Source organism: Thauera sp. (genome assembly GCF_034003485.1).
In the GTDB taxonomy this organism is placed as follows: Bacteria; Pseudomonadota; Gammaproteobacteria; order Burkholderiales; family Rhodocyclaceae; genus Thauera.
Genome location: NZ_JAVEYL010000001.1, coordinates 1 through 110215 on the forward strand (window position 1 = coordinate 1; position 110215 = coordinate 110215).

Annotated in this window: 112 protein-coding genes, 1 pseudogene and 1 riboswitch (1 of these 114 cut by a window edge); of the genes and pseudogenes, 42 read left to right on the forward strand and 71 right to left on the reverse strand. The window is 67.4% G+C overall.

Translation table 11 applies throughout. The features are described 5' to 3' along the window. Positions 1-344: 344 nt before the first annotated feature. The 10 genes from RBT54_RS00005 to RBT54_RS00050 all read left to right on the forward strand — a co-directional run bounded on the left by RBT54_RS00005 (position 345) and on the right by RBT54_RS00050 (position 10157). On the forward strand, positions 345-2231 hold the full coding sequence (locus RBT54_RS00005) for an aromatic acid/H+ symport family MFS transporter (RefSeq protein ID WP_320362836.1): 1887 nt from the start codon (positions 345-347) through the stop codon (positions 2229-2231). 202 nt (positions 2232-2433) lie between these two features. Then, a complete protein-coding gene (locus RBT54_RS00010; protein ID WP_320362838.1) occupies positions 2434-4002 on the forward strand; it encodes a sulfatase-like hydrolase/transferase in 1569 nt (522 codons plus the stop codon). A 196-nt stretch (positions 4003-4198) separates the two neighbouring features. Beyond that, complete coding sequence (locus RBT54_RS00015; RefSeq protein WP_320362839.1) at positions 4199-5068, forward strand: urease accessory protein UreD; 870 nt, start codon at positions 4199-4201, stop codon at positions 5066-5068. A 93-nt stretch (positions 5069-5161) separates the two neighbouring features. After that, on the forward strand, positions 5162-5464 hold the full coding sequence (gene ureA / locus RBT54_RS00020; RefSeq protein ID WP_320362840.1) for an urease subunit gamma: 303 nt from the start codon (positions 5162-5164) through the stop codon (positions 5462-5464). Between the two features lie 180 nt (positions 5465-5644). Next, complete coding sequence (locus tag RBT54_RS00025) at positions 5645-5950, forward strand: urease subunit beta (protein WP_320362842.1); 306 nt, start codon at positions 5645-5647, stop codon at positions 5948-5950. Continuing rightward, entirely contained in the window at positions 5950-7701 is a 1752-nt protein-coding gene (ureC, locus tag RBT54_RS00030; RefSeq protein WP_320362844.1) for an urease subunit alpha, read from the forward strand. Before RBT54_RS00025 ends, ureC begins: the two co-directional genes overlap by 1 nt. A 129-nt stretch (positions 7702-7830) precedes the next feature. After that, positions 7831-8331 (forward strand): urease accessory protein UreE, encoded by a 501-nt coding sequence (gene ureE / locus RBT54_RS00035; RefSeq protein WP_320362845.1) that lies wholly within the window; start codon positions 7831-7833, stop codon positions 8329-8331. A gap of 149 nt (positions 8332-8480) precedes the next feature. Next, a complete protein-coding gene (locus RBT54_RS00040) occupies positions 8481-9185 on the forward strand; it encodes an urease accessory protein UreF (protein ID WP_320362846.1) in 705 nt (234 codons plus the stop codon). Continuing rightward, the gene (gene ureG / locus RBT54_RS00045) at positions 9182-9865 is read left to right on the forward strand and encodes an urease accessory protein UreG (protein ID WP_320362848.1); all 684 of its coding nucleotides are present in this window, start codon (positions 9182-9184) and stop codon (positions 9863-9865) included. Before RBT54_RS00040 ends, ureG begins: the two co-directional genes overlap by 4 nt. Positions 9866-9947: 82 nt before the next feature. Next, positions 9948-10157, forward strand: a complete 210-nt coding sequence (locus tag RBT54_RS00050) for a HupE/UreJ family protein (protein ID WP_320362851.1) — start codon at positions 9948-9950, stop codon at positions 10155-10157. A gap of 33 nt (positions 10158-10190) precedes the next feature. Here RBT54_RS00050 and RBT54_RS00055 read toward each other — a convergent pair whose 3' ends face one another. From RBT54_RS00055 to RBT54_RS00070, 4 genes are all read right to left on the reverse strand, one after another. Next, on the reverse strand, positions 10191-11120 hold the full coding sequence (locus RBT54_RS00055) for a delta(1)-pyrroline-2-carboxylate reductase family protein (RefSeq protein ID WP_320362853.1): 930 nt from the start codon (positions 11118-11120) through the stop codon (positions 10191-10193). Between the two features lie 51 nt (positions 11121-11171). Next, entirely contained in the window at positions 11172-12446 is a 1275-nt protein-coding gene (locus RBT54_RS00060) for a TRAP transporter large permease subunit (protein WP_320362855.1), read from the reverse strand. A 61-nt stretch (positions 12447-12507) separates the two neighbouring features. Then, on the reverse strand, positions 12508-13005 hold the full coding sequence (locus tag RBT54_RS00065) for a TRAP transporter small permease (RefSeq protein ID WP_320362858.1): 498 nt from the start codon (positions 13003-13005) through the stop codon (positions 12508-12510). Between the two features lie 133 nt (positions 13006-13138). Continuing rightward, on the reverse strand, positions 13139-14125 hold the full coding sequence (locus RBT54_RS00070) for a TRAP transporter substrate-binding protein (protein WP_320362860.1): 987 nt from the start codon (positions 14123-14125) through the stop codon (positions 13139-13141). 218 nt (positions 14126-14343) lie between these two features. Between RBT54_RS00070 and RBT54_RS00075 the strand changes: the two genes are divergently transcribed. Next, a complete protein-coding gene (locus RBT54_RS00075; protein WP_320362862.1) occupies positions 14344-15348 on the forward strand; it encodes an adenosine deaminase in 1005 nt (334 codons plus the stop codon). A gap of 11 nt (positions 15349-15359) precedes the next feature. On the opposite strand, the gene RBT54_RS00080 is transcribed toward RBT54_RS00075, so the two are convergent. Next, complete coding sequence (locus tag RBT54_RS00080; RefSeq protein WP_320362864.1) at positions 15360-16412, reverse strand: patatin-like phospholipase family protein; 1053 nt, start codon at positions 16410-16412, stop codon at positions 15360-15362. A 326-nt stretch (positions 16413-16738) separates the two neighbouring features. Here RBT54_RS00080 and RBT54_RS00085 point away from each other — a divergent pair. Both RBT54_RS00085 and RBT54_RS00090 read left to right on the forward strand, forming a co-directional pair. Further along, positions 16739-17140, forward strand: a pseudogene (locus RBT54_RS00085) (acyl-CoA thioesterase); the annotation flags it as partial. 129 nt (positions 17141-17269) lie between these two features. After that, on the forward strand, positions 17270-17554 hold the full coding sequence (locus RBT54_RS00090) for an acyl-CoA thioesterase (RefSeq protein WP_413788410.1): 285 nt from the start codon (positions 17270-17272) through the stop codon (positions 17552-17554). 18 nt (positions 17555-17572) lie between these two features. Here the strand turns inward: RBT54_RS00090 and trxC are convergent, their stop codons facing one another. Then, positions 17573-18010: a thioredoxin TrxC gene (trxC, locus tag RBT54_RS00095; RefSeq protein ID WP_320362865.1), complete on the reverse strand. Its 438-nt coding sequence runs from the start codon at positions 18008-18010 to the stop codon at positions 17573-17575. Positions 18011-18323: 313 nt separating this feature from the next. On the opposite strand from trxC, the gene RBT54_RS00100 reads away from it, so the two are divergent. Beyond that, positions 18324-18752 carry a c-type cytochrome gene (locus RBT54_RS00100; protein ID WP_320362867.1) on the forward strand — a complete coding sequence of 143 codons (429 nt, stop codon included), beginning with the start codon at positions 18324-18326 and terminating at the stop codon, positions 18750-18752. A gap of 133 nt (positions 18753-18885) precedes the next feature. Here the strand turns inward: RBT54_RS00100 and RBT54_RS00105 are convergent, their stop codons facing one another. From RBT54_RS00105 to nosZ, 10 genes are all read right to left on the reverse strand, one after another. Continuing rightward, the gene (locus RBT54_RS00105) at positions 18886-19518 is read right to left on the reverse strand and encodes a nitrous oxide reductase accessory protein NosL (protein ID WP_320362869.1); all 633 of its coding nucleotides are present in this window, start codon (positions 19516-19518) and stop codon (positions 18886-18888) included. Continuing rightward, positions 19515-19889, reverse strand: coding sequence for a hypothetical protein (locus RBT54_RS00110; RefSeq protein ID WP_320362871.1), 375 nt, complete (start codon positions 19887-19889; stop codon positions 19515-19517). Before RBT54_RS00110 ends, RBT54_RS00105 begins: the two co-directional genes overlap by 4 nt. After that, entirely contained in the window at positions 19886-20158 is a 273-nt protein-coding gene (locus RBT54_RS00115) for a hypothetical protein (protein WP_320362873.1), read from the reverse strand. Before RBT54_RS00115 ends, RBT54_RS00110 begins: the two co-directional genes overlap by 4 nt. Before the next feature lie 17 nt (positions 20159-20175). Continuing rightward, positions 20176-20718: a nitrous oxide reductase accessory protein NosL gene (locus tag RBT54_RS00120; protein ID WP_320362875.1), complete on the reverse strand. Its 543-nt coding sequence runs from the start codon at positions 20716-20718 to the stop codon at positions 20176-20178. 38 nt (positions 20719-20756) lie between these two features. Further along, complete coding sequence (locus tag RBT54_RS00125; RefSeq protein ID WP_320362876.1) at positions 20757-21572, reverse strand: ABC transporter permease; 816 nt, start codon at positions 21570-21572, stop codon at positions 20757-20759. 10 nt (positions 21573-21582) lie between these two features. Continuing rightward, positions 21583-22524, reverse strand: a complete 942-nt coding sequence (locus tag RBT54_RS00130; protein ID WP_320362878.1) for an ABC transporter ATP-binding protein — start codon at positions 22522-22524, stop codon at positions 21583-21585. Further along, positions 22496-23782 (reverse strand): nitrous oxide reductase family maturation protein NosD, encoded by a 1287-nt coding sequence (locus RBT54_RS00135; RefSeq protein ID WP_320362880.1) that lies wholly within the window; start codon positions 23780-23782, stop codon positions 22496-22498. Before RBT54_RS00135 ends, RBT54_RS00130 begins: the two co-directional genes overlap by 29 nt. A gap of 155 nt (positions 23783-23937) precedes the next feature. Further along, positions 23938-24360 carry a transcription regulator gene (locus RBT54_RS00140; protein ID WP_320363293.1) on the reverse strand — a complete coding sequence of 141 codons (423 nt, stop codon included), beginning with the start codon at positions 24358-24360 and terminating at the stop codon, positions 23938-23940. Positions 24361-24377: 17 nt separating this feature from the next. Then, positions 24378-26561 (reverse strand): 4Fe-4S binding protein, encoded by a 2184-nt coding sequence (locus RBT54_RS00145; RefSeq protein WP_320362882.1) that lies wholly within the window; start codon positions 26559-26561, stop codon positions 24378-24380. A 163-nt stretch (positions 26562-26724) separates the two neighbouring features. Continuing rightward, on the reverse strand, positions 26725-28686 hold the full coding sequence (gene nosZ / locus RBT54_RS00150; RefSeq protein ID WP_320362884.1) for a TAT-dependent nitrous-oxide reductase: 1962 nt from the start codon (positions 28684-28686) through the stop codon (positions 26725-26727). A gap of 267 nt (positions 28687-28953) precedes the next feature. Between nosZ and RBT54_RS00155 the strand changes: the two genes are divergently transcribed. From RBT54_RS00155 to RBT54_RS00170, 4 genes are all read left to right on the forward strand, one after another. Beyond that, positions 28954-30231, forward strand: coding sequence for a sensor histidine kinase (locus tag RBT54_RS00155; protein WP_413788411.1), 1278 nt, complete (start codon positions 28954-28956; stop codon positions 30229-30231). Continuing rightward, positions 30231-30773 carry a response regulator transcription factor gene (locus RBT54_RS00160; protein WP_320362887.1) on the forward strand — a complete coding sequence of 181 codons (543 nt, stop codon included), beginning with the start codon at positions 30231-30233 and terminating at the stop codon, positions 30771-30773. Before RBT54_RS00155 ends, RBT54_RS00160 begins: the two co-directional genes overlap by 1 nt. Before the next feature lie 125 nt (positions 30774-30898). Beyond that, a complete protein-coding gene (locus tag RBT54_RS00165; RefSeq protein ID WP_320362889.1) occupies positions 30899-31417 on the forward strand; it encodes a DUF3617 domain-containing protein in 519 nt (172 codons plus the stop codon). Positions 31418-31449: 32 nt separating this feature from the next. Further along, the gene (locus tag RBT54_RS00170) at positions 31450-32037 is read left to right on the forward strand and encodes an NAD(P)H-dependent oxidoreductase (RefSeq protein WP_320362891.1); all 588 of its coding nucleotides are present in this window, start codon (positions 31450-31452) and stop codon (positions 32035-32037) included. A gap of 85 nt (positions 32038-32122) precedes the next feature. Here the strand turns inward: RBT54_RS00170 and RBT54_RS00175 are convergent, their stop codons facing one another. The 3 genes from RBT54_RS00175 to RBT54_RS00185 all read right to left on the reverse strand — a co-directional run bounded on the left by RBT54_RS00175 (position 32123) and on the right by RBT54_RS00185 (position 33543). Beyond that, on the reverse strand, positions 32123-32533 hold the full coding sequence (locus RBT54_RS00175; RefSeq protein ID WP_320362893.1) for a putative zinc-binding protein: 411 nt from the start codon (positions 32531-32533) through the stop codon (positions 32123-32125). An 87-nt stretch (positions 32534-32620) separates the two neighbouring features. Continuing rightward, the gene (locus RBT54_RS00180) at positions 32621-32968 is read right to left on the reverse strand and encodes a DUF1840 domain-containing protein (protein WP_320362895.1); all 348 of its coding nucleotides are present in this window, start codon (positions 32966-32968) and stop codon (positions 32621-32623) included. Positions 32969-32985: 17 nt separating this feature from the next. Then, on the reverse strand, positions 32986-33543 hold the full coding sequence (locus RBT54_RS00185) for a hypoxanthine-guanine phosphoribosyltransferase (RefSeq protein WP_320362897.1): 558 nt from the start codon (positions 33541-33543) through the stop codon (positions 32986-32988). Positions 33544-33740: 197 nt separating this feature from the next. Here RBT54_RS00185 and upp point away from each other — a divergent pair, with 197 nt between their 5' ends. Next, positions 33741-34373, forward strand: a complete 633-nt coding sequence (gene upp, locus RBT54_RS00190; RefSeq protein WP_320362899.1) for a uracil phosphoribosyltransferase — start codon at positions 33741-33743, stop codon at positions 34371-34373. Between the two features lie 119 nt (positions 34374-34492). After that, positions 34493-35740, forward strand: coding sequence for a uracil-xanthine permease family protein (locus RBT54_RS00195; RefSeq protein ID WP_320362901.1), 1248 nt, complete (start codon positions 34493-34495; stop codon positions 35738-35740). Here RBT54_RS00195 and RBT54_RS00200 read toward each other — a convergent pair. From RBT54_RS00200 to RBT54_RS00210, 3 genes are read right to left on the reverse strand one after another with little or no spacing between them, the layout of a single operon-like run. Continuing rightward, on the reverse strand, positions 35673-36074 hold the full coding sequence (locus tag RBT54_RS00200; RefSeq protein WP_320362903.1) for a YqjK family protein: 402 nt from the start codon (positions 36072-36074) through the stop codon (positions 35673-35675). The genes RBT54_RS00195 and RBT54_RS00200 overlap by 68 nt on opposite strands. Before the next feature lie 13 nt (positions 36075-36087). Further along, complete coding sequence (locus tag RBT54_RS00205; protein ID WP_320362905.1) at positions 36088-36480, reverse strand: phage holin family protein; 393 nt, start codon at positions 36478-36480, stop codon at positions 36088-36090. Between the two features lie 4 nt (positions 36481-36484). Beyond that, positions 36485-36796: a DUF883 family protein gene (locus tag RBT54_RS00210; protein WP_320362907.1), complete on the reverse strand. Its 312-nt coding sequence runs from the start codon at positions 36794-36796 to the stop codon at positions 36485-36487. Positions 36797-37084: 288 nt separating this feature from the next. Here RBT54_RS00210 and RBT54_RS00215 point away from each other — a divergent pair, with 288 nt between their 5' ends. Then, positions 37085-37582, forward strand: coding sequence for a TlpA disulfide reductase family protein (locus RBT54_RS00215; RefSeq protein ID WP_320362909.1), 498 nt, complete (start codon positions 37085-37087; stop codon positions 37580-37582). A 93-nt stretch (positions 37583-37675) separates the two neighbouring features. On the opposite strand, the gene RBT54_RS00220 is transcribed toward RBT54_RS00215, so the two are convergent. The 9 genes from RBT54_RS00220 to RBT54_RS00260 all read right to left on the reverse strand — a co-directional run bounded on the left by RBT54_RS00220 (position 37676) and on the right by RBT54_RS00260 (position 43982). After that, complete coding sequence (locus tag RBT54_RS00220; protein WP_320362911.1) at positions 37676-38164, reverse strand: nitrous oxide reductase accessory protein NosL; 489 nt, start codon at positions 38162-38164, stop codon at positions 37676-37678. After that, a complete protein-coding gene (locus RBT54_RS00225) occupies positions 38161-38772 on the reverse strand; it encodes a nitrous oxide reductase accessory protein NosL (RefSeq protein WP_320362913.1) in 612 nt (203 codons plus the stop codon). The genes RBT54_RS00220 and RBT54_RS00225 overlap by 4 nt, the downstream gene beginning before the upstream one ends. Positions 38773-38815: 43 nt before the next feature. Then, a complete protein-coding gene (locus RBT54_RS00230; RefSeq protein ID WP_320362915.1) occupies positions 38816-39334 on the reverse strand; it encodes a TlpA disulfide reductase family protein in 519 nt (172 codons plus the stop codon). Then, positions 39331-40341, reverse strand: a complete 1011-nt coding sequence (locus RBT54_RS00235; protein ID WP_320362917.1) for a hypothetical protein — start codon at positions 40339-40341, stop codon at positions 39331-39333. Before RBT54_RS00235 ends, RBT54_RS00230 begins: the two co-directional genes overlap by 4 nt. Further along, a complete protein-coding gene (locus RBT54_RS00240) occupies positions 40338-41036 on the reverse strand; it encodes an ABC transporter ATP-binding protein (protein WP_320362919.1) in 699 nt (232 codons plus the stop codon). Before RBT54_RS00240 ends, RBT54_RS00235 begins: the two co-directional genes overlap by 4 nt. Positions 41037-41040: 4 nt before the next feature. After that, positions 41041-42177, reverse strand: a complete 1137-nt coding sequence (locus RBT54_RS00245) for an ABC transporter permease (protein WP_320362921.1) — start codon at positions 42175-42177, stop codon at positions 41041-41043. Beyond that, a complete protein-coding gene (locus RBT54_RS00250; RefSeq protein ID WP_320362923.1) occupies positions 42140-42469 on the reverse strand; it encodes a hypothetical protein in 330 nt (109 codons plus the stop codon). Before RBT54_RS00250 ends, RBT54_RS00245 begins: the two co-directional genes overlap by 38 nt. 59 nt (positions 42470-42528) lie before the next feature. After that, positions 42529-43023: a nitrous oxide reductase accessory protein NosL gene (locus tag RBT54_RS00255; RefSeq protein WP_320362925.1), complete on the reverse strand. Its 495-nt coding sequence runs from the start codon at positions 43021-43023 to the stop codon at positions 42529-42531. Positions 43024-43199: 176 nt separating this feature from the next. Then, positions 43200-43982, reverse strand: coding sequence for an exodeoxyribonuclease III (locus RBT54_RS00260; protein ID WP_320362927.1), 783 nt, complete (start codon positions 43980-43982; stop codon positions 43200-43202). Positions 43983-44023: 41 nt separating this feature from the next. On the opposite strand from RBT54_RS00260, the gene pyrE reads away from it, so the two are divergent. From pyrE to RBT54_RS00280, 4 genes are read left to right on the forward strand one after another with little or no spacing between them, the layout of a single operon-like run. Continuing rightward, entirely contained in the window at positions 44024-44668 is a 645-nt protein-coding gene (pyrE, locus tag RBT54_RS00265; protein ID WP_320362929.1) for an orotate phosphoribosyltransferase, read from the forward strand. Further along, a complete protein-coding gene (locus RBT54_RS00270) occupies positions 44649-45323 on the forward strand; it encodes a hypothetical protein (protein ID WP_320362931.1) in 675 nt (224 codons plus the stop codon). The genes pyrE and RBT54_RS00270 overlap by 20 nt, the downstream gene beginning before the upstream one ends. Before the next feature lie 39 nt (positions 45324-45362). Beyond that, positions 45363-47474 (forward strand): molybdopterin-dependent oxidoreductase, encoded by a 2112-nt coding sequence (locus tag RBT54_RS00275; RefSeq protein ID WP_320362933.1) that lies wholly within the window; start codon positions 45363-45365, stop codon positions 47472-47474. Further along, positions 47471-48283, forward strand: coding sequence for an NAD-dependent deacylase (locus RBT54_RS00280; protein ID WP_320362935.1), 813 nt, complete (start codon positions 47471-47473; stop codon positions 48281-48283). Before RBT54_RS00275 ends, RBT54_RS00280 begins: the two co-directional genes overlap by 4 nt. An 84-nt stretch (positions 48284-48367) precedes the next feature. On the opposite strand, the gene RBT54_RS00285 is transcribed toward RBT54_RS00280, so the two are convergent. From RBT54_RS00285 to RBT54_RS00295, 3 genes are all read right to left on the reverse strand, one after another. Then, on the reverse strand, positions 48368-52246 hold the full coding sequence (locus RBT54_RS00285; protein WP_320362937.1) for a DUF3683 domain-containing protein: 3879 nt from the start codon (positions 52244-52246) through the stop codon (positions 48368-48370). 168 nt (positions 52247-52414) lie between these two features. Next, entirely contained in the window at positions 52415-52765 is a 351-nt protein-coding gene (locus RBT54_RS00290; RefSeq protein ID WP_320362939.1) for a RidA family protein, read from the reverse strand. Between the two features lie 79 nt (positions 52766-52844). Then, positions 52845-53246, reverse strand: a complete 402-nt coding sequence (locus RBT54_RS00295; RefSeq protein ID WP_320362941.1) for a DedA family protein — start codon at positions 53244-53246, stop codon at positions 52845-52847. A 127-nt stretch (positions 53247-53373) separates the two neighbouring features. Between RBT54_RS00295 and RBT54_RS00300 the strand changes: the two genes are divergently transcribed. Continuing rightward, positions 53374-53868, forward strand: coding sequence for a PsiF family protein (locus RBT54_RS00300; protein ID WP_320362943.1), 495 nt, complete (start codon positions 53374-53376; stop codon positions 53866-53868). Between the two features lie 72 nt (positions 53869-53940). On the opposite strand, the gene RBT54_RS00305 is transcribed toward RBT54_RS00300, so the two are convergent. The 3 genes from RBT54_RS00305 to RBT54_RS00315 all read right to left on the reverse strand — a co-directional run bounded on the left by RBT54_RS00305 (position 53941) and on the right by RBT54_RS00315 (position 56896). Continuing rightward, entirely contained in the window at positions 53941-54822 is an 882-nt protein-coding gene (locus RBT54_RS00305) for an FHA domain-containing protein (RefSeq protein ID WP_320362945.1), read from the reverse strand. Between the two features lie 119 nt (positions 54823-54941). Next, on the reverse strand, positions 54942-55892 hold the full coding sequence (ttcA, locus tag RBT54_RS00310; protein ID WP_320362947.1) for a tRNA 2-thiocytidine(32) synthetase TtcA: 951 nt from the start codon (positions 55890-55892) through the stop codon (positions 54942-54944). Positions 55893-56134: 242 nt separating this feature from the next. Further along, the gene (locus RBT54_RS00315) at positions 56135-56896 is read right to left on the reverse strand and encodes a pteridine reductase (protein WP_320363296.1); all 762 of its coding nucleotides are present in this window, start codon (positions 56894-56896) and stop codon (positions 56135-56137) included. Positions 56897-57025: 129 nt separating this feature from the next. Here RBT54_RS00315 and RBT54_RS00320 point away from each other — a divergent pair, with 129 nt between their 5' ends. Beyond that, positions 57026-58204, forward strand: coding sequence for a class I SAM-dependent methyltransferase (locus RBT54_RS00320; protein ID WP_320362949.1), 1179 nt, complete (start codon positions 57026-57028; stop codon positions 58202-58204). Positions 58205-58280: 76 nt separating this feature from the next. On the opposite strand, the gene RBT54_RS00325 is transcribed toward RBT54_RS00320, so the two are convergent. The 5 genes from RBT54_RS00325 to RBT54_RS00345 are packed head-to-tail and all read right to left on the reverse strand — an operon-like array spanning position 58281 to position 63962. Next, positions 58281-59084 carry an alpha/beta hydrolase gene (locus RBT54_RS00325; protein WP_320362950.1) on the reverse strand — a complete coding sequence of 268 codons (804 nt, stop codon included), beginning with the start codon at positions 59082-59084 and terminating at the stop codon, positions 58281-58283. Then, positions 59081-60307: a multifunctional CCA addition/repair protein gene (locus tag RBT54_RS00330; RefSeq protein ID WP_320362952.1), complete on the reverse strand. Its 1227-nt coding sequence runs from the start codon at positions 60305-60307 to the stop codon at positions 59081-59083. Before RBT54_RS00330 ends, RBT54_RS00325 begins: the two co-directional genes overlap by 4 nt. After that, positions 60307-60951 (reverse strand): glutathione S-transferase family protein, encoded by a 645-nt coding sequence (locus RBT54_RS00335; RefSeq protein ID WP_320362954.1) that lies wholly within the window; start codon positions 60949-60951, stop codon positions 60307-60309. The genes RBT54_RS00330 and RBT54_RS00335 overlap by 1 nt, the downstream gene beginning before the upstream one ends. 59 nt (positions 60952-61010) lie before the next feature. Continuing rightward, a complete protein-coding gene (locus RBT54_RS00340) occupies positions 61011-61967 on the reverse strand; it encodes a complex I NDUFA9 subunit family protein (protein WP_320362956.1) in 957 nt (318 codons plus the stop codon). Between the two features lie 54 nt (positions 61968-62021). Continuing rightward, on the reverse strand, positions 62022-63962 hold the full coding sequence (locus tag RBT54_RS00345) for a lytic transglycosylase domain-containing protein (protein ID WP_320362958.1): 1941 nt from the start codon (positions 63960-63962) through the stop codon (positions 62022-62024). A 42-nt stretch (positions 63963-64004) separates the two neighbouring features. Here RBT54_RS00345 and RBT54_RS00350 point away from each other — a divergent pair, with 42 nt between their 5' ends. Then, complete coding sequence (locus RBT54_RS00350; RefSeq protein WP_320362960.1) at positions 64005-64598, forward strand: 5-formyltetrahydrofolate cyclo-ligase; 594 nt, start codon at positions 64005-64007, stop codon at positions 64596-64598. A gap of 85 nt (positions 64599-64683) precedes the next feature. Here the strand turns inward: RBT54_RS00350 and ilvA are convergent, their stop codons facing one another. From ilvA to ubiB, 17 genes are all read right to left on the reverse strand, one after another. Continuing rightward, complete coding sequence (ilvA, locus tag RBT54_RS00355; protein ID WP_320362962.1) at positions 64684-66207, reverse strand: threonine ammonia-lyase, biosynthetic; 1524 nt, start codon at positions 66205-66207, stop codon at positions 64684-64686. A gap of 94 nt (positions 66208-66301) precedes the next feature. Continuing rightward, on the reverse strand, positions 66302-67249 hold the full coding sequence (gene hprK, locus RBT54_RS00360; RefSeq protein ID WP_320362964.1) for an HPr(Ser) kinase/phosphatase: 948 nt from the start codon (positions 67247-67249) through the stop codon (positions 66302-66304). After that, positions 67218-67703, reverse strand: a complete 486-nt coding sequence (gene ptsN, locus RBT54_RS00365; RefSeq protein WP_320362966.1) for a PTS IIA-like nitrogen regulatory protein PtsN — start codon at positions 67701-67703, stop codon at positions 67218-67220. The genes hprK and ptsN overlap by 32 nt, the downstream gene beginning before the upstream one ends. Positions 67704-67839: 136 nt before the next feature. After that, positions 67840-68163 (reverse strand): ribosome hibernation-promoting factor, HPF/YfiA family, encoded by a 324-nt coding sequence (gene hpf, locus RBT54_RS00370; RefSeq protein WP_320362968.1) that lies wholly within the window; start codon positions 68161-68163, stop codon positions 67840-67842. Positions 68164-68180: 17 nt separating this feature from the next. Then, the gene (locus RBT54_RS00375; RefSeq protein WP_320362969.1) at positions 68181-69638 is read right to left on the reverse strand and encodes an RNA polymerase factor sigma-54; all 1458 of its coding nucleotides are present in this window, start codon (positions 69636-69638) and stop codon (positions 68181-68183) included. Between the two features lie 22 nt (positions 69639-69660). Then, entirely contained in the window at positions 69661-70383 is a 723-nt protein-coding gene (gene lptB / locus RBT54_RS00380) for an LPS export ABC transporter ATP-binding protein (RefSeq protein WP_320362971.1), read from the reverse strand. After that, entirely contained in the window at positions 70370-70819 is a 450-nt protein-coding gene (gene recX, locus RBT54_RS00385) for a recombination regulator RecX (protein ID WP_320362973.1), read from the reverse strand. Before recX ends, lptB begins: the two co-directional genes overlap by 14 nt. A gap of 16 nt (positions 70820-70835) precedes the next feature. Further along, the gene (gene recA / locus RBT54_RS00390; protein WP_320362975.1) at positions 70836-71873 is read right to left on the reverse strand and encodes a recombinase RecA; all 1038 of its coding nucleotides are present in this window, start codon (positions 71871-71873) and stop codon (positions 70836-70838) included. A gap of 198 nt (positions 71874-72071) precedes the next feature. After that, positions 72072-72569: a nicotinamide-nucleotide amidohydrolase family protein gene (locus RBT54_RS00395; RefSeq protein ID WP_320362977.1), complete on the reverse strand. Its 498-nt coding sequence runs from the start codon at positions 72567-72569 to the stop codon at positions 72072-72074. Between the two features lie 3 nt (positions 72570-72572). After that, positions 72573-73055 carry a phosphatidylglycerophosphatase A gene (locus RBT54_RS00400; protein ID WP_320362979.1) on the reverse strand — a complete coding sequence of 161 codons (483 nt, stop codon included), beginning with the start codon at positions 73053-73055 and terminating at the stop codon, positions 72573-72575. 48 nt (positions 73056-73103) lie between these two features. Further along, complete coding sequence (gene thiL, locus RBT54_RS00405; protein WP_320362981.1) at positions 73104-74063, reverse strand: thiamine-phosphate kinase; 960 nt, start codon at positions 74061-74063, stop codon at positions 73104-73106. A 359-nt stretch (positions 74064-74422) separates the two neighbouring features. Continuing rightward, a complete protein-coding gene (gene ubiT / locus RBT54_RS00410) occupies positions 74423-74956 on the reverse strand; it encodes a ubiquinone anaerobic biosynthesis accessory factor UbiT (RefSeq protein ID WP_320362983.1) in 534 nt (177 codons plus the stop codon). 18 nt (positions 74957-74974) lie between these two features. Further along, complete coding sequence (locus RBT54_RS00415; RefSeq protein ID WP_320362985.1) at positions 74975-75886, reverse strand: U32 family peptidase; 912 nt, start codon at positions 75884-75886, stop codon at positions 74975-74977. A gap of 163 nt (positions 75887-76049) precedes the next feature. Beyond that, positions 76050-77066, reverse strand: coding sequence for a ubiquinone anaerobic biosynthesis protein UbiU (gene ubiU / locus RBT54_RS00420; protein WP_320362987.1), 1017 nt, complete (start codon positions 77064-77066; stop codon positions 76050-76052). Positions 77067-77267: 201 nt separating this feature from the next. Continuing rightward, complete coding sequence (locus RBT54_RS00425) at positions 77268-78728, reverse strand: sodium:solute symporter family protein (protein ID WP_320362989.1); 1461 nt, start codon at positions 78726-78728, stop codon at positions 77268-77270. Between the two features lie 122 nt (positions 78729-78850). Continuing rightward, positions 78851-81073, reverse strand: coding sequence for an ornithine--oxo-acid transaminase (gene rocD / locus RBT54_RS00430; RefSeq protein ID WP_320362991.1), 2223 nt, complete (start codon positions 81071-81073; stop codon positions 78851-78853). Between the two features lie 204 nt (positions 81074-81277). Beyond that, positions 81278-82807 (reverse strand): ubiquinone biosynthesis regulatory protein kinase UbiB, encoded by a 1530-nt coding sequence (gene ubiB / locus RBT54_RS00435; protein ID WP_320362992.1) that lies wholly within the window; start codon positions 82805-82807, stop codon positions 81278-81280. A gap of 135 nt (positions 82808-82942) precedes the next feature. Between ubiB and argS the strand changes: the two genes are divergently transcribed. From argS to RBT54_RS00455, 4 genes are all read left to right on the forward strand, one after another. Then, entirely contained in the window at positions 82943-84706 is a 1764-nt protein-coding gene (gene argS / locus RBT54_RS00440) for an arginine--tRNA ligase (RefSeq protein WP_320362994.1), read from the forward strand. Positions 84707-84722: 16 nt separating this feature from the next. Continuing rightward, the gene (locus tag RBT54_RS00445) at positions 84723-85376 is read left to right on the forward strand and encodes an SPOR domain-containing protein (protein ID WP_320362996.1); all 654 of its coding nucleotides are present in this window, start codon (positions 84723-84725) and stop codon (positions 85374-85376) included. An 81-nt stretch (positions 85377-85457) separates the two neighbouring features. Next, positions 85458-86090: a thiol:disulfide interchange protein DsbA/DsbL gene (locus tag RBT54_RS00450; RefSeq protein WP_320362998.1), complete on the forward strand. Its 633-nt coding sequence runs from the start codon at positions 85458-85460 to the stop codon at positions 86088-86090. Further along, on the forward strand, positions 86087-86530 hold the full coding sequence (locus tag RBT54_RS00455) for a PilZ domain-containing protein (RefSeq protein ID WP_320362999.1): 444 nt from the start codon (positions 86087-86089) through the stop codon (positions 86528-86530). The genes RBT54_RS00450 and RBT54_RS00455 overlap by 4 nt, the downstream gene beginning before the upstream one ends. A 52-nt stretch (positions 86531-86582) precedes the next feature. On the opposite strand, the gene RBT54_RS00460 is transcribed toward RBT54_RS00455, so the two are convergent. Beyond that, positions 86583-89201: a TRAP transporter permease gene (locus RBT54_RS00460; protein WP_320363001.1), complete on the reverse strand. Its 2619-nt coding sequence runs from the start codon at positions 89199-89201 to the stop codon at positions 86583-86585. A 135-nt stretch (positions 89202-89336) separates the two neighbouring features. Further along, complete coding sequence (locus RBT54_RS00465; RefSeq protein ID WP_320363003.1) at positions 89337-90281, reverse strand: TAXI family TRAP transporter solute-binding subunit; 945 nt, start codon at positions 90279-90281, stop codon at positions 89337-89339. Positions 90282-90554: 273 nt separating this feature from the next. On the opposite strand from RBT54_RS00465, the gene RBT54_RS00470 reads away from it, so the two are divergent. Further along, on the forward strand, positions 90555-91406 hold the full coding sequence (locus RBT54_RS00470; protein ID WP_320363006.1) for a helical backbone metal receptor: 852 nt from the start codon (positions 90555-90557) through the stop codon (positions 91404-91406). A gap of 218 nt (positions 91407-91624) precedes the next feature. Then, a riboswitch (cyclic di-GMP riboswitch) is annotated at positions 91625-91711 on the forward strand. A 100-nt stretch (positions 91712-91811) separates the two neighbouring features. Further along, entirely contained in the window at positions 91812-93614 is a 1803-nt protein-coding gene (locus RBT54_RS00475; protein WP_320363008.1) for a S8 family serine peptidase, read from the forward strand. A 102-nt stretch (positions 93615-93716) separates the two neighbouring features. Here RBT54_RS00475 and RBT54_RS00480 read toward each other — a convergent pair whose 3' ends face one another. From RBT54_RS00480 to RBT54_RS00495, 4 genes are all read right to left on the reverse strand, one after another. Then, positions 93717-94370: a PEP-CTERM sorting domain-containing protein gene (locus RBT54_RS00480; RefSeq protein WP_320363010.1), complete on the reverse strand. Its 654-nt coding sequence runs from the start codon at positions 94368-94370 to the stop codon at positions 93717-93719. 318 nt (positions 94371-94688) lie between these two features. Then, positions 94689-95183 (reverse strand): putative toxin-antitoxin system toxin component, PIN family, encoded by a 495-nt coding sequence (locus tag RBT54_RS00485; RefSeq protein ID WP_320363298.1) that lies wholly within the window; start codon positions 95181-95183, stop codon positions 94689-94691. Positions 95184-95274: 91 nt separating this feature from the next. After that, positions 95275-97098 (reverse strand): class I poly(R)-hydroxyalkanoic acid synthase, encoded by a 1824-nt coding sequence (gene phaC / locus RBT54_RS00490; protein WP_320363012.1) that lies wholly within the window; start codon positions 97096-97098, stop codon positions 95275-95277. Between the two features lie 16 nt (positions 97099-97114). Further along, positions 97115-98182 carry an MBL fold metallo-hydrolase gene (locus tag RBT54_RS00495; RefSeq protein WP_320363015.1) on the reverse strand — a complete coding sequence of 356 codons (1068 nt, stop codon included), beginning with the start codon at positions 98180-98182 and terminating at the stop codon, positions 97115-97117. Positions 98183-98357: 175 nt separating this feature from the next. Here RBT54_RS00495 and RBT54_RS00500 point away from each other — a divergent pair, with 175 nt between their 5' ends. The 6 genes from RBT54_RS00500 (at position 98358) to RBT54_RS00525 (ending at position 103735) form a co-directional block, all read left to right on the forward strand. Then, the gene (locus tag RBT54_RS00500) at positions 98358-98801 is read left to right on the forward strand and encodes a MerR family DNA-binding transcriptional regulator (protein ID WP_320363017.1); all 444 of its coding nucleotides are present in this window, start codon (positions 98358-98360) and stop codon (positions 98799-98801) included. A 102-nt stretch (positions 98802-98903) separates the two neighbouring features. Further along, positions 98904-99371, forward strand: a complete 468-nt coding sequence (locus tag RBT54_RS00505; protein ID WP_320363020.1) for a PaaI family thioesterase — start codon at positions 98904-98906, stop codon at positions 99369-99371. 42 nt (positions 99372-99413) lie between these two features. Then, positions 99414-100556: a carbonate dehydratase gene (gene can, locus RBT54_RS00510; protein ID WP_320363022.1), complete on the forward strand. Its 1143-nt coding sequence runs from the start codon at positions 99414-99416 to the stop codon at positions 100554-100556. Between the two features lie 48 nt (positions 100557-100604). Next, positions 100605-101813: an acetyl-CoA C-acetyltransferase gene (locus RBT54_RS00515; RefSeq protein ID WP_320363024.1), complete on the forward strand. Its 1209-nt coding sequence runs from the start codon at positions 100605-100607 to the stop codon at positions 101811-101813. Positions 101814-101894: 81 nt separating this feature from the next. Continuing rightward, the gene (locus RBT54_RS00520) at positions 101895-103028 is read left to right on the forward strand and encodes an acyl-CoA dehydrogenase (protein WP_320363025.1); all 1134 of its coding nucleotides are present in this window, start codon (positions 101895-101897) and stop codon (positions 103026-103028) included. Between the two features lie 284 nt (positions 103029-103312). Next, on the forward strand, positions 103313-103735 hold the full coding sequence (locus RBT54_RS00525) for a hypothetical protein (RefSeq protein WP_320363027.1): 423 nt from the start codon (positions 103313-103315) through the stop codon (positions 103733-103735). A gap of 13 nt (positions 103736-103748) precedes the next feature. Here the strand turns inward: RBT54_RS00525 and RBT54_RS00530 are convergent, their stop codons facing one another. The 5 genes from RBT54_RS00530 to RBT54_RS00550 all read right to left on the reverse strand — a co-directional run bounded on the left by RBT54_RS00530 (position 103749) and on the right by RBT54_RS00550 (position 106347). Then, a complete protein-coding gene (locus RBT54_RS00530; protein WP_320363029.1) occupies positions 103749-104042 on the reverse strand; it encodes a type II toxin-antitoxin system RelE/ParE family toxin in 294 nt (97 codons plus the stop codon). Beyond that, on the reverse strand, positions 104030-104314 hold the full coding sequence (locus tag RBT54_RS00535) for a hypothetical protein (protein WP_320363030.1): 285 nt from the start codon (positions 104312-104314) through the stop codon (positions 104030-104032). The genes RBT54_RS00530 and RBT54_RS00535 overlap by 13 nt, the downstream gene beginning before the upstream one ends. Positions 104315-104401: 87 nt before the next feature. Further along, the gene (locus RBT54_RS00540; RefSeq protein ID WP_320363032.1) at positions 104402-104884 is read right to left on the reverse strand and encodes an acyl-CoA thioesterase; all 483 of its coding nucleotides are present in this window, start codon (positions 104882-104884) and stop codon (positions 104402-104404) included. Between the two features lie 181 nt (positions 104885-105065). Continuing rightward, positions 105066-105578: a hypothetical protein gene (locus RBT54_RS00545; protein ID WP_320363034.1), complete on the reverse strand. Its 513-nt coding sequence runs from the start codon at positions 105576-105578 to the stop codon at positions 105066-105068. Positions 105579-105693: 115 nt separating this feature from the next. Further along, complete coding sequence (locus RBT54_RS00550; protein ID WP_320363036.1) at positions 105694-106347, reverse strand: choice-of-anchor E domain-containing protein; 654 nt, start codon at positions 106345-106347, stop codon at positions 105694-105696. A gap of 272 nt (positions 106348-106619) precedes the next feature. On the opposite strand from RBT54_RS00550, the gene RBT54_RS00555 reads away from it, so the two are divergent. Beyond that, positions 106620-107387: a hypothetical protein gene (locus RBT54_RS00555; RefSeq protein WP_320363038.1), complete on the forward strand. Its 768-nt coding sequence runs from the start codon at positions 106620-106622 to the stop codon at positions 107385-107387. Between the two features lie 107 nt (positions 107388-107494). Here RBT54_RS00555 and RBT54_RS00560 read toward each other — a convergent pair whose 3' ends face one another. After that, on the reverse strand, positions 107495-108469 hold the full coding sequence (locus RBT54_RS00560; protein ID WP_320363039.1) for a hypothetical protein: 975 nt from the start codon (positions 108467-108469) through the stop codon (positions 107495-107497). A 274-nt stretch (positions 108470-108743) separates the two neighbouring features. Here RBT54_RS00560 and RBT54_RS00565 point away from each other — a divergent pair, with 274 nt between their 5' ends. Beyond that, on the forward strand, positions 108744-110215 hold the 5' portion of the coding sequence (locus tag RBT54_RS00565; RefSeq protein WP_320363040.1) for a CoA-acylating methylmalonate-semialdehyde dehydrogenase. The gene runs 43 nt beyond the window's last position; the window shows 1472 of its 1515 coding nt (coding positions 1-1472); its start codon is at positions 108744-108746; its stop codon lies off the right edge, out of view.

The window sequence follows — 110215 nt, forward strand, 5'->3', positions numbered from 1 at the left end:
CAGGGCGCAGTCGACATCTACCTGTGCGGACCCCCGCCCATGGTCGAGGCCGTCGCCCACGACCTGCGCGAACGCAAGGTCCAGCCCAACAGCTTCCACTACGAGAAGTTCGCCGCCAGCGTCTGAGGCCGCCTCACTCATCTTGAGTATGCAATGCAGGGGCCGCTTGCGGCCCTTGTGTTGCCCCAACATTCAGGACCAAAGGCCGGAATGCTCGCAATGGCGCTAACAAGTCGCCCGCGGCGGACCGAGGGCATGGTTCGCCCAGAGCAAAAAATCTCGAGTTTTAAGTAATTTATCCAGATTCAAAAACCTGACAACATTCAATGCAAGGAGTCACGATCTTGAAATCGACTGGCCCAATGGAAAGCCCGGAAATGGAGCGCAAGCGGCGCAGCACCATTATCTGGGTGATCGCCCTCGCCTTCGTCGGCCTGGTTTTCGATGGTTATGACCTCGTCGTCTACGGCGCCGTCCTGCCCGGCTTCATGGGCCCGGACGCCGCCAAATGGATCGGCGATCATGCGCTGACGCCGAAAGACGCCGGCATGCTGGGCTCGTACGCGATGATCGGCATGATGCTCGGCGCCCTCGTCGCCGGCACCCTGGGCGACCTGATCGGCCGCCGCAAGGTCATGCTTGCATCCATCGCCTGGTTCTCGATCGGCATGGCGGTGTCGGCGATGGCCGAGACGCTCACCGCTTTCGGTGTCTGGCGTTTCATCACGGGCCTGGGCGTCGGCGCGCTGGCCGGCACCACGGGCGCGATGGCGGCCGAGTTCGCCCCGCCGGGGAAGAAGAACCTGGCCACCGCCTTCGTCTATGCGGGCATTCCGCTGGGTTCGCTGCTGTCGGCCTTGCTCGCGATCTTCCTGTTGCCGGTGATCGGTTGGCGCGGGATGTTCCTGATCGGTGCGTTGCCGCTGGTCACCCTCCTGCCGCTGGCGATCTGGAAGCTCCCCGAGTCGGTGGCCTGGCTGGCCTCCCGCGGCCGGCTGGATGAAGCACGCAAGGTCTCCGAGCGCACCGGCGTTCCCATTCCGGAGACGGAGATCAAGCCGCAACAGAGCGCGGCCGCCAGCGCGGCCGATGCGCGTGCGGGCTGGGCGGGGCTGTTCACCGTCTATCTCGTCCCGGCCATCGTCATCGGCTTCGTCTCGGCGTTCTGCCTGCTGCTGGTCTATTCGCTGAACACCTGGCTGCCGAAGATCATGCTCCCGATCATGGGCCAGAACGGATCGCTGGCATTGCTGCTGGTCCTCAACGCCGGCGCCATGGTGGGTACGCTGTATGGCTCCACGCTGGCTGACAGGCACGGCCCGCAGCGGATCGTGGCGCTGGGCTTCCTGGCCGGTGCGCTCGCCATGGGTGCCATCGGTCTGATCGCTGCCACGATCGACGTCCCGATGGCCGCAAAGGCCGGCGAGATCCAGCAACTTGCTGATGTCAGCGGAATCGTCGTGGCCCTGCTGCTGCTCACGATCGCGATCACCGGTCTGGGGACCTCGGGTACGCAAACCCTGATCTACGGTCTGGCTGCCAACTACTACCGCACCAACGTCCGTGGCGCCGGTGTGGCCTGGACGGCTGCGTTCGGCCGTATCGGCGGCATATTCGGGCCGATCTTCGGCGCCTTCCTGGCGGTCAAGTTCGCCGGCGAGCTGCACAGCATCTTCTATGTGCTCGGTGGCATCGCGCTTGTCGGCCTGGCCCTCACCTTGATCATTCCGAAGAGCAAGGCCGCGACGGTGGCGCAGTCGATGGCGCCGACCACTGCGCCTGCCGCTGCGGTGCCCGCAAGCAAGTCGCGTCTCTACGGCACCATCATGGCCGTGGTCGATCACACCGGGAACAAGCTGACCCGAGCGCGGATCTCCGAGTTCGTCTCCCTGACCGGCTCGAAGGTGCACCTGGTGTATCTCGCGCCGGAGCACGTGCTGTCCGCCGAGGTCAGCCAGACCGACCGGGACGTCGATCCGAAGCACGTGGCGAACCTGCAGGCGTATGTGAACGAGGTCAACGCCCAGGGTGTCCCGGCCGAAGGCCAGATTCTGACGGCCACGCTGTACGGTCGCGGTAAAGCGGTGGTCGACCTGGCCGAGCAGCTGCGCAGCGACCTGATCATTCTCAACACCGAGGAGGGCGGCCAGCGTGCCAAGGCCGAGCTCGCCCAAGAGGTGGCCAGGCAGAACCCGAAGATGGCGGTGTTGATCGCGCGCTCGACGCAGTAAAGGCGCTGGCGGATCACGACAACAGCCCCGATCGTCTGCGGTCGGGGCTGTCTTGTTTGGCGGACGCGGCGCGGGCCGCAGCGCCTCGCCACACGCGGTGACAAATGCCGCATTTGTTACGGGAGTGTTGCAGTACCATTGCGCACCCTTTGCGTGCGTCCACTTTGCGGATCGCCCCGGGGCTTGCTAGTGCGGGGACTGCATGCGCGTCGGAAAACTGCTCAGATTCCTGGCCATCCTGGCCGGTTGTCTGCTGTACGCGATTCCGCGCTGGCTCAATGAGGAGTTCGGCCGGGTCAGCATCGACCAGGTGCTCTATCACCTGCGTTTCGGCTCCGAAGGCGTGCTCGCCAGCGACCCCGAGATCATCCATCGCTTCCTGTGGCGCGGGCTTGCGCTGCCGATCGCCCTCGCCCTTCTGTTGTGGGGTTTCGATGGCTGGGTGCGGTACCTGCGTGGCCACCCCGAGGCGTGGCCGCGACCCTGGTTGCGCATGGCCTGGCTGCGCGTGACCGCGGTGCTGCACCACGCCGCCCGTCACACGCTGCCGCGGATCGTGCCGCTGGTCGTGTTGGGTGCCGGCGTCGCCTTCTTCGTCGATAACTTCTCGGTGGCGCGCTACGTGCGCGGCTATTTCGGCGAGGACTACTTCGCCGACGCCTACGTCGATCCGGCCCGGATCACGCTCGAACGCGGGCGCAAGCCGCCCAAGAGCCTGGTGGTGATCTACGTCGAGAGCCTGGAGAACACCTATTCCGACCCCGCGCTCTTCGGTCGCGACCTGCTCAAGCGCCTGAACGCACTCAAGGCCCTCCCCGGCGCCGTGTCCTTCGACAGCTATCGCGAGCTGATGGGCGCGCACTTCACCATCGCCAGCCTGGTGTCCACCCAGTGTGGCGTCCCCTTGAAGTCGGTCGCGATGTTCGGCGGCAACGTGCAGGGGGAGAAAGTCGAGCGCTACCTGCCGCGCGCACACTGTCTCGGCGACATCCTCGCCCGCCAGGGCTACCGCAACGTGTTCCTCAACGGCTCCAGCCTGGTCTTCGCCGGCGTCGGCAAGTTCTTCAACGACCACCGCTACAGTCGTGTGATGGGGCGCGAAGAATGGATCGCCGCCGGCGAGCCGCCGGGCGCGATGAGCGGCTGGGGCCTGCGCGACGACGCCTTGTTCCGCCGCGCGCGCGCCGAGCTCGACCAGCTCATGAAGTCGCGCAGGCCCTTCAACCTAAACGTGCTCACCGTCGACACCCACCATCCCTACGGCCACGTGTCGCCCGAATGCGCGCGCCGCGGCCATCAGGACTTCGAGGGCATCGTCGAATGCACGGCGGATCTGGTGGCGGAGTTCGTCGAGTACATCATCGCCCGCGGCTGGCTCGACCGGGTCGCGATCGTGGTGCAGGGCGACCACCTGGCCATGGGCAACACTTCCTACGGCAAGCTGGTGACGAACCCGGAGCGCCGGGTCTTCAACCTGCTGATCAACGACAACCCGAAGCTCACCGCCAACACCCGCGAGGTCACGCACTTCGACATGTTGCCGACGATGCTCGACCTCATCGGCCTGCAGGTGAAGGGTGGGCGGGCCGGGCTGGGCTACTCGGCGATCGGTCCGGTGCGCGCGCCGCGTGCGCCGGACCATGTCGATCGCATGACGGAGAAGCTGCTCGACTACAGTGCCACCTACCGTGAGCTGTGGGAGCCGCTGCCCGAGACGCCGCCCGAGGTCGCCGGCAACGCGGCGGCGGGCGCGGCGTCCGCCGCGCGCTGAACCGCCAGGCGCCACGCACCGCAATGGTGCGTTCGCCAGCGCACGCCTGTTTCTGGTGCGCACCGATCCCCGCCGAGCTGGATGCGGCCCTGCCGCACTTGCGCCCCAGCGCCTCCGCAGTTTCGATAAGCGTTGCCGGATCAATCGGATAGCGTCCCGTCGCGCGGGCTGGCCCGACGTTTGCTAGAGGCTCCGCATGAACGCGGTTGCCGAAGCCCCTCTTGCCGATCCCCCGTCCGACAGCGCCGACGCTGGTTGGCGCGCCGAGCTGCGTCTGGCCTATCAGCGCCGTGGTGCCCGCACCGTGCTCGTCGAGCGCGCGCATCGCGGTCCGCTCGTCGTGCAGCGCGCGCTGTATCCGGAAGGCGAGGCGGTGTGCCACACGATCCTGGTGCATCCCCCCGCGGGCATCGCCGGCGGCGACCGGCTGGCGCTGACGCTGGAACTCGGCGCGCAGGCGCATGTGCTGCTGACCACGCCCGGGGCCGGCAAGTGGTATCGCAGCGCCGGCGCGCCGGGCAGCCTGGTGCAGCGGATTCGCGTGGCCGAGGGCGGCGTGTGCGAGTTCCTGCCGCAGGAAAGCATCGTCTACGACGGCGCGCTCGGCACGCTCGGTACCGAGGTCGAGCTTGCCGGCTCGGGGGCCTTCATCGGGGCGGAGGTGCTCTGTCTCGGTCGCATCGGCGCGGGCGAGCGCTTCACCTGCGGCGAGCTTGCGCTGCGCACGCGGATCAGCCGCGACGGCAGGCCGCTGTGGCTCGAGCGCGGTGTGCTCGAGGGCGGGGCTGGTTTGCTGGACGCTGCGGTGGGCCTGGATGGCGCGCCGGTGAGCGCGACGCTGCTGGTCGCGGCGCCGGCATGTGATGCGGGTCTGCTCGAGGCCTGGCGGGCGATCGAGCCGATGGCCGGGCGCGGTGCGGTGACCCTGCTGCCCGGGCTGCTGGTGGCGCGCTGGCTCGGGCCGGCCTGCGAGCCGGGGCGGGCGTGGCTGGCGCAGCTGTGGGGCGCGGCGCGGCCGGCGGTGGCGGGGCGGGCGATGCAGGTGCCGCGGATATGGAATACCTGAGGTGCGAGTGCATCCCGCGCTGCCGGTTGGCCGGTGCGTGCGGGGTGCGGGACGGCGGCGGCGTCCAGGCCGGCCGCGGCGCAAGGAGACGAGATGGAACTGACACCACGCGAGAAGGACAAGCTGCTGATCTTCACCGCCGGCCTGCTGGCCGAGCGCCGGCGCGCGCGCGGGCTGAAGCTGAACTATCCGGAGGCGGTGGCGCTGATCACCTGCGCGATCCTGGAAGGCGCACGCGACGGGCGGACGGTGGCGGAGTTGATGAGCTTCGGCGCCACCCTGCTGGCCCGTGACGACGTGATGGAAGGGGTGGCGGAGATGATTCCGGACATCCAGGTGGAGGCGACGTTTCCGGATGGGACGAAGCTGGTGACCGTGCATCAGCCGATCGTTTGAGTTCGCGGTGGGCTGCGTTTTTCGGTACTGCCCGCGACCGCCACGCCGGATAGTTGCTCTGCAGGCTGAGGAACTCGCCCTTCGGGCTCAGACAGTCCTCGCCTGCGCCACAAGCATCCGACATGACGATCGCTACTTGGTCGCGTCTGCAACACGCGGCATGAAACTGGGGGAGAAAATATGATTCCCGGAGAATATTTCGTCGCCGATGGCGACATCGAGCTCAACGCCGGCCGCGCCACGCTGACGGTGGTGGTGACCAACACCGGCGACCGTCCGATCCAGGTCGGCTCGCACTACCACTTCGCCGAGACCAACGCCGCGCTCGACTTCGACCGCAGCGCGGCACGGGGCTTCCGTCTCAACATCGCCGCGGGCACCGCGGTGCGCTTCGAGCCCGGGCAGTCGCGCACGGTGGAACTGGTGGCGCTGGACGGGGAGCGCGAGGTCTATGGGTTCAACGGCCTCGTGATGGGAGCACTGTGATGAGCGCGATCTCGCGCCGTGCCTATGCGGAGATGTTCGGCCCCACGGTAGGCGATCGGCTGCGCCTTGCCGATACCGAGCTCGTCATCGAGGTCGAGCACGACCACACGATCTACGGCGAAGAGGTGAAGTTCGGCGGCGGCAAGGTGATCCGCGACGGCATGGGCCAGGGGCAGGGCGTATCTGCCGACGTGGCGGACACGATCATCACCAACGCGCTGATCGTCGACGCGGTGACGGGCATCGTGAAGGCCGACGTCGGCCTCAAGGACGGGCGCATCTGGAAGATCGGCAAGGGCGGCAACCCTGACATCCAGCCCGGCGTGACGATCCCGATCGGCGCCGGCACCGAGGTGATCGCCGGCGAGGGCATGATCCTCACTGCCGGCGGCATCGACAGCCACATCCACTGGATCTGCCCGCAGCAGATCGAGGAGGCGCTGATGTCGGGCGTCACCACCATGCTCGGCGGCGGCACCGGGCCGGCGACCGGCACCTTCGCCACCACCTGCACGCCGGGGCCGTGGCACATCCACCGCATGCTGGAGGCGGCCGAGGCCTTCCCGATGAACCTCGGCTTCTTCGGCAAGGGCAACGCCAGCCTGCCGGCGCCGCTGAAGGAGCAGGTGCAGGCGGGCGTGATCGGCTTGAAACTGCACGAGGACTGGGGCACGACGCCGGCGGCGATCGACAACTGCCTGACGGTGGCCGACGAGATGGACGTGCAGGTGGCGATCCACACCGACACGCTCAACGAATCGGGCTTCGTCGAGACCACGCTGGCCGCGTTCAAGGGCCGCACCATCCACACCTTCCACACCGAGGGCGCGGGCGGCGGCCATGCGCCGGACATCATCCGCGCGATCAGCCGGCCCAACGTGCTGCCGTCCTCGACCAACCCGACGCGGCCCTACACCGTGAACACCATCGACGAGCACCTCGACATGCTGATGGTGTGCCACCACCTCGACCCTGCGATCGCCGAGGACGTGGCGTTTGCGGAATCGCGCATCCGCCGCGAGACCATCGCCGCCGAGGACATCCTGCATGACTCCGGCGCGTTCTCGATGATGTCGTCGGACTCGCAGGCCATGGGCCGGGTGGGCGAGGTGGTGATCCGCACCTGGCAGACCGCGCACAAGATGAAGGTCCAGCGCGGCTGGCTGGCGCCCCGGCGCAGCGCAGCCGCGGCTGTGCCGGATGCGGTCGCGGTGGTCGAAGGCAGCACCACCAACGACAACTTCCGGGTCAAGCGCTACATCGCCAAATACACCATCAACCCGGCGATCACCCATGGCATCAGCCACGTGGTGGGCTCGATCGAGCCGGGCAAGCTCGCCGACCTGGTGCTGTGGCGGCCGGCCTTCTTCGGCGTCAAGCCGAGCCTGATCGTGAAGGGCGGCATGATCGCCGCGGCCGCTATGGGCGACCCCAATGCGTCCATTCCGACCCCGCAGCCGGTGCATTACCGCCCGATGTTCGGCAGCTTCGGGCGTGCGCTGAAGACCGCGGTGACCTTCGTGTCGCAGGCCGCGCTGCATAACGCCGAGGTCGCCGCGCTCGGGCTGCAGAAACCGCTGGTGGCGGTGAAGGACTGCCGCCGGGTGCAGAAGTCCGACATGGTGTTGAACGACGCCACGCCCGAGATCGAGGTCGACCCCGAGACCTACGTCGTGCGCGCGGATGGCGAGCACCTCACCTGCGAGCCGGCCGAGGTGCTGCCGCTGGCGCAGCGCTATTTCCTTTTTTGAGACAAGACCATGCATGCTGATTCCGCAACTGCTCAGCGCGCCGGCAGCGCGTCGGCGCAATCGTCCGGATCGCCTTGCTCCGCTGGCGCACGTGCTGCCACGCCTGCTGCCCCCGCCGAGCCGGTCGCCGTGCCCGCCTTCTGCCTGATCGAGGCGCGCTACACCGGCGACGCGCCAGCGGCCGACAGTCTGGAACTCGACTTCAGCACGCGGAGCAAGAGCCGCCTGCGCGCGCGTCTGGCGTCCGGCGCCGAAGTGGGCCTGTTCCTGCCGCGCGGCACCATCCTGCGCGGCGGCGACCGCCTGCTCGCCAGCAACGGGCGCGTGGTCGCAGTGGTGTCCGCGCCCGAGGATCTGCTCGAGGTGCGCTGCGCCACCGCGATCGAGCTCGCACGGGCAGCATTCCACCTGGGCAACCGCCACGTCGCCGTGCAGGTGGGGCGGGACGCCGGCGGCGACTGGCTGCGCATTCAGGCCGACCATGTGCTCGAGGGCATGCTGGTCGGCCTGGGCGCGCTGGTGAGTTCGCTGTGTGTGCCGTTCGAGCCGGAGGCGGGCGCCTACGCCCCGGGACACCAGCACCCTGGCGACGGCAGCGGCGCGCGCATCCACCTGATGGCTGGGCAATGAGCGCAGCCATCATCTCCCCGTTGCCGCCAGCACCGGGCATCGCCCCTGCGACCGAGGCCCTTGTCATGGAGCGCAGCGCTGTGGGAGCGGGCTTGCCCGCGAGCGGTGCATGGTCAAGCCCTGCATTCGCGTGCAAGCCCGCTCCCACGATGCCCGCTCCCACGCGGCCCAACCTGCTGCCCCTTGTGCGCCTGCTGCAGTTGGCCAGCCCGGCGCTGCCGGTGGGGGCTTACACCTACTCGCAGGGCCTGGAGTGGGCGGTGGAAAGCGGGGCGGTGCGTAACGAATCCGATGCCGCGGCGTGGATCGGCGAGCTGCTCGAATGGAGCCTGGCGCGCTTCGAGGCGCCGCTGCTGGCGCGCCAGCTTGTGGCCTGGGCCGAGGGCGAAGATGCGGAGGTCGCCCGCCTCAACGCGGATTTTCTCGCCAGCCGCGAGACGTCGGAGCTGCGCGCCGAGACGCTGCAGATGGCCTGGTCGCTGGTGAAACTGCTCGCGGATCTCGATGCCTTCGCGTCGATTCCCGGCTGGCGTGCGCGCCTGCTTGCGCTCGACACGCCGTGCTTCCCGACTGTCTGGTGTGCAGCCGCGGCGGCCTGGCAGATACCGCCCGATCAGGCGCTTGCCGCCTACCTGTGGGCGTGGGCGGAGAACCAGGTGATGGCGGCGGTAAAGGCGGTGCCGCTCGGTCAGAGCGCCGGCCAGCGCCTGCTGGCGACGCTCGGCCAGCGCATCCCGGCCCTGGTCGAAACTGCGCTGCGCCTGCCCGAGGCGCGCTGGAGCAACTACACCCCCGGCCTGGCGATTGCCAGCAGTCGGCACGAAACCCAATACACAAGGTTGTTCAGATCATGACCCAGCATTCGTTCCCGTCCTCCGTCCCGGGTGGCGCCACGCATGACCTTGCCCCCGGTCCTGCCCGCGGCCCCTTGCGCGTGGGAATCGGCGGTCCGGTCGGCTCCGGCAAGACCGCGCTGACCCTGGCGCTGTGCATGGCGCTGCGCGAGCGTTACAACCTCGCCGTCGTCACCAACGACATCTACACCGCCGAGGACGCCCAGTTCCTGGTGCGCAACGAGGCGCTCGCGCCCGAGCGCATCATCGGCGTCGAGACCGGCGGCTGCCCGCACACCGCGATCCGCGAGGACGCGTCGATCAACCTCGAGGCGGTCGACCGCCTCAATGCGCGCTTTCCCGGGCTGGACATCATCTTCGTCGAGTCCGGCGGCGACAATCTGGCGGCCACTTTCTCGCCCGAGCTGTCCGACCTGACGCTCTACGTCATCGATGTGTCGGCCGGCGACAAGATTCCGCGCAAGGGCGGGCCGGGAATCACCCGCAGCGACCTGCTGGTGATCAACAAGATCGACCTTGCGCCGCTGGTGGGCGCCTCGCTCGAGGTCATGGACCGCGATGCGCGCAAGATGCGCGGCGCGCGCCCCTTCGTGTTCTCCAATCAGAAGACGGGGCAGGGGCTTGCCGATATCATCGACTTCATCGAACGCCAGGGCCTGCTCGCTGCCGCGGCGGCTTGAGCGCACGACATCCTTCAGGTGGCGAGCCGCCCGCTGCCGCCCCGGAACTCACCGCATCATCGAAAGCACAGGAGTATCGACCATGACAACATTCCGCACGCTGAGCGCCTCCGCGCTCGCCCTGGCGCTTGCCGGCGCATCCGGCGCCGCCTTCGCCCATCCCGGCCACACTCACGGCACCGACGGTTTCTTCAACGCCCTCATCCATGCCTTCACCGAGCCCGGCGTGCTGCTGCCGCTGATCGCGGTCGGTGCGTACCTGGCGTGGCGAGCGGTGCGTCGTTCCGACTGATCGGCTTATGCGTTGTGTTCCCTCGCGTGGCACTCAACCGGCGGCGCGCAAGGCGAGGCGGGCGGCGGCCAGGTCCCAGCCCGCCCAGCCACAGCTCTTGAACAGCACCGGGCCCGCCGGTCGCGGCCAGTCCTCGCGGATCACCTGCGCCAGCGCCGCAATGACGCCGACATCTATGCCGGCCTGGATCAGGTCGCCGGCTTCGTGATCGGCGTCGCGGGTGTCCACCACCACCGTGCCGCGCGCGGCCACGTCATGGCACAGCGCCGGCGACAGCTCCACCATCTGCGGCGTGAACGCGCCGACCGCGGCAATGAAGGCGTCTGCGCGCGGCGTGCCGTCGAGCACCACGCCATTAGCCGGGGTGACGGTGACGACGAGCGGGCATTCGTCGAGCGCGCGGCGCAGGTCGAAGGCGGGCAGCGCTTCCAGCCCGCGGCTGCGCGCATGGTCGATCAGCCCGCGGGCGCTCGCCGGGCTGCGCGAGGCGATGCGCACCTGCTCGACGCCGAGCCCTTCGACGAAGGCATCGAGGTGCGCGCGGCCCTGCACGCCGGCACCAACGATCAGCAGCGGGCCGTCCGTGTTCGGCGCCAGCCGGCGGGCCGCGAGCAGCGACACCGCCGCAGTGCGGCGCGCGGTGACCGTGGGGCCGTCGATGATCAGCCGGCGCTCGCCGCTGGCGACGTCGAACACCACCACGTCGCCCTGGATGGTCGGGCGCGTGCTGCCGACGTTGGCCGGGGTGAAGGTGATGAGCTTGGTGACGGCGAGCCTGCCGTCCGTCGATGGCATCACGAACAGCGTGCCCTGGCCGGCGAGCGGCATCACCATGCGTGGCGGCACCTCGACCCAGGGCTCGGCGAGCAGGGCGGCGATCTCGTCGGCGAGCTCGGAATAGGGCAGGGCGCGGGCGGTGAGTTCGGCCGAGAGCGGCTGCAGCGGCTGGCGTGGCTGGGTCATGAGTCGGCTCCGGGGAGGGGCGTCGGGTCGGCGATGAGCCGCAGACCGCGCTCAGCGATAGACGAGGTCGCGCAGCACCAGGCTGATCTGCGGCACGTAGGTGATGATCAGCAGGCAGGCCACCACGGTCGCGACGAAGGGTAGCAGCGGCCGCACCATGCGCTCGAGCGGCACGCCCGAGATCGAGCTGGCGGCGAACAGGTTCACGCCGAAGGGCGGGGTGATCATCCCGAGCGCGAGGTTGATCACCATGATGATGCCGAAATGCACCGGATCGACGCCAAAGGCCACCGCCACCGGCAGCAGCAGCGGCGCGAGCACGACGATCGAGGCCGAGGTCTCGATGATCATGCCGATCAGGAACAGCGCCGCATTCACGCCGAGCAGGAAGGTGATCTTGTCGCTGAAGAGCTGGCCGAGCCACTGCCCGAGCGCATCCGGCACGCCGGCGCGGTTGAGCAGGAAACCGAACACGCCGGCGTTGGCGATGATGAACATGATGCTGGCGGTGCCCACCACCGAGCGGTGCAGGGTCGCCGACAGGTCGGGCAGGCGGATGCGGCGATAGACCAGCATGCCGACCACCAGCGCATACACCACCGCCACCACCGAGGCCTCGGTCGGGGTGAACACACCGCCGTAGATGCCACCCAGGATGATCACCGGCATCAGCAGCGCCAGCCAGGCGCGGCGCAGCGCCGGCCACAGCGGCAGGCGGCCCTCGCCGTCCTGCAGGCCAAGCCGGTTGCGCCGCGCGTACAGCCACACATAGGCCATCAGCGCCGCCGCGATCAGCACCCCGGGGAGCACGCCGGCGATGAAGAGCTCGCCGGTCGAGGTGTCGGTGGACACCGCGAACAGGATCATCGGCACCGAGGGCGGGATGATCACGCCGAGCTCGGCCGCGGTGGCCTGCAGCGAGGCGGCGAAGGGCGCGGGGTAGCCGTGGCGCACCATGGCCGGGATCAGGATCGCGCCCACGGCGAAGGTGGTGGCGACGCTCGAGCCCGCCACCGCGGCGAAGATCATGCAGGTGATCACGCAGGCCATCGCCAGGCCGCCCTGCACGCCGCCGACCAGGCTCTTGGCGAACTCGACCAGGCGCTCGGAGATGCCGCCGGCTTCCATCAGGTTGCCGGCGAGGATGAAGAAGGGGATCGCCACCAGCGGATACTTGTCGAGCGCGGCGTAGATCTGCTGCGCCACCACCAGCCAGGGCAGGTTCGCTGCCGCCACCCCGCTCATCGCCGCCAGGCCGATCGACACCGCCACCGGCACGGTGAGGCCGAAGAAGATCAGCATGGTGAGGATCATCAACTGGGACATGGTGGTGGCAGGCAGTAGAGGCGGTTGGAATGTGTTTAGCGAAGGGGGCGGGGCGCCGCGTTCAGCCCTGGCCGTCGAGCGGGACCGGTTCGGCCGCCGAGGCGGCGGCCACGCGCAGCAGCACGGCAAGCGCCGCCAGTGTGGCGCCGACGGGAATCGCGAGGTAGATCCAGGAGATCGAGATGTCCAGGCTGGGCACGGTCTGGAAGCGCACGCGCCAGGTCATCTGCCCGCCGATCCAGGCCAGGAAGCCGAGGAAGCCGCTGCACACCAGCGCCACCACCCATTCGAGCACCCGGCGCTGGCGCGCGCGCAGCACCGTGCGCAGGATCTCGACCCCGAGCATTGCGCCGTGGCGGAAGGCGAGCGCGACGCCGAGCAGCACCGCCCAGATCAGCAGCGCGCGGGTCAGCACCTCGCTCCAGTCGAGCGGCGAGGACAGCACGAAGCGCGCGACGACCTGCCAGAAGCCGGCCGCCACCGCGCCGATCAGGAAAAGCTGGGCGAGCACGGACACGCTCTTGAACAGCCAGTGGTCGATGCGGCGAAGAAGCGTCATGAGCGGAGCCAGGAAAGGCGAACCCCCGCGCGTGGCGGGGGCGATGGGGAAGCGGGGCCTGCGGCGGAGAGGGACAGACCGTGCCGTCGTGCCGGACGCGGTGTGCGGCCGGCGCGGCCCGTGCAGCCGGCGCTCAGCGTGTATTGCGGATGGCGTCGATCAGGTTCTTGTCGAAGCGCTTGTAGTAGTCCTCGTAGGCCGGCGCCACCGCGTCCTCGAAGGACTTGCGGTCGACCGTGGTGACGACCTCCATGCCCTCGGACTTGAGTTGCTCGACCCCGGTCTTCTCGACGTTGTCGACGAAGTCGCGCATCGCCTGCGCACCCTTCTTCGCGGCCTCGACGAAGGCCTGCTTGTCGGCGTCGGACAGACCGGCATACACCGTCGGCGACACCATCACCACCGCGGGCGCATAGACGTGGCCGGTCAGCGACAGGTGCTTCTGCAGTTGCGACAGCTTGGCAGAGGTGATAACCGACAGCGGGTTCTCCTGACCGTCGATGGTGCCCTGCTGCAGCGCGGTAGCGACTTCCGGCCACGCCATCGGCGTGGGCAGGATGCCGATCTGGCGGAAGGCGGTGATGTGCACCGGGTTCTCGGTGGTGCGGATCTTGAGGCCCTTGGCGTCGGCAGCGGTGGTGACCGCGCGCTTGCTGTTGGTGAGGTGGCGGAAGCCCTGCTCGCCCCAGGCCAGCGCCTCGAGGCCGCGTGCGGAGAAGGCCTTCAGCATGTCCTGGCCGACCGGGCCGTCGAGCACCTGGCGGGCGTGGCTGAGGTCGCGCATCAGGAAGGGGATGTCGAACACGCCGGTCTGCGGCACGAAGTTCAGCGTGGCGCCGGTCGACAGGATGGCGAGGTCGATGGTGCCGAGCTGCAGGCCCTCGATGACCTCGCGCTCGCCGCCGAGCGCGCTGCTCGGGAACTGCTGCACCTTGAAGCGGCCGCCGGTGCCGGCTTCGAGCGACTTCGAGAAAGCTTCGCCGCCGGCGCCGTAGTGCGAGCTGGCCGACAGGGCATAGGCCATCTTCAGGGTCGTCTGCGCTGCGGCGGGGGTCGCGACGGCGATGCCTGCGGCAGCGGTGAAGGCGGCGAACAGCGGGGCGAGCCAGGTTTTTCGCATCGGTACGATCTCCGGAACATGGGGTGAATTCGGTGGGTGCGCGCGCAGGAAATTGGCGCGGAAACGAGGCCGGGCAGGCTTCGTTGCATGGCAGCAGACGGCCATGCTACCGCCGCTCAGCGGTCGCCACAAGAAAGCACCGCCCCGATCGGGGCTCAGCCGGGCGCGCCGAATGCGGTCTTTGGCGCTAGGATTCGCCCATCTGCAAGGAGATCGCCATGGACCTCGAGACCTATGTCCGCAGCCTGCCCAAGGCCGAGCTGCACCTGCACATCGAAGGCACCCTCGAGCCGGAGATGATGTTCGCGCTCGCGCGCCGCAACGGCGTGGCGCTGCCCTGGGACAGCGTGGAGGCTACGCGCGCAGCCTATGCCTTCACCGACCTGCAGAGCTTTCTTGATCTGTATTACGCGGGCGCGGCGGTGCTGATCCGGGAGCAGGACTTCTTCGAGCTGGCCATCGCCTACTTCGAGCGCGCACACGCCGACGGCGTGGTCCATGCCGAGCTGTTCTTCGACCCTCAGACCCACACCGCGCGCGGCATCGCCTTCGAGACCGTGCTCGACGGTCTCGAGCGTGCGTGCGCCGAGGCCCAGGCGCGCTGGGGCATCAGCTCGCGGCTGATCCTGTGCTTCCTGCGCCACCTGAGCGAGGACGAGGGATTCGCCACGCTGCAGCAGGCGCTGCCGTATCTGGCGCGCATTCACGGTGTCGGTCTGGATTCGTCCGAGAACGGGCACCCGCCGGGCAAGTTCGCGCGCCTGTTCGCGCGCTGCCGCGAGCTGGGCCTGCATATCGTCGCCCACGCCGGCGAGGAGGGGCCGCCCGCGTATATCGTCGAGGCCCTCGATGTGCTGCAGGTGGAGCGCATCGACCACGGCGTGCGCTGCGATGAAGATCCGGCGCTGCTCGAGCGCCTCGCGAACGAGCAGGTGGCGCTGACGGTGTGTCCGCTGTCGAACGTGAAGCTGTGCATGGTGCCGACGCTCGCTCAGCACAACTTCAAGCGCCTGCTCGATGCCGGGCTCAAGCTCACGATCAACTCCGACGATCCCGCGTATTTCGGCGGCTACGTGGCGCAGAACTATGTGGACACGGCGCAGGCGCTCGGGCTCACGCGTGCCGAGCTCAAGCGCGTGGCGCGCAACAGCCTGGAAGCGAGCTTCGTGCCCGAATCGCTGCGTGCGCCCTGGCTGGCGCGACTGGACGCCATGCCCGACTGATCCGCGCCGGGCTACAGGAAGAGCTGCGCGACATCCACCGTTTCCTTGCGGCCGACGTGGCGGTATTGCGTGCCGAGCCAGTCCCCGGCGCGCGCGCGGCCAAGTGTCTTGAGTTCGGTCAGGAAACTGCTGGCCGCATTGAGTTTGCTGCCGCGGCCGGCCTCGGCCAGTTCGTGGGCTTCGATGAGATGGAAGCGCTGGCTGACGAGCTTGCGCTCCAGGCGGCCGAGCGGCATCCAGCCCGCGGTGTCGGCGATGTGCTGGCGTGCGTGGGCGATCATCCGCATCTCGCGCAGGAAGGTGGTGGAAAAGCCGAGTTCCATGCTGCGCGCTGAGATGTCTTCGGCGCTGCGCGGCGCCTCGTCAAGCTGCAGCGGGTTCAGCAGCACCATCAGGATGTCGGGCGTGGTGCACTCGTAGAGCAGCGGGTAGATCGCCGGGTTGGCGGTGAAGCCGCCGTCCCAGTAGTGCTCGCCGTCGATCTCCACCGCATGGTGCAGGGTCGGCAGGCAGGCCGAGGCGAGCAGCGCCGATTCGCTCAGCTCGGCGGTGTGGAACAGCTTGACCTTGCCGGTGCGCACCGTGGTGGCAGCGATGAACAGCTTGAGCGGACACTCGCGGCGCAGGCGCTCGAAGTCGAACTGGGCACGCACCACGTCACGCAAGGGGTTGAGGTCGAAAGGGTTGAGCTGGTAGGGCGAGAACAGCCGCATGAAGCCCATCATCACGTTCATCGGGGTCGGCAGCGCGCTGTCGGCGGTCGAGTTGATGCTGTTGAGCATTTCGACGTGGAAGGGCACGCTGTCGCCCACCGCTTGCCAGAAGTCGTCGAGCGCGGCACGTGCGCCATCGGCACCGCCTGCGGTCCAGCCGTGGGCGAGCGCCACCGCATTCATCGCGCCGGCACTGGTGCCGCTGATGCCTTCGATGCGGATGCCGGCTTCGAGCAGGCGGTCGAGCACGCCCCAGGTATAGGCGCCGTGCGCGCCGCCGCCCTGCAGCGCAAGGCTGACTAGGGGGGTCTCTGCCGGCGGTCGTCGTGCCGGCCAGGGTAGTCGGAACATGGATGATCCTCCGCGTCGTGCCGGTTGCCCTGGCCAGGGTTGGACAAGGAATCGCCGGCAAAAATGCTGCAATGCACAATGCAGAGTATCACGCAGGCTTTGTTGCGGCCTTGCGCGTGTGTTTCATGATTCTTCGGGAGATTCGCGGTGCGGTCGCCGCCAGACTGGGTCGGAAGGGGCTGCCGAGGCTGCAATGGCGGCTGCGTCGCCTGCCACAACGGGCGGGCGCAGGTTTTTTCCTGTGTGTGGGTCGGCAACACCCGCTCGGTCTTTGTTGGCATTATCCCGGGACAGCCTGAGCACGGCCAAAACACCAGGAGAGCCCGATGTCCGACCGTCCGACCCACACCACAGAACTGCCTCCGGATGCGCACCTCGCCCTGCGCGTCATGCCGATGCCCGCCGATCTCAACCCGGCGGGGGATGTATTCGGTGGCTGGATCATGTCGATGGTCGACATCGCCGGCGCACTGCCGGCGATCCGCCGTGCGCGCGCGCGCGTGGCCACGGTGGCGGTCAACTCCTTCGTGTTCAAGCAGCCGGTGTCGGTGGGCGATATCGTCAGCTTCTACGCGGATGTGGTGACTGTAGGCCGGTCCTCGATCACCGTGGATGTGCACGTCTTCGCCGAACGCAATCCGGCCGCGCCGCAGGTGGTCAAGGTGACCGAGGCGCGGCTGACCTACGTCGCGGTGGATGCGCAAGGCGGCAAACTGCTCGTCGGCCCCGCGGATGGCGAAGGCGAGGCGGGTGCCTGCCTCGCAATACCGTCGGACAAGGAACTCGTGCTGCGCACCATGCCGATGCCGGCCGACCTGAATCCGGCCGGCGACGTTTTTGGCGGCTGGATCATGTCGATGGTCGACATCGCCGGCGCGGTCCCGGCCATCCGTCACGCGCGCTCGAGGGTCGCAACGGTGGCGGTGGATTCCTTCGTGTTCAAGCAGCCCGTGTCGGTCGGCGATGTGGTCAGCTTTCATGCGGAGATCGTGCGTGTCGGCACTTCCTCGGTCACGGTGGACGTGGAGGTCTTCGCCGAGCGTCATCCCGAGAACCCGGTCGTCGTGAAGGTGACCGAGGCAAAGCTGACCTTCGTTGCAGTGGAGCGCTTCCAGGCCACGCGCGAATCCGCCGGCGGGTGAGCGCCAACCCGTGCGTGCTCAGCCGGTGTGACTGTTCACCCAGCGCACGATGTCGGCCGCGCCCATTGCGCCCGCCTGGCGGGCAACTTCTCGACCGCCGCGAAACAGCGCCAGGGTCGGTATGCTGCGGATGCCGAAGCGCGCGGCCAGTGCCTGCTGCGCCTCGGTGTCGACCTTGGCCAGGCGTACCTTGGGCTCGAGCATCCCGGCGGCGTGGACGAAGGCGGGCGCCATCTGCCGGCAGGGGCCGCACCATGGCGCCCAGAAGTCGACCAGCACCGGGATGTCGCTGCGGCCGATGTGGCGGTCGAAGCTCGTGGCGTCGAGATCGACCGGGTGGGCCGTGAACAGCGGCTTTGCGCACTTGCCGCAGCTTGGGGCATCGACAAGACGGTCAGCGGGTACGCGGTTGACCGCATCGCAATGTGGGCAGACCAGGTGCAGGGGGGCGGACATCGGGAGACTCCGGAGCATTTCAGGCATTGCTCACATGGGTATGGCACGGGCAGGATTCAAGTCCGCCGGTACGACTCGCCGCGGATCGTCCGGGTGGATCGTCATGGCGGACCGTGAGCGTTCCGCCCGACCAGGGCGTCGTGCCGATGAACGAACGCCGGATCGTGATGATGGCAGGCATTCGCCGGCGCGAGGCGCCCCGGATCTCGTGGTGAATTGACCATCATCAATCACGTCGTGAGTTTTTGGCGATAGTGTTCAGCGTATTCGCGGATCGACTCTGCGACGGACAATGACATAACGGAGAATGTGCATGAACAAGTTTCCCTTCCTGATCGCCGCTGCAGCATCCGTCCTGTTGGCTGCCTGTGGTGGCTCGGACAGCGGTACCCCGGCGCAGCCGGCCGCCGCGCCGGCTTCTGCGCCGGTCGCCGCCGCTCCGGCTGCTGCACCCGCACCCGCACCCGCTCCTGCAGCAGCGCCGGCAAATGCCGCTGGTGAAAGCGTTTACAAGAAGACCTGTGCGTTGTGCCATTCGTCCGGTGTGGCGGGCGCCCCGATCCCGGGCAACAAGGACGAGTGGGCTGCGCGCATCGCGCAGGGCAACGACATTCTGTACAAGCACGCCATCGAAGGCTTCACGGGTGAGAAGGGCATGATGCCCCCGCGTGGCGGCGGCGCTTCGTTGAAGGACGAAGAGGTTAAGGCTGCAGTCGACTTCATGGTCGAGAAGTCGAAGTAAGGAGGCGCAGCCCCGCTCCAGGCGGGCGGCGGTGTTCGCGATGCGGGGCCTTCGGGCCCCGCTTGCTTTTCGGTTCTGGGTTATAGCCCTTTGGGCATGGCCCCCTGGCCGCGGGGGTACGCCACCGGCGTGCTCAGTGCATGTGCTGGGCGTGGTTGGCGTCGCGCAGGCCGGCAACGACGCTGGCGTCGACCTGGTCGAAGTGCAGGACGCGGCCACCTTGCTCCGAGATGAAGGCTCGCGCCGCGCTCTCGTCGGCGAAGGCCGGCAGATCGGGGCCGCGCATCGGCCCCCGTGCCCGGGAGTCACGCACGAAAACCGCCTCGCGGGCAGCCAGCCACGCACCGCTGCGAAAGTCCGCGACGTAGATTGCCGCCGCGTCAGCGGTACTGCGTTCGGTGCCGAAGCTTGCAGGCTTGTCCAGGAACATGAATAGATCGACCGGCGAGTCGAAGAAGTGCGCTGCGCCGTCCGTGAAGATGATCTGCGCCGCCCAGCGCGGGAAGCGAGCCGGGTACATGCCGCACACCGGGCAGCGCGCGTCGGTCGGGATCGGGCGCGCGTCGTACATTGCCAGGCCGCTGGCCGGATCATAGGCGTGAGGGGGCGTCACCCGCGTGGGGGCGACGATGCAGACGTCCTCGGCTGGCGGCTCGAAACCAGCGCTTGCGTTGCGGCCGTAGTCCCACAGCAGCGCAGTGCCCGCAGCGAGTGCGCCCGCGGCACCGGCAAGCAGCAGCCGCCGGCGCACGACCACGTGAATCATGGCGCGAGATCCGCCAGTTGCGGATCGCGGCTCAGGGCCTCGATCACGCGCGCCAGGTTGTCTTCCGGGGTGTGGTCGATGCGCGTGAGCGGGTCGGCGACCACCGAGCCATCGGCCCGGTGCAGGTGGTTGGGCGTGGTTGCAAGCTGTGGGTGGGTGGGCGCCGTGTCGATGCCGATCTCCACACCGTCGGCGTGCAGGCTGGTGCGCCAGCGCAGCGAGTAGGCGTCGGCGGCCGCGTAGCGCACGGTGAGGACGGCGCCGTTCTTCAGCACCAGGGTCAGCGCGTCCTGCGACAACTGCGGCGGCGTGAGCAGGGCGTCTTCGTGTTCGCGCTCGATGTAGTCGAGCAGTTCGGTATGCAGGCTCATCCGCGGTTGATCTCCTGCAGTCGGCTGCCGACCACCTGGCGTGCGGCCGCGTGGGTGTCGGCAAGGATGCGGGCGGCGAGGTAGTGCTCGTAGGCCGGGTGCTCGTCGATCTCGCCGCTGGCGATGCGCGCGAGCAGCTCTGCTTCGTCGCTGGCACCGACGGCGTTGAGGACCTTGCGGCGGTTCTCGCGCGATTCGTAGATCAGGCGTGCGACCTGCTCGAGCTCGAGGGCATCCTGCGGGGGTACGGTATCGTAGATTGGGTTCATCGTTGGCCTCCTGGCGCTTACATGGCCTGGTCGTGGAGGGCGCCGCCGTCGAGGACGGCCATGTCGGGCTTGACCTCGTCGAAGCGCAGGACCTGGCCACCGTGTTCGGCGGCGAAGGCCTTGGCGTCCGCCTCGCTGGCGAAGGAGGCCGCGGTCGGACCCATCGCGCCCAGGCGCTTCGAGCCGAACACGTAAAAGGCCGTCTTCGCGTCGATCCAGTGGCCTTGCGGCGCGTTCCACTCGGCCTTGGCCATGTCCTGGACGTAGAGCGCAGTCACCAGGCGGGCCTGCTCCGGGTTCAGGTACACGTTGAACATCTCGATGGTGTCGCAGAACCAGTCGGGGCGCGATACGCCGGCGTAGTGCATCTGCACCTTGGGGCCGGGGTAGTCGGCGAGCAGCATGCCGTCGAGGGCGCAACTGCTGCTGCGGTCGATCTCGAGCGGGGTGATGGTGCCACCGCCGCCCTGGTTGCCGCTGCCGCAGGCGGCGAGCAGGCCGGCTGCGGCGCTGGCGATCAGGAAGCGCCGGCGGCTCTGGCAGGCGTGATGTGTGCACATGGAAGACTTACTCCATCCGGTTCAGGTTGAAGGGGCGATCAGCGCCGGAAGCGCCAGGCGGCGATCGCCAGCGGGCCGACGATCCACGCCGCCATCACCAGGCCGAGCAGCCAGGGCTGCGCCAGCGCGGGCGGGAACACGGTCGACAGGCCGTACAGGGTGCGGACATCTTCCATCGAGAAGATGTTGAGGATGCGGAAGACGTCGGCGGGGTTGAAGAGCAGCGCGTAGGGCAGGGCCTCGCCGCCCCACTGGCCGGCGGTGACGACGAGCACGCCGAGCACCAGCAGGTCGAAGATCAGCACGAAGAAGAACCACATCGCGATCGCCAGCCCCGAGGCGCGAGTGCGGTCGGACGCGAACACCGACAGCATCACCGCCAGGCTGAGAAAGGCGCAGCCGAGCAGCACCGAGCTGATCATGAAGCCGAAGTAGTGGAACAGCGCGTTGAGGTCGAGTTGTGGCGACAGCACCAGGCCCACCAGGCCGAAGCCGGCGACGGTGGAGAAGGTGAGCGCGCCGGCCAGGCCGAGGTACTTGCCGAGCAGCAGCTCGAGGCGGGTGATCGGCATCGACAGCAGTAGGTCGAGCGAGCCGCGCTCGCGCTCGCCGACGATGGCGTCGAACCCCAGCAACAGTGCGATCAGCGGGATCAGGTAGATGACCAGGCTGACCAGGCTTGCGATGGTGACCTCGATCGAGCGGAAACCCACCGCGCCTTGCTGCGCCGAGCCGAAGTACGCGATCGACAGCGCGAATACGGTGAATACCAGCGCCACGGCCAGCACCCAGCGGTTGCGGATGCGGTCCCAGAATTCCTTGCCGGCGATGGTGGCGACTTGCGAAAACTCCATGATCCGTCTCTCAGTCCGAAAACCCGAAGAACACGTCTTCGAGCGAAGGCTCGCGTACCGTGAGGTCGCGCACCTTGCCATTGAGGGTGGCCAGGGCGGCGATGACCGCCATCTTGGCGTCGCGCGCGCATTGCACCGCGATACGGCCGTCGTGTGCTTCGATGGCGCCGACCGGCAGGCCGCCGAGCGCGTTGCGCACCGCTTCGAAATCCTCCGGTGCGACGCGCACGTCGAACCACAGCGGCAGGTCCATCTGCTCGCGCAGGGCCTGCACCGTGCCGGTGGCCTGCACCTTGCCTGCGGCCATGATCGAGAGCCGGTCCACCCGCTCCTGGATCTCGGCCAGGATGTGCGAGGTGATGACCATGGTCACGCCTTCGCTCTTCAACTGGCGCAGGATGGCGTAGAAGCCGCGGATCGCCTCCGGGTCGAGGCCGGTGGTGGGCTCGTCGAGGAACAGGATGCGCGGCTTGCCGAGCAGGGCCTGGGCGAAGCCGAGGCGCTGGCGCATACCCTTGGAGTATTCGCGCACGCGGCGCTTGGCGGCGTGCATCAAGCCGACGCGCTCGAGCAGGGCTGCGTTCTGTGCCGGCGACACGCCCTTGAGGCGGGCGAAGAAGTCGAGCGTCTCGGCGCCGGTGAGGTTGTCGTAGAGCACGACGTTCTCGGGCAGGTAGCCGACCTTGCGCCGCACTGCGCGGAAGTTGCTGCCGGGTACCGGCGCGCCGTCGATGCGGATCTCGCCGGCGGTGAGCGGGATCAGCCCCAGCATCATCTTGAACATGGTGCTCTTGCCCGCGCCGTTGTGGCCGATGAGGCCGAACAGCTCGCCGCTGCGGACCTCGAGGTCCACGCCGTCGACGGCGTGGATGAGGCCGTAGTGCTTGTGAACGCCGCGGGCGACGATCACCGCCGCGCCGGCGTCATTCTGAGCGGGGGAAATATCTGCCACGCCATTGGCTCCATTCTGGGTTGTTCGGTTCCATGCGCGGGTTCGGGTCCACGATGCTGGGCGCGCGCAGCAGCGGGAACTGCTGGGCGACCATGCGCAGGGTCTGGATGGCCGGGCTGCCGAGCAGCAGCTTCATCATCGGGTGCCGCCAGGTCAGGCGATCAACGATGTCATTGGCTTCGTATTGCACATCGCCGATGCCGTCGCCGTTGCGGTCCCAGCCCAGGTAGTTGCTCCAGTGGTTGCCCTCGTTCGCGCCCCAGATCATGTCGCGCGCGGCGACGAAGCGGATCTGCTCGCGGTTGGCGATGAAGTCGTTACGTTCGACCTGATTGTCCTTGGAGCCTGCCCACAGGTGGATGCCGACGACGTTGTCGATGATGGCGTTGCCGCGCAGCTCGTTGAAGTAGGCGTCGTAGATGAAGAAGCCGCGCTGGTTGCCGGCGACGATGTTGCCTTCGATCACCGAGTCCTGGATGGTGCGCAGCATGATGCCGTGGTCGGAGTTGCCCCACGCGCGGTTGTTGCGCACGATCTGGTCGCGTACTTCCATCAGGGCCAGCCCGCCGCGGTTGTACCAGGTCTCGTTGTCCTCCCAGATGTTGCGGTAGGAGGTCATGTAGTGCGTGCCGTAGCGGCTGTGGTGCAGCTTGTTGCCGCGGAAGATGGCGTCGTGCGAGACGTCCACGTAGATGGCGTCGCGCACGAAGCTGACGTTGTTGCCGATGATGCGCGCGCGCTGGGTGTTGTAGAGCTGGATGCCGTTGCCGCGCCGGGGCGAGTCGAAGTCGCGCTTTCCAGTGATGAGATTGTTCTCGATCAGCACGTCATCGACCTTCTCGATCCACAACCCGAACAGGGTGTAGGAGAAGTCGCAGTTGCGCACCACTGCGCGGTGCGAGCCGGGGTAGATGTAAATGCCGGCGTGCTGGTACAGGGTGTCGCCGCCCGAGTTCGCCACGATCAGGCCTTCGATGATGACGTCCTCGGCCTTGACGCTGATGACGTTTTCCTTGAGCTCGCCGTCGATCGTGGGGCGGTCGATGCCGCGCAGGGTGAGCGCCTTTTCGACCAGCAGCTGACCGGCATAGCGTGCGCGTTCGATCTCGATAACGTCGCCTGGTGCGGCGCGGTCGATGGCCGCCTGGATGGAGTCTCCCGGCTGCACACGCCATGTGGCCGCGCTGGCGGGCGCCGCCAGCATCGCGGCCAGCGCGAGTATGGCGGTCAGTCGGCAGAGCGTGTGTGTGAATGACATCGATTCGATCGGTGTGAATGGCAGGCCGCAGTATGCGGCTGAATGTCGCAGCACGACTTGATTTAGGTGAAGCAGGGGGGCGGGGCTGGGTTGCCCGGAAGCATTGCGCCGCCCGCAGGCGGCGCAATGCTCAGAGGGTGTTTCGTTCCGACAGTTCAGATCACCAGCAGCCCCATGCTCTTGAGCGTCAGGAACAGCACGGCGCCGATGAGCAGGTTCTTGAAACCCACGTAGCACACCATGTCCATCAGGCTGGCCTTGCGGTAGCTGCGGCCCCACCACGGGCCGTCCTTGACGTAGGGCTTGGCGCCCATGCGCACGACGACTTCGAACACGCTCCAGCCGAACCACCAGCCGATGACGGCGCCCGGCGTCAGGTCGCCCATGGCGGCGAGTACCCAGGCCACGCTGGCGGCGACCGCCAGCGCCAGGCCGGCGGCCTGGATGATGCGCTGACGCTCGAAGCCGCTGCGGCTCCACGGCCAGATGTGATCCCAGGCTTCGGCCACCAGGCGGGCGGCGCCCTTGTCCTCGTAAGGCGGGTGGACGGCTTCGGTGAGGATGCGCGGATCGACCATGATCATGTCCTCCTGCTTCAGGCTTTGGGGGTGGCGCTGGCCACCGGCTTGATCGGGATGTAGTAACCGTCGGCACCGATCGGCGTGAGTGCCACGCCGGCCTTGGTGCGACGCTTGCGTTCCTGCGCCAGCGGCGGGCAGGCGTGCTCATCCGTGTACATGACCATGCAGTCCAGACACAGCATGCATTCGCGATGATCGATGCGACCCTTGTCGTCGATCGCCAGCGAGCCGCAGCCCACCGCGCAGGCCTTGCAGCTGTCGCATTCCTGCTTGCGCTTGAGTCCGAACCAGCGGAAGGTCGATGGCATCGCCAGGGCAGCGCCCAGCGGGCACAGGTACTTGCAGAACGGACGTTCGGTGAAGATGGACAGGCCGAGCAGACCGGCCGCGAACAGAGTGTAGGGCCAGCTGCGGTTGAAGATGCCGACCAGGAACGTGGTCTTGAACGGCTCCACCTCGGCGAGCTTTTCGGCCAGCCCCATCGACAGCACCGACACCGCGAGCAGGCCGAAGAACACGAAGTACTTCACCCACTTGAGGCGGTTGTGCCACTTCATCGGCAGCATGAACTGGAAGCGCTTGAGGCCGAGCTTGCTGCCGATCTTGTACAGCAGCTCGGACAGCGAGCCGAAGGGGCACAGCCAGCCGCAGAACAGTCCGCGTCCCCACAGGAACACCGTGATGATGATGAAGATCCAGAACAGGAAGATGAAGGGGTCGGTCAGGAACAGTTCCCACTTCCACTGGAACAGCAGAGCGTGGAACCAGGTCAGCACCTGCGTGATGGACGGTTGCGCCATCAGGTAGAAGCCGATGAAGAAGATGCTGACGATCCAGGCGGCGTACTTGAAGGCGTCCACCGGCCACTTGTTCTTGCGCGTCGACATCCGGGTCAGGCGGTCACGCATCGCGTACACCGCACCCACGCCCACGAGCAGGATCGAGAACAGCACGATCTCGACCGCGCGCATCTTCCACACCCGGACCCAGGGCGCATCGGGCTTGACGACCTTCGGCCGGCCGCCTTCCATGTACTTCGCCTGCACCCAGTATTCGTTGTCGAAGCTGACGAAGTCGCGGTGGCCGGTCTCGCGGTCGAGCTTGTTGCCGAGGAAGACGAGGTTCCACGGATACGCTGCGGCAAAGCCGGGATCGCGGATGATGAAGATCGCCGATTCCTTGAAGCTCGGCGCACCCGGCGCCTCTACTCCCCACAGCGGCAGGTAGTCGAGGTCACGGAAGGTAAAGGCGTCCATCTCCTGGCCGACCTGCAGGCGGTCGTAGATGCCGCCGCGCACGAAACCGGAGCCCTTGAACGAGTCGCTGCCGTTGGAAATGATGAAGATCGCGTGCTCGTTTTCCTTTAGCCGTGACATCAGGCTGTTGTAGCCGCCTTCGCCAAGGACGCTCTTGCCGACCGATGGCGTGTTCAGGTAGCCAAAGAACATGTCGACGTAGGGCTCGGGGGTGCGTGGCATTCCGAGCTGCTCGGGTTTGACGGTGAGGCGGCGGACACTGCCTTCCTTGACCATCTGATCCCAGCCCAGACGCTCGTCCATCGCCGAGAAGCGGATGGGCGGCTTGGGTTCGATCTTGAGAATGCCCACCTGGCGGGCGATGGCCACGCCCGAGCGCATGATTACCTGGTTCTGCGCGATCACGGTCACGGTGGCGCCGGTGATGGCGTCCAGGCCGATGTAGCCTTCCTCGTTACGGCCCTTGCCGATCTCGATGCGATCGCCAACGAACTTGCCGAGGTACTGGTTGACGAATTTGGTCAGCACCGTCTCGGGGATGCCGAGCAGCAGGATCGGCTCGCTGTGACGCAGGATCTTGGTGCCGGTGATGATGCCTTCGGTGTTCATGCCGATCAGGGTGATCACCGGCTTGCCGGAGTAGGCCGGGATGTCGACGATGTCGGTCGACAGGAAGACATAGCCGATGAGCTTGTTGGTGCCGCTCTCGTTGCGGTAGGCCTCGACGTAGGCGGGCTTGCCCTTGCGATCCGAGAAACTGTCCGCGCCGGGCAGAACTTCGGCGCACGGGACGTGGGTGCAGAGGTCAGGAGCCGTGTTGAGCTCGGCGGGCAGCGGAGCCTCATAAGCTGTCTGCGCAGTGGCTGACAGGGGGAAAAGCAGGCCTGCGACAGCGATGCACGCCCCAATGGCGGCGCTGCGCAGAGCGGAGAACGGTTTCATGATGCGCTCCGATGTGGATCCATCGGCGAGACTACGCGGATGCCTTTTCGGGGGCCTTGCTCATCATCAAGTTCTGATAGAAGTGCAGGGGCATCGTGTCGGCCGAACTGGAAAAGAAAGAGGGGCTTGCGCCCCTCGTTCCGAACTGCTGAATTGCCTGGGCTTATGCGGCTTCCACCAGCATGCGGGTGCGCATTTCCAGGTGCAGGGCGTGGCAGAAGTGCGTGCAGTAGCACCAGTACACACCCGGCTTGTCAGCCGTGAAGGTCACCGACTTGGTTTCCTGCGGGTTGACCGTGAAGTTGATGTCGTACTTCGGAATCGCCCAGCCGTGGGTCAAGTCTTCGATCTTGTCCAGGTTGGTCAGGATCAGCGTGACTTCGTCACCCTGACGGATGGTGAATTCGCGCATCGAGTAGGCCGGGGCCTGCGAGGCGATCTTGACCGTGACCTTGTTGCCTTCGCGGAACACGCCGGATTCCTTCGCGTCCTTGATCGACAGCGGGTGGTCGGCAAGGTTGCCGACCTGCTTGGTCTTGATGATGTCGCGCTTGACGATGACGAAGTCGTGCGGCTCCGGATGCACAGGGTGGTCGGCCAGCAGCACCATCTTCTCGCCACGGATGTCGATCAGCTGCTCGTTTTCCGGGTGCATCGGACCGACCGGCAGGAAGCGGTCCTTGGAGAACTTGCAACCCACCGCCAGGAACTGGCCGCTGGCTTCCTTGGTTTCACCCATGTCGGCGCTGATGTGGCCGGGCTGGTAATGCACGTCGATACGGTCGACCACGTACTGCACGGCCTTGTCGCCGTTGTAGAACTTGATCGCGGCGTCGATGTTCCACTTGACGATCTGGCTGTCCAGGAACAGCGTGGTGAAGGCGTTGCCGCGGCCGTCGTAGGTGGTGTGCAGGGGGCCGAGGCCGACTTCGACTTCGGAAACCACCGCCTTGCGGATGTCGTCGAGCTTGCCGTCGAAGAAGTCGGCAACCTTGGTGACTTCGATGACGGTGCAGGTGGGCGACAGCTTGCCCGAGCAGATCATGTACTTGCCGTCCGGGCTGGCATTGACGCCGTGCGGGTTCTTCGGCACCGGTACATAGGCGGTGAGCGCGGTCTTCGGATCCGGGTTGGCAGCCTTGGTGCCGTCGACCACGGGAACCTTGGAGTCGCCGACGGTGAAGGACTTGCCGTCCTTGATCGCCTGCTCGATGCGGGCGACGTCGAAGAACACGCAGGCGTCCATCTCGGCCGACATCATGTCTTCGTAGCGCGCGCCGCCTTCGATGTTGTACTGGTTGGAGCAGGCGAAGCGGCCGTCATAGGAGGTGGCGACCAGGTCCATGTTGCCGTCGACCTTGCACTGCCAGCGCACTTCCATGGTCTCTGCGTCGACGCAGGTGAAGAGGCAGAAGTATTTGGTCGGGTCGTCCAGGTCGCGGCCGTCGTTCGGCTGCGGAATGTGGAACTCGTTACCGCAGAACACGCGGGTGGTGTGGTTGATCGCCTGATCGACCGGGTCGCGCTTGTCCGAGAAGATGCCGTGGAAGCCCTGGATGTTGGGGATCTCGGTGATCGCATCGCATTCGAAGACGTCGCCGCGGATGCGGGCGATGCGGCCGTGGATCTTGTCGTTGACCCAGAAGTACTTGCCGTCGTAGGTGCCGTCGGTGTACGAACCGTGGACGTGGTGGGTGTCGCCGGTCTTGTACTTGAGCTCGCCGTCGGGACGGGTGCCGATGATCTTCTTCGACTCGTTGGTGATGCCCCAGCCGCTCATGCAGTCGACGTTGAAGGTCGGGATGCGCTTGATCTCACGCCCCGAAGGCAGGCCGAGGATGCGGCACTCGCCCGAGTGGCCACCGGACCACACGCCGTAGTAGGTGTCGAGTTCGCCCGGTGCCATGTGCAGGTGCAGGCCGTTGCCGGCGGCCTTGGGGGCGGCCGGCGCAGCAGCCGGCGCAGCGCCCGAAGCAGCCGGTGCGGGGGCGGATTCCTTGTTGCACGCCGTCAGGCCGACCGACAGGCCAGCGCCGGCGAGGCCGGCAAGTGCCGCGGTGTTCAGGAACTTGCGGCGGCTCGGGTCGGGCATGTTCTCGACCTGGTTCATTTTTGCATCATTCATGATTCGTTGCTCCCGTGGGCAGGTGTGATCGATTGCAACAGGTTCGGCTCCGCGCCCTTGCGCCCCTCGCGCTGGTTCAACCTGCGTTCCGGAGACCTGTGACAATATGTCCTGTGACGTTTTGTCGCACCTGCATTCTAGGAAGAGGGATTTCAGCAAACCTTGATATAAGGCAAAGGCAGGGCTTTCTCTTCGTATTTCTCTGGAATGGATTAAGTGCACGCGAACCGGATCGACTCACCCTCCGCGGACGGCGGCCCGGGGGGCCTGCCCCCTGTGCTGGCGCCGGGCGGCCTCCTGAATGCAGTGCGCACCGATCGCGGGCGTCTGTTGCAGTTGCGCTGGGTTTCGCTGCTGGCGATGGCGTTGATGAGCCTGGTGGTCTTCCCCTGGCTTGCACCGGCGCAACCGGTGGCGCCACTGGCCGGTGTCACGCTGTGTCTGCTCGCGGTCAATCTTGCCCTGCTGGGTGGCCTGGCCGAATGGCTGGTCGGGCGCTGGGGCGCCTTCCTGCAGTTGACGGTGGACATGGTGGCCTGGGGGGCCTTCCTCTACTTCACCGGCGGCGTCACCAACCCGGCGATCTCTTTGCTGCTGCCGGTGGTGGCGGTCGGCGCTTCGATCCTGCCGGCGTTGCAGGCCTGGTTGCTTGCAGCGCTGGCGGTCGCGCTGTACTCCCTGCTGTGGCAGTACCACCAGCCGGTGTACCTGGCCGATGCCGACCAGGCGATGTACTGGCATCTTGCCGGCATGTGGATCAGCTTCGCCTTTTCGGCGGCGACGGTGGTGTGGTTCATCGTGCGCCTGAACAGCGAGCTGGCCCGGCGCGAGGATGAACTCGCCGCGGTCAATGCTGCGCGTGCGCGCGACGCCTATGTGGTCGGACTCGGCAAGCTTGCCGCCGGCGCGGCGCACCGGCTCGGCACGCCGCTCGGCACCCTGCGCATCCTCACCGACGATCTCGCGGGCCGAGCCGAGCTGGCGGTCGAGGTGCGCGAGGACGTGGAATTGATGCGCGAGCAGGTCGATCATTGTCGCGACATCCTCAATGGCCTGACGCGCGAGGCGGGGCAACAGCGCGCCGAGGGCGGCGGCCCGGTGGACGCGTTCGCGTGGGCGAGCGATGTCGCCGAGCGCTGGCGGCGGCTGCGGCCGGGGGCGGCGCTGGCGATCGGAGCGGGCGCGGCGGAAGCCGGCGCGGTCATCGTTGCCGACGCGTCGCTCGGCGAGGCGCTGCACAATCTGATCGACAACGCAGCCAACGCGAACATCCGTGCCGGGAACGCGGACACGGCGGTGGAACTCCACACCCAGCGCGAGGGCGGCATGGTTGTCATCGCAGTGCTCGACCGCGGGCCAGGGCTCGAACCCGGCCGCGTCGAAGCGGCGCGCCATGCGCCACTCGGCGCTCACGCTGAAGGCATGGGCGTGGGCCTGATGCTGGCGCATGCCGCAATCGAGCACCATGGTGGTCGCCTTGAATTCCGTTCCCGGCCCGGTGGTGGCACGATTGCGCGCATGCTGATTCCTGAACAGGTTGCCTGATGACTCCGGAGAACGTTCCCTGCCTGCTCGTCGTCGATGACGATCCGGCCTTCAACAAGGTGCTGGTACGTGCGCTTGGCCAGCGCGGGTTCGACACATACGGCGCAACCGACAGCGAGGGGGCACTGGAGCTTGCTCGTGACCATGAGCCCGAGTTCATCGTGCTCGACCTCAACATCGGCGGCGAGTCGGGCCTGAAACTGATCCGCCCGCTGCTCGATGCGAGTCCCGGCGCGCGTATTCTGGTGCTCACCGGCTACGCCAGCATCACGACCGCGGTGGATGCGGTGAAGCTCGGCGCGATCCAGTACCTCGCCAAGCCGGCAGATGTAGACAGCATCGTCCGTGCATTGCATGCCGAGGAGGTCGTGCTCGAGGATCGCGTTCCGGATGCGCCGATGTCGGTCGACCGCCTGGAGTGGGAGCACATCCAGCGCGTGCTCGCCGAGCACGAGGGCAACATTTCCGCGACCGCGCGTGCCTTGCAGATGCACCGGCGCACGCTGCAGCGCAAACTTGCGCGCCCGCCGTCGGGTGCCTGAGCCGGGTGGCAGGTCGGCCCATTCCGTCCCGGCGGCGTCGGCCCCTGTTCAAAGAGGCCCGTTCGGCTCTAACCTTCGCTTCGCTCGACCGAATTCCGTCCCCCACCGCCCGAAAGGACCCGACCATGCGCCGCCTGCTTCTGCTTCTGACGACCGCCATCGCTGCCACCGCGCACGCCTCGCCCACGCCGATGGACAGCCCGACCCGCATGTCCGGGCTGTGGTTGATGAACACGACATCCGTGGGCGCCGCGCCGCAGGGATCGAGCTTCCATGTCTGCATCGGCTCGCCTGCCCGCGACGATGTCCTGGCGCATCCGGGCAGCGTGCTCGCCAACTGCCGCGAAGAGCGCTGGAGCAAGGACGAGCACTACAGCTACTACCAGGCGGTTTGCGACGCCAAGGGCGGTAGCGCGGCGGTCGACGGAAAGTTCTTCGGCGATTTCAAGTACAACTTCCAGGGCGAGCTGACGACGACCTTTTCGTCTCCGGATGACGGCGTGAAGGTGAGCAAGCTGGAGATCGACGGGCGTCGCCTCGCCCCCTGCAAAGGCGATCTGCCCGAAGGCAAGTTCCTGATCAAGGGTCAGGACGGCGTGGGCAACCTGAACCTGGGCGAACCGATTCGCCAGCCGGCGCGCTGAATCGGCATGAGGCCCCACGTGGACGATCGACAATGAACAAGCCCCGTATCGTGGTGATGGCCGGCAGCCGCCGGCGTGAGGCGCTGTCGCGCCGGGTGGCCGCGGCATGCGCGCAGGCGCTCGAAGCGGCAGGTGCCGAGGTCGAGCGGGTGGATCTCGACGACTATCCGGCGCCGCTCTACGACGGCGATCTCGAGGCTGCTTCCGGCCTGCCCGAGGGCGTCGTGCGCCTGCAGCGCGTGCTGCACGCGAGCGATGGCGTGCTGGTGGTCAATCCCGAGTACAACGGTTCGCTCACGCCGCTGCTCAAGAACACCCTCGACTGGTGCTCGCGGCCCAATCCGGCCGACCCGGAGCGCTCGGGCGGCAAGGTGTATGCCGGTCGCGCCGCGGCGGTGGTCGGCAGCTCGCCGGGGGCGCTCGGCGGCATGCGGGTGCTGTTCCACATCCGCGACGTGCTCGGCTACCTCGGCATGCAGGTGATTCCGCAGCAACTCGCGGTGGGCAAGGCGGGCGAGGCAGTCGGCGACGATGACCGCCTGCGCGACGCAGCGCAGCAGGAGATGCTCGACAAACTGGCGGCGGCGCTGGTCGATACGGCGCGCAGGCTGAGGGCCTGAGCGCCTCGCAGTGATGGATTCGCGCAGGTCCGGGACGGTGCGTGCTGTATTGCTGGCCCGGCTTCTTGTCCGGCGTGCGCTGTGATCAATGTGCCGCGTCGGGTGTCGGAGCGCGCTTCATCGTCTGCTGGAGCGCACGTGCCTGCGATCGCGCTTGCCGGAAGACCTGCTCGGCCTCGGCAGCATCGAAGTCGCTCGCGTAGCGCTTCTTGACGCCCTGTTCGTTGAGCAGCAGATGAACCGTGGGCTGCACGCCGCGTTCGGCCAGGCTGGCGCGCGTGCACTCGAGGGCACAGCCGTCGAGGGCGAGGATGGGGCGGCCCGAGCGGGCGATCTTCACCAGGTTGGGCACGTTGCCGCCGACGCCGGCGATGCACGACATCTCGGCCTCGCCCTCGTGGTCCAGGCGCAGCGCCACATGGTTGGCCATCTGCGCGGCGCTCGAGCAGCCGGAGCAGGAATAGACGAGCGGCAGGTTCTTCTTGCGGCCGGCCATGGCGGAGTCCTCGACGGGGCGATGTGCGTGGGCAAACAGACTGGTACGGTACCGGCTGCGGCCGGCAGCCTGGGGGTGGTGCGGGGCTCAGATTCCCCAGACGACCGGGGTTTCCTCGCGCAGCGACTCTTCCATCATGTTGAGCAAGGGCCAGGCGCGCTGGGCAAGCCCGACAGGAGCAGCCATCCCGGTGCGGCCGGCGTCCTTGTCGGCGGCCTCGTCGGCGTCCGTGCGCTGACGCTCGAGTTCGGCCTGGCGGGCGCGGTCTTCCTCGATTGCGGCCTTGAGGCGGGCGATCGCGTCGGGCAGTTGCTGCGCGGTGATGATGCCCTGGGCGCCGTGCGGATCCTTTCCCAGGATGGCGATCAGCTTCTTGGCGGCGTCGCCGAGCATGATGACGTCGGCGCTGGCGTGGGATTTGAAAGTGACGAGCATGGCGTTGCCTCCTTTGATTACAGCCCCTTGACCGCGTAGATGCCTGGCGCATTGCGCCAGTAGCCCTTGTAGTCCATGCCGCAGCCGAACAGGAAACGGTCGGCGATGTCCAGGCCCGAAAAGTCGGCACGCATGTCGGGACATGCCTTGCGGTCGTGCAGTTTGTGGACCAGCACCGCCGACAGCACCTCGGCAGCGCCTTCTTCCTTCAGGTGCTCGATGATGGCCTTGAGCGTGTGGCCTTCGTCGAGGATGTCGTCCAGCACGAGCACGGTGCGCCCGCGCAGGTCCTGGGTCGGGCGCACCCGCCAGTCGAGCAGCGTGCCCTGCAGCGCGTGGCCGTAGCGACTGGCGTGCAGGTAGGCGACTTCGAGCGGGAAGGGCAGGCGCGGCAGGATGCGGCCGGCGAAGATGAGGCCGCCGTTCATCACCGCGTACACCAGCGGGTTGGCGTCGGCGAGGCGGGCGGTGATCTCGGCCGCCATGCGCTCGAGCGCGGCTTCCACGGTGGCGTCATTGGCGAGGCAGTCTGCTTCGTCGCGGGCGCGCTTGATTTCTTCCAGATCGATGGACATGTCGAGGTGCTGCGGGCCCAAGCCCGGTGCGTTGTCGGACGCGTCATTCTAGCGCCGATCCCGTGGTGGCGACGACGTCGACGGCGGGCGAGGGCGGGGCGGGATGCGCGATGCGGCAGGCTGTGGTTTGTGCGCTTGTGCGCGGACCGGCGGCGCGGTAAAAGGGGCGGGTCTTCGTCCTGCTGCCCGGAACTGCCATGCCCATCCACGAAATCCGCCACCCGCTCGTGCGCCACAAGATCGGCCTTATGCGCGAAGGCGACATCAGCACCAAGAAATTCCGCGAACTCACCGCCGAGATCGCCCGCCTGCTGGCCTACGAGGCGTGCAAGGACTTCCCGCTCGAGACGGTCGAGATCGAGGGCTGGGCAGGGCCGGTCGAGATCGAGCAGATCAAGGGCAAGAAGGTCACCGTGGTGCCGATCCTGCGCGCCGGGCTGGGCATGCTCGACGGCGTGCTCGACATGATGCCGAGCGCGAAGGTCAGCGTGGTCGGCATCGCGCGTGACGAGGCAACCCTGCAGCCGGTGCCCTATTTCGAAAAGTTCGTTGGCCAGCTCGATGCGCGCATGGCGCTGATCATCGACCCCATGTTGGCCACCGGCGGCTCGATGGTCGCCACGGTCGATATGTTGAAGCGCAAGGGCTGTACGCACGTGCGTGCGCTGGTGCTGGTGGCGGCACCCGAGGGCATCGCGCTGATGAACGAGAAACACCCTGAGGTCGACATTTACACCGCGAGCATCGACAGCCACCTCAACGAGCACGGCTACATCATCCCCGGCCTGGGCGACGCGGGCGACAAGATCTTCGGCACCCGGCATAACTGATTCCACGGCGACGGCGTGCGATGGTCCGCCGCGGTCGCCGCCTCATCACGGCTTCATCGACAACGACAACCATGCCGGCTGCGCGGCATCCGGCCGCGTGCTCCCGGCGGAGAACCCTCATGCGTGAAATTCCCATCCAGTCTGCCGAGCCCCTATGGCGGCAGGCGATCTCCGGTGCCCAGATCCTCTTCGTCGCCTTTGGCGCGCTGGTGCTGGTGCCGCTGCTCACCGGCCTCAATCCGGCGCTGGCGCTGCTCGGCGCTGGCGTCGGCACGCTGCTGTTCCAGCTCATCACGGGGCGCCAGGTGCCGATCTTCCTCGGCTCCAGCTTCGCGTTCATCGCGCCGATCATCTTCAGCATCCAGACCTGGGGCATCCCGGCGACCATGGGCGCGCTCGCCTGCGTGTCGCTGATGTACTTCCTGTTCGCCGGCCTGGTGTGGAAGCACGGCGCCGAGATCGTGCATCGCTACATGCCGCCGGTGGTGGTGGGGCCGATCATCATGATCATCGGCCTGTCGCTCGCCGCGGTGGGCGTCAATATGGCGATGGGTCGCAGCGGCGATGGCAAGATCGAGCTCGTGCCCTACGCCACCGCGCTCACCGTGGCCGGCATCGCCTTTGGTACCACCGTGCTGGTGGCCGTGTTCGCACGCGGCTTCCTGAAGCTGGTGCCCATCCTGTGCGGGGTCGCGGCAGGCTGGCTGGCAGCGGCGCTGTTCGGCCTGGTGGATTTCGCCGCGGTGGGGGCGGCGCCATGGTTCGTGCTGCCGCAGTTCGTCACCCCTAGCTTCGAGCTGGCGGCGGTGCTGTTCATGCTGCCGGTGGCGCTGGCGCCTGCGATCGAGCACGTCGGCGACGTGCTCGCCATCGGCGGGGTGACCGGCAAGGACTACACCGAGAAGCCCGGCCTGCACCGCACGCTCGCCGGCGACGGTGCCGGCGTGCTGTTCGCTGGTCTCATCGGCGGGCCGCCGATCACCACCTATTCCGAGGTCACCGGCGCGGTGACGCTGACCAAGAACTACAACCCGGCGATCATGACCTGGGCGGCGGTGCTGGCGGTGATCCTGGCCTTTTTCGGCAAGTTCAACGCGCTGCTGGCGTCGATTCCGGTGCCGGTGATGGGCGGCATCATGATGCTGATGTTCGGCTCGGTGGCGAGCGTGGGCCTGAACACGCTGATCAAGGCGCGCGTTGACCTGGAGGAGCCGCGTAACCTGGTGATCGTGTCCTCGGTGCTGGTGATGGGGATCGGCGGGCTGGCGCTGAACTTCGACGGCCTGACCCTGCAGGGCGTCAGCCTGTGCGGCGTCGTCGCGGTGCTGCTGAACGTGGTTCTGCCGAAGGTTCGATCCGGCGCTTGACCAGCGCGAGTAGCCCGCGCAGCAGCGGGATGGCGGTGGGCAGCAGCGCCGAGAGCCGCCCGCCGCGCATCTGGCGAACCAGCAGCCAGCCCACCCAGGCGCGTTTGGCAAGCCTGAGCGCAAACCTCGGCTTTGCCGCCAGCACCACGAGCAGCGCGACCGACAGCAGCGGGATCTTGTCCTTCGCCCACGCGAGGTGGTCGCGCAGCGAATCGACGCGGTCGAGCGCGCCGTCGATGCCGGCGAGGCGCTGGGACAGGTCGGCGCGCTGTGCGGCGGCGTGCATCTGGAGCTTCTGCTTGCGCAGCGCGAGATCGATCTGGCGGGAGTCCATGCGTTACCCGCCCTCAGTCCGGCTTGCGCAAGGCTGCGCGATCGCGCGCGAATTCGGCGAGGCTGGCGGTAAAGAGCTTGGTGCCGCTGCGGAAAGCGCGGGCGGCGTTGCTTGCTGCCAGCAGCCCGCCACCGATACAGACGGCAGTGGAAATGCCGAGCGCGAGCAGCCGATGTTCTTCCCAGAACAGCACGGTCAGGAAGATCATCAGGAAAACCAGCCCGAAGCCGAGCAGCAGCCCGGCCAGCACGGTGTTGAGTGCGAGGCCGGTGAGGCGCAGCTTTTCTTCCTGAAGTTCGACTGCAAGCAATTCCAGCCGCGTCTGCGCCGTCTGCAGCCCGGCATCGATGATGCCGTGCAGGCTTTCGGCGAGACGCGGTCTGGGCGCCCTGGGCTCGGTGCTCATCGAATCAGCGACGACTGACCAGCAGGCCGAGCAGGAAGGCGACGCCGGCAGCGACGCCGACCGACTGCCAGGGGTTCTCGTGGACGTAGTCGTCGGTCACGCGCACCGCCTTCTTGCCGGAATCGACGATTGCAGCTTCGGCATCGGCGAGGCGGTCCTTGGCAACAGCCATGCGCTCGCCGATGCGGGCGCGCAGATCGTCCAGCTTGCCGCCTTGCTGGTCGGCAGTGAGCTTGAGAAGTTCTTCGGCGTCCGAGATCAGGGACTTGAGATCGCCGACGAGCTTGTCTTTCGAGGGGTGCAGGGTCATTTCCATGATGGTTCTCCTGTCAGTGGTTCAAGAAGTCTTGTCTGGTCCTATTCGTCAAGGCTAACTCCTAAGACGTCCGGCTGCAATGAACGATGCGTAAGCGGATGCTGAAGGCGATGCAGGCAGATGCCGCGTCCAAGCGCGATGCCCGGCGCCGCGGTGTTGCCGAGGATGCGCCGGATGCCGATGCTTGGCAGAATCCGGGCATCGTTCGCGCGCACGCCCCCGCGGTTCCTGGAACGGCCGCCCAAGCGCACGCTCCAAAATCCGCGTACTCACCTACAAGGTTGCCCCATGATTCGCAAACTCGCTTCGATCCTGTGTCTCGGCCTGCTGGCGACCACCGCCCAGGCCACAGAAGACATCGATACCGCGGCCTTCTTCTCGGCTTCGCTGACCGGGCTCGACGGCCAGCCGGTGGCCATGGAACGCTTCCGCGGCCGGCCGCTTATCGTCAATTTCTGGGCGCGCTGGTGCGCACCCTGTCGCGAGGAGATCCCTGAGCTCATCCGTCTGCACGATGCACAGGGAGCGGACGGGATCGAGGTGATCGGGGTTGCGCTCGAGAGCCAGGTCGAGGGGGTGCGCGAGTTCGCCACCGCCAACGACATGCGTTATCCGGTGGTGCTGGCGGCAAAGCAGGGCATCCCGCTGATGAAGGCGCTGGGCAACGCGCCGGGTGGTGTGCCCTACACGGTCTATATCGGCCGCGACGGCCAGGCCCTGGGCAGCAAGCTGGGGATCGTGCGTGCGGACGACCTGGCCGCGGCGACGCAGGCGCTGCTGAAGTAAGCGCGGCGGTGCGCGCCGGCGCTGCGGCGGTTCCGTCGCCGCCGGCAGCCGGCGTGAAGCGGCGCCGGGCACTGTCGGCGCCCGGGCCGTTGTTTACTCGAAGCGTCCGGCGTCGAGCATGACCGGCAGTTCCGCGCCGACCTCGTGGAAGCGCAGGACGCGGACGCCCTTGTGCTCCTTGACGAAATCGGCGGCTTCCTCCGCGCTCGCCAGCGGCACGAACTCGTGCCCCATCGGCCCGAGCACGTCCGAGCCGACGACGTACCACGCATTCTTCGCGTCGATGGTGGTCAGCCCGTAGTACTCGGTCACCGAAATGCCCTCGATCTGGTCGTGGCTGTGGCCGGCCGCATACTTGGCCGGGTCGTGCCAGAACTTGAACATGTCCTTGGCGCCGTCGAAGAAATGGGCGTGACCATCCTTGTACACGATGGTCGCCACCCAGTTCGGATACTTCGACACCAGCATGCCGCACACCGGGCACAGATCCTTCATGCCCGGCTTTGGCAGCTCTGCGGCCGGCGCCTGGGCGAGTGCGAAGCTCGTCCAGGCTGCGAAAATGAAAGCGAGCAGTGTCTTCATCCCTTGTTCTGCTGCTCCATCATCTTGCGCCGACGCTCGGCGCGGTTCTTGCGGATGCGGGTGACGTCGGCCGACATGTCGGTGTAGGCGGCCAGCAGCGCCTGGTCGAAATCGACGATCTCGCCACCGTTTGCGGCTTGCGAGGCCTTCGCTGCGTCGACGTTGCCGTAGGCGACCTTGCTGCGTGCGGTCATCACGCCGGGCAGCTTGCTGCCGACGAGGAAGCTGGCCTTCTCGACCTCGACCAGCGGCTTCACGTCGCCGTCGGCGGCGTTGTCGCCCACCCACAGCGCCTTTGGGTCACGGTCGATGTTCAGCGACAGGCTGACCGCCGAGCAGTGCAGCGAGCAGGTGCCGTCGGCGAGGTCGTCACCGTAATGCACCACCATGCGCGAGTGGTGGAACTGCTTGCGGTCCATGCCGCAATACGGGCACTTGGGATACTTGGCGATGTCATCGACCTGCGGCTGCGGATCCGCCGCAGTCTTGGGGATGAACTGCGCCGGAGTGCCGTCGCCGGCGCACGCCGGCTGGGCGTTGGCCTTGCCGGCGGCGGCGAGGCCGATGCTGGCGAGGACGGACATCTTGAGGGCTTCTCTGCGGTCCACGGTGTGCTCCTTCGGTGGTGGTGCCGGCACGGGCCGGCGGGGTTCACTTGGCCTTCGGCAGGATGCGTTCGAGCTGGATCGCCAGCAGTTTGTCGTCCACCTCGCCGATGACCTTGCCGCTGATCAGGCCGTTGCGGTCGACGAAGATCGTCATCGGCAGGCCCTTGACGCCGTAAGCGCGGGTGATGCGCGACTCGGGGTCGAGGACGGCCGAGTAGCCGACGCCGAGGTGCTCGATGAAGGCGGCGGCGGTCGCGCGGTCCTGCGCGACGTTGACCGCCAGCACGCTCAGCCCGCTCGCGGCGTGTTCGCGCCAGGCGCGGTCGATCCGCGTCATGCTGTTGGCGCAGTAGCGGCACCAGTCGGCCCAGAAGTCGATGATCACCGGCTTGCCGGCGAAGTCCTCGGGAAAGCGGCGGACGCTGCCGTCGAGGTCGACCGCCTCGAAACGCGGCGCCGCAATGCCGCGCGCCGGACCCGCGTCGGACCCGTCCCCGCTGCAGGCGGCGAGCAGGGTGCAGGCGAGGGCGAAGAGGAGGGCGCGGATCGGCAACGGCATCATTCGATCAGGATCAGGTTGGAGCGCAGCACCATCACGCTCGCCACCAGCACGAAGAGCGCAAAGCCCGCCGCGGCGATGCCGGCCAGCCGCGCGCTGGCCTGCGGAGCGAGGGTGGCGAGGCTGGGCCGGCCGCCGAACATCCTCAGCACCCCGGCCGCCAGCCCGGCCGCGGCGGCGGCGAACAGCGGCAGGTAGAGCAGGTAGCCCTGGTAGCCGTATTCGGGCTTCAGGATGCAGAACGGGCAGTGGTGATTGGGGTGCTCGTAGATGTACAGCGACACGAAGGCGACCACCCCGGCGAGCGCGGCGAAGAAGGCCGCGACCGAGGCCGTGCCCACCGCGAGCCCGCTCCACAGCCGGCGCCCGGCACTCTTCCAGTGCCAGACGGCGACCAGGATCGCGCCGCCCAGCGTGGCGTAGAAGACGCTCATCGCCTGCACCGGCGCCAGCGCGCTGACCTCGCTCGCCACCGTGTCGGCCTCTTCCGAGAACAGGCTGCCGCAGCACGAGGTGATGACGTCGGCTTCGAGGCGGATGAAGTAGTTGAACTGCAGGTAGAGCACCAGCGCGGCGAGTGGTGCGTAGGCGAGCAGCAGGCGGTACTTGAGCCGGGTGAGCGGATAGTCGCGCGCCTGATTGTCGAGGCGGTTGATCGCCAGCCAGGTCGCCGCAAAGAAGAACGCGACGAGCTGTGCGTACAGCGCCGGAAAGCCGTACGCGTTGGCGTTGAGCGTGCCCACGGCACACATCGCGCCGACGAACATCACCGCCATCTTGTCGGCGTTGAACACGAACAGCAGCGTGGACAGCACCTGCAGCCCGCACACCAGCGCCACCATCATCGAAAACAGGTAGGTCAGGCGCTCGAGCCGCAACTGGCGCTCGCTGCCGCTGCCGAGGTCCCAGTGGCGGATCAGGTGCACCGCGAACGGCGACGCGGTCGCCAGCATGGCCAGGCTCAGGCCGGCGGCCAGCAGCAGGGCGATGATCGCGGGCTGGAAGATCATGGCGCCGCCTTGCGCGTATCGACGACGTCGGTGAGCTGGCCGTCGCGCAGCGAATACACCCGGTCGACCACGGCGGATTCCACCACCAGCGGGTCGTGGCTGGTGAGGATCACCGTACGCCCGCTCTCGGCCAGCCGGTGCAGGATCACCAGGAATTCGGCCGACAGCTTGCTGTCGAGGTTGGCGGTGGGCTCGTCGGCGACCAGGACCTGGGGGTCGTTGATCAGCGCGCGGCAGATCGCCACGCGCTGCTGCTCGCCGCCCGACAACCACTCCACCTTGGCGTCGCGGCGGTGGGCGAGCTGCAGGTCGGCGAGCAGCACCTCGGCGCGCGCCAGCAGCTGCGCGCGTGGCGTGCCGCCGGGGTAGCCGGGCAGGATGATGTTCTCGATCGCGGACAGGCCGCGGATGAGGTTGAACTGCTGGAAGATGAAGCCGAAGGTGCGGCGCCGGATCTCGGTCAGGAAGCGCTCGGGCAGGCCGGAGATGTCCTCGCCGTTCAGGCGCACGCGGCCCTCGGTGGGGCGGGCGAGGCAGCCGAGGATGGTCAGCAGCGTGGTCTTGCCCGAGCCCGAGGGGCCCTTGAGCACGCTCACCCGCGCCGGCAGGATGTCCAGGTCGATGCCCTTGAGCGCCCAGTATTCGTTGTGCTGGCCCTGGTTGAACACCTTGCGGATGTTGGCGAGTTCGAGCATCGCGTCAGCTCCGCATCACGGTGTCGGGGTCGGTGGTGGCCGCGCGCCAGATCGGCACCAGCGTGGCCGCGGTGTAGGGCAGCACGGTGAACACGAACAGCGTCGCCACCTGCAGGCCGTCGATCTGCGGCGTGAGCGCAAAGCTCGGGTACAGCACCGCCCAGCCCTTGAGCACCGGCGCGAACAGCGTGAACTCGAAGTGGAACACATGCACGTAGGCGGCGACGTAGCCGACCAGGAAGGCGAGCAGCGAGACCAGGAAGCCTTCCCAGAATTTCATCGCTATCACGTCGCCGGTCTCCCAGCCGATCGCCTTGAGGATGCCGATCTCGCGTTTTTCTTCTGCTGACAGGCCTGCGGCCTTCTCCCAGGCGAAGATGCCGAAGGCGAGGATCGCCGCCGACAGCAGCGCCAGCATCATCCCTTCGCGCCAGTCGAAGATCGACGCGTAGGTGCGCAGCACCTCCTCGCGCAGGATGGGGCGGGAGTCGGGCAGGGCGTCGAGCAGCTTGATGCCGACGTTGCGCACCTCGAGCGGGTTGGCCACCCACAGCGCGACGTCGGTATGGTGGCCGGCCGGGTAGGCGAAGAAGCGGCGGAAGTCGGCCTCGTCCATCAGCACCAGGTCGGCGCTGACGAGCTCGGACTCGTGGGCCAGCACCTCGGCGACGATGAAGGTGTGCAGGTCACCGGAATAGGAACGAAAGGAAATGCCGTTGCCCGCCGACAGTCCACGTGTGCGCTCGAGCGCCGGGCCGACGACGATCTCTCCCGGGGCGATCTCGCGATCGGCTGCGACCATGAAGGTGTAGTTGGCCTTGAGCACGCTGTCGTAGTAGTAGCCCCACAGCCGGCCCTCGATCTTCTGCACGCCGCGGATGCGGCCGATCTTCTCGATGTAGCCGGGCGGGATGAGGTCGTGGCGGCCGGCGATCAGGCGCTGCAGCACGATCTCGGGGGTGCCGGCCAGCACCTGCGTGGCCTCGTTGCGCAGCGCATGGGTGTACAGCGCCACCGAGGCGAGCACGAACACGAGCAGGGTATAGACGACCAGCAGCCCGAGGCTCTTGCCCTTGCGCCGCGCCAGCGACTGCGCGGTGAAGTCAATCAGATGACGTTGCTTTTCGATCCAGGCCTTCATGACGTTCCAGCAGGATGCGCGGCGGGGGCAGCAGCGAGCCCGAGGGGAAGTGTTCCAGGGCCACCGGATGGTCCTGGAAGGCGGAGTGCAGGTCGGCCTGGGTCAGGTGGCGGGTGTAGCGCGCTTCGGTAAACAGCACGACGTCAGACAGTCGAAGCCGGGTGACGAGTTCCGCGGTGCGCTGCAGCGCCGGTTCGTGCGCGCTGCGCTGCCAGCCGGCATCGACGAAGGTGGCGGCGAACAGGGCGGCGGCGAGCAGCGTCGCGCCGAGGATGCGGTCGGCGGGCCTCATCGCCGGCTTGCTCGCGGGGCGTCAATGCGGAACGCTTGCGGCGGTAGGTGGCGCATTGGCTATTTGCCCCGCGCCAGCGTCTTCGCGCGCATTTCGGCGTAGCTCAGGCTGGGGGCGTCCGCGCTGGTAGCCGTGCTCGCGGCGAGGTCGTACCGCATCGGTGAGCGCTTGGCCACGTAGCGTGCCTGACGCGGATCGAGCCAGATCGCCTTCTCGGCGCTGGGGCTCTCCCAGGCCGCGACCCACATTCGCGTCGTGGCGTCGTCCATCCACGGAAAGCGCGCGCGCTGCTCTTCCAGCCAGAACACCAGGCAGCCGACGTCGTCGAAGTTGAAGGTGGTGTCCTTGGCGCCGCCGCGCAGTTGGGCGGCGAAGCGGTGGTCGGCGATGCGCATGTTGCAGCGCACGCAGGCGTCGCGGTCCCAGGCGATCGGCTTCATGCCCTCGGGCCAGTCCTCGCTCGCGCAGCCCGCAAGGCTCGCGGCAAGCGGCGTGAGCAGCAGGCCCGCCACGCCGATCTGGCCGATGAAGCGACGTTTGTGAGGGTTGCACATGGTTCATTCCCGGTCGGATGATGAAGGCTCACGCAGCGATGCTTCACCCCGGGGCGGGCGTCGATTCGGATGCCGGGATGATAGCAACGAAGCGCGGCGCCGCGCCCGCACGCGCGGCCAGGGTGCGGCACACGGTCGCACCCGCGCGGGGTCATGGACACGCGCGGCCGCCTGGTTTAAGGCACCCAGTCGTAATCCACCGTCAGCGGTGCGTGGTCGGAGAAGCGCTGTTCCTTGTATACCGCGGCGGCGCGCGCAGCGTCCGCCAGCCCCGGCGTGGCGATCTGGTAGTCCAGCCGCCAGCCCACGTTCTTCGTCCAGGCCTGGCCGCGGTTCGACCACCATGTGTAGCAGGCGTCGGTGGCGTCGGGGTGCAGGCGCCGATAGACGTCCATCCAGCCCTGCTCGTCGAACAGGCGCGTGAGCCAGGCGCGCTCTTCGGGCAGGAAGCCGGAGTTCTTCTGGTTCGATTTCCAGTTCTTCAGGTCGGCCTCGCGGTGGGCGATGTTCCAGTCGCCGCACACCACCACCTCCTGGCCACTCTGGTAAAGCTGATTCATGTGCGGCAGGAAGCGGTCCATGAACTCGAACTTCACCTGTTGACGCTCTTCCGAACTCGAGCCGGAGGGCAGGTACAGCGACACCACCGACAGCTTGCCGAAGTCGAGCTGCAGGAAGCGGCCCTCGGCGTCGATGTCGGCAATGCCCAGGCCTTCGACGACCCTATCCGGGTCACGCCGGGCGTAGATGCCGACGCCGCTGTAGCCCTTCCTTTCGGCGTGGTGGAACCAGCCCTTCATGCCAGCCGGCGCGCGCATGGCGTCGTCGAGGTCGCCGGCCTGGGCCTTGAGCTCCTGCACGCAGACGAAATCGGCGTTCTGAGCGGGCAGCCAGTCGAGCAGACCCTTGCGGCAGGCCGAGCGGATGCCGTTGAGGTTGAGGGAGATGATGCGTAACATGGACGGCCTCCAGTTCAAGCTGCTTGGCAGCCCAGAAAGCCGTGGATTTTAGCCGGGATTTCATCGCCCTCGCCTGTCGCAAGGGCGTATTGCGCTTCGGCGCCTTCGTCACCAAGGCGGGCCGCAACTCGCCGTATTTCTTCAACGCCGGGCTGTTCGACGACGGTGCTTCGTTCCGCGAGCTGTGCGGCTACTACGCGCGCACGATCCGCGCCTCGGGCGTAGCCTGCGACATGCTGTTCGGGCCGGCCTACAAGGGCATCCCGCTGGTGGCGGGTACCGCGATCCGCCTGGCCGAGGACGGCGTCGACCTGCCCTTCGCCTTCAACCGCAAGGAAGCCAAGGACCACGGCGAGGGCGGCACGCTGATCGGCGCGCCGCTCGAGGGTCGGGTGCTGATCCTCGACGACGTCATCTCCGCCGGCACCTCGGTGCGCGAATCGGTCGAGCTGATCCGTGCCGCGGGCGCCACGCCGGCCGGCGTCGTCATCGCGCTCGATCGCATGGAGCGCGGCAAGGGCGCGCTGTCGGCGGTGCAGGAAGTGAAGGAGAGCTTCGATATCCCGGTGATCGCGGTCGCCACGCTCGAGGACCTGATTGGCTACCTCGCCGATAGTCCGGAGCTGGCGGCCAACCTCGACGCAGTCAAGGCCTATCGGGAGCAGTATGGCATCTCTTCGCGCTGAATCCGGCGTTGCGGCGCTGGCCTGCGCGCTCATGCTCGGTGCCCTGCCCGTTTCGGTGCAGGCGCAGGCCGGTGGGCGCGCGATCTACTGCTGCGACGTCGGCGGCCAGCCCGTGTGTGGTGACATCCTGCCCGCGGCTTGCTATGGCCGCGCCTACCGTGAGATGAGTCCTTCGGGGTTGGTACGCCGTACGGTTGCGGCCCCGCTCACGCCCGAAGAGATCGCCGAGCGCGCCGCGCTGGAGCGCGAGCGCCGGGCACTCGAGGCCGATCGCCAGCGCAAGCTGCGTCTCGATCAGGCGCTGCTCGAGACCTATCGTAGCCTCGAGGACCTCGACAGCCGCCGCGATCGCGAACTGCGCGACCTCGACCGCAGCATTCGTGAGCTGCGTGCGCGCGAAAGCGAACTCATCGCGCGCCAGCATAGCCTGATCGCCGAGGCCACGACTACCGACAAGAGCGAGGTGGCTGCGAGCCTTGAAGCCGACATCAGCGTGCTCGACAGCGAGATCGCGGCGCAGTCCTCGATCATCGCGGCCAAGCTGCGCGAACGCAACGCGGTGGTCGAGCGCTTCGAAGAGCACCGCGCCCGCTACGTGGAGCTTACCGCTGGCGGCAAGCCCGACGCGCGCAACGCGGTGCTGGAGCGTCGCTGAGCCGGGGCGAGCCCGGTCGGCGGCGCGATTTCCCCGAAGATGCGAGACGCGGCTCCCCCCCTCCCGGCTTCCACCTCGCCTGAGGGCCATTCCGAAACACACGTGCGCGCCGCCTGCCCACACGACTGCCCCGACACCTGCGCGATGGAGGTGACGGTCGCCGGCGGGCGCGCGGTAAGGCTTCGCGGCGCCGCGGACATGCCCTTCACCAACGGTGCGTTATGCACCAAGGTCGCGCACTACCTCGAGCGCGTCTATTCCGATCAGCGCCTGACGCACCCGATGAAACGCGTCGGCCGCAAGGGCGAGGGCCGCTTCGAGCGCATCTCGTGGGACGAGGCGCTCGACACCATCGCTGCCAGGTATCGCGAGATCGCCGCCGACGACCCGCGCGCGATCCTGCCCTACAGCTATGCGGGCACCATGGGCCTGGTGCAGGGCGAGAGCCTCGATCGACGCTTCTTCCACCGCCTCGGCGCATCCTTGCTCGACCGCACGATCTGCGCCGCCGCCGGTGCGCACGGCTGGAAGGCCACGGTGGGGGCGATGATCGGCGCCGACCCCGAGGCCGTCGGTCAGGCGCAGCTGATCCTGATCTGGGGCGGCAACCCGGTGGTGTCCAACGTGCACGGCTGGCGCTACCTGCAAGAGGCGAAGCGGCGTGGCGCGAAGCTCGTCTGCATCGACCCGCGGCGCAGCGAGACCGCGGCCAGGTGCGACCAGCACATCGCGCCACTGCCCGGCACCGACGGCGCGCTGGCGCTGGCGATGATGCAGGTGCTGATCGAGCACGACCTGCTCGATCACGACTACATCGCCCGCCACACCCTGGGGTTCGAGGCGCTCGCCGAGCGCGTGCGGGCTTTCACGCCGGCGTGGGCGGCGCCGCTCACCGGGCTGGACGCGGCGCAGATCCGCGCACTGGCGCTCGATTACGGGCGCACGCCGCGCAGCCTGATCCGCCTCAACTACGGCCTCAACCGCTGCGCCGGCGGCGGCATGGCGGTGCGCAACGTGGCCTGCCTGCCCGCGCTCACCGGCGCCTGGCGGCACGCCGGTTGCGGCGCGCTGCTCTCCACCTCGGGCAACTTCCCGGTCGATGGTCGCGCGCTCGCCCGTCCCGACCTCTACCCCGATGCCGGGCGCTTTCCGCCGCGCACGCTCAACATGTCCGTCATCGGCGAGGTGCTGCTCGAGACCCGCGACCCGCCGGTGCGGGCGATCCACGTCTACAACTCGAACCCGGTCGCGGTGGCGCCGGATGGCAACAGGGTGCGCGGCGGCTTCGCACGCGAGGACCTGTTCTGCGTGGTGCACGAGCTGTTCCAGACCGACACTGCCGATTACGCCGACATCCTGCTGCCGGCGACCAGCCAGCTCGAGCATCGCGACGTTCATTCGACCTACGGCCATTTCTACGCCGTCGCCAACGCTCCGGCGATCACGCCGCTCGGCGAGGCGCGATCCAACACCGAGGTCTTCCGCGCGCTTGCGCGCAGGCTCGGCTTCGCGCACCAGGCGCTGTACGAGTCCGACGAGGCGATCGCCGCCTCGGCCTTCCGCGCCGGTGATGCGCGCGCGGCCGGGCTGGCCGAAGGGCTGCAGACGAAGGGCTGGGCGCGGCTCGCGCTGCCGCAGCCCTTCGTGCCGTTCGCGGAAGGCGGGTTCCGGACTGCCTCGGGCAAATGCGAGTTCCACTCCGATGCGCTTGCGCGCGAGGGGTACGATCCTTTGCCTGCGTGGCACCCGCCAGCCGAGTCGGTGCTCAGCAATCCGGCGCTCGCTGCGCGCTATCCGCTTGCGCTGATCACGCCGCCGGCGCGCAACTTCCTCAATTCCAGCTTCGCAAACCTGCCGCGCTTCCTGGCAGCGGAGGTCGGGCCGACATTGCAGATCCATCCCGATGACGCCGCTGCGCGCGACATCGCAGACGGTGCGCGCCTGCGCATCCACAACGACCGCGGCGACTTTCTCGCCCGTGCGGTGGTGACCCGCGACGTGCGCCCCGGCGTGGTGTGCGCACCCTCGGTGTGGTGGCCCAAGCTGTGCGAAGGCGGACGCAACGCCAACGCGGTGACCTCGCCCGCGACCACCGACATGGGCGGTGGGCCGATCTTCTACGACTGTCTGGTCGAGGTCAGCGCGCGATGACCTCGGTGCAGCTGCAAGCCCCGTCGCCAGTGCTGGCTCAGACACTCGATGCCGTCGCCGCGATCCTTGCGCGCGCGCAGCGCATCCTGTTCGTGACTGGGGCCGGCATTTCGGTCGATTCCGGCCTGCCCACCTACCGCGGCATCGGCGGCCTCTACCATGACCGCCTCACCGAAGAAGGCCTGAGCATCGAGGAGGCGCTGTCCGGCGAGATGATGGCGACCCGGCCCGACATCGCCTGGCGCTACATCGCCCAGATCGAGGAGCGCTGCCGCGGCGCCCAACCCAATGCCGCCCACCGCCTGATCGCCGCGCTCGAGCAGGAAAAGCCGCTGGTGTGCGTGCTCACGCAGAACGTCGACGGTCTGCACCGCGCGGCGGGCTCGCGCAACGTCATCGAGATTCACGGCACCGTCCATCGCCTGCACTGCATGGCCTGTCACCATGGGCGCAAGGTGCCTGACTACGCCGGCCTGCAGATCCCGCCCGAGTGCCCGCAGTGCGGCGGCATCATGCGTCCCGAGGTCGTGCTGTTCGGCGAAGCGCTGCCGGAACGTGCCCTCGAGCGCCTGGAGAGCGTGCTCGATCAGGGCGTGGATGTGGTGGTGTCGATCGGCACCACCAGCGTATTTCCCTACATCGCCGGCCCGGTGGTATGGGCGGCGCGCCAGGGACTGCCCACGGTCGAGATCAACCCGGGCGAGACGACCGTGAGCGGGATCGTCGACCACCACCTGCGCATGTGCGCCGCCGAGGCGCTGCCGGAGTTGTGGCTGCGCATGCATCCGCGCGACCCCGCCGAGGACTGAACCTGGCCGCGGGCCCTTCCGGAAAACGACGCGGGCCGGGGGCTTGCGCCGCGCCGGCCCGCCTCTCGCGTATCGCTGCCGCGCTTACAGCAACACGCGCTCGATACCCCCGTTGTTCGCCTTGCTGACGTACTCCGGCAGCCAGTTCTCGCCGAGCAGGTGCTTGGCCAGCTCCACGACGATGTAGTCCGGCTCGATGCCGCCGGCGTCGTTGGCGTAGCGGGCCATGCCCTGCAGGCAGCTCGGGCACGAGGTCAGCATCTTGATCCTCGCGCTCGGGTCGTCCTCGCGCAGCGTGGCCGCGCCCTTCTCGATCTCTTCCTGCTTGCGAAAGCGCACCTGAGTCGAGATGTCCGGGCGGGCGACCGCGAGCGTGCCCGATTCGCCGCAGCAGCGGTCCGAGAGATCGACGCGCGTACCCATCAGCTCGTTGGCCACCTTGATGCCCGAATGCACCTTCATCGGCGTGTGGCAGGGCTCGTGGTACATGTACTTGACGCCCTGCGCGCCGTCGAGCTTGACGCCTTTTTCCATCAGGTACTCATGGATGTCGAGCAGGCGGCAGCCGGGGAAGATCTTCTCGAATTCGTACTTCTGCAGTTGGTCCATGCAGGTGCCGCAGGACACGATCACGGTCTTGATGTCGAGATAGTTGAGCGTGTTGGCGACGCGGTGGAAGAGCACGCGGTTGTCGGTGGTGATCTTCTGGCCCTTGTCTTCCTCGCCGGCGGCGGTCTGCGGGTAGCCGCAGCACAGGTAGCCCGGCGGCAGCACGGTGTGTGCGCCGACGTGGTAGAGCATGGCCTGGGTGGCGAGACCCACCTGGCTGAACAGGCGCTCGGAGCCGCAGCCCGGGAAGTAGAACACCGCGTCCGACTCGCCGTTGGCCTTTTGCGGATCGCGGATCACCGGGATGACCTTGTCGTCCTCGATGTCGAGCAGCGCGCGGCTGGTGCGCTTGGGCAGGTTGCCGGGCATCGGCTTGTTGATGAAGTGGATCACCTGGGCCTTGATCGGCGCCTTGCCGAGCGTGGCCGGCGGCGCCTTGACCTGCTGCTGGATCAGCCCGAACTTCTTGCCCAGGTCATGGGCAAAGCGCTGTGCCTTGTAGCCCCATTCGATCATGCCGGTGCGCATCGCCTTGATCGTGGTCGGGTCCTTGATGGTCAGGAAGGCCATCGCCGCGGCCTTGCCGGGGTTGAACGACTTCTTGCCCTGCTTCCTGAGCAGGTTGCGCATCTTGATCGACACGTCGCCGAAGTCGATGTCCACCGGGCACGGCTTCTCGCACTTGTGGCAGATCGTGCAGTGGTCGGCCACGTCCTCGAACTCGGCCCAGTGCGCCAGCGACACGCCGCGGCGGGTCTGCTCCTCGTACAGGAAGGCCTCGATCAGCAGCGAGGTGGACAGGATCTTGTTGCGCGGGCTGTAGAGCAGGTTGGCGCGCGGCACGTGCGTGGAGCACACCGGCTTGCACTTGCCGCAGCGCAGGCAGTCCTTGATGTCGTGGGCGATCTCGCCGACGTCGGTCTGCTCCATGATGATGGACTCGTGGCCCATCAGGTTGAAGCTCGGGGTGTAGGCGTTGTCGAGATTGCCGCTGATTGGCCCCTTGCGCATCAGCTTGCCGCGGTTGAAGCGGCCTTCCGGATCGACCTTTTCCTTGTAGGTCCAGAAGTTCGCCATCTCGTCGTCGGTGAGATAGTCGAGCTTGGTGATGCCGATGCCGTGCTCGCCCGAGATCACGCCGTCCAGGCTGCGTGCCAGCGCCATGATGCGATCGACCGCGCGGTTGGCGGTCTGCAGCATCTCGTAGTGGTCGGAGTTCACCGGCAGGTTGGTGTGCACGTTGCCGTCGCCGGCGTGCATGTGCAGGGCGACGAAGACACGCCCGCGCAGCACTTCCTTGTGGATCTCCTGGATGCGCGCCAGCACCGGTGCGAACACCGCGCCGTCGAAGCTGCGCTTGAGCAGCGGGCGCAGATCTTCCTTCCACGACACGCGGATCGAGTAGTCCTGCAGGCGGTGGAAGAGGCGCGGATTCACGGTGCGGTTGGTGAGCTCTCCGGCCTCGATGCCGTAGGCGGCGAACTGCGGCTCGGCCTCGGCCAGCGGCAGGTCGAGGTTGTCGAGCAGCCACTGCCAGCGCCGGCGCACGGCGGCGATCTGGTCGAGCGCATTCTGGCGATGGTCGCCGATCAGCACCGTGCGGCCGATCTCGGCATCGCCGGCGTCGAGCGGCAGGTCGCCCTGCAGGAATTCGGCGAGGCGGTCGCAGAGCTCGATCTTGTTCTGCGCCGACAGCTCGATGTTGATGCGCTCGATGCCGTCGCAGTACTCGCCCATGCGCGGCAGCGGAATGACCACGTCCTCGTTGATCTTGAACGCGTTGGTGTGGCGCGAGATCGCCGCGGTGCGGCTGCGCTCGAGCCAGAAGCGCTTGCGCTGCTCGGGGCTGACTGCGATGAAGCCTTCCGAGCCGCGCGCGTTGGTCATGCGCACGACCTCGGAGGCGGCGCTCATCACCGCGTTCTCGTCATGGCCGACGATGTCGCCGATCAGCACCATCTTGGGACGGCCGTGGCGCTTGGCCTTGGTGGCGTAGCCCACCGCCTTGACGTAGCGTTCGTCGAGGTGCTCGAGGCCGGCGAGCTGCACGCCCGCGGCGTGGCCGGCGCCGCCGGGCTTGAACCAGTCGGTGATCTCGACGATCGCCGGGACCGCCTCGCGTACCTGGCCGAAAAATTCCAGGCACACCGTGCGCGTGACCGGCGGCATCTTGTGCAGCACCCAGCGCGCCGCGACGATGAGGCCGTCGGTGCCTTCCTTCTGCACGCCCGGCACGCCGCCGAGGAACTTGTCGGTGACGTCCTTGCCCAGCCCGGCCTTGCGGCACGCGGCGCCAGGCATGGTGAGGATCTCCTCGCCGAGCGGGACATAGGTCAGGCCGTCGAAGCGGCGCAGGCGGAAACGGACCGTTTCCTGCTCGTGGATCTTGCCGAAGTTGTGATCGAGGCGGTCGACCTCGAGCCAGTTGCCGTCGGGCGTGACCATCTTCCACCACGCCAGGTTGTCGAGCGCAGTGCCCCACAGCACGGCCTTCTTGCCGCCGGCGTTCATGGCGATGTTGCCGCCGATGCACGAGGCGCTGGCCGAGGTCGGGTCGACCGCGAACACGCGCCCGGCGAGCGTGGCGGCTTCCGACACGCGCTCGGTGACCACGCCCGCGCCGGTGCGGATGGTGGGGTAGGGCGAGGCCATCGGGCCGTCGACGCCCGGCAGGACGATCTCCTCGACCGCGCTCATGGCGAGCAGCTTCTCGGTGTTGATCACCACCGAGTTGGCGTCGAGGGGCACGGCACCGCCGGTATAGCCGGTGCCGCCGCCGCGCGGGATGATGGTCAGCCCGAGCGCGATGCACTCGCGCACCAGCGGCGCCATCTCTTCCTCGGTGTCCGGGTAAAGGACGAGGAAGGGGTACTCGACGCGCCAGTCGGTGGCGTCGGTGACGTGGCTCACGCGCGCGTGGCCGTCGAAGCAGATGTTGTCGCGGCGGGTGTGCTTGGCCAGCGCCTTGAGGATGGCCTTGCGCCGGCGCGCGGTGTCGTCGAACCAGCGCTCGAAATCGGAGACCGCCTCGCGCGCCCGTGCGGTGAGCAGCGCGACGCGGTCGTTGCCCTGGCGGCGCTTGTCGACCTCGTTGAGGCGATGCCCGAGCGCGCCGATCAGCGCCTCGCGACGCTCGCGGCTGGTGAGCAGGTCGTCCTCGAGGTAGGGGTTGCGGCGCACCACCCAGATGTCGCCCAGCACCTCGTACAGCATGCGCGCCGAGCGGCCGGTGACGCGCTCGGTGCGCAGCGCGTCGAGCACCGACCAGGCCTCGGCGCCGAGCAGGCGGATGATGATCTCGCGATCAGAGAACGAGGTGTAGTTGTACGGAATTTCGCGCAGGCGTTGGCTCATTGGGCTACCGGGAGGCTGCTGCAGGGAGGAAGTCCATTCTAGCGAACCGCAGTGCACCATGCATCAAAAAACAAGACCTTAACGCGGGCGTGGATTCGTCGGGAAGGCGTCTGGAAGCGCGGTCTGCAAGGCTGCGGGCAAAGCGTCGGTGCAGGCGGGGGGCGAGGGTCAGCGCGCGGCGCTCAGCGCGATCTCGATCCGCCAGCCGGGGTCGACCAGTCCGGCGACCTTCACGCAGGCACGTGCCGGTGCGCTGCCGGGCGGGATCCAGGCGTCCCACACCGCGTTCATCGCGTCGCAGTCGGCGAGATCGGTGAGATAGATGGTGGCCATCAGGATCCGTGACGGTGCGCTGCCCAGCTTCGTCAGTTGGCGCTCGATGCTGGCGAGCACTTCCCGGGTCTGCACGCTGATTTCGGCGGCGCTGGTGGACGGCACTTCGACGAGGTGGATCACGTCGTTGTGGATGACGGCGTCGGCGTAGCGGGCAGTGACGCCGTGGCGTTCGATTGCGGACATGAGGTGCTCCGGGAACGGTCGGGAAGGCCGGGAGTATAGGACAACCCTTAGGCCAGCTCGCAGGACAGCCTCCGGCCGTTTACTGCAGGGCCCAGGCGATGGCGGCATAGCGCAGGCCCTTGCCCGCGGCCATCCACAGCAGGCACGCGGCCCAGTGCAGGCGCAGCACGCCGGCGGCCGCGCACAGGGCGTCGCCGATCAGTGGCACCCAGGACAACAGCAGCGCCACGCTGCCCCAGCGCTGCAGCGTGGCCAGGCGTGGCGTCGATTCCTTGCGCGGGAGCAGGCGACCGAGCAGGTAGGTGCTCATGCCGCCCGCCGTGTTTGCCACTGTCGCCGTCAGCACCGCAGCCAGACCGAGTTCCGGGCGCAGCACCAGCAGGCCGGCAAAAACCGCTTCGGAGCCACCGGGAAGCAGGGTCGCGGCCAGAAATGCGGACAGTGCCAGGCCGCCGAGGGCGGCGAGGTCGCTGGTCAGCATGGCCAACCTTCATGCCCGGGGGGGTTCGAGATCGGCCAGGAAATGACAAAGAGATTGACGTCTGAAAATGCCATATGCAAAATCGGGGTACGCATTTTGCGTAAAAAATGATCAAGGAGAGCTTTCGATGAAGACCATTATCGGCGCAGTGTGCGCCAGCCTTGCGTTGATGGTACTGACCCCCGCCCAGGCCTGGGCCAATCCGCAGCACGAACGCATGAAGCGCTGCAACGCCGAGGCGAAGGAGCAGACGCTGAAAGGTGAGGAACGCAAGGCATTCATGAGCACCTGCCTGCGCGGCCGGCATGATGGTGGCGCCGCAAAGGATGCATCAGCAGTGGTTGCGGGCGTTCCCGCTGCGGTACCGGCTGCCTCCGTCGGGGAGGGACTGGGCGAGGCGGTGAAGGCGCCGGTGGTGGCTGCGTCCTCAGCAGCTGCGGCCACCACGCTGGCACCAGCACCGGCGGCGCCCGCGGCGGTCGCACCGGCGACGGTGGCAGCCACCGAGACCGCCGGCGCGGACGACAAGGCGCGCGCGAAGGCCTGCAACCAATCGGCCACCGAGCAGTCGCTGCGGGGTGCCAAGCGCAAGACGTTTATTGCGGAGTGCCTGAAGGGGTGATGCCGCAGCGGCGTCGGGGGCGGACCCTGGCGCCGACGCTCGGCTGGACGCTGAGCGCGACCGTAAGTCCGGTCAGACGATGTCGAAGAACACCAGGTCGCACTCGACCTCGTCCGCAGAGAAGCCGCAGCCGATGCGGCCCGGGCCCTTGAGTACCACGCGGTCCTGCTTGATGTGGCGCTCGGTCTGGCCCTCGATCGCGACATAGGTGCCGTTCGTGCTCTGGTCGAACAGCACGAATCCCTCGCGCCGGCGTTCGATGCGCGCGTGCTGGCGCGAAGCGCGGGGATCCATGATGGTGACGTCGTTGCCGAGCTCGCGGCCCAGCAGCAGCACCGGGCGCAGCTCCTCGACGAACAGCACATCCTGCTGGTGTCGGATACGAAGTCGCTGGGTCAGGCGGGCTGCTGCTGGGATCGAGGTTACCAGGCCGGTGCGCTGGCCGATCGCGTACACCGGCCACGCGAGCCGTGCCCAACTGGGGCCGGCAAGGGCCTGGGCGCTGATCAGGTTGCGCGTCGCGCTGCTGGACACCATGACGGTCGTGCCCGACACGAGTGCCTGTTCGTTCTCGCACAGACCGGCAAGCTGGCGGGCCACCGTCACGCCCTCTCCTTCCGCCGGGCCCGCGTCCGATTCGGTGCTCTCCAGGATGCCGTAATGCAGACCGAGCCGGACGGGTTGGTGTGCGCCCCGCAGCGGAGGCAGGTTGCGAATGCGCTCAAGGGCATCGACTGCAGCCTGCACCCCGGCGTCGCTGCGCTCGAAGACGGCTACTGTCTGGTCAGGCTCCTGATGCAGCAGCTTTCCGCCCTGCGCACTGATGGCACGCTCGATGCGGTTTGCGCAGCGTTCGCTCGCGTGCCGCGCCTCGTCCTCGCCGAGCTGGCCCGCGAGAGGACCGTCCCAGTTGTGGAGCGCGACGAGGACACAGAGGTTCTTCCGCTCGGGCATCAAAGGCAATTCCGGTTTCGTGGTGGCCAGTCTATTGGGTGTCGGACACCGCGCATGATGAGCGGGTGGCCGCTGCCCCGCAAGGGGCCTCCGGTCGATCCAGTAGCGCGATGGCCGTTTCAGTCCTCGTGCGCGCCTGGCCGGATCAGGCGTACGGTCTCTGCGCGCGGCGCGGCCGGCAACTCGACCGGGTCAAAGGCGGTGTCCCCTTCTTCGACCACGGTCTGCTGGGTCAGTCCGACGAAGTCGAACAGGCGCTGATCGGCGAGGTGCGAGGGGACCACGTTCTTGAGTGACGTGGCCAGCGACTCGATGCGGCCCGGGAAGTCGCGCGCCCAGCCCTGAAGCATGTTCTTGATCTGCTTGCGCTGGGCGTTCTCCTGCGAGCCGCACAGGTTGCACGGGATGATGGGGTATTCCATCGTGCGCGCGAAGCGCGTGATGTCGGCCTCGGTGCAGTAGGCAAGCGGGCGGATCACCACATGGTTGCCGTCGTCGCTCACCAGCTTGGGCGGCATGGCCTTGATCTTGCCGCCGAAGAACATGTTGAGGAACAGGGTCTCGAGCATGTCGTCGCGGTGGTGGCCGAGCGCGATGCGGGTGGCACCGATCTCCTTCGCGGTGCGGTAGATGATGCCGCGGCGCAGGCGCGAGCACAGCGAGCAGGTGGTCTTGCCCTCGGGGATCTTGTCCTTGACGATCGAGTAGGTGTCCTCGGTGACGATGCGGTACTCGACGCCGATCGACTCGAAGTATTCCGGCAGCACGTGGTCGGGGAAGCCGGGCTGCTTCTGGTCGAGGTTCATCGCCACGATGCGGAAATCCACGGGCGCGCGCTCGCGCAGCGCGAGCAGGCACGACAGCAGGGTGTAGGAGTCCTTCCCGCCCGAGACGCACACCATCACGGTGTCGCCGTCGCCGATCATGTTGTAGTCGCCGATCGCCTCGCCGACTCCGCGCTCGAGCTTCTTCTTCAGGCGCAGGAAGGTGTTGGAGAAGCGGGCGTCGCTGGCGGCGGCGGCAGCGGGCGCGGGCGTGTCGACGGGGGCGGTTGCGGGGGCTGCAGTCACGGTCAGGGCTCGTTCGGAAGAATCAGGCGCGGATTATCCCAGAAACCGGCGCGATGATTGTTGCCACCACGGATGCGGGCCGGGACGGTCGAACGAAGCGACGGGCTGTCGCGAGTGGTACTCGTGGGAGCGGGCTTGCCCGCGAACGCGGCGGTTCAGATCCGCTCGATTCGCGGGCAAGCCCGCTTCCACAGACAGTTGCTCCCACGGGGCGCGCTGCCGCCCCTTGCGCTTGCCGCGGGCTAGAGGTGCACGCTGCGCCCGCCGTCCACGGCGATGATCTGGCCGGTTATGTAGGGCGCGTCGAGCATCAGGAAGCGCACCGTGCGCGCGATGTCCGAGGGCGAACCCACGCGCTTGAGCAGGGTGTGAGCGATGATGCGCTGGCGCTCCTCAGGCGGAAACTGCCCGTCCTCCGGCCAGTCGATCGGGCCCGGCGCCACGCCATTGACACGCACCTCGGGGGCCAGGTCGATCGCCAGCGCGCGCGTCAGGGTGGCCAGGCCGCCCTTGGCGATGTTGTACACCGTGTAGCCGGTGAGCGGGCGTTCGGCGTGGATGTCGACGATGTTGACGATGGCCCCGCCGGCGGCGCGCAGCGCGGGCGCGACCGCCTGCGACAGGAACAGCGGCCCCATCAGGTTCGAGCCCATGAGCTCGTCCCAGGCGGCGCGGTCGATGCGGCCGACCGGGGTCGGGAAGAAGCTCGAGGCGTTGTTTACCAGGCCGTCCAGACCTTGGCCGCGGGCGAGCACTTGGGCGGCGATCTCTTCGGCGGCGCCGAAGCGGGCGAGGTCGCCCCTCACCGTGAACGCGGAGTCTGGCCGCAGGGCATTGAGTGCGGCGGCGAGCGCCTCGGCCTCGCCGACGCTGCTGCGGTAGTGCAGCGCCACGCGGGCGCCGCTGGCGTGGAGCTGGCGTGCGATCTCGGCACCGACACGGCGGGCGGCTCCGGTCACCAGGATCAGGGGGGCTGCGTTGGGGAGGTAGTCGGGGGAGGGCATCGTCATCGGGGTCATCATGTGTTCGGCGGCGGCAGGGGCGCCGGTTGAGGTCGCCACCGTTTTCGCCCGGCTGCGCGCCGGGCCTGCCGTTACAATCGCGGGCTCGTGTCTTTGTCGGATCGATCATCCATGTCTGCACTGCCCCAGCCGTCCGCCGATGCGCTCGCCCAGAGCGCGCGCCTGCTCGAACGCATCGAGGCCGAGATCGCCGCCGCCGGCGGCTGGATTTCGTTCGCCCGCTACATGGAGCTCGCGCTCTATGCACCGGGACTGGGTTATTACAGCGGCGGCGCGCGAAAGTTCGGTCCGGGCGGCGATTTCATCACCGCGCCCGAGCTTACCCCGCTTTTCGGCCAGGCGCTGGCCACCCAGGTCGAGCAGGTGATGCGCGCGAGCGCGCCCGCGGTGATCGAGGTCGGCGCCGGCACCGGCCTGCTTGCCGCCGACCTGCTGCTCGAACTCGAACGCCGCGGCTGCGTGCCGGATCGCTACGGCATCCTCGAGCTGTCGGGCGAGTTGCGTGAGCGCCAGTTCGACACCCTGGCCGACAAGGCGCCGCACCTGGCCGCCCGCGTGCAGTGGCTGGATGTGCTGCCGGAGCGCTTTTCCGGCGCGGTGGTGGCCAACGAGGTGCTCGACGTGATGCCGGTGCATCTGCTGGTATCGACCGCCGCCGCCGGCCTGGCCGAGCGTGGCGTTGCGTTCGAAGCCGACGCCGCAGGTGTGCGCCGGCTGTGCTGGGCAGACGTGCCGGCAGCGGGCGCGGTGCGTGAGGCCGGGCTGGCGCTGAACCTGCCCGCGCCGGCGGGCGGCGAGTACGTTAGCGAGCTCAACCTCGCCGGCGCCGCCTGGGTGGCGTCATGGGCCGAGCGCCTGCAGGCCGGCGCGCTGCTCTTGATCGACTACGGCTATCCGCGTGCCGAGTACTACCTGCCGTCGCGCTCGAACGGCACCCTGCTGTGCTACTACCGCCACCACGCCCACGGCGACCCCTTCCTGTGGCCGGGGCTCAACGACATCACCGCCTTCGTGGACTTCACCGCGGTGGCCGAGGCCGGTTTTGACGCCGGGCTGGACGTGCACGGCTACACCACGCAGGCACAGTTCCTGTTCAACTGCGGCGTGCTCGACTGCCTTGCCCGCCGCGGCCCGCAGGAGAGCGCGGGCTACATCCGCGCCGCGCGTGCGGTGCAGCGCCTGACGGCGCCGCAGGAGATGGGAGAGCTGTTCAAGGTGCTGGCGCTGGCGCGCGGCCTCAAGGCGCCGCTGCTGGGCTTTGCCCGCGGCGACCGCCTGCACGCGCTGTAGGCGCACGTGGCGCACACGGCGGTGCGCTACGCAGGCATGGCCGCGCGGGATTAGTGCTGCGCGCGCGCCCGGACGTTCACAGGTTGCGTTCGGCGAGCCAGTCGGCGATGCGGATCGCGACCTTCTCCCAGTCGCGCTCGAGCATCATGCCGTGGCCGACGCCGGAGAAGATCTCGGCCTGGCGGCCATAGGTCACCGCGGTCATGTGCACCTGGTCGGGCGGGATCAGGGCGTCGTGTTCGGCGCCGAGGATCAGCATCGGCGGGCGGTGCATGCGGCCCGGCTGCGGCAGGTTGAAGAGCGACATGTCCCAGATCGCGCGGTGCGATTCGGGCTGGCTGAGGTGGTAGTAGCGCAACAGGTCGTCGGCATCCACCGGCTGGTAGAACAGTGCCTCGCGCAGGCTGTCGATGTTGACGTCGTTGCCTGCCATGATGTTGTTGAGGTCGGAGAGCAGGTTCGGGCGCTTCATCATGAGCCCGAACGCGGAGCCCATCAGTCCCTGGGGCGGCACCGAGGACATCAGCACGGTGGCCGGTGCGTCGTATTGCTCGAGGTATTTCTGCACCACCATGCCGCCCATCGAGTGACCGATCAGGATCGGCGGTGCGGGCAGCCTGGCCGCGACTTCGGCGACGTCGCGCACGTAGTCGTCGATCGAATAGGAATCGAGATGCTCGCGATTACGGCTTTTGCCGTGGCCTGACAGCGATACGGCATAGGTCGACCAGCCGCGATGGGCAAACCAGGGCTGGAAGTGCTCTTCCCAGCACCAGGCTGCAACGTAGGCGCCGTGGACGAAGAGCAGCGGGTGTTCATGGGTGACGTGCTCGGGGGCGTGGCACAGCACCTCGAGTTCGCCGAAGCGGGTGGCGTTCATGGGGTTTCCTTGTCCGCAGCCTTCACCGCGGCCACGCGGGCTGCGTGCAAAGCCTGAGGAATCAGCGATTTGTTCGTGCAGTTGCGCGCAATTGTACCGGCATCGACGCCGCGTACCGCGGCCAGGGCGGCGTACCAGCGTGTCAAAGGTCTCGCAGCTGCTGCATTTTCGGGGGCGGTGCCGCGGCCCGCGCCGTCACAGGCGGCTGCGGCCAGCATGAGCTCGAAGCGCTCCGGCCGGCGCAGGCCGTCGCAGCGTTCGATGAGCTTGACCATGGTCTCCGGGCGCAGCTCGTCCGCGCGCGCGAGGATGCCGTGCTCGCGCGCCACCATCTCGGAGAGGTCGCGGCACTCGGTCGGCGCCTTCAGGCGTTCGGACACTTCGCGCGCGCGCCGTGCGCTGGCGGCCTCGTGACCGTAATGGTGGGGTAGCAAGTGCGCCGGCGTGTCGGCCTTGCCGAGGTCGTGCAGCAGGCAGGCCCAGCGCACCGGCAGCGGCTGGCCGCTCGCGGCGGCGGCGTCCACGACCAGCAGCACGTGTTCGCCGGTGTCGATTTCGGGGTGGTGCCTTGCGGGTTGCGGCACGCCGAACAGGCGGTCGAGCTCGGGCAGGATCACCGCCAGCGCGCCACAGTCGCGCAGCACCCGGATCATCCGCGCGGGGCGCGCTTCCATCAGCCCGCGTGCAAGCTCCTGCCATACGCGCTCGGCCACCAGGTGGTCGACCTCGCCGGCGCCGACCATCTGTCGCATCAGCGCCAGCGTCTCGGACGCCACCGTGAAGTCGGTGAAGCGGGCGGCGAAGCGCGCCACGCGCAGGATGCGCAGCGGGTCTTCGGCGAAGGCGGGGGAGACATGGCGGAAGAGGCGCGCCGCGAGGTCGCGCTGGCCGCCACAGGGGTCGATCAGCGTGCCGTCTTCTGCGCGCGCGATCGCGTTGATGGTGAGATCGCGGCGCAGCAGGTCTTCTTCCAGCGTGACCTCGGGCGAGGCGTGGCAGACGAAGCCGGTATAGCCGCGGCCCGACTTGCGCTCGGTACGCGCAAGCGCATATTCCTCGCTGGTCTGCGGATGAAGGAAGACTGGAAAATCACGCCCCACAGGGCGGAAGCCGCGCGCGAGCATTTCTTCGGGTGTGCTGCCGACCACGACCCAGTCGCGGTCCTTGACCGGCAGCCCGAGCAGGGCGTCGCGCACCGCCCCGCCGACGACATACGCCTGCATCAGCCGTAGAGATCCTCTTCGGTGAGCGACTCCGTCTCGGCGCGCGCCGAGACCGCCCACTCCTGCATGTGCGGGTTGGCGAGCAGGGTGGCGAGGTACTCGCCGGCGGCGCCTTCGGGCTTCACGCCGTAGGTCTGGAAGCGGAACGCCACCGGTGCGAACGCGGCGTCGGCGAGGCTGAAGCGGCCAAAAAGATACGGCCCGTCGGTGCCGAAGCGCGCACGGCAGTCGTTCCAGATCGCGATGATGCGCGTGATGTCGGCGTCCACCTCGGCGCTGTGCCCAAAGCCGGTGTAGTCCTTGCGGATGTTCATCGGCATGCGGCTGCGCAGGCTCTGGAAGCCGGAGTGCATCTCGGCGGTCACCGCACGGGCAATCGCGCGTGCGCCGGGGTCGGACGGCAACAGGGCGGGCTGCTTTTCGGCGAGGTATTCGCCGATCGCCAGCGAATCCCACACCGTGAAGCCGTGGTCGATGAGGCAGGGCACCTTGCCCGAGGGCGAGTGCGACAGGATGCGCTCGCGGCTGCCGGGGATGAACAGCGGGATGCGGATTTCCTCGAAGGTGAATCCGCCCTCACGCGCGGCGAGCCAGGCGCGCAGGGACCAGGAAGAATAGTTTTTGTTGCCGATGATGAGTTTCATCGTGTGCTCCGGGTCACGAGTAAAAAGTGGGTCAGCGAGAGTGGATCACTGAAGGTCGATTACCGTCTGGCATGGCGCCGGAACGGGTAGTAGAACGCACGCGGGCCCGCCGTGCCAAGCCAGGCGGGCGCAACGGATTCGAGCGCGGTCGGGGTGAGGCCGAAGGGCTGCGGCTCGCCGCTGGCGACGTTGTCCACCCGCATCGAGCGTACGTTGTCGCGGCTCATCAGCGGCTGGGGCGCGAGCTCCATCAGGCGCGCCTGCACCATGCCGATGCCTTCGGGCAGGCCGATGATCGGCCGCGGCTTGCCGATCAGTGCGGAGACGTACTCGACCAGTTGGCGCAGGGTGTAAACGGTGGGTCCGGCGAGCTCGAAGGTCCGGCCGGCTGCCTCCGGACGGGCGAGGCTTTGCCACACGGCTTCGGCGACGTCCTCGACATAGACCGGCTGGAAGCGGCACTTGGCGCCGGTGAGCGGCAGCACCGGGAACATGCGGGCGAGGTCGGCGAACAGGTTCAGGAAGCTGTCGCCGCGGCCGAAGACCACCGAGGGGCGCAGGATGGTCCATGCGATGTCCGGTCCGGCGGCTTCGATCACGCGCTCACCGGCGGCCTTGGAACGCTGGTACTCCGATGGGCCGTCGGCGTCGGCGCCGAGCGCGCTGATATGCACCAGGCTCGGCACGCCGGCGGCGCGGCAGGCGGTGACGATCTTCTGCGGCAGTTCGACGTGGGCGCGCGCGAAGTCCGGGCCGAAGGGCGTGCCCGGGCGCGAGTGCAGCACGCCGACCGTGTTGACCACCGCGTCCGCGCCTGCGAACAGGCGGACGAGCGCGACCGGGTCGTGTACGTCGGTCTCGACGACGTCGGCATTGGGTAGCAGCAGCACATGGCCGGCGCGGCTGCGGCGGCGGGTGGGAATGAGCACCTTGACACCTGCTTCGCACAGGCGGTTGGCGATGGCGCTGCCGATAAAACCGGAGCCGCCGACGATGACGACACGTTTCGGATTCATGCGTGGACCCTTGGCAGGTTGTGGATGATGTTTTGTAGTGTCCAGCCCCGCAGCTTACTCGCTGGCCGGCGCCGGCGCGATCGTGCCGAGGCGGGCCTTGAGCGACTGCGGGCGCTTTTCCAGCATCGCCGAGTAGATCACCGCGTTGGCGAGCACTTTCTTGACGTAGTCGCGCGTCTCGTCGAAGGGGATGGTCTCGGCGTAGATGGCGCCTTCGAGCGGCCCGCTGTCGCGCCAGCGCCGCGCCCGGCCGGGGCCGGCGTTGTAGCCGGCGGAGGCCAGCACCGGATGGGTGTCGAGGTCTTCCATGATGATGCGCATGTAGCTCGTACCCAGCAGCACGTTGGTGTCGGGGTCGTTGAGCAGGCCGGGGTGATAGCCCGACAGCCCGATCTTGTTCGCCACCCACTTTCCGGTCGCGGGCATCACCTGCATCAGCCCGCGTGCGCCCACGCTGGACCGTGCCGGGATCACGAAGCGGCTCTCCTGGCGCATCAGGCCATAAACCCAGCCCAGGTCCAGGCCTTGTGCCCGCACCTGCGGTTCGATCAGGTCGCGGTAGGGGGTGAGGAAACGCAGTTCGAAATTGCTGCGCGGGTTGGCGAGCTCGGCGGTGTTGATCGCGCGGTCGTAGAGTTCGTTGCGCAGCGCGAGGTGGGCGGCGCCGAGGCGGAACTGTTCGTCGCGATCGCGCACGCCCCACACCCACTCGCGGATTGCCTCGGTGCGCATGTCGAGCTGGTAGAGCGCAAGCGCACGCTGCAGGCTGGGGTCGCGTTCGGCTTCCTCGAGCTTGGTGCGCGAGAGCGGCGCAGTGGCGGGCGGCGGCATGAACGGCTGGCCGAGCTCCTCGGCCGCGAGCATGCCGTAGAAGTGAGCCTCGCCCGCGATGCGCACGAAGAGCGAATCGGCTGCATCACGGTTACCGCTGGCGGCATGGGCACGGCCCAGCCAGTAGAGCCAGTCGGGCTGTTCGCGCTGTGCTGCCGGCATGGCCTCGATCGCGCTGCGCACGCCGCGCCAGTCCTGGGCGCGCAACGCCGCGCGCACCCGCCAGGCACGCTGCAGTGGCGTCATCTCGACGTTGCCGGCCGCGGCGTAGAGCGCGCTCGCCTCGGGCAGGCGATCGATGGCGGCGTGCATCGCCATCACCAGGTTGGCGTAGTTGCGCTCTTCGGCGCTGAGGCGGTCCTGGATGCGCAACAGCCGCAGGCGCGCGCTGGGGTTGTCCTCGCGGGTCAGGCGCACCAGTGCAGCGAGCGCGAGTTCGCGTCCGGCACGCGTCACCGCGAAGTTGGCCGGCAGGCGGTCCAGCCAGGGCGCCGGCGAGCGGATTGCCTGGTCGAGATCGGCCGCCGCGGGGGCGGCGTCCTGCGCCAGCAGGGTGAGACTGCCGAGCGCGGCGGCCGGATTGCGCGTATCCACCTGGCGGCGGATGCGCTGCCAGACCTGATCCTCGCTGACATGACCGCTGCCGACTGCGCTGCGCATCGCCATGTCGCAGGCTGCGTGGGCGTCGGTGAGGCTGTCCCACTGCTGCGCCACCTCATCGAGCGCGCTGCGGTCGCCGGTGAGCAGGCGCGCGGTCCACGCCGCGCAGCGCAGCTCGCCATCGGGGTTCTGCAGGCTGGGATAGAGGCGCACGAAGCCGGTCCAGTCGCCGTCCTTGGCCATGCGACGCAGCCAGTCGGCACGCAGGCGCTCGGCGAGGTTGCTGCCGGCCTCTTGCGCGAGGAAGTCTTCGAGCTGGTTCGTGGGTGGCGGCAGGCTGCGGGCGAGCAGGTTGGTGAGCAGCCAGTAGCGCGGATAAGCGTCGAGCAGATGGGGTTCGCGCACCGCGGCAAGGCGCTCGAGGGTGTCGCGGTCGCCCTTGCGCAGGGCCTCGCGAGCGGCGACGATACGGTCAGCTCCCGTTTCACCTCCGACCTGCGAAATTGCTCCCCCGGGGAGCAGAAATGCTGCAGCGAACAGGGTCGCCCGTAATGCCTTTTTCATGCCTGATGATGCCTCCATTGCAGGCCTACCATACCACAAGCGATGACCTCCTTTCCCGCACCCGAGCTCGACTTTGCTGCAAAGCGCAAACATCTCCGCGAGCAGGCACTGAAGCTGCGCCAGGCCTTGCCGGTGGAGCGTCGGGAAGCAATGACCGGGCAACTCGCCCGGCATCTCGACGATCTGGTGAACACCCTGGCGCCGCATTCGCTCGGCTTCTGCTGGCCGTACCGCGCCGAACCCGATCTGCGGGCGTGGGTGCAGGCGTGGCTGGCGGCCGGTCCCGGGCGGGTGGCGGTGCTGCCGGTGGTGCTGGAGCGGCATGCGCCGATGGTGTTCCGGCGCTGGATGCCGGGCGCGCCGATGGCGCTCGACCGCCACGGCATCCCGCATCCGGCCGAGGGCGAGGCGCTGGTGCCCGACGTGCTGCTGGTGCCGCTCAACGCCTTCGATGACCGCGGTTACCGCCTCGGCTATGGGGGCGGCTATTTTGATCGTACGCTGGCCGCCATGCAGACCATCGCCGTGGGGGTCGGGTTCGAGCTCGGACGGGTCCCGGATACGCTTCCGCAGCAGTACGACAGGCCGATGCAATGGGTGGTGACTGAGGCCGGCGTGATGAAGCCGCGGAGCTGAGCCTGTCGCGGGTCTGGAGGGCCTGAGCGCCTGTCGCCTGACCGGGTGGTGCAGACGCTACGGGGGCACGGCGGGCGATGCCGCCTCAACTTCCGGACAGGAACAGCCGGTAGGCCGGGTTGCCGGTCTCGGCCACGTAGTCGTAGCCCAGGCGCTGCAGGAAGGCGTCGAAGGCATCCTTGTCGGACGGCGGCACCTGCATGCCGACCAGCACACGGCCGAAGTCGGAGCCGTGGTTGCGGTAGTGGAACAGCGAGATGTTCCAGTCCGAGCGCAGGTTGGACAGGAAATTCATCAGTGCGCCGGGGCGCTCGGGGAACACGAAGCGATACACGACCTCGTTGTCGACCTGCGGCGCGCGTCCGCCCACCATGTAGCGCACGTGCGACTTGGCCATCTCGTCGTCGGTGAGGTCGAGCGCGGGCAGTTCGTGGCGTTCGAGCATCTCGACCAGGCGCGCGACCTCGCTGCGGTTGTGCACGGTCACGCCGACGAAGATGTGCGCCTGGTTGGCGTCGGCGTAGCGGTAGTTGAACTCGGTGATGTTGCGGTTGCCGAGCACGCTGATGAACTTCTTGAACGAACCCGGTTTCTCGGGGATCGTCACCGCCAGCACGGCCTCGCGCTGCTCGCCCAGTTCGGCGCGCTCGGCGACGAAGCGCAGGCGGTCGAAATTCATGTTCGCGCCCGAGGCCACTGCTACCAGGCTCTTGTCGCGCAGCTTGTTGCGCTTGGCGTATTCCTTGGCACCCGCCACCGCGAGCGCGCCGGCGGGCTCGAGGATCGAGCGCGTGTCCTCGAACACGTCCTTGATTGCGGCGCAGATGGCGTCGTTGTCGACCACGATCATCTCGTCCACATACTGCTGACAGAGACGGAAGGTCTCGACGCCGACCTCCTTGACCGCCGCACCATCGGCGAAGATGCCGACCTGCTCGAGCACGACGCGCTTGCCCGCAGCGAGAGACTGCGTCATCGCGTCGGCATCCACAGCCTCGACGCCGATGATCTTCGTCTCCGGGCGCAAGCGCTTGATGTACGCCGCCACGCCGGCGATCAGGCCGCCGCCGCCGACGCAGCAGAACACCGCGTGGATCGGCTTCGGGTGGGCGCGCAGGATCTCCATGCCCACGGTGCCCTGGCCGGCGATCACGTCGGGGTCGTCGAAGGGATGGACGAAGGTGAGCTTCTCGGCCTTTTCCAGTTCCAGCGCGTGGGTGTAGGCGTCGGAATAGGACTCGCCGGCAAGCACGACCTCGCCGCCGCGTGCCCTGACCGCGTCGATCTTGATCTGCGGCGTGGTGCTCGGCATCACGATCACCGCGCGCACGCCGAGCTTTGCCGCCGACAGCGCCACGCCCTGGGCGTGGTTGCCGGCCGAGGCACAGATCACGCCGCGCTTGAGGGCCTGCGGCGAGAGCTTGGCCATCTTGTTGTACGCGCCGCGGATCTTGAAACTGAACACCGGCTGCATGTCTTCGCGCTTGAAGTAAATGCGGTTGTGGATGCGCGCCGACAGGTTGGTGGCGAGATCAAGCGGGGTCTCGACGGCGACGTCGTACACCTGCGCGTTGAGGATGCGTTCCAGGTAATCCGTGGGGGGGGTCATGGCCGGGCAGTGCGCTGCTATAAAGCGGTCGACGGTAACAGCCGCAACCGGCGCGCCGCAAGTGCGGCTGCGCCAGGGTCGTGGTGCGGGTCCTTCAGGCTTCGCTGCTGCCTTCCGCGGCGCGCAGTGCCCGTGTCTGGCGCTCGATGAACTCCTGGGTCGAGTCGATGCCGCGCAGTTGCAGGATGGTGGAGCGCACGGCCGCTTCGAGCAGCACTGCCAGGTTGCGGCCCGCGGCAACCGGCAGGACCACGCGCCCTATCTTCACGCCCAGGATGTCCTGGGTCTCCTGCTGCAGCGGCAGGCGGCTGGGGTCATCGGGGCCGGGCTGGCGGCGGTCGAGGTGGCAGATCAGGCGCAGGCGCATCTTCCGGCGGCATGCCGTCTCGCCGAATATGGTGCGGATGTTGAGCAGGCCGAGGCCGCGTACCTCGATGAAGTCCTGCAGCATTTCGGGGCAGCGCCCTTCGAGCACCGTGGGCGCGACGCGCGACAGTTCGACCACGTCGTCCGCCACCAGGCCGTGACCGCGCGAGATCAACTCCAGGCCGAGCTCCGACTTGCCGGCGCCGGAATCCCCGGTGACGAGCACGCCGAGGCCGAGCACATCCATGAATACGCCGTGTAGCGACACCTTCTCGGCGAGCTCGCGCGACAGATACAGGCGCAAGTGGTCGATGACGCTGGCCGAGGGGTGGCGCGCGGTAAACAGCGCGACGTCGTGTGCCTCGCAAATGCCGTGGATGATGTTCGGCACCTCGCACCCATCGGCCACGATGATGGCGGGCGGATGGGCGGAGAGAATCTCGTTGAGGTGGCGCGCGACCTTTTCGTTGGACTGACGCTGCGCCCAGGCGAGTTCTGCGGTGCCGAGGATCTGCAACCGGGTGGGGTGGATCAGGTTGAGGTGGCCGACGAGGTCAGCCGGCCAGATCTGCTCGTCGCCCACCGCCAGGCGCCCATCCAGGCGCCCGCTGACGTGGGTGAGGCTCAGGCTGGCGCGATGAATCTCATACAGCCGCGCTACGCTGGTCTGCCGCATCGGCGCCCCAGGTCAGGAACATCTGGTGAATGTGGGCCGGGTCTGGCGCATTCTGCAGCGCTTCGCGGAATTCGCGGTCGCTGAACATCTGCGCGAGTTCGGATAGCAACTGCAGATGGGTTTCATTGGCCTGTTCGGGAACCAGCAGTACGAACAGCATGCTCACCGGCCGGCCGTCAGGTGCGTCGAACTGCACCGGCGCGGCCAGGCGCAAGAATGCCCCCGCGGCGTCCTTGAGGCCCTTGATGCGACCGTGCGGGATGGCGATGCCCTGGCCCAGTCCGGTCGAGCCCAGGCGTTCACGGGTGAACAGGCTGTCGAAGACGGTGCTGCGGGCAATGCCCTGGTTGTTCTCGAACAGCAGTCCTGCTTGTTCGAAGACGCGCTTCTTGCTGCTCGCGTCGAGATCGACCACCACGTTGGACAGTGGCAGGAGTTGGGATATGAGGCTCATTCGCTGGTGGACTCGCGCAACGCCCCTTGTGCAGATGCCACGCAGGGCAGGCAGCCGGTCCGGGGCGAGTGGAGATCGCGTCGTGAAAACGCGCGCATTATAACCACACCCCGGACACGGGGCTGTAACGAAGGCGTCAGGCTTCCGGAACCTGGTGCTTGAGCGTCTCGTGGTTGTGGTCGGCCTGTTTCTGCTTGTACTTCTGGACCTGGCGGTCGAGCTTGTCGGTCATGGCGTCGATGGCCGCGTAAAGGTCTGTATCTTCGCTCTCGACGAAGATGTCCTTGCCGCGCACGTGCAGGGTCACTTCGGCCTTTTGCTTGAGCTTTTCGACCGACAGGATCACGGCTACGCTGGTGACGTTGTCGAAGTGGCGGATGACACGGTCGAGCTTGGAAGTCACGTAGTCGCGAATGGCGGGAGTGACTTCGACGTGGCGCCCGGTAATGTTCAGATTCATGGTAACTCCTGTTGTTGTCAGATGGATTTGCGCAGACTGACCGGCGGGATATTGAGCGACTCGCGATACTTGGCGATGGTGCGCCGTGCGACCACGATACCCTGCTGGCCCAATACTTCTGCAATCTTGGCGTCGGACAGCGGCTTCTTGCTGTCTTCCGCATCCACCAACTGGCGAATCAGCGCTCTAATCGCCGTCGAGGATGCCGCTCCACCCGTATCGGTGGCGACGTGACTGCCGAAGAAATACTTGAGTTCGAAAACGCCGCGTGGGGTCGCCATGTACTTCTGCGTGGTGACGCGCGATACGGTGGATTCGTGCAGCTCGAGCTGGTCTGCGATCTCCCGGAGGGTGAGTGGCCGCATGGCCACGTCCCCATGATCGAAGAACTGCCGCTGCTGGTCAACGATGGCCTGGGAGACGCGCAGGATGGTGTCGAAGCGTTGCTGGACGTTCTTGATCAGCCAGCGCGCCTCCTGCAACTGGCCGCCCAGTCCGCCGCCCTGGCCGCGGTTCTGCTGCAGCAGGCTGGCGTAGAGGCGGTTGATACGCAGGCGCGGCATCGCATCGTGGTTGAGCGCGACGGTCCAGCGTCCGCGCAGTTTGCGCACGACCACGTCGGGCAGCACGTAGCGCGTCTCGCTGCTGGCGTAGCGTGAGCCGGGGTGCGGGTCGAGACTGCAGATGAGGGTCTGGGCTGCGCGCAAGGCGTCGTCTTCGCAGCCGGTGAGCTTCTTGAGCTTGGCGAAGTTGCGGTCGGCGAGGAGTTCGAGGTGGCGGGTGACGATCTCGAGCGCGAGCGCGCGGGTGGGGCTGGCCGGCAGGGTGCGCAACTGCAGCGCGAGGCACTCCTGGGGGCTGCGGGCGCCGATTCCCACGGGCTCGAGGTTCTGTACGTGGTGCAGCGCTATGCCCAGGTCGTCGAGATCGACCTCGGCTTCCGGCGGCAGCAACTGGAGGAGGTCTTCGAGTGGCTGGTGCAGGTAGCCGTCGTCGTCGAGCGCCTCGATCAGGAAGCGCACCAGGGCGCGGTCGCGATCGGACATTTGCGACAACGCGACCTGCTCGTCGAGGTGCTCACGAAGCGAAATGCCTGCAGCCTGCAGATCCTGATAGTCGACGTCATCGTCGTCACTCTCGCTGCGGCTCGAGGCGCCGGTGCCGACGTTGGACCAGTCGATGCCTTCGTCTTCGCTGCTGCCCTCGCCGCCCTCCCGGCGCTCGCCATCGGAGGCGGGTGATTCGGTAGCCATTTCCTGCGCTTGCTCGCGTTCGGGCGCGGGGGCTGCGGGCGGCGGAGGTGCGAAGTCCGCACCGTCGCCGTCCTCGCGCTCGAGCATCGGGTTCTCGAGCAGGATGCGTTCTATCTCCTGGTTCAGCTCGATTGTCGACAGCTGCAGCAACTTGATGGACTGCTGCAGTTGCGGCGTCAGCGTGAGGTGCTGGGAGAGCTTGAGCTGGAGGCTGGGTTTCATCGCGTTGGGCCGGTGCGCGCCGTCAGAGGCGGAAGTGCTCGCCGAGATAGACCTGGCGCACCCTTTCGTTGTCGATGATCTCGGTCGGCTGGCCGCTGGCCAGCACGCGCCCCTCGCTGATGATGTAGGCGCGGTCGCAGATGCCCAGCGTCTCGCGCACGTTGTGGTCGGTGATCAGCACGCCGATTTCGCGCTCCTTGAGAAAGCGGATGATCTTCTGGATGTCGATGACCGCGATCGGATCGACGCCGGCGAAGGGTTCATCGAGCAGGATCAGGCGCGGATCGGTGGCCAGCGCGCGGGCGATCTCGCAGCGGCGGCGCTCGCCGCCCGACAGTGAGATGGCGGTGTTGTTGCGCAGGTGGTGGATGCCGAGCTCGTGCAGCAGTTCGTCGAGGCGTTCGTTCACCTGGCGCTTGTCCAGACCCTGCAGCTCGAGCACGGCCTGGATGTTCTCGGCCACGGTGAGCTTGCGGAACACGCTCATTTCCTGCGGCAGGTAGGACAGACCGAGGCGGGCGCGGGCGTGGATCGGCAGGTGCGTCAGGTCCTTGCCGTCGAGGCTGATCTGGCCGCCGTCGGCACGCACCAGGCCGACGATCATGTAGAAACAGGTGGTCTTGCCGGCGCCGTTGGGGCCGAGCAGGCCGACGACCTCGCCCGAGCCGACCTCGAAGCCGACGTCGTGCACCACGGTGCGTGCCTTGTAGCGTTTTTGCAGGCCGGCGACCTTAAGCAGACTCATCGTAGGGCTCTTTCAGCAGCTTGCGGATCAGGTCGGGCGCGAAGCCGCGGGTTTGCAGGAAGCGGGCCTGGCGCGCCCATTCGCGCGGGTCGGCGGGGGGCTCGGTGAAGCGGCTGCGCAACACCGCACGGGCCCGCTCTGATTCAGATTCTACGCACTCGCTGGTGATTGCTTCGTCGATCAGATCACGGTCGATGCCGCGGCGGGCGAGCTCGCTGCGCAGCCGCGATGCGCCGAAGCGGCCAGACTTCACGCGGACGAAGGCTTCGGCATAGCGGGTGTCGGACTGCAGGCCGAGTTCGCCCATGCGTTCGATGACCGCTTTGACCTCGTCGGCGTCGCCATGCGCGGCGAGCTTCTTCGCCAGCTCGGCGCGCGAGTGGTCGCGCCGGGCGAGGTGGCGGAGGGCGCGTTCACGCAGGCTGGGTTCGCCCATGCTCGACGCCCGACAGTCAGGCCTCGGCCGCAGCCGGGGAGGCCGGCGTGGTCACCGGCATTCCGGTCAGGCCGACAGCGGCTCGCACCTTGTTCTCGATCTCGCGCGCAAGTGCCGGATTGTTGCGCAGGAACTCGCGCGAGTTGTCCTTGCCCTGGCCGATCTTGTCGCCGTTGTAGGCGTACCACGCGCCCGACTTGTCGACGATCTTGTGTTCGACACCGAGGTCGATGATCTCGCCTTCGCGCGAAATGCCCTCGCCGTAGAGGATGTCGAAGTGGGCTTCCCGGAACGGGGGCGCAACCTTGTTCTTGACGACCTTGACGCGGGTCTCGGAGCCGACGACCTCGTCGCCCTTCTTTATGGTGCCGGTGCGGCGGATGTCCATGCGCACCGAGGCGTAGAACTTGAGCGCGTTGCCACCAGTGGTGGTTTCCGGGCTGCCGAACATCACGCCGATCTTCATGCGGATCTGGTTGATGAAGATCACCAGCGTGTTGGTGCGCTTGATGTTGGCGGTGAGCTTGCGCAGCGCTTGCGACATCAGGCGCGCCTGCAGGCCGGGGAGCTGGTCGCCCATCTCGCCCTCGATCTCGGCCTTGGGCGTGAGCGCGGCGACCGAGTCGATGACGACGATGTCGACACCACCCGAGCGCACCAGCATGTCTGCGATTTCGAGCGCCTGCTCGCCGGTGTCGGGCTGCGAGATGAGCAGGTCTTCGATGTTGACGCCGAGCTTTTCCGCGTAGCCGACGTCGAGCGCGTGCTCGGCGTCGATGAAGGCGGCGGTGCCGCCGAGCTTTTGCATCTCGGCGATGACTTGCAGCGTGAGTGTGGTCTTGCCGGAGGATTCCGGGCCGTAGATCTCGACCACGCGCCCGCGCGGCAGGCCACCGAGGCCGAGCGCGATGTCGAGGCCGAGGGAGCCGGTGGAGACGGTCTGGATGTCGCGCTCGATGCTGCCGTCGCCCATGCGCATGATCGAACCCTTGCCGAACTGCTTTTCGATTTGCGAGAGCGCGGCGGCGAGGGCTTTGGCCTTGTTGTCGTCCATGGAAGTGCGTCCTGTAAGTTGAGCTGATTATGGCACAAAGATTGCAGGCAATGCGGGCCTGCCTCGTGCATGGCGCCAGTTTAAGGCCTGTATTAATTTACAGGCTAAAATTTTTCGTGCCGCTGCGTGATGCGGGCGCGAAGGCGTCGTTCATTAATGCCAAAGAAATAATGGAAGTGCAAGCGCGCAGCGGCGGCGTCAGGGCTTTTGAGCGGCCAGGTGGAGGATGCCGTCGAGCGCGCGGATGACGGTCTGCCGGCGTACCGCCGCGCGGTCGCCGGCGAAATGAAGGGTCTGGGTCCTGGTGGGCGCTGCCCTGGCGGCCCAGCCTATGCACACCATGCCCACCGGCTTCGCGGCGGTGCCGCCGGTGGGCCCGGCGATGCCGGACACCGCCACCGCCACGTCGGCCAGGCTGCGCGCGAGTGCGCCCGCGGTCATCTCGCGCACGGTGGCCTCGCTCACCGCGCCGTGCTCGGCCAGGGTCAGTTCCGACACCCCGAGCATGTCCATCTTGGCTGCGTTCGAGTAGGTGACGAAGCCGCGGTCGAACCAGGCCGAGCTGCCGCTGATCGCGGTGACCGCCTCGGCGATCCAGCCGCCGGTGCAGGATTCTGCGCTCGCCAGTCGCCAGCCTCGTGCGGCCAGGGCTTCGCCAACGCGCCGGGCGAGGGCGTCGAGTTCGGTGTCGGTCATGGATCAGGCACCGAACAGGGTGACGAGGATGGCGAGCACGAGCAGGGCGTAGCCGGCGGCGACGATGTCGTCGAACATCACGCCGAAACCGCCCTTGAAGCTGCGGTCCGCCCAGCGCACCGGGGGCGGCTTGACGATGTCGAAGAAGCGGAACAGCGCCACCGCGACCGCCTGCCAGATCAGCGTGGTGGGCGTGAACATCAGCACCAGCCAGGTTGCGACCATCTCGTCCCACACGATGCCGCCGTGGTCGGACACGCCCAGTGCCCGCCCGGTGCGGTCGGCCGCCAGCACGCCGGCGACGAACAGGCTGGTGAGCAGGGCGAGGAAGACGAACTCCGACAGCGGGGTGCGGATCAGCGGATACAGCGCCCAGGCCAGCAGCGTGCCCATCGTGCCCGGCGCCCACGGCGACAGGCCGGAGCCGAAGCCCAGTGAGATGAAGTGGGCGGGGTGACTCATCATCAGGCGGGCGGTGGGGCGCATGGGCGGGTTTCGTGTCGTGATGAGGGGCGGATTCTGGCTGACGGCTGCTCAACCGAAGTGATCGTAGCCCGAGCGCGTGGCGGGGACCAGCCGGCCGTCGCGCTGACGCAGCCAGAGTTCGCCGGCTTCGGCGGTGAGTTCGCCAATCCGATGCAGCTTGAGCCCGAGGCTGGCGGAGAGGGCTTCCACGTCTGCCCGGCGCGCGGCGGGGGCGGCAAAGAGCAGCTCGTAGTCGTCACCGCCACCGAGCAGGCAGCGCTGCGCAAGGGCCTCGTCGGCGCCGGTTTCGCGCAGCGCGGCGAGCGGCAGTGCGCCGACATCGATGATCGCGCCGGTGCCGGAGCACTCGAGGATGTGGCCGAGGTCGCCGAGCAGCCCGTCGGAGACGTCGAGCATGGCGGTTGCGATGCCGCGCAGCGCCAGGCCAAGGGCGGCGCGCGGCTGTGGGCGCTGTAGCGCCGCGATGCAGGCAGCCCTGCCTGCGGGGCAGAGCTGTGCTTCGTCGCGCAGCGCCGCGAGGCCGAGTGCGGCCATGCCGGGCTGGCCGGAAACCCACAGATCGTCGCCGGCGCGACCGCCGGCGCGTGTGATCGCTTCGCCCCGCGGCAGCTCGCCGATGATGGTCACCGAAAGGGTCAGCGGTCCGCGCGTGGTGTCGCCGCCGGCGAGGTCCACGCCATGGGCATCGGCGCAGGCGAACAGGCCGCGGGCGAAGGCGGCGATCCACGTCTCGTCTGCACCGGGCAGTGCGAGCGCGAGAAAGGCCCAGCGCGGGGTGGCGCCCATCGCGGCGAGGTCGGAGACGTTCACCGCCAGCGTCTTCCAGCCCAGATCTTCGGGGTCGGTGTCGGCAAGGAAGTGTGTGCCGGCGACCAGCATGTCGGTCGACACGGCCAGTTGCATGCCCGCCTGCGCGCGCAGCAGGGCGGCATCGTCGCCGCCCGCGAGGTCGGTGTGCCGGGTCGCGCGCGTGAAATGGCGCCGGATGAGGTCGAATTCGGAGGGCATTGCGAGGCGGGTCGCGTTGCGAGGCGCGGCGCCGCGAGTCGGGACGGGCCGCTAGCTTAACGCACACCCCCGCTCACCCACGCATAGCCAGCAGCGGACCGGTCGTCCGCGCGCGCGGCGGGCCAATCGTAGCGCGCGGCGCAGTACCGCGTGGGAGCGGGCTTGCCCGCGAAAGCGGTGGCTCCAGCTACACCATTCGCGGGCAAGCCCGCTCCCACAAAGTGCGCTCGCCGCGGTTCAGGATGCTCTTTTCGCGGGCAAGCCCGCTCCCACAAAGCCCGCCCGCCGCGGCTCAGGGCGCTCTATTCGCGGGCCGGTCTGCCCACGTCATCCGCCGGCAGCCGTTGCGCTCGCGAAGCTCAGCGCCGGCCGGTGAACTTTTCCTTCAGCGCGTCCCAATCCACCGCGTCGAGCGTGTTCTTCACCAGCAGGCCGAGCTCGGTGTCGCCTTCCATGCGCAGGCGGCGGCTGAAGAACAGCGTGTCGGGGTCTTCCTCGCGCAGCGCCAGCGCCATGAAGTCGCGGGTGGTGGCCGAGATGATCAGGTCCGGTTTCTTGCCCGTTACCGGCGCGGAACGTCGGAAGCCCTTGTCGGTAAGGGTGAAGTCGAGGGTCAGCCCGGCGTCGAGCACGCGCATCTGCAGGTGGTGGCCGGTCAGCGGCGCGAGCGTGTCGCGCGGCAGGATGCGGCCGAGCGCGAGGTTGAGCGCGAGCGTCAGCACGTGGGTGGGCGGCTGCTGCGGAAGGCGCGCGACGAGCTTGGCCAGCGGCGCGGGCACGGTGAAGTCGGGGATGCGGAAGTTCTCCAGGCGCTCGCCGATGCGCTGGCGCAGGTTGCCGGGCAGCAGCGCGGAGGGCAGGGGCGGGCGCGGAAGGGAAGGCAGGGCAGGCATGTCGGGGCTCCAGAAATTTTACGCGGCGACGTACTGTTCGACACCCGCACGGCCGTGCCAGAAGCCGTTGCAGGGCGCCTCGACCATCAGTTCGCGACTGGCGGCGAGCGCGGCGGAGGGCGTCTGCTTGCCGTCGAGGACGGCGCGGAAGCGTTCGATCATCTGGCGGGTGTGCGCGCCTTGCGGGCTGATGCGCAGCACCTCGGCGCTCTTTTGCACTGCAGGCAGGTCGCCGAGCAGGTTGTGCACCCGCGCCGATTGGGTCTGCACGCCGTTCAGCGTCAGGAAGGGCTCACCCTCGCGGGTGTGCAGCGTGATGCCGTCCATGATCGACAGGCAGCGGAACTCGCAGGTGTCCTTCTGCAGGTTGAAGTGGCGGGCGGTGAAGCAGCGCGCCGAGTGCGCCAGCGGCAGGCGGCCGTAGGCGAAGACCTCGGTCTCGATCGGGGCGGGCAGTGCGGCACGTACCTCGGCCAGCGCCGCGCCCGCCATCTCGGGGGCGACCGCCCAGCGCGTGGCACCGGAGTCGATCATCAACTGCAGCGTGGTCGGGTTGAAGATGTTCAGCGTCGGGCCGGCGATCCAGTCCTTCACGCCGGCCTCGGTCAGCAGGCGCACCGCGCCCATGTCGTTGGCCTCGACGCGGAAACCGGGATCGCCCTCGGCGCTCTGGCGCACGATGCGGCGCAACACCTTGAGGTCGGACTCGGATTCGATCAGGCCCTGGGTGCTCATCACCACTTCCTTGCCGGCTGTGGCGAGCACCTTGCCGACCTCGAGCCAGTCCTCGAGGCGCAGTTCGTGGCGGCGCGAACACACGGTCTCGCCGAGATAGACGGCGTCGACGGGCGCTTCGACCATGTCGGCGTAGAAATCGAGCACGCTCTGGTGCGGCCAGTAGTAGAGCAGGGGACCGAGGGCGAGTTTCATGGGGCGGGTCTCATTCGGAGGGGGTGTCACCGCAGGCGCCGTTCGCGCGTTGGCGCGGCGGGCGGGGTGCGGCGATCGGGTTTGGCACGGGCGATGTGTCCGGGGGCGGAGCGTGGGGTGAGGTCGATCCGGGGGTGTCGGCGCAGCTGAGGCGTCGCAGCGCTCACTTCCAGGGCCGGTAGTAGGCGCCCAGGGTGTGGCTCTGGCCTTCGGAGACCTTGTTGAGCTCGGCCATCCACGCCGGCAGCACACTGAAGGACTCGGCGCCGCCGGCCTTGAGCTTGTCGAGCGCGGCACGCCACACCTTGGTGACCTGGGCGACGTAGGCCGGGCTGCGCTGGCGGCCCTCGATCTTGATCGCGCGGATGCCGATGCGGGCGAGCTCCGGCAGCAGCTCGAGGGTGTTGAGGCTGGTCGGCTCCTCGAGCGCGTAGTAGGTCTCGTCGTTGACCTCGAAGCGGCCCTTGCACAGCGTCGGGTAGCCGGCGCGTTCGCCGTCGGCGAAGCGGTCGATGAGGATGCCGTTCAGGCGCGTCTCCATGCCGCGCGGGGTGTCTTCCCAGCGCACGTGCTTGCCCGGCGAGCAGGCGCCGTTGCAGTTGGGCGACTCGCCGGTGGCGTAGGCCGACAGCGCGCAGCGGCCCTCGACCATCACGCACAGGCCGCCGAAACCGAACACCTCGATCTCGACCGGGGTGTTGGCGATCACGCTCTCGACCTGGGCCATCGACAGCACGCGCGGCAGCACCGCGCGCTGGATGCCGAAGCGCTCGTGGTAGTAATTGATCGCCTCGTAGCTGGTGGCCGAGCCCTGTACCGACAGATGCAGGCGCAGTTGCGGGTGGGTCCTGGCGGCGTAGGCCATCAGCCCGGGGTCGGCGAGGATCAGCGCGTCGAGGCCGAATTCGGCAGCACGGTCGATGGCCTGTGTCCAGCTCGGCCAGTTGCCGGCCTGCGGGTAGGTGTTGAGCGCGAGCAGCACCTTCCTGCCACGCGCGTGGGCGTAGGCGATGCCTTCGCGCATCTGCGCCGGGTCGAAGTTCAGGCCGCTGAAGTTGCGCGCGTTGGTGGCGTCCTTGAAACCGAGATAGACGCAGTCGGCGCCGTGATCGATGGCGGTCTTGAGCGCCGGAAGGCTGCCGGCCGGGCAGACGAGTTCGATCGGGGAAGACACGGTCATGGGAGCGGTATTTCCAGAGGGAAAAACGCCGCAACCATAAACGAGGCCGGCGGCGCCCGCGTTGATCACCATCAAACGCAGGGGCCGCCGTGAGGGGGAGCCGACCGTAAGGTGCCGCTGGTCTCCGTGGGAGCGGGCTTGCCCGCGAAAAGGGCCGATCTTGGCGCCCATTCGCGGGCAAGCCCCCAGAGGGGCGATCGGTCAGCGATGGGTGTGGTAGGTCCCCGCCGCCGCGTGATGCCCGCTCATGTGCGGGCGGTGGTGCGGCTTCGGCCCGAGCAGGCCGCCCACCAGCATGCCCAGCGCGCTCGCCGCCAGGCCGTAGAGCTGAGGCTCGACGTCGCCTTCGGGCACGAAGAGTTCGAACAGGACCCAGGTGGACAGGCCGAGGATGATCGCGAGCGCGGCCCCGAGGTTGTTGGCGCGCTTCCAGAACAGGCCGGCGGCGAGCGGCACGAAGGCGCCGGCGAGCGTGATCCGGTAGGCGTTCTCGACCATCTGGTGGATCGAGGATTCGGTGCTGGTGGCGTACCAGGTGACGAGGGCGGTGAACACCACCACGGTTACGCGCGTGCTGAGCAGGAAGGCACGATCGCTCATCCCCGGGATGAAGCCGCGCAGCACGTTCTCGGAGAAGGTCACCGAGGGCGCGAGCAGGGTCCCGGACGCCGTCGACATGATTACCGACAGCAGCGCGCCGAAGAAGATCACCTGCGCGTAGAAGGGCATGTACTGCAGGATCAGCGTCGGCAGGATGAGCTGTGAGTCCTGCTCCATCAGGCGCTCGACCATGCCCGGGTCGATGATGTTGGCGGTGTAGGCGAGGAACAGCGGCACCGCGGCGAAGAAGAAGTAGCTCACGCCGCCGAGCGTCGTGCCCCACACCGCAACGGTCTCGTTCTTCGAGGAATTGACGCGCTGGAACACGTCCTGTTGCGGGATGGAGCCGAGCGCCATGGTGGCGAACGCGGCGATCCACGCGATCATGTCGACCAGGTCGAGGGTGGGCAGGAACTCGAACTTGCCCTCGGCGGCGGCCTTGGAGATCACGTTGTCGAAGCCACCCGCCATGTCACCCGCCATCCAGGTGACCCAGATCAGGCCGACGACGATCACGATCATCTGCACGAAGGTGGTCATCGCCACCGACCACATCCCGCCGAACAGCGTATATACCAGCACCACGCCGGCGCCGATCAGCATGCCCTGGTTCATGGACACCAGGTCGCCCGACAGCACGTTGAACACCAGCCCGAGCGCGGTGATCTGCGCCGCCACCCAGCCCAGGTAGGACAGCACGATGCAGATCGACAGCACGAGCTCGGTCGTGCGGTTGTAGCGCATGCGGAAGAAGTCGCCCAGGGTGAGCAGGTTCATGCGGTACAGCGGGCGGGCGAACACGAGGCCGAACAGCACCAGGCACACCGAGGCGCCGAGGGGGTCGGAGATCAGGCCGCGAAAGCCCTCTTCGAGGAAGGTGGCGGAGATGCCGAGCACGGTCTCGGCGCCGAACCAGGTGGCGAACACCATCGCCAGCACGACGAACATCGGCAGGTTGCGACCGGCGGTGATGTAGTCACGCGCGTTGTGCACCCGGGTGGCGGCATACAGGCCGATGCCGATGGAGACGACCAGGTAGGCGACGACAAGCCAGAGCAGCATGATTAGGCCCTTCGTGATGGCGCATCCGCGCGCGGTGAGCGAAAAAAGAGGGCGCGAGTTTAACAACAGAACGCCCCCGCCGGGGGCGCGAGTTGCGCGCCAAGGGCTTGATCACGCGCGATTTATTGCATGTGCGCAACGCTCGCGCCGGGGCCGGCGGGGGCCATGGCGGCGACTTCGGTGTCGACCTGAGTGGCAAGGTGAGTGCGCAGCGTGTCGATGATGCGGCTCGCCGCCTCGTGCAGCGTGGCCTCATCGATCACCAGCGGCGGCGCCAGGCGGATCACGTTGCCATTGGTGTCGCGGGTGGCGATGCCGTGCGCGAGCAGGCGTTCGGCGATGTCGGCGGCGTCCGCCAGCGCGGGGTCGAGCGCCACGCCGACGAGCAGGCCGCGGCCGCGTACCTCGCGCACGCAGGGCAGCGCGGCGGCGCGCAGGCGGGCGATCAGGCCTTCGCCGAGGCGCTCGGCGCGTTCCCACGGGCGCGTTTCGCCGAGCAGCGCGAGCACCTCGGTGCCGACTGCGGCGGCGAGCGGATTGCCGCCGAAGGTCGAGCCGTGGTCGCCCGGGCCGAACACGTCCATCACCCGGCGGTCGGCGAGGAAGGCCGACACCGGCAGCAGGCCGCCGCCGAGCGCCTTGCCCAGGATCAGCCCGTCCGGGCGCACGCCTTCATGGTCGCAGGCCAGCAAGCGCCCGGTGCGCCCGAGTCCGGTCTGCACCTCGTCGGCGATCAGCAGCACGTCGTGGCGGCGGCAGATCTCGGCGCAGCGCGACAGGTAGCCGGGCGGCGGCACCACGATGCCGCCCTCGCCCTGGATCGGCTCGACCAGGAAGGCGGCGGTGTCGGGGGTGATCGCCGCCTCGAGCGCGTCGGCGTCGGCATAGGGCACGCGCTCGAGCCCGGGCGGGAAGGGGCCGAAGCCGTCGCGGTAGTGTTCATTGGCCGACATCCCCACGATCGCGATCGAACGGCCATGGAAATTGCCCTCGCAGGCGATGATGCGCGCGCGTTCGGGGGCAATGCCCTTGACCTTGTAGCCCCACTTGCGCGCGGCCTTGAGCGCGGTCTCGACCGCCTCCAGGCCCGTGTTGACCGGTAGTGCGCGCTCGTAGCCGAAGGTGGCGCACAGGCGCTCGAGGAAGACCGGCAGGCGGTCGCTGGAAAACGCGCGCGAGGTCAGCGCCAGGCGTTGCGCCTGCGTCACCAGCGCCTCGACCAGGCGCGGGTGGCTGTGGCCGAAGCTCACCGCCGAGTAGGCGCTCATCATGTCGAGGTAGCGCCGGCCGTCGGTGTCCCACAGCCACACACCCTCGCCGCGCTGGAACACCGCCGGCAGCGGCGCGTAGTTGGCGGCGCCGAAGCGGCGCTCCTTGTCGCGCAGCCAGGCGGTCCCGGGGCCGAGCGCGGCGGTCGCGAACTCGGCGATCCAGTCTGCGCTGCGGTGGTCCGGGTCGAGGTCGGGGCGGTACTCGACGATCTCGAGCGCGATGAAGTCGGCGCAGGCGCGCAGGCTGAGCAGCACGTCGGCGAGCGCGCGCGGGTTGATCCCGTCGGCTTCGGGGCAGGTCACCGCGGGCAGTGCGTGCGGGTCGAGCGCGTCGAGGTCGAGGCTGAGGCCGAAACCGGCTTCAGGGTCGGCGCGGGCGATGGTCAGCGCGTCGCAGAACACTGCGGCGAGCCCGCGCGCGCGGATCTCGCGCATGTCGAAGACGCGCACGCCGAGCCGGGCGAGCAGCGCCTGCTCCTCCGCCTCCCAGGCGCGCGCGCCGACGATGCAGGTGCGCGCCGGGTCGAGCGCGGGGCCGGCGATGCCGGTGAGCGCCGCGTGGCCCACGCCGAGCAGCGCGGCCAGCGGCATGCCGTGGATGTTGCCGGAGTGGGTGGTGGCGTCGGTGTGGCTGTCGAGGTGGGCGTCGATCCAGATCAGGCCCGGGGCGCGTCCGCGCCGGCGGCCGACGCCGCGCCAGGTGCCGGCGGCGATCGCGTGGTCGCCGCCGAGTACGAGCGGGAAGCGGTCCGCAGGCAATGCGGCGACGCGGTCGGCGAGGCGATGGGCGAAGCGGGCGTTGGCGGTGATGCGGGTGGCCATGGCGGCGTCTGCGTCTGGCGTGCTCGGGGCGTCTGCGGCGGGGCCTGCAGCGCGCTCCGCCGCGGATGGCAGCAGCGTATCCGTCCATTCCACCCTCGGCCCGATGGCCGCGAGGCGGCGGGCGAGCGCGCCTTCCTGCAAGACGGCCGGCGCGGCGGCCGAGCCCGCATGCGGGGCGCCGAGCGCCGAAGCGGCGCCGATGATGGTGATCAGTGTGTGGGGTGCCCGCAGGGCGCCGAGCGTCGTCGTCATCGCACACCTCCCGTCCGCAAGCCTTGCCAAGCCGTTGCTTGCAAGGTTTTCGACGGGGCTGCAGGCGAATCGTTCAGACGCAGGAAGCAGCGACGGGGCGTGGGAGCGGGCTTGTCCGCGAAAGCAGCGCTCGATCGGGCGATGCTCGTGGACAAGCCCGCTCCCACAGGTCCGGCTCCCACAGATCAGCGGCTTCGGGGAGGGTCAGCCGAAGAGTCGGTAGAGCTCCAGACCGAGCAGCGCCATCGCGATCGCGCCGATCAAGAGCAGCAGGCGGCTCTGCGTGCGCTGGGTGTTGGCGAGCTCGTCCAGGCGCTGCTGCTGCGCGCTCTGGTGACGGGTGGATTCGGTGAGGGCGTGGTGCACCAGACGCGGCAACTGCGGCAGCGTGCCGGCCCAGGCCGGGGCTTCTTCCTTGATGCCGCGTACCAGCGCGCGCACGCCCATGCGCTCGTCCATCCAGCGCTCGAGGAAGGGCTTGGCGGTCTTCCACAGGTCTAGCTCGGGGTCGAGCTGGCGGCCCAGGCCCTCGATGTTGAGCAGGGTCTTCTGCAGCAGCACGAGCTGCGGCTGCACTTCCATCTCGAAGCGGCGCGCGGTCTGGAACAGGCGCAGCAGGGTCTTGCCGAAGGAGATGTCCTTGAGCGGTTTGTCGAAGATCGGCTCGCACACGGTGCGGATCGCCGCCTCGAACTCGTCGACGCGCGTCTTCGCCGGCACCCAGCCGGCCTCGATGTGGGCGAGTGCGACGCGGTGGTAGTCGCGCTTGAAGAAGGCGAGGAAGTTGGTCGCGAGGTAGTTCTTGTCCACCTCGTCGAGGGTGCCCATGATGCCGAAGTCGAGCGCGATGTAGCGCCCGTCCTGATGCACGAAGATGTTGCCCGGGTGCATGTCGGCGTGGAAGAAGCCGTCGCGGAACACCTGGGTGAAGAAGATCTCCACCCCCGCGCGCGACAAGGCCTTCATGTCGTTGCCCTGGGCGAGCAGTGCCGGCGTCTGCGAGATCGGCACGCCGCGCATGCGCTCCATCACCATGACCTTGCGCCCGCACCAGTCCCAATACACCTCGGGCACGATCAAGAGCGACGAGTCCTTGAAGTTGCGCCGCAGCTGCGAGCAGTTGGCGGCCTCGCGCATCAGGTCGAGTTCGTCGTGCAGGTACTTGCTGAACTCGGCGACCACCTCGCGCGGCTTGAGCCGCCGGCCTTCCGGCCAGATCTTTTCCAGCAGCACCGCGGCCACCTCGAGCAGCGCGAGGTCGTGCTCGATGACGCGCTCGATGCCCGGGCGCAGCACCTTGACGGCGACGTCGGTGCCGTCGGGCAGGCGCGCGAAATGCACCTGCGCCACCGAGGCCGAGGCGACCGGTGTGCGCTCGAAGTCGTCGAACACCTCGTCGATCGGGCGGCCGTAAAAGCCTTCCAGTACAGCCAGCGCCTGCTCGGTGGGGAAGGGCGGCACGCGGTCCTGGAGCAGGGCGAGCTCGTCGGCGAGGTCGGGCGGCAGCAGGTCGCGCCGGGTCGACAGCATCTGGCCGAACTTGACGAAGATGGGCCCGAGCGACTCCAGCGCCTGACGCAGGCGCGCGCCGCGCGACTCCGTGTACGTGCGCCAGAAGAACACCTTGTGCCAGATATGCGCCAGCCGCCCACTGCTGTCGGCGTCGAGCACCATGCGGTCGAGCCCGAAGCGCAGACTGACGGAAACGATCTTGGCGAGGCGGAAGAGGCGCACGATGGTCGGGCCGGACGGGGCAAAGCGCGGACTTTAGCCCGAAAGCGGCGCGGATGGAACGCGCGCTCACATCCTCGCCGGGGCGCGGCCTTGCGTTCCGCTATAATTGCGGGCTTCGAATTCATCCCGAGTGCCATGAGCGCCGATCCCAAAGTCCTGCTGACCGACCTGCTGATGTCCGCGCTGAAGAGCGTGGCGCCCGATCTGGCCGACACCCCCATCCTGCTGGAGCGCCCGAAGCAGGCGAGTCACGGCGATTTCGCCACCAACCTCGCGCTGCAACTGGCCAAGCCGCTCAAGCGTAACCCGCGCGAGCTCGCCGGGCTGCTGCTGGCCGAGCTGCCGCCCTCCAGGCTGGTCGCCAAGGCCGAAGTCGCCGGTGCCGGCTTCATCAATTTCACCCTCGTCGCCGACGCCAAGACCGCGGTCGTCTTCGATGTGCTGGCGAAAGGCGCGGACTTCGGTCGCGGTGCCGCCAAGGGCGTCAAGGTGCAGGTGGAGTTCGTCTCCGCCAACCCGACCGGCCCGCTGCACGTCGGCCACGGTCGCGGCGCGGCCTACGGCGCCTCGCTGTCGGACGTGCTGGCCTTCGCCGGCTATGACGTCACCCGCGAGTACTACGTGAACGACGCCGGCCGCCAGATGGACATCCTGGCGCTTTCGACCTGGCTGCGCTATCTCGCCTTCTTCGGCATCGAGATTCCCTTCCCGCCCAATGCCTACCAGGGCGACTACGTGATCGACATGGGCCGCGACATGCGCGACGCCCATCAGGATCGCTTCGCCCAGGTCACGGTCGAGCAGATCCTCGCCGGCACGCCCGGCCTGCCGCTGGCTGACCGCAAGGACGACGAATCCAAGCAGCAGCGCGAGGAACACCTGGACGCGTTGATCGCGAACGCCAAGAAGCTGCTCGGCGACGACTACGGCTGGGTGCATGGTTTTGCGCTCAACGAGCAGCTCGGCGATGGTCGCGACGACCTCGGCGAGTTCGGCGTGCGCTTCGACAAATGGTTCTCGGAGCAGAGCCTGTTCGACACCGGGCTGGTCGAGCGCGCGGTGACCCAACTCGAGCAGCACGGCCACATCTACCTGCAGGACGGTGCCAGGTGGTTCCGCTCGACCGCCTTCGGCGACGAGAAGGACCGCGTCGTGCAGCGCGAGAATGGCCTGTATACCTACTTCGCCTCCGACATCGCCTACCACCTCAACAAGTACGAGCGTGGCTTCGATCGCGTCATCGACATCTGGGGCGCCGACCACCACGGCTACATCCCGCGCGTGAAGGGCGCCATCGCCGCGCTCGGGCTCGACCCGGCCAAGCTCGAGGTCGCGCTGGTGCAGTTCGCGGTGCTGTACCGCGAAGGGCAGAAGACCTCGATGTCCACCCGCTCGGGCGAATTCGTCACCTTGCGCGAACTGCGCCGCGAAGTGGGCAACGACGCCTGCCGTTTCTTCTACGTGCTGCGCAAGTCCGACCAGCATCTGGATTTCGACCTCGACCTCGCCAAGAGCCAGAGCAACGAGAACCCGGTGTACTACGTGCAGTACGCCCACGCCCGCGTGTGCTCTGTGCTCAACCAGTGGGGCGGCGAGGCTGCCGAGCTCGCTACGGCCGACCTCGGCCTGCTGCAGAACGAGCGCGAGCTCGCGTTGTGCGCGCGCCTGGCCGCCTTCCCCGAGCTGGTGCAGAACGCCGCCGTCGACTACGCACCGCACCAGATCGCGTTCTATCTCAAGGATCTCGCTGCCGACTTCCATAGCTGGTACAACGCCGAGCGCATGCTGGTCGAGGACGAGGCGGTCAAGCTCGCCCGCCTGGCCTTGGCCGCTGCGGTGCGCCAGGTGCTGGTTACCGGCCTGAAGACGCTGGGCGTGTCCGCGCCCGAATCGATGTGAAGCAGGGGGCGAAACCGTGAGTCGAGATCGCAAGCCGGTGCGCAAGGCCGCCCGTGCCCCGGCCAGGAACGCCGGCGGCACGCTGATCGGCATCTTCATCGGCCTGGTGTTCGGCGCGCTGATCGCAGCCGGGGCGGCGTGGTATTTCACCCGCGCAAATCCCTTTCAGCCTACGCCGGCGGCGCCGCGCGTGCAGGCGCCCGCGGACCAGGGGCCGGCATCGCTGCCCGGCAAGCCGGGTGACCGCCCGGTGGTGAAGCAGGACTTCGAGTTCTACAAGATCCTGCCCCAGGGCGACAACGTGCCGTCGCCGACCTCGCCGCAGAGTGCGCAGGCGCAGCCCGTCCCGCCGGTGCCCACCCAGGCCCAGCAGCCGCCCGCGCCGGTGACCGAGGCCGTGCCGCAGCCGGTGCAGCAACCCGCACAGCGTTCGGCCGGGCGCATGTATCTGCAGGTGGGCGCCTTCGAAAACCCGAGCGAGGCCGACAACCTCAAGGCGCGGCTCGCGCTCTCCGGCATCCAGGCCAGCGCGCAACGCACGCAGCTTCCCGATGGCCGGGTGGTGCACCGGGTGCGGATCGGGCCGTACTCGAATCCCGAAGACATGAACCCGATGCGCTCGCGCCTGGCCGAGGCCGGTTTTTCCGCTTCGGTGAGCCGCAATCCCTGACCGTAACGATTCGAATGAAGCAGGCGGGGAACGCCTTCCCGCCTGTTGCGTCACAGCAAACTCTAGTCAACGGAGTACCGCATGAACCGTCGTGATGCCCTCAAGCTGGCCGGCCTGGCCTTCACCCTGCCCGCCGCAAACGTTGCGTGGGCCAATGAGACCTATCAGGTGCTCAACCCTGCGCAGAAAGGCGACGATCCCTCGAAAATCGAAGTGCTCGAGTTCTTCCACTACGGCTGCCCGCACTGCCGCGATTTCGACCCGCTGATCACCGACTGGAAGAAGAAACTGCCCGCCGACGTCGCTTTCCGCGCGGTGCCGGCGGTGTGGAACAACCCTCAACTCGCAGGGCTGGCGCGCCTGTATTACGCGGCCGAGATCTCCGGTGAGCTGGGCGCCCTGCAGAGCGCCATCTTCGTTGCGGTCCAGGATGAAAAGCGCCCGCTCTTCAACGAGGAGCAGGTGCGCGAATGGGTCACGGGCAAGGTCGCCGACCCGGCCAGGTTCATGGAGACCTACAAGTCCTTCGGCGTCGGCTCTCTGGTGCAGCGGTCCGACCAACTCGCCCGCGCGATGAAGATCCAGGGTGTGCCATCGGTCGTCGTCGATGGTCGCTTCGTCACCTCGGCGTCGATGAGCGGCAGCCACGAGAACACCCTGAAGGTTGCCGACGAGCTGATCGCCCGCGTGCGCAAGGAGCGCGAAGGCAAATGAGCGATCAAGACGCCCAGTCCCGGCTGGCCGCACCTGAGCCGGACGTGTCTGACAGTGCCGAACGCCGGTGCATCCAGCGCTTTCTGGCGATGCGCCGCGGCGAGCCTTGGTTCTGGGTCGTCATCGATGGCGAGCGTATCCCGCTGCGCGACATCTCGGTCGATGGTTTTGCGATCACCGCCGAGGCGCCGCCGGCCGCAGGCGAAGCCTTCGATTTCGTTCTTCATCGCGAAGGGGTGCCCGACCAGATCCGCGGTCGGGCGCAGTCGGTCAATTTCATCGCACCCGTCTCTCAGGCGGGTTGCCGATACCTTGAACTGAAAGGCGATGGCATGGAACGCCTGCGCGACTGGCTGATCGCGCTGGTGATCATGAATGCCAGCGTGCGCATCAGCGAGAAGGACGCGGCGGCGATCGTCGCCGGCCCCTCGCTGATCTGACTTTCTGCGGCGGGGCCGGCTCCGACGGCCGCAGGGCTCGCCGTGCGATGCCTCAGGCCTTGACGCGCTCCGCCTCCCTGCGCCGCTGGCGCGGCTTCTGCATCGCGTACACCAGGCCGAGCAGGATGAAGGCCGGCACGAACATCCACTCCTTGGCCGGGCGTTCGCCCGAGGGAATCTCGATCGCGCTGATTGAAAAGCCCTGCTCCAAGCCGAGTTTTTCTGCCTGGCTGCCGAAGCGCACCGCAGCCACCTGGACCTGATCGCCGAGCGTCATCACCGTCAGCCCCATCGCCCCCAGCCGCTCGCTGGCCTTGGCGGCGCGGTCGCCGAGCGGCAGCAGCACGCCCTTCGAGATGTCCTGGCCTTCCAGGTTCATGCCCTCCACCCACACGCGCAGGTTGCCGTTGCGCGGCGCTTCCTCGACCAGGCGGGTGAGCTCGGTGGGCGGGATCTCCTCGTAGGGCGGATACATCATGTCCATCCAGAAGCCCGGGCGGAACAGCGTGAAGGTGACCAGCAGCAGCAGCAGCGACTCATGCAGCCGGCTCTTGGTGATGAAGTAACCCTGGGTCGCCGCCGCGAACATCATGCTCGCCACCGTCGCGGTCACGATCGTCAGGATCAACTGGAAGGTGTTGCCGATGCCGATCAGCAGCAACTGGGTGTTGAAGATGAACATGAAGGGCAGGATCGCCGTCCGCGCGCTGTAGCTGAAGGCGGTGAGGCCGGTCAGCATCGGTTCGCTCTTGGCGATGCCAGCCGCCGCGTACGAGGCCAGGCCCACCGGGGGTGTCACGTCGGCCATCAGGCCGAAATAGAACACGAACAGGTGCACCGCGATCAGCGGCACCAGCAGGCCGGTCTGTGCGCCGAGTTCGACGATTACCGGCGCCATCAGCGTCGACACCACGATGTAGTTGGCCGTGGTCGGCAGGCCCATGCCCAGCACGAGGCAGATGACCGCGACCAGGATCAGCATGATCATCAGGTTGCCGCCCGACAGCACCTCCACCAGCTCGGTCATCGCCAGGCCGATGCCGGTGAGCGTGACCGTACCCACGATGATGCCGGCGGTCGCGGTGGCGATCGCGATGCCGATCATGTTGCGCGCGCCGGTCACCAGGCCGGAGAACAGATCCGAGAATCCCTGTTTTACGGCCGCGCCGACGTCGCCGCTGCGGCGGAAAAGCGCGAACAGCGGGCGCTGGGTGACGAGAATGAACATCAGGAACAGCGTTGCCCAGAAGGCTGAGAGCGCCGGCGAGAGCTGCTCGACCATCAGGTTCCAGATCAGCGCCGCCACCGGCAGCAGGAAGTGCAGGCCGGACTTCAGCGTCGGGCCGATCTCGGGCAGGAACTCCATCTTCTCGTCGGGCTTTTCCATGTGCAGCTCGGGGAAGTTCGCCGCAAAGCGCACCAGCGCCACGTAGGCTGCAAGCATCAGCACGCCGATGACGATGAAGGTGCTTTCACCGAAGACGGTCTTCAGCCAGCCGAAGCCCCAATAGATGATCGCCGACAGGATGACGAGGCCGGAAATGGTCATCATCGTCGTGATCACTGCCCGCTGCCACGGCAGCGGTTCGCGTCGCGGCAGGCCCTGCAGGTCCATCTTCAGCGCTTCGAGGTGGACGATGTAGTACAGCGCGATGTACGAGATCAGCGCCGGCAGGATGGCGTGCTTCATCACCTGCACATAGGTGATGCCCACGTATTCGACCATCAGGAAGGCCGCCGCGCCCATCACCGGCGGCATGAGCTGGCCGTTAACCGACGAGGCCACTTCGACCGCTGCGGCCTTGTCGGCGCGGTAGCCGACGCTCTTCATCAGCGGGATGGTGAAGGTGCCGGTGGTGACCACGTTGGCGATCGACGAGCCGGAGATGAGGCCGGTGCTGGCCGAGGCCACCACCGCCGCCTTGGCCGGGCCGCCGCGCATGTGGCCGAGCAGCGCGATCGCCGACTTGATGAAGTAGGCACCAGCGCCCGCCGTTTCCAGCAGCGCGCCGAACAGCACGAACAGGAAGATGAAGCTGGTCGACACCCCGACCGCCACGCCGAACACGCCCTCGGTGGTCAGCCACATGTGGCTCATGCCCTTGGACAGCGACGCGCCGCGGTGGGCGATCACTTCGGGCATGTAAGGGCCGAAGAAGATATAGACGAGGAACACCGCGGCCAGAATCACCATCGGCAGCCCGAGCGCGCGGCGCGCCGCTTCGAGCAGCAGCAGCATGCCGACCACCGCCGCCGCCAGATCCATGTCGGTCGGCGTGCCCGGACGTTCGGCCAGCTCCTTGTAGAACAGGAACAGGTAAGCCGCACAGAAGGCCGCCACCGCCGCCAGCACCCAGTCCTGCACCGGCACGTAGTCGCGTGGCGAGCGCTTGAGCGCCGGGTACGCGGCAAAGGCGAGGAAGATGGCGAAGGCGAGGTGGATGGCGCGGGATTCGGTGTCGTTGAACACGAACACGCCGAGCGAGAAGGGCAGGGGCGAGGCGATCCAGAGCTGGAACAGCGACCATGCCAGCGCCACCATCAGCAACAACTGGGCCGTGAAGCCGGTTGGCTTGCGTCCGCCGGTGTCTGCCTCGGCGACGATCTTCTTGAGCTCTTCGTCGGACAGCTCGAAGCCGGCCTTGTCCTTGTTTTCGTCGGGGCGGGTCATGAGGGGGCGCCTCTCAGGTTCGTGACGGAGACAAAAAACGGCGGGGACCGGGGGTCGCCGCCGTTTTTACAGCAAAAACCGGCGTCCCGCGCGGGACGCCGGCCGGCGGGATTACATCCAGCCCTTTTCCTTGTATTACTTTACCGCGCCCTCATGCAGCGGGGCGGACAGGCCGTCCTTGATCATGTGCTGCGGGTCGAGGTTGGCGAAGGCCGGGTGCAGCTTCTTGAAGTCCTCGAAGTTCTCGAACACGGCCTTGACCAGGGTGTAGACGGTCTCGGTCGGCACCTTGGCTGAGCTCACGAAGCTCGCCACCACGCCGAAAGTGTCGGTTGCGTCCGGGTTGTTGGCATACAGGCCACCGGGGATCTGCACCTTGGCGAAGTAGGGGTGCTCGGCGACCAGCTTGTCGACCGCCGCGCCGGTGATCGGCACCAGCTTGGCGCCGCAGGTGGTGGTCGGGTCCTGGATGTTGGCCGCCGGGTGGCCGACGACGTAGGCGAAGCCGTCGATCTTGTTGTCGCACAGTGCGGCGCTGTGCTCGTCGGGCTTGAGCTCGGACACCAGCGAGAAGTCGGATTCGGCCATGCCCATCGCCGGCAGCAGCATCGCCATCGTCGCGCGCTGGCCCGAACCCGGGTTGCCGACGTTGAAGCGCTTGCCCTTGAAGTCTTCCATCTTGGTGATGTTGGCCTCCTTGCGCGACAGCACGGTCAGCGGTTCGGGGTGCAGTGCGAACACCGAGCGCAGATCGCTCACCGGGCCGCCATCCTTGAACTGGGCTTCGCCCTTGATCGCGTTGAACTGCACGTCGGACTGGGCCACACCGAAGTCGAGCTCGCCGGCCTTGATCGTGTTCACGTTGTACACCGAGCCGCCGGTGCTCTCGACCGAGCAGCGCAGGCCGTGCTGGGCGCGGTCCTTGTTGATCAGGCGGCAGATTGCGCCGCCGGCCGCGTAATACACGCCGGTGACGCCACCGGTGCCGATCGTGACGAACTTCTGCTGGGCTTGCGCGGGCGCAGCGCCGAGGGTGCCGACAAGTGCAAATGCAGCAGCGAGAGCGGTCAGTTTCTTCATGGAGTTCTCCTGTGAGTGAATCGACACGGGTAGGGAATGGGTGAAGGGGGCGCGGGCGAAGTGTCCGACCACGAAGGCGAAGGCATCGCGCCCGAAATCCGTTTCGGTAAAACCAGTGAGCAAGCTTTGCACAAAACCTGTTGTGATGTCACCCGGGATTTCCCGGAGAGCGCATTGGGGCGGGCTCCCGGGCGGCTCGGGGGTTGGCCTGGCCGCGATTCGTCCTTCGGGTGTCACGCTACAATCGCGGACTCTCAAACCGATCGCAAACATATGGAATCGAACGAACTGTGCGGCACCGGCGACACGCTGGTCGATGCTGCAGGGCAGGCACACCAGCCCGCAGGCAGTGCGGCGCGCATCGTCTCGCTGGTACCCTCGCTCACCGAACTCCTCTTCGACCTCGGCCTGGGCGAGCGCGTGGTCGGGCGTACCGGCTTCTGCGTCCATCCGCGCGAAGCCCTGCGCGCCGTGCCCAAGGTCGGCGGCACCAAGGACGTGAAGCTCGAGCGCATACGCGAGCTCGCGCCCACCCACGTGCTGGTCAACATGGACGAGAACCGGCGCGAGACGGTCGATGAGCTGGCCGCCTTCGTGCCCCACATCGTCGTCACCCATCCCAATACGCCGCAGGACAACCTCGCGCTGTTCGCGCTGCTCGGTGCTCTGTTCGGGGTGGAGGACGCTGCGGCCCGGCTGGCTGACGACCTGCGCGCCGCGCTCGACGAGGCGGCCGCGCTGCGCGCCACGCTGCCCGACGAGCGTGTGCTCTACCTCATCTGGCGCGAGCCCTGGATGACCATCGCCCGCGACACCTACATCGCCGCCACGCTCGCAGCGGTCGGCTGGCACACCCTGCCCGCGGTGGAGGGCGGCGAGACCGGCGCGGCGCGTTATCCCGCCTTTACCTGGGATGCGCCGTGGCTCGCCGGCGTGGAGCGCGTGCTGCTATCGACCGAGCCTTACCGCTTCCGCGCCGAGCATCTTCAGGAAGTCGAACAGCTTGCCGCGCGCCCGGCGCTGCTGGTCGATGGCGAGATGGTTTCGTGGTACGGCAGCCGTGCTGCGGCGGGGGTGCGCTGGTTGTGCGCGCTGCGGCGGGCGCTCGCCGAGCCGAGCGGATGATGCCGCTGTTCTGGCTCCCCGGCTGCAGGCCGCGCCACACCGTCGTTTGCGCGTAAATCACTGTTGCAGCGAGAAAAAGATCACGAAACCCCTAAAGGTTTCCGGGAGTGGGCCGTTGACCCTTGCAGGAGGATATGGAAAGGTAACATCCATTAACAACCGCCAAATTTGCTGCACTGAACAAGTACCATCCGCGCCGGATTTGAATCACCGCCGCGGCCTGAAAAAGGCAAACCCGTCGAAAGTCGGGGACGCAAAATCACCGGTCTACAAGGCTAGCGCCTCATGACAGCGGGATTGCCAGGAAAGTGACGCTGTCCGCTCAGGGACAAGCGCTGCTGTATCTCCACGCGATCTCGAGGTCGAGCCCCAGGGCCGAGACCCAGACACCGCATGGAGCTACAGATGAAAACGCCCGCATCCCTTCGCAAGCCCGTCCTTGCTTCCCTCGTCGTTGCCCTTGGCGCGGCGCTTCTTCCCGCCCAGGCTTTCGCGGCTGACGAGGCGCAATGGGTGCCCGGCCGCCTCCTCGTGCAACCGCGCGCCGGCCTGTCCGAGGCTGAATTCGACAAGATCATCAAGAAGCAGGGCGGTAAGCAGGTCGGCAAGATCGACGGCATCAACGTCCGCGTCATCCAGCTCCCGCCGCAGGCTTCCGAGAAAGCGGTCGCAGCGCTGCTGAAGAACAACAAGCATCTCAAGTTCGCCGAGCGCGACATGCTGGTCAAGCCGAGCACGACCAACGACCCGTACTACGCCAACGGCTGGCATCTGCCCAAGATCGGTACGCCCACTGCGTGGCAGACGAGCTCCGGCAGAAATGTCGTCATCGCCATCCTCGACTCGGGCGTCGATCCTGATCATCCCGACCTTGCCTCCAAGCTGGTGCCGGGCTGGAACACCTACAACAACAACGCGGATACGGCTGACGTCTACGGTCATGGCACCAAAGTGGCGGGCGCTGCCGCGGCGTTGACCAATAACGGTATCGGTGTCGCAGCTGTGGCGAGTGACGCACAGGTGATGCCGATGCGCGTCACCGGAACTGATGGCTGGGCCTCGTACAGCGCGATCGCCAGCGCACTCACCTGGGCGGCCGACCGTGGTGCTCGTGTCGCAAACCTCAGCTTCTATGGTGTCGAGACGAGCTCGTCGGCCCGTAGCGCCGCGCAGTACATGAAGAACAAGGGCGGTCTCGTCGTCACTTCCGCCGGCAACTACGGTGTCGAAGAGACGATCGCGCCCAGCGACACAATGATCACGGTGTCAGCAACCGACAGCAACGACAATAAGGCGAGCTGGTCGAGCTTCGGCAGCTTCGTGGATGTGGCCGCGCCCGGTACAAGCATCTATTCGACGGTCAACGGTGGCGGCTACGGCGCGGTTTCGGGAACGTCCTTCTCCAGCCCGATCACGGCAGGTGTGGTGGCGTTGATGATGTCGGCTAACCCGGCACTCTCGCCTGCCGACCTCGAGAAGGCGCTGTATTCCAGCGCGATCGACTTGGGCGCCGCGGGCTTCGACAAGTACTTCGGCAACGGCCGTGTCGATGCCGCTGCGGCGGTTGCCGCGACCAAGGCGGTAGTCAAGGTCGACAGCACGGCGCCGAGCACCACCATCACGTCGCCGTCGGGCGGCACCAACGTGCAGGGCCTGGTCGCCGTCGATGTGGCCGCGACCGACGATGCCGGCGTGAGTCGTGTCGATCTGTTGGTCAATGGTGTCAAGATCGGCTCGGACACGGCCGCGCCCTACGGGTTCAGCTGGGACAGCGCGCAGACGCCTGATGGCGAAGCCAGTATCACCGCTTACGCGTACGATGCCGCGGGCAACGCCGCGTCGCATAGCGTGAAGGTTTCGGTGGCCAACGCCGTGGTGGAAGAGCCTGTGGTGGAAGAGCCGGTTGTCAGCGACCCGGTCGTCGAAAAGGTCCAGGACGTCGTCGCGCCCGTCGCGAAGCTCGGCAACCCGACGGATGGCAGCGTCATCAGCGGCAACGTCGCCATCACCGGCAGTGCCACGGACGATGTCGGTGTAACCAATCTGCGTCTGCTGGTTGATGGCGGGCAGGTGGCCTCGGTCAGCGGCTCCAGCATCTCCTACCGCCTGAACACCAAGAAGATTTCCGCCGGTTCGCACACGATCACGCTCGAGGCTTACGATGCAGCGGGCAACGTGGGCAGCCACAGCATCCGTGTGACACGCTGAAATCCAGGTTCGCCCCGTTGGTCGTGTGTTGCGAGCCACTCGGGGGCGCCAGCCCAACAAAAACGCCGCAAGATGCGGCGTTTTTGTTGGGAAGAACAGGCATCAGGCGTTGATTTTTCGCCGTGCGAACCACAGACCCATCAGACCAAGACCAAGCAAGCTGAGCGGACCGGGTTCTGGGACTTCTGCTGGCGGAGGTCCGCCGTCGCCGGCGTCGCGGTAATAAACAGAGACGTGGGAGATATTCTTCGACGTTGCGTTCCCATTCTCAGCAACGAATGGGGGCAGCAAGAACGGCGTTTCATAAGTTCCCGAGGTCGTCTCAATCAGGTAACCAACCAAGTTGGTATCGTTGCCATCCTTGAAGATAAACATGATCTCATACATGTTCAGTACAGTTTGGTCGACGGACCATGTGCCTTCAAGCGCCGTGCCAGTGATCGATATGCCTGCATACGGTGTTGAGCCACTCTCAAGGTACTTGCCACCGAATGTCCAAAGCGAATCAGGGTCACTAGCTGTCGCGCCAAAAAAACCCCCTTCATTCACTGCGGTTCCGGCTACATCATCATTTACCTGGCCGTTCAGCGGAGAGAGAATCTCGCAGCCTGCGTTCGTTACGACTTGGCTGCTGATGTCAGGCGTGAGGGAGCTACATTGAATAACCGCAGCCGAGGCAGATGTGCTCATTCCGACGCTCAGCCCTGCGACCAGAGCGGAAGCAATCATGCCGGACAAAAATGTCTTCTTGCTCATATCCTTAACCTCCGGGATGCATGGTCCCTAATTGTTCAAGTAATCCGCCGAGCACCGGTCTCGAGTTTGATGGCAAGTTCTAGATGACTGGCCGCACAATTTCGAAGCAAGACTGGTGCCAGATTGAGGTGCGTAGGAATCTATATATAAAACAGTGGCTTGTTTGAGTGGGGGGAGGGGTGCGCGCACCGAGGGTTCGATCTGTGTAAAAAATACCGACACCCGTTTGACTGGCTCGGGCAATTTGAGCTTGCGAAGCAGGCAAAAACAGTTCGCGAGGCGAGACCTTCGCCATAGGCCAGTGGATGGGCAGGCTGGCTACCCCGCCGCCTTCAAGAGGGTGGTCGAGAGCCTTTCGGGCGTCACGATCGTGAAGCGCCCTTGCACAAGGCGATGACGCGCAAGCCTTAATAAGGCCTTGTCTCGGGTAAGCAGATGCGTAGCATGCACTTCAGCCGCAATCTCGAGAAATTTTTGGTCATCTGGGTCGCTGCAATGGGGTAGCGTCGCCCAGCTATCGGCCAATGCACTGCGCGGTTTCGTAGTGCACGTCATCAAACGGTCGCGATAATCGTCGGTTAGAGCGCCTTGCGCTGTTTGGTTCAGCTTGAACTGCGAGTAGGAGAGCACCCGCCGCAACTCCTCCAGCGCATCCTCCCGGCTGTAGAGCCGGCTGCTCCCCGCCTCGATCCACTTCCGCAGCGCATCCAGCTTGGGATCGCGGAACATCCACAACGCCAGTACCGTATTGGTGTCGAGGACGAGGCGAGGGCGGTCGTCGCCTGAGGCATCCTCATTCCGGGGTGTAAAAATTTCCGACACTTTCCCACCGTTCAGTTCATTGAGCACGCCGTAAACGCAAAAACGGGGAGGGTCACCCCTCCCCGCTTCTACACATCACCGATCAAGCCGCAGCCTTCGCATCAACACGCGCCTTAACGAAGCTGCCCGGCGCGTCTTCCAGCGCCTTCAGCTTGCCCTTGGCGGGGTCGCGCGGGTCGGCCTCGGTGGCGTCGTGGGCGGTGACCCAGGATTGCCAGTCGGTCCACCACGAGCCCGCGTTCTGCTGGGCGCCTTCGAGCCAGGCTTCGCCCGTTTCGGCCAGCTTGGCGGCCGGGTTGACCCAGTAGCCGTACTTGTTGGCCGCCGGCGGGTTGACGATGCCGGCGATGTGGCCGGAACCACCCAGCACGAAGCGCACCGGCGCGGTGAAGCGGCGGGCGCCCATGTAGGTGCTCTTCCACGGCGCGATGTGGTCTTCGATCGCCGAGATGAAGTAGCACGGCACCTTGATCTTGGTGAGGTCGATCGGGGTGCCGTCGATCTCGATGCCGCCCGGCTCGATGAGGCGGTTTTCCATGTACATGGTGCGCAGGTAGAAGCTGTGCATGGCGGCGGGCATGCGGGTGGAGTCCGAGTTCCAGTACAGCAGGTCGAACGGGAACGGGTCCTTGCCCATCAGGTAGTTGCTGACCACGAACGACCAGATCAGGTCGTTGGAACGCAACATGCTGAAGGTGCCGGCCATTTCCGAGCCTTCCAGGTAGCCGCGCTCGAACATCTTCTTCTCGAGGCTGGAGACCTGGCCTTCGTCGATGAACACGCCGAGCTCGCCGGGTTCGGTGAAGTCGGTCATGGTGGTGAAGAAGGTGGCCGATGCGATGCGCTTCTGGCGCTTGGCAGCGAGGTAGGCGAGCGTGGTGGCGAGCAGCGTGCCGCCCAGGCAGTAGCCGGCTGCGTTCACTTCCTTCTCGCCGGTCTGCTGTTCGATGGCGTCGAGCGCGGCGAGCACGCCATCCTTGACGTAGGCGTCGAAGCCGCGGCTGGCCAGGCGCTCGTCGGGGTTGACCCACGAGATCACGAACACGGTGTGACCCTGGTCAACACACCACTTGATGTACGAGTTCTTCTCGCGCAGGTCGAGGATGTAGAACTTGTTGATCCACGGCGGCACGATCAGCAGCGGCTTCTTCAGCACCTTGTCGGTGCTGGGGGTGTATTGCACCAACTGCATCATCTCGGTCTGGAACACGACCTTGCCCGGCGTGGTGGCGACGTTCTTGCCCAGCTCGAAGGCCGTGGTGTCGGTCATCTTGACGCGCAGGTTGCCGCCGCCGTCTTCGACGTCGCGCAGCAGGTTGTTGAGGCCCTTGAGCAGGTTCTGGCCGTGGCTCTTGACCGTCTCGCGGAAGACTTCGGGGTTGGTCATCGCGAAGTTCGACGGCGACAGGGCGTCGATGTACTGGCGGGTGTAGAAGTTGACCTTCTTCTGAGTCTGGTCGTCGAGGCCGTCGACACCGCTCACGGTGTCATGGATGTGACGGGCGGCGATCAGGTACGACTGCTTGATGAAGTCGAACAGGAAGTGCTCTTCCCATTGTTCGTCCTTGAAGCGCTTGTCGCTCTTCTCGGGCGAGGCGATCGGCGATGCGCTGAGGCCGGCGACGCGCATCATCGAGTGCTGCCACAGCGAGAAGTAATCCCACACCAGGTTCATCTGCGACTGGGCGAGCTTGTAGGGGTTGGCCAGCAGCTTGGCCATCATGTCCATGAAGGCCTGGGCGATGCCGAGTTCGTCGGCGGGGGTCGAGACGCCCTTCTTGAGCTGACGATGGACGTGGTCGCTGATGAGGTGCGAGGCGCGGCGGGCGACTTCGGCGTAGGTCTTGGCGACTTCCTGCGGGTCGGGCAGGTCACACTTGGGGGTGTCGGTGCTGGGTGCGGCCATGTGTATGGGGCTCCTGTTATTTGGGGCGGGCTTGGTGGCAAGGGTTGAAACGGATCAGGCCGTTCGCATCGACCTGCCTCGACAGTGCTCCCTGACTCTCGAGGTGGTTGAGGTGGGCAATGGCCTCCCCCATGGCGAACATGACCTGATGGGTATCGAGCGCGCGTGGAAACAGGGTCGGCAACAGTTCGGCGGCGGTGCGCGGTGTGCGGCAGGCAGCCAGCAACACTTCGCAGCGCTCGCGATGATGCTCGACGAGCTGATCAACCCTTGATCGAATACCCTTGAAAGGTTTGCCGTGGGATGGTAGCACGAGCGTGTCGTCGGGAATGTTGCACAATTCCCGCAATGAGCGCAGAAACCAGCCCAGCGGGTCGTCGTGCGGCGTGGCCGCATACACGCTGACGTTGGTGGAAATGCGCGGCAGAAGCATGTCGCCCGAGATGAGCACGCCGAGCTCGGCGCAGTACAGGCTGGCGTGCTCGGGCGCGTGGCCGAAGCCGACGATGACGCGCCAGGTGTGGGCGCCGATGCGTACTTCGTCGCCGTCGAACAGGCGGCGGTAGTGGCCGGGCACTTCGGGCGCGCCGCGGCGGTAGGCGTTGCCGCGGCTGGACAGGGCGTCGTGGCGCTCGTCGGCCAGGCCGTGGCGGCGGAACTGGTCGAGCATGTCGACGACCGAGTAGCCCGGGGTCTGGTGCCAGATCGCCTGCGCGGCGAAGAACTCGCCCTGGGTCATGTGGATGGGGGCGCCGTCGCGCGCCGCAAGCCAGGTGGCCAGCCCGACGTGGTCGGGGTGGTGGTGGGTGACGATGACGCGGCCGATCGGCCTGCCGTCGGCGGCGAGCACGGCGTTCCACGCGTCCTGGGTGTCGGGCGAGGCGTAGCCGCAGTCGATGACGACCACGCGGTCGCCGTCGTCGAGCAGCCACAGGTTGATGTGGTCGAGCGCGAACGGCAGGCGCATGCGCACCCAGCGCACGCCGGGCGCCACTTCAAGTGTGGTGCCAGGGTCGGGCAGGGTGTCGAAGGGGTAGAGGAGGTCGGGTTGGGTCTGAGTGGTTGGGGTCGGGGCTGTGCTCATGGTCTTGTCCTGTCCGGGAGGGCGATCCGGGGGCGGGCAGGCACAGCGCTGCGTGCGCATTGCCCAAAACCCGGGAATCTGCTTAACTTCGGTTCGACTTTTTCGTTATCAGTAATTAAATCAATAAATTGCGTTAGCTTCTGCAGATTCAGGAGGCTGGCCATCGTGACCGAGCATGGGCAACGAACAAACCTTCACCATCACCGAACTCGCGCGCGAATTCGACATCACCCCGCGGGCGATTCGCTTCTACGAGGACCAGGGCCTGCTGACCCCGGCGCGCGTGGGCCGCGCCCGTGTTTATACCAAGGCCGATCGTACCCGCCTCAAATTGACCCTGCGCGGCAAGCGCCTCGGCCTGTCGCTGGCCGAGATCCGCGAGCTGCTCGACATGTACGGCGGCGTGCGCAATTCGGCGCCGCAGTTGCAGCGCTTTCTCACCGCGCTGGCGGTGCGGCGCGCGGCCATGGAACAGCAGCGTCGCGACATCGAAGCGGTGCTCCAGGAGATCGACATGCTCGAGCGCCAGTGCGAGGCCCTGCTTGGCGACAACGCCGAGGGCGCGGCCGCGGCGCGGGCCGAGCTCGTGCGCCGGATCGATCGTGCCAGCGTCGGCTGAGGCCGCCACGAGATTGCCTGAGCGCTTGCATTTTTTCAGTGCCGAGTTTACGTTGACGTAAACGTTAAAACAAGCAGTAAACCGCCGTGAGGAGACCCCAACATGCGACCCGAAATGCCGCAGTTCCAGCCCCGTGATCCGAACTACGCCGAGCGCGTGCGCGCGAGCTTCGGGCTCCAGCACGCGATGAGCCTGATCGGCGCCGAGATGGCGCTGGTCGAGCCCGGTTATGTCGAGATCCATCTGCCGCACAGGCCCGAGATTACCCAGCAGCACGGCTTCATCCACGGCGGCGTGGTCGGCATGATCGCCGACTCGGCCGCGGGCTACGCCGCCAACACGCTGACCCCTGCCGACACCAGCGTACTGACGGTGGAGTACAAGATGAACCTGGTCGCGCCGGCCGACGGTCAGCGCCTGGTGGCGCGCGGCGAGGTGGTGCGTCCGGGACGCACGCTGATCGTGACCCGTGCCGACGTGTATGCGATCCGCGACGAGCAATGGACGCTGTGCGCGATCATGCAGCAGACGATCATGGCGATGCAGGGCAAGAGCGAGCGCGCCGGCTGATGAGGGTGCGTGCATCGGACGAACCGGACCACGGGAGCTGAAATGACTTATCGCCTGCGCGCGCTTGGCGCGTCCGATGTCACCGAGCTGGAGCAGGTGCGCCAGTTCTTCCGCAATTACGCCGCGTGGCTGGGGGTGGATTTCAGCTACCAGGGCTTTGCCGACGAGGTCGCCAACCTGCCGGGCGCCTATGGCGAGGCCGGCGGCCGCCTGTTCTTCGTCGAGATGGACGGCGTGCCCTGCGGCTGCGTGGGCGTGCGCCGGTTCTCGGAGGGCGTGTGCGAGATGAAGCGGCTCTATGTCGACCCCGACATGCGCGGGCGCGGCCTGGGGCGGCAGCTCGCGCTGGCGGCGATCAAGGCGGCGCAGGAGCTGGGCTACCGCCGCATCCTGCTCGACACCCTGCCGGCGATGCGCATCGCGATGAAGCTGTACCGCGAGCTCGGCTTCACCGAGGCGCCGGCGTATTACCCGAGCCCGGTCGAGGGCACGGTCTTCCTCACCCTCGACCTGTCGCAGTGGTCCGAGGACGCGGTCAACAACGAGAACCTCTTCCACCTCTTCGACTACAACCAGGCGTGGTCGCGCCAGATGCAGCAGCTCGACCCCGGCTTCTTCGAGAAGCTGTCGCACCTGCAGAGCCCGGAATACCTGTGGATCGGCTGCTCGGATTCGCGCGTGCCGGCCAACCAGATCGTCGGCCTGCTGCCGGGCGAAGTCTTCGTGCATCGCAACGTGGCCAACGTGGTGGTGCACACCGACCTCAACTGCCTCGCCGTCATCCAGTACGCGGTCGACGTGCTCAAGGTGAAGCACATCATGGTCGTCGGCCACTACGGCTGCGGCGGCGTCAAGGCGGCGCTCGAGCGCGCGCGCGTCGGTCTCGTCGATCTGTGGCTGCGCCACGTGCAGGACGTGCATGTGCGCCACCTGCGCGCGGTCGACACGCTGCCGCCCGAGCTGCGCCACGACCGCCTTTGCGAGCTCAACGTCATCGAACAGGTGGCCAACGTGGCGCAGACCGTGGTCGTGCAGGACGCCTGGCAGCGCGGCCAGCCGCTCACCGTGCATGGCTGGATCTACGGCCTGAAGAACGGCCTGATCCGCGACCTCGGGGTGAATGTGAGCCGCCCGGACGATCTCATGCCGCGCTACGTCGCGGCGCTCGACGCGCTCGGTGGCTGAGCGCGGCACTTGCAACCCAGACCAACACCAATCAATCAGGAGAACCGCATGTCCGATCCCGTCGTCATCGTTTCCGTCGCCCGCACGCCGCTGGGCGGTTTCCAGGGCGATCTCGCCAGCCTGACCACGCCGCAGCTCGGCGCCGTCGCCATCAAGTCGGCGGTGGAGCGCGCGCGCCTCAAGCCCGAGCAGGTCGAAGAAGTGATCATGGGCTGCGTGCTGCCCGCCGGCGTCGGCCAGGCGCCCGCCCGCCAGGCCGCGCTCGGCGCCGGCCTGCCGCTGTCGGCTGGCTGCACCACGATCAACAAGGTGTGCGGTTCGGGCATGAAGGCCACCATGCTGGCGCACGACCTGATCCTCGCCGGCAGCAACGAGATCATGGTCGCCGGCGGCATGGAGTCCATGTCCAACGCGCCCTACCTGCTGCCCAAGGCGCGCGCCGGCTACCGCCTCGGCCACGGCCAGATGTTCGACCACATGTTCCTCGACGGCCTGGAAGACAGCTACTCCAAGGAGAACAAGGGCCGCCTGATGGGCACCTTCGCCGAGGACTGCGCCAGCCACTTCGACTTCACCCGCCAGGCGCAGGACGAATTCGCCATTGCCTCCACCACGCGCGCGCAGGCCGCGATCAGCAACGGCGACTTCACCTGGGAGGTGGTGCCGGTCACGGTGTCGGGCCGCAAGGGCGACGTGGTCGTCGACAAGGATGAGCAGCCGCCGAAGGCGCAGATCGACAAGATCCCGGGCCTCAAGCCCGCGTTCAAGAAAGACGGCACCGTCACGCCGGCCAACTCGAGCTCGATCTCGGATGGCGCCGCCGCGCTGGTGCTGATGCGCAAGTCCACCGCCGACAAGCTCGGCCTCAAGCCGGTCGCCACCATCATTGGCCACGCCACCCACGCGCAGGAACCGGCGCTGTTCACCACTGCCCCGGTGGGCGCGATGCAGAAGGTGCTGGCCAAGGCGGGCTGGTCGACCGACGACGTCGATCTGTGGGAAATCAACGAGGCCTTCGCGGTCGTCACCATGGCGGCGATGCACGAGATGAAGCTGCCGCACGACAAGGTCAACGTCAATGGCGGCGCCTGCGCGCTCGGCCACCCGATCGGCGCCTCGGGCGCGCGCATTCTGGTGACGCTGATCGGCGCGCTGCGCAAGCGCGGCCTCAAGCGCGGCGTGGCCAGCCTGTGCATCGGCGGCGGCGAAGCCACGGCGATGGCGATCGAGGTCGATTCGTCGGTGGCCTGCGGCTGAATCTGATCGACAGGTGCGGGGCCGCTCACGAGGCCGCCCCGCCATGCCCCTAGCAAGGACTTCTACAAGGACAGCAGTGCAATGATTCTGACCCAGGAACAGGAACTCATCCGCGACTCGATGCGCGCCTTCGCGCAGGAGCGCCTGGCCCCCTTCGCCGCCGAATGGGATCGCAACCACACCTTCCCGCGCGAAGCGCTCAACGAGCTCGCCGAACTCGGCGCGCTCGGCATGGTGGTGCCCGAGGAATGGGGCGGTGCCGGCATGGACTACATGAGCCTGGTGCTGACCCTGGAGGAGATCGCCGCCGGCGACGGCGCCACCTCGACCATCGTCAGCGTGCAGAACTCGCTGCCCTGCGGCATCCTCAACCGCTTCGGCAACGACGCGCAGAAGGAAGCCTGGTTGAAATCGCTCGCCCGCGGCGAGAAGCTCGGCTGCTTCTGCCTGACCGAACCGCACGTGGGCTCGGATGCCTCGGCGATCCGCACTTCGGCAGTCCGCGAGGGCGACGAGTGGGTGCTGAACGGCGTCAAGCAGTTCATCACCACCGGCAAGTACGCCGATGTCGCCATCGTCTTTGCCGTCACCGACAAGGCCGCCGGCAAGAAGGGCATCACCTGCTTCCTCGTACCCGCGAGCGCGCCCGGCTACCAGGTCGGCCGCATCGAGGAGAAGATGGGCCAGAAGGCCTCCGACACCACGCAGATCCTGTTCGAGGACTGCCGTATTCCGGCGGATTCGGTGATCGGCAAGGAAGGCGAGGGCTACAAGATCGCGCTGTCGAACCTCGAGGCCGGCCGCATCGGCATCGCCGCGCAGTGCCTCGGCATGGCGCGCGCGGCGCTGGAGGCGGCGGTCAAGTACGCGCAGGAGCGCGAGAGCTTCGGCAAGCCGATCTTCGAGCACCAGGCGGTGAACTTCCGGCTCGCCGACATGGCGACGCAGCTCGAAGCCGCGCGCCAGCTCGTGTGGCACGCGGCCAGCCTCAAGGACGCCGGCCGGCCGTGCCTGAAGGAAGCCTCGATGGCCAAGCTCTTCGCCTCCGAGATGGCCGAGCGCGTGTGCTCGGACGCCATCCAGGTGCACGGCGGCTATGGCTACGTCACTGACTTCCCGGTCGAGCGCATCTACCGCGACGTGCGCGTGTGCCAGATCTACGAAGGCGCCAGCGACATCCAGAAGCTGGTGATCGGGCGCGCGCTGGCGGCTTGACCAGCGTCTGATGGCAGCCGCGGGGCCGGCCTTTTCCGCACGGGGAAGGCCGGCCTCGTGTTTTTTTGGGGGGCGGCGGTCGGCAGCGGATCCGGGTGCCCAGGCCGGGTGGTCCACGCCTGCCACATGCGCGCAGCCGTGACGGGTTGCACACGCAGGTGCCCGAAGCTCTGCGAGCATGAGTCCCAAATCGTTCGCGCTGGCGCACCGTGCGCGCTGCCCCCACAGGTCGCGCAGCGGCGGCGATGCGGACGAATGCGAGCAATGACAGCGAGGCGAATGCCATGGATGCGATCTCTGCCGGAATGAATCCGGTCCCCCGCGAACTGATGCGGTCGGCCGACGTGCGCCAGGCGCAGGCTGCGCAGCAGGAAGCGCAGGTCCAGCGCCCCAGCGACGCAGAAGGCGCAGCCGCGAGCGCGTCCGCGCAACCCAGCGCCGTCGTCACCCTCAGCACTGCTGCGCGCGGCGAAGCGTCGGCGCAGGCCGCGCCCAGCCCCGACAACGGCACCGTGGAAGCACGCGCCGTCGAACAGGCCCGCGCCGCCGCCGCCAACGGCGACGTGCGCAACAACTATTCCGCGCAGCGCGCGCTGGCCTCGTACGAGGCCATGTCGCAGGTCGGCGCCAACGCCGCGGCGCGCCCGCAACAGCAGGAACAGCCGACGCCGCCGGGGCAGAAGGCAGCGGGGGTGCTGCGAAGCTGAGCGCCTCGGTAAGCTACGACCAGTAACCCGCCTCGCGCTGATGGCGGACGGCGAGGATCAGGACGCAGTCTTGCGCGGTTTCGACACTGTAAAGGGCGACGTAACCCGTTCGCCCACGCGAGATGACCAAACCCCGCAGACCATGCTCGGCCGGGCGGCCGATCAAGGGATGGTGGGCGAGGATCGCCACGGCTTCCGCGATCAGGTCGGCCGTTACCGCCGCGGCAGCGGGATCAGTGTCGACAAGAAAGTCCGTCACGCGCTCGAGCTCGTCGAGTGCGCGCGCCGAATAGATCAGCCGCGCCAAGTCTTGGCCTGCGGTCTTGCGGCCTTGCGGTCGGTGACGCGCGCTTTGAGCCAGGCATGCACGTCGGCGGCGTCGTAGCCTTCGCCGGTTGCCAGCATCTGCTCACGAGCGCCGAGCGCCTCGGCGACGAAGCCCGCACGTTGTTCCGCCAGGGTCGCTGCCTGCTCGATGGCCTGCACCATGAAGGCGTGCGGCGAAATGCCCTGTCGCTGGGCGGCTTGCGCGGCACGCTGCCTCAGCGCGTCGGGGAGCTTGAGTGAGGTCGTGGTCATGGTTTTTCCTTGAGGCTTCAGGGTGTTACCAAGGTATCACCATGGATTCAGGGCTGACAAGGCCGCCCGTTGCCCATCAGCCACCCTTTAGTCTCCGCCGTGCACCTCGGCGAACTTGCGCTCCAGCTCGCGCCGCATCGCCCGGCGCACCTCGGCTTCGGCGCAGCGGCGGCGTTCGTCGGCCGTCTGTGGCGACAGTGCCGGCACCTTGGTCGGCCGGCCGTCGTCATCGACCGCGATCATGGTGAAGAAGCAGCTATTCACATGGCGCACGACCTTGGCGCGGATGTCCTCGGCGACGACCTTTATGCCCACTTCCATCGACGAGTTGCCGGTGTGATTCACCGAAGCGAGGAAGGTGACCAGCTCCCCGACCTGGATCGGCTGGCGGAACATCACCTGATCGACGCTGAGCGTGACCACGTAGTGGCCGGCGTAGCGGCTGGCGCAGGCGTAGGCCACCTGGTCGAGCAGCTTGAGGATGGCGCCGCCGTGGACCTTGCCCGAGAAGTTGGCGGTGTCGGGCGTCATCAGGACGGTCATGGTGAGCTGGTGGGCGGGCAGGTCCATTGCGGTGTCTCGGGGGGATGAAGAGGGGGCGCTGCGCTTTGGGGCGATCGGAAGCAGGGCGCCGGGCGTGGTAAACGCCGCGTGAATGCTCGGTTGGGCGGCGAAGTGTCACCCCCGATGAAGCGGGGCGCAAGCCTGGCGTGCGTCGCCTCGCCTCGCCATCCTCGCCCACGGGCTGCGCTTACAGCCGCGCGCACTGATCCTCCTTGTTCCCGCGCACCCGATTGCCGCCGCCGCTCGGCCGGTTCCGGTTCTGCTTGCACTGCAGGTTGCCGTCCACCCGATTGCGGCTGACCCGGATCGCGCCGCGGTTCGAGAACACCTGGATGTCGCCGTCGACCTCGACCCCATCGACCCGCACCGCGCTGCCCTGTTCGAGCTGGATGTTGCCGCCGATACGCGAATTGGCCACCGCGACCTCGCGCGCGCCTTCGGCCTGGATATTGCCTTCAACCCGCACGCCGCGTGCCTGCAGGGTGGCGCCACGGCCGACCTTGATGTTGCCGTCGATGCGCGTGCCGTCGAGCGTGCAGCGCTTGCCTGCCGGTACGCGCAGGTCGCCGTCGATGGCGGCGCGGCCCATGCGGCCGTTGCAGTCGATCTCGTCGGCGAGGGCAGGGGTGGCGAGCAGCGCGCTGCAGACGATGAGGGTTGCCACGTGCAGCAGGGCGGGCAAGGGGAGGAGCTTCGTCATTGTCGTCTCCGGTCTGGGGTGAAGGGATGCATTTGAGTGCGTGGCGACTGGGCTCGTGAACGCGATAAACCGTCCTTTTGGGACGGTTTATCAGGGGTCGATCAGCGGGAGCGGATCAGCGCGTCTTGCGCCGCAGGCCTGCGAGGCCCACCAGGCCGAGGCCGAGCAGGGCGAGCGAACCGGGCTCGGGAACCGGGTTTGTCGTCGGCGCTGCCGTGTATGCGTACGTCACGGACGCGCCGCAACCAGCTTCAGTGTTCTGGCGGACAACGACGTTACCGCCGCCGCCTGTCTGGGTGTTGGTGACGAAGCTCACGCAGGTGAAGGCCAGATTGCCGGTGCCGATATAAGGGACGAAGTCGGTTGAGGCGACGTTAAGTGTGAGCGAATCACTGATGTCGACAGAGCCAAGGTCGAGTGTTGTGCCGTTGGCGATCGACACGAATCCGTTGGTGTTGAAAAGCTCGATTGACACGGAGTTAGACAAGGGGCCGGAGAACACCAGATCCAGCACGCTGATGAAGCGGTAGCTCTGCGGGTTGGCAGAGGTATTTTCGATCGTGGCGCTGGATTTGCCCCGGCCGAAGAACTGGATTGTGACCGAGTCGAGCGTGCCAAGGCTGCTGTCGAACTGATCCAGAGTCAGTGTCTGGTTGATCTCGGTGGTTTCCAGGTTGAGCGGGGCTTCGAACGAGATGACGGCTGCGTTGGCGCTGAGACTCAGGCTTGCGAACGCAATGGCGAGAGCAGTGTTCTTCATGCTGGTCATGGTGACTCCATGTGGGCTTACAAGATCGTCCGTCAGACGGTAGTCGTATCACAAAGCAATCCCCGTGCCATTCATCCTAGATCCTTGAAGCATAGGTGTTTGATGCAAATATATTTTTTTTGAAATGATCTCGGTGTAAGAAATCCCGACACCGGCACAGTGGGTGCAGTGCGAAATGCACAAGCCGTGCCGGTTCGCGATGCGCCCTCGGTGGGCCTTGCCCATGGCCAACCCGACGTCTAGGCTGCAGAAGCAATCCGGAGGTCGCCGCCATGTACAGAAACCTTCTTGCGCTCGCCCTCGGCATCCTCGTCTCGTCGGTCGCCTCGGCGCAGGCACGCCCGCCCGTCCCGAGTGTGGAGCTCGACAACATGAACAGGACCACCGGCGCCGTCGTAGCCGGTTCGGTGCCCGCGCCCCTGGTGGTGCCGCAGGAGGCGCGTCCGCGCTTTCTCGCCGAATGCCGCCAGGCCTATGTGTCGCGCAGCGCCGACGCCGCGCGTTGGGCCGACGAGCAATGCGTGGCGGACTGGAACAAGATCGGCGCGAGCGCGGCGGCGACCGATGCCTTGCTCGCCGCCTTGCCCGCGGCACCGGGCGAAGCCGTGGCGCTGGCCAGCCTGCGTCAGCGCCTGGGCGGTGTGCGCTGGGCAGCGAAACCCGGCGCACGCCAGTTGTCGGCGAGCGGCCGGCTGGGCGATCTGAGCGTGTCCGTCACCGGCTCGCCCGTGGCGAAAACGCTGGGCGTGAATTGGATGGAGATCGGGGCGCAGCCACCCTATGACATCGTCGGCGCGATGCGGGCGCGCGGTGTCACGCTGACCGAGATCGCCTGCGAGGAGTTCGGCAGTGGCGAGTGGCAGCGCGTGTTCTCGGGCAATGCGCCTGGACGCGCGCCCTTCCGGCTGGAGGTTGCCCAGCGCACCGCGCCGTTTGCGAACGCCAATTCCTACTACGGCGCGACCCTCGACCTGTCCGGTCAGGCGCCCGCGCCGGCAGCGTCCCGGCAGATGTGCACGAATCCGAGCAACTTTCTCTAGGCCTGAGCGCGTAGAGGTCAGCCACGCGCAGCAGCGCAATGCTTTGAAGCGGAAAGTGTGCTTTGAGCTGTACAGCGCGGATCTGGCAGCGAACGGGTACGTTCATGCTATTGCGTCGCCGAAGTGCCGCGTCGACTTGTGACCGTTGGCTGGCGGCGTCGGAAGGACTCGGTGAGACGGCGGAACTCCGGAAGGTATTCCGCTGCGATGTCGGTGCCGACCAGCCCCTGGGAGATGACGTAGCCACCAGGATCGGGCGCGACGACCTGATAGAAGCGCAAGGGCAGCCCGCTACGCAGATCGTTTGCATCAGCGACGATCTCGTACGCCTCGAGCCCATCGACTTTCAAGTTGCGGCCCTGGATGCCGCGCAAGCCGGAAATCTCCACGGTTTGCCGCGCGCGCTCCTCGGCGAAGCGCTGCAGGTCGTCGATTGGGACCCTGCCCACGGAGGGGCCGATCACATACAAGGGTTCTTCCGCCGACGTGCGCGCCATCGAGCCGCTGCGGGTCAGGACGAGCATGTTTCCCATGCGCTGGGCGAGCTTGAGCCGCGAGCCCGCGTCGACATGGAACGGCAGGTCTGCCATGGGGTCGGTCTGCCCGGTTGTCGTCGACGTGCTCAGCACCGCGAGGCGCACCGCTTCGCCGAATGGCGCGGGTGCCGTGCGTGGAAACGTGCCGACCACCAGCACGCTCTCGTTTCCGCGCGGGGCGAGCAGCATCCACTTGCGGAAGTCGATGCCGGCGGCTTGTTGAGTGACGTGAAATAGCAGCGCGGGCGCGCCGGCGACCGCCACGTCCTTCATCTCGATCAGTTGCATGCCGCGTGACGCCAGCCCTTCGCGCGTGAACCCGGCGCGCAGCTCGGCGTATCCGGCCGGTATTTCGTTGACCATGATCGAGGCCCCTTGCGCCGGGTGCTCGAATCCGGGAAAACGCCGCGAGGGCGTGAATCCTTCCGGCGGCTGGAGTTCGACCCGTGTGCCCGGAATGGGAGCCGGTAACACGACGGCGGGACCGAACATGAAAGCGACGACCAGCAGCGCCCGCATCGTGGCCCGGATGGATGGATTTGTCATGTGCGCCTCCTGTCTGGCAACGTCTTAACCATAGTCCAGAAGCTTGCAGGGTCAATCGGATCCATGGGGCCGTGGGCAGCCGACGCTCTGCTGAGCAGCTTCCGGGCAGGTTGGCGGGACCGGGGTTGTTCTAAGATGGCCGTCCATGCGCGTCCTGACCGACGGGGCCCGGTCGGCCTGTCCGCATCGTCTCGTCGGGGGCTTCGCGGTGGGCTTGGCCAGGTAGCGGTCAGCCAGGCAATAGAACGAAATCCGTCAGCGAGGAGACAAGACGATGAGCATGCATTGCACGGCCGCGCCCGCGCGCGTCGGCCACTGGATCGACAATGAAATCCGTCAGGGTGACGGCGCCCGCACCAGTCCGGTGTTCGACCCCGCCCTCGGCCGCGTTGCGCGCGAGGTCGATCTGGCCACGATGGCCGAGGTCGACACGGCGGTGGCCTCTGCAGTGCGCGCGCAGGTGAGCTGGGCCGAACATGCGCCGCAACGCCGCGCACGCGTGCTGTTCAAGATGAAGGCGCTGGTCGAGCGGCACGCCGACGAGCTCGCGCGCCTGATCACGCGCGAGCATGGCAAGACCTTCCCCGACGCGCAGGGCGAGGTACAGCGCGGGCTGGAGATCATCGAGTTTGCCTGCGGCATCCCGCAACTGCTCAAGGGCCAGCACTCCGCAGACGTCGGCGGTGGCATCGCGAACTGGAGCCAGCGCATGCCGATCGGGGTGGCGGCCGGCATCACGCCGTTCAACTTCCCCTTCATGGTGCCGATGTGGATGGCGCCGGTGGCGATCGCCTGCGGCAACGCCTTCATCCTCAAGCCGTCCGAGCGCGATCCTTCGCCCTCGCTGCTCACCGCCGAGCTGTTCCGCGAGGCCGGGCTGCCCGCGGGCGTGTTCAACGTGGTGCAGGGCGACCGGGTGGCGGTGGACACGCTGCTCGCGCACCCCGATATCGCCGCGGTGAGCTTCGTCGGCTCGACGCCGATCGCCCGTCACATCCACGAGACCGCGGCGCGCCACGGCAAGCGCGTGCAGGCGCTGGGCGGGGCCAAGAACCACATGGTGGTGATGCCCGACGCCGACCTCGACCAGGCCGCCGACGGGCTGATCGGCGCTGCTTATGGTTCGGCCGGCGAGCGCTGCATGGCGATCTCGGTGGCGGTTGCGGTGGGTTCGATCGCCGACGACCTGGTGGCGCGGGTCAGGGCGCGTGCGCATACGCTGCGGGTCGATGACGGCGAGGCGTCGGGCGCCGACATGGGCCCGGTGGTCACGGCCGAGGCCAGGGCGCGCATCGAGGCCTACATCGCCGCCGGGGTGGACGCGGGCGCCGAGCTGGTGCTCGATGGCCGTGGCCTGACGGTGGCGGGGCGCGAGAACGGTTTCTTCGTCGGCCCCACGCTGTTCGACCACGTGCGCCCGGGCATGCGGATCTACGACGAGGAGATCTTCGGGCCGGTGCTGTGCGTGGTGCGCGTATCCACCTTCGCCGACGCGGTGGCGCTGATCAACGCCCACGCCCTCGGCAACGGTGTCGCCTGCTACACCCGCGACGGGCGCACTGCGCAGGCCTTCGTGAACCGGATCCAGGTCGGCATGGTGGGCATCAACGTACCGATTCCGGTGCCGATGGCCTGGCATTCCTTCGGCGGCTGGAAGCAGAGCCTGTTCGGCGACCACCACGCCTACGGCGAGGAAGGCGTGCGCTTCTACACGCGCTACAAGAGCATCATGCAGCGCTGGCCCGA

Bases quoted from the DNA above. Each gene is read 5' to 3' on its own strand.
- RBT54_RS00515 (WP_320363024.1), top strand. From the start codon at position 100,605: ATGTCCGATCCCGTCGTCATCGTTTCCGTCGCCCGCACGCCGCTGGGC.
- RBT54_RS00550 (WP_320363036.1), bottom strand. From the start codon at position 106,347: ATGACCAGCATGAAGAACACTGCTCTCGCCATTGCGTTCGCAAGCCTG.
- RBT54_RS00475 (WP_320363008.1), top strand. From the start codon at position 91,812: ATGAAAACGCCCGCATCCCTTCGCAAGCCCGTCCTTGCTTCCCTCGTC.
- RBT54_RS00210 (WP_320362907.1), bottom strand. From the start codon at position 36,796: ATGGAAATGACCCTGCACCCCTCGAAAGACAAGCTCGTCGGCGATCTC.
- RBT54_RS00305 (WP_320362945.1), bottom strand. From the start codon at position 54,822: ATGCCCGAGCGGAAGAACCTCTGTGTCCTCGTCGCGCTCCACAACTGG.
- RBT54_RS00015 (WP_320362839.1), top strand. From the start codon at position 4,199: ATGAACGCGGTTGCCGAAGCCCCTCTTGCCGATCCCCCGTCCGACAGC.
- RBT54_RS00055 (WP_320362853.1), bottom strand. From the start codon at position 11,120: ATGACCCAGCCACGCCAGCCGCTGCAGCCGCTCTCGGCCGAACTCACC.
- RBT54_RS00195 (WP_320362901.1), top strand. From the start codon at position 34,493: ATGCGTGAAATTCCCATCCAGTCTGCCGAGCCCCTATGGCGGCAGGCG.
- ptsN (WP_320362966.1), bottom strand. From the start codon at position 67,703: ATGAGCCTCATATCCCAACTCCTGCCACTGTCCAACGTGGTGGTCGAT.
- RBT54_RS00165 (WP_320362889.1), top strand. From the start codon at position 30,899: ATGCGCCGCCTGCTTCTGCTTCTGACGACCGCCATCGCTGCCACCGCG.
- RBT54_RS00395 (WP_320362977.1), bottom strand. From the start codon at position 72,569: ATGACCGACACCGAACTCGACGCCCTCGCCCGGCGCGTTGGCGAAGCC.
- RBT54_RS00425 (WP_320362989.1), bottom strand. From the start codon at position 78,728: ATGCTGCTCTGGCTTGTCGTCGCCTACCTGGTCGTCTCCATCGGCATC.
- RBT54_RS00220 (WP_320362911.1), bottom strand. From the start codon at position 38,164: ATGAAGACACTGCTCGCTTTCATTTTCGCAGCCTGGACGAGCTTCGCA.
- RBT54_RS00205 (WP_320362905.1), bottom strand. From the start codon at position 36,480: ATGAGCACCGAGCCCAGGGCGCCCAGACCGCGTCTCGCCGAAAGCCTG.
- ilvA (WP_320362962.1), bottom strand. From the start codon at position 66,207: ATGACCCCCCCCACGGATTACCTGGAACGCATCCTCAACGCGCAGGTG.
- RBT54_RS00280 (WP_320362935.1), top strand. From the start codon at position 47,471: ATGACCTCGGTGCAGCTGCAAGCCCCGTCGCCAGTGCTGGCTCAGACA.
- ureC (WP_320362844.1), top strand. From the start codon at position 5,950: ATGAGCGCGATCTCGCGCCGTGCCTATGCGGAGATGTTCGGCCCCACG.
- RBT54_RS00075 (WP_320362862.1), top strand. From the start codon at position 14,344: ATGGACCTCGAGACCTATGTCCGCAGCCTGCCCAAGGCCGAGCTGCAC.
- RBT54_RS00495 (WP_320363015.1), bottom strand. From the start codon at position 98,182: ATGAGCACAGCCCCGACCCCAACCACTCAGACCCAACCCGACCTCCTC.
- argS (WP_320362994.1), top strand. From the start codon at position 82,943: ATGAGCGCCGATCCCAAAGTCCTGCTGACCGACCTGCTGATGTCCGCG.
- RBT54_RS00320 (WP_320362949.1), top strand. From the start codon at position 57,026: ATGTCTGCACTGCCCCAGCCGTCCGCCGATGCGCTCGCCCAGAGCGCG.
- RBT54_RS00170 (WP_320362891.1), top strand. From the start codon at position 31,450: ATGAACAAGCCCCGTATCGTGGTGATGGCCGGCAGCCGCCGGCGTGAG.
- RBT54_RS00110 (WP_320362871.1), bottom strand. From the start codon at position 19,889: ATGAGCCTGCATACCGAACTGCTCGACTACATCGAGCGCGAACACGAA.
- RBT54_RS00555 (WP_320363038.1), top strand. From the start codon at position 106,620: ATGTACAGAAACCTTCTTGCGCTCGCCCTCGGCATCCTCGTCTCGTCG.
- RBT54_RS00090 (WP_413788410.1), top strand. From the start codon at position 17,270: ATGGTCGACATCGCCGGCGCGGTCCCGGCCATCCGTCACGCGCGCTCG.
- RBT54_RS00470 (WP_320363006.1), top strand. From the start codon at position 90,555: ATGGAATCGAACGAACTGTGCGGCACCGGCGACACGCTGGTCGATGCT.
- RBT54_RS00070 (WP_320362860.1), bottom strand. From the start codon at position 14,125: ATGCGAAAAACCTGGCTCGCCCCGCTGTTCGCCGCCTTCACCGCTGCC.
- RBT54_RS00010 (WP_320362838.1), top strand. From the start codon at position 2,434: ATGCGCGTCGGAAAACTGCTCAGATTCCTGGCCATCCTGGCCGGTTGT.
- RBT54_RS00330 (WP_320362952.1), bottom strand. From the start codon at position 60,307: ATGCAGGCGTATGTCGTCGGCGGGGCGGTGCGCGACGCCCTGCTCGGG.
- RBT54_RS00275 (WP_320362933.1), top strand. From the start codon at position 45,363: ATGCGAGACGCGGCTCCCCCCCTCCCGGCTTCCACCTCGCCTGAGGGC.
- rocD (WP_320362991.1), bottom strand. From the start codon at position 81,073: ATGACGACGACGCTCGGCGCCCTGCGGGCACCCCACACACTGATCACC.
- phaC (WP_320363012.1), bottom strand. From the start codon at position 97,098: ATGGCCGCACCCAGCACCGACACCCCCAAGTGTGACCTGCCCGACCCG.
- RBT54_RS00540 (WP_320363032.1), bottom strand. From the start codon at position 104,884: ATGGACCTGCCCGCCCACCAGCTCACCATGACCGTCCTGATGACGCCC.
- upp (WP_320362899.1), top strand. From the start codon at position 33,741: ATGCCCATCCACGAAATCCGCCACCCGCTCGTGCGCCACAAGATCGGC.
- RBT54_RS00060 (WP_320362855.1), bottom strand. From the start codon at position 12,446: ATGTCCCAGTTGATGATCCTCACCATGCTGATCTTCTTCGGCCTCACC.
- RBT54_RS00520 (WP_320363025.1), top strand. From the start codon at position 101,895: ATGATTCTGACCCAGGAACAGGAACTCATCCGCGACTCGATGCGCGCC.
- RBT54_RS00230 (WP_320362915.1), bottom strand. From the start codon at position 39,334: ATGATGCCGTTGCCGATCCGCGCCCTCCTCTTCGCCCTCGCCTGCACC.
- ureA (WP_320362840.1), top strand. From the start codon at position 5,162: ATGGAACTGACACCACGCGAGAAGGACAAGCTGCTGATCTTCACCGCC.
- RBT54_RS00040 (WP_320362846.1), top strand. From the start codon at position 8,481: ATGCCCGCTCCCACGCGGCCCAACCTGCTGCCCCTTGTGCGCCTGCTG.
- RBT54_RS00145 (WP_320362882.1), bottom strand. From the start codon at position 26,561: ATGAAACCGTTCTCCGCTCTGCGCAGCGCCGCCATTGGGGCGTGCATC.
- RBT54_RS00535 (WP_320363030.1), bottom strand. From the start codon at position 104,314: ATGACCACGACCTCACTCAAGCTCCCCGACGCGCTGAGGCAGCGTGCC.
- RBT54_RS00545 (WP_320363034.1), bottom strand. From the start codon at position 105,578: ATGACGAAGCTCCTCCCCTTGCCCGCCCTGCTGCACGTGGCAACCCTC.
- RBT54_RS00270 (WP_320362931.1), top strand. From the start codon at position 44,649: ATGGCATCTCTTCGCGCTGAATCCGGCGTTGCGGCGCTGGCCTGCGCG.
- RBT54_RS00245 (WP_320362921.1), bottom strand. From the start codon at position 42,177: ATGAAGGCCTGGATCGAAAAGCAACGTCATCTGATTGACTTCACCGCG.
- nosZ (WP_320362884.1), bottom strand. From the start codon at position 28,686: ATGAATGATGCAAAAATGAACCAGGTCGAGAACATGCCCGACCCGAGC.
- RBT54_RS00400 (WP_320362979.1), bottom strand. From the start codon at position 73,055: ATGCGCCCCACCGCCCGCCTGATGATGAGTCACCCCGCCCACTTCATC.
- RBT54_RS00250 (WP_320362923.1), bottom strand. From the start codon at position 42,469: ATGAGGCCCGCCGACCGCATCCTCGGCGCGACGCTGCTCGCCGCCGCC.
- RBT54_RS00505 (WP_320363020.1), top strand. From the start codon at position 98,904: ATGCGACCCGAAATGCCGCAGTTCCAGCCCCGTGATCCGAACTACGCC.
- hpf (WP_320362968.1), bottom strand. From the start codon at position 68,163: ATGAATCTGAACATTACCGGGCGCCACGTCGAAGTCACTCCCGCCATT.
- RBT54_RS00120 (WP_320362875.1), bottom strand. From the start codon at position 20,718: ATGTGCACACATCACGCCTGCCAGAGCCGCCGGCGCTTCCTGATCGCC.
- RBT54_RS00255 (WP_320362925.1), bottom strand. From the start codon at position 43,023: ATGTGCAACCCTCACAAACGTCGCTTCATCGGCCAGATCGGCGTGGCG.
- RBT54_RS00290 (WP_320362939.1), bottom strand. From the start codon at position 52,765: ATGTCCGCAATCGAACGCCACGGCGTCACTGCCCGCTACGCCGACGCC.
- RBT54_RS00375 (WP_320362969.1), bottom strand. From the start codon at position 69,638: ATGAAACCCAGCCTCCAGCTCAAGCTCTCCCAGCACCTCACGCTGACG.
- RBT54_RS00465 (WP_320363003.1), bottom strand. From the start codon at position 90,281: ATGAAGAAACTGACCGCTCTCGCTGCTGCATTTGCACTTGTCGGCACC.
- RBT54_RS00340 (WP_320362956.1), bottom strand. From the start codon at position 61,967: ATGAATCCGAAACGTGTCGTCATCGTCGGCGGCTCCGGTTTTATCGGC.
- RBT54_RS00455 (WP_320362999.1), top strand. From the start codon at position 86,087: ATGAGCGATCAAGACGCCCAGTCCCGGCTGGCCGCACCTGAGCCGGAC.
- RBT54_RS00065 (WP_320362858.1), bottom strand. From the start codon at position 13,005: ATGACGCTTCTTCGCCGCATCGACCACTGGCTGTTCAAGAGCGTGTCC.
- RBT54_RS00300 (WP_320362943.1), top strand. From the start codon at position 53,374: ATGAAGACCATTATCGGCGCAGTGTGCGCCAGCCTTGCGTTGATGGTA.
- ureG (WP_320362848.1), top strand. From the start codon at position 9,182: ATGACCCAGCATTCGTTCCCGTCCTCCGTCCCGGGTGGCGCCACGCAT.
- RBT54_RS00450 (WP_320362998.1), top strand. From the start codon at position 85,458: ATGAACCGTCGTGATGCCCTCAAGCTGGCCGGCCTGGCCTTCACCCTG.
- RBT54_RS00315 (WP_320363296.1), bottom strand. From the start codon at position 56,896: ATGCCCTCCCCCGACTACCTCCCCAACGCAGCCCCCCTGATCCTGGTG.
- RBT54_RS00025 (WP_320362842.1), top strand. From the start codon at position 5,645: ATGATTCCCGGAGAATATTTCGTCGCCGATGGCGACATCGAGCTCAAC.
- RBT54_RS00200 (WP_320362903.1), bottom strand. From the start codon at position 36,074: ATGGACTCCCGCCAGATCGATCTCGCGCTGCGCAAGCAGAAGCTCCAG.
- RBT54_RS00295 (WP_320362941.1), bottom strand. From the start codon at position 53,246: ATGCTGACCAGCGACCTCGCCGCCCTCGGCGGCCTGGCACTGTCCGCA.
- RBT54_RS00100 (WP_320362867.1), top strand. From the start codon at position 18,324: ATGAACAAGTTTCCCTTCCTGATCGCCGCTGCAGCATCCGTCCTGTTG.
- RBT54_RS00345 (WP_320362958.1), bottom strand. From the start codon at position 63,962: ATGAAAAAGGCATTACGGGCGACCCTGTTCGCTGCAGCATTTCTGCTC.
- RBT54_RS00350 (WP_320362960.1), top strand. From the start codon at position 64,005: ATGACCTCCTTTCCCGCACCCGAGCTCGACTTTGCTGCAAAGCGCAAA.
- RBT54_RS00460 (WP_320363001.1), bottom strand. From the start codon at position 89,201: ATGACCCGCCCCGACGAAAACAAGGACAAGGCCGGCTTCGAGCTGTCC.
- RBT54_RS00285 (WP_320362937.1), bottom strand. From the start codon at position 52,246: ATGAGCCAACGCCTGCGCGAAATTCCGTACAACTACACCTCGTTCTCT.
- RBT54_RS00525 (WP_320363027.1), top strand. From the start codon at position 103,313: ATGGATGCGATCTCTGCCGGAATGAATCCGGTCCCCCGCGAACTGATG.
- RBT54_RS00105 (WP_320362869.1), bottom strand. From the start codon at position 19,518: ATGATTCACGTGGTCGTGCGCCGGCGGCTGCTGCTTGCCGGTGCCGCG.
- RBT54_RS00140 (WP_320363293.1), bottom strand. From the start codon at position 24,360: ATGGTCGATCCGCGCATCCTCACCGAAGCCGTCCACCCGCCTTACGAG.
- RBT54_RS00500 (WP_320363017.1), top strand. From the start codon at position 98,358: ATGGGCAACGAACAAACCTTCACCATCACCGAACTCGCGCGCGAATTC.
- ubiU (WP_320362987.1), bottom strand. From the start codon at position 77,066: ATGACCGTGTCTTCCCCGATCGAACTCGTCTGCCCGGCCGGCAGCCTT.
- RBT54_RS00560 (WP_320363039.1), bottom strand. From the start codon at position 108,469: ATGACAAATCCATCCATCCGGGCCACGATGCGGGCGCTGCTGGTCGTC.
- hprK (WP_320362964.1), bottom strand. From the start codon at position 67,249: ATGCGGCAGACCAGCGTAGCGCGGCTGTATGAGATTCATCGCGCCAGC.
- RBT54_RS00325 (WP_320362950.1), bottom strand. From the start codon at position 59,084: ATGAACGCCACCCGCTTCGGCGAACTCGAGGTGCTGTGCCACGCCCCC.
- RBT54_RS00215 (WP_320362909.1), top strand. From the start codon at position 37,085: ATGATTCGCAAACTCGCTTCGATCCTGTGTCTCGGCCTGCTGGCGACC.
- RBT54_RS00125 (WP_320362876.1), bottom strand. From the start codon at position 21,572: ATGGAGTTTTCGCAAGTCGCCACCATCGCCGGCAAGGAATTCTGGGAC.
- RBT54_RS00050 (WP_320362851.1), top strand. From the start codon at position 9,948: ATGACAACATTCCGCACGCTGAGCGCCTCCGCGCTCGCCCTGGCGCTT.
- trxC (WP_320362865.1), bottom strand. From the start codon at position 18,010: ATGTCCGCCCCCCTGCACCTGGTCTGCCCACATTGCGATGCGGTCAAC.
- RBT54_RS00240 (WP_320362919.1), bottom strand. From the start codon at position 41,036: ATGCTCGAACTCGCCAACATCCGCAAGGTGTTCAACCAGGGCCAGCAC.
- RBT54_RS00480 (WP_320363010.1), bottom strand. From the start codon at position 94,370: ATGAGCAAGAAGACATTTTTGTCCGGCATGATTGCTTCCGCTCTGGTC.
- RBT54_RS00160 (WP_320362887.1), top strand. From the start codon at position 30,231: ATGACTCCGGAGAACGTTCCCTGCCTGCTCGTCGTCGATGACGATCCG.
- recX (WP_320362973.1), bottom strand. From the start codon at position 70,819: ATGGGCGAACCCAGCCTGCGTGAACGCGCCCTCCGCCACCTCGCCCGG.
- can (WP_320363022.1), top strand. From the start codon at position 99,414: ATGACTTATCGCCTGCGCGCGCTTGGCGCGTCCGATGTCACCGAGCTG.
- RBT54_RS00180 (WP_320362895.1), bottom strand. From the start codon at position 32,968: ATGCTCGTCACTTTCAAATCCCACGCCAGCGCCGACGTCATCATGCTC.
- RBT54_RS00135 (WP_320362880.1), bottom strand. From the start codon at position 23,782: ATGTCATTCACACACACGCTCTGCCGACTGACCGCCATACTCGCGCTG.
- RBT54_RS00260 (WP_320362927.1), bottom strand. From the start codon at position 43,982: ATGTTACGCATCATCTCCCTCAACCTCAACGGCATCCGCTCGGCCTGC.
- RBT54_RS00175 (WP_320362893.1), bottom strand. From the start codon at position 32,533: ATGGCCGGCCGCAAGAAGAACCTGCCGCTCGTCTATTCCTGCTCCGGC.
- RBT54_RS00115 (WP_320362873.1), bottom strand. From the start codon at position 20,158: ATGAACCCAATCTACGATACCGTACCCCCGCAGGATGCCCTCGAGCTC.
- RBT54_RS00235 (WP_320362917.1), bottom strand. From the start codon at position 40,341: ATGATCTTCCAGCCCGCGATCATCGCCCTGCTGCTGGCCGCCGGCCTG.
- RBT54_RS00185 (WP_320362897.1), bottom strand. From the start codon at position 33,543: ATGTCCATCGATCTGGAAGAAATCAAGCGCGCCCGCGACGAAGCAGAC.
- lptB (WP_320362971.1), bottom strand. From the start codon at position 70,383: ATGAGTCTGCTTAAGGTCGCCGGCCTGCAAAAACGCTACAAGGCACGC.
- RBT54_RS00335 (WP_320362954.1), bottom strand. From the start codon at position 60,951: ATGAAACTCATCATCGGCAACAAAAACTATTCTTCCTGGTCCCTGCGC.
- RBT54_RS00415 (WP_320362985.1), bottom strand. From the start codon at position 75,886: ATGAAACTCGCCCTCGGTCCCCTGCTCTACTACTGGCCGCACCAGAGC.
- thiL (WP_320362981.1), bottom strand. From the start codon at position 74,063: ATGCCCTCCGAATTCGACCTCATCCGGCGCCATTTCACGCGCGCGACC.
- RBT54_RS00080 (WP_320362864.1), bottom strand. From the start codon at position 16,412: ATGTTCCGACTACCCTGGCCGGCACGACGACCGCCGGCAGAGACCCCC.
- ubiT (WP_320362983.1), bottom strand. From the start codon at position 74,956: ATGCCTGCCCTGCCTTCCCTTCCGCGCCCGCCCCTGCCCTCCGCGCTG.
- recA (WP_320362975.1), bottom strand. From the start codon at position 71,873: ATGGACGACAACAAGGCCAAAGCCCTCGCCGCCGCGCTCTCGCAAATC.